Origin of the sequence: Kribbella sp. NPDC050459 (assembly GCF_040655315.1) — a bacterium.
In the GTDB taxonomy this organism is placed as follows: Bacteria; Actinomycetota; Actinomycetes; order Propionibacteriales; family Kribbellaceae; genus Kribbella.
In genome coordinates this window covers 111479-223958 of record NZ_JBFAJQ010000005.1, presented here as the reverse complement: position 1 = coordinate 223958, position 112480 = coordinate 111479, and the positions used below count along the sequence as shown (strand labels likewise).

The following is a 112480-nucleotide window of genomic DNA, read 5'->3' as shown; positions in this document are numbered from 1 at the left end:
GTGTCGGTCCAGGTTGTTGCGGGCGCGGTTGTAGCGCATGGTGGTTCGCGGATCGGCGTGGCGGGCAGCGATTTGCACATCGCGCAGGTCGACGCCGGCGTCGAGCATGGTGGTGACGAAGGTGTGCCTGAGCATGTGCGGGTGCATCCGTGGCAGCCTGACGCCGGCTTGTTCGGCGAGGTGCCGCAGTCGGCGGATGGCGCAGTACCGGTCCATCCGGGTGCCGCGTGAGGTCAGCAGGATCGGTCCGGTGGTCCGGTCGTCGATGGCGCGGCCCACGGCTGGGGGAAGCGGCACCAGCGCGATCTTGTCGCCCTTGCCGTGCACGCGCAGAAACCGGTGGCCGTGTTGTTCGTCGAGGTCGCGGATGTCGCTGGCGGTGGCCTCGAAGATCCGCAGCCCGAGCAGACCCAACATGGTGACCAGGGCGAAGTCGAACCGGTTGGTGGACTGCCTGGCCGCGGTCAACATCGCCTCGAACTGCAGGTGACTCAACCCGAGGGTCGGTGATTGGGCCGGTACATGGGGGCGGCGCACGTACTCGGCCGGCGACTGCTCGAGGACGCCGTCGATCACGCAGGTCCGGTAGAAGCCCGCGACGACCGACAATCGGCGCGACACCGTCGACGGCTGGTGCCGGCGCACCTCCTGTAACCACCGGACATAGAGCTCAACGTGTGGCCGGCCCGCTGCCAGCGGGTCCAGGCCCCGCAGCTCGCACCACACCAGATACGCCCGGAGGTCCGACTCGGTATGGATACGGGACTGGCCCTTGAACCGAGCCAGATACGCAGCGACAGCTAACCGCAGCACGCGAGACATGACGACACCGGAATCGGCGGCCCTGGCTGTGAGATCTCCATGCCCCCAGTGCCCAAGAACGTGCCAGCCGCGTCAACGCTCACAAATTCACCATCTGCGGCTAGATCCGGACGTTCCCGATGGCCGGTCGAGAGCAGTGAGTTGGCGTCGCATCCTCAGAGTCCGCAGGACGTCCGACATGGTGCCAGCACACGACAAGAGACCGCCTCATCAGCGATTGCAGTTCGTGCTGCATGATCGTGCGCATGCTGGCAGGCTCAGGGCGTGGCAATCAACAGGATCTCCTCGCCGATCGTGGCCGGCGGGATCGATGACGGGCTAGCGCGGTCCTGGCTTACCTGCGTGCATGCCGGTCTGCGCGAGGAGTACTCCAATACCCGGGTACTCAGCACGCTGAAGCCGCCGGGCCCGGGCTGGAACTACTACAGCGTCCTGGTTGGAGACCCCACGGGCGCGAGGCTTCGCCTGCTGCTCAACGCTGCGGGCCGCCTCGTTGCGGCATCCGACGACGCCGAGGTACCCGCCGTCGGTCCACTGGATTTCGTCGACGTCCCGCACCGGCAACCCTTCACAGACGGGGGCTTCGTCGTCGCGTCTGCTGAGGATTTGTGGACCGAGCTGGCTGGCGAACACCTTGCGGCGCTCTCGGCGGACGACCTGGCCGACGTGGACTACCACCGACCCGCGCGGGTTGGTGACCTGCTCTTCAACTGGTTCGACTGAGCGTCGACAGCGGCCGGCATGGTCGGACGCTACGTGCTGACTGCGGCTATGTCCGGACGTTACTGACCACTCGTCAGTTCGGCGCTGCTGGCGTCGGCGGGTACTAAGCCGTGAAGATGACGTGACGCTTACTCGTGGCGGCCTGCTGCCAGAAATCGGTGAGATCCGTGAAGTTGTCCCACGTGTAGTCGAAGTCTTCGTCTCCGAACTCCGCGTAGTCCGCGGCGTCGATCTGCTCGTAGCCTCTGCGCAGCGACTCCTGGGTAACGGACATGAGCGCGGCAGCGACAGCAGGAACTTGGTCTTTGTCGACCAAGACGACCAACTCGTCCTCGCCGCTGGTCAGCAGCTTGCCACCTAGGACGGCGAGGTTAAGTGGGCCGGAGCCGTTGTCGAAGGCAAGCCGGCCGTCGGTGAGACTTCGGTGGATCGCATCCCAGGCCTTGTCGGTCGCCACGTTGTAGTCATCGTCACGCTCCTCGATGATCTCGTGCACATACTCAGAGATCGCCTCGTCGGTGCCGTCCATCTCGAGAAGCTGCTCACGATCATCGTCGGTGATCGCAAAGTGCATGCCCAGGCTCATTTAGGTGCCCTCCCTCATCGCGGGATTCCGAGGTGCACATTGTGCCTGCTTGGCCTGCTGTCGTTCGGACAAGGCACGCACCTCCGCAATTCGGCAGATCCGCGCATTGGCCGGCCACCTCAAATTGGTCGCCAGACGCCTGGCCTGTCGCGCATCAGTTGACGGGAATCTGTCGCGGATCTATCGGCGGACCACACCAGATGAGTCAGACTGTCTGCCGCCGACGCAAGCGACATTCGCCTACTAGGTAGTCGACAGCAGATTGCGCGGTCTACGCACGGTCGTACTGGAAATCAGGTGGCAGCATTGGCGGCATGGCCAACGAGCCGACACACCGGCAGACGACTGTCAGACAGCTGATGGCTGCTTTGGAGCAACATCAGTCCGACGCGGTGGTGATCATCGAACTCCAGCCCACGACGGCTGACCTCCCACCCGGCACAGAGGAACTTCAGATCGTCTGCGGCGTCGAGATCCCGCAGCAGAGCACGACGTCGCCCGTCTTTCGGCTGAAACTTCAAGACAGACCAAGCCCTTGTTGAAATGGTGCAGACTGGCGGCTCCACGTCAGCCCACAGTTCGGCAGTACGCTCCTGGTCTCGATCACGTCCGCTGAGACGTCGAGCTGGGTTGGTGCGCAGGTCGCTGTGGCTGCAGTCCTTGCAGCGTTGCTCGCTACGTCGCGACTCTGCGTCCGATTTTGGACTACGCGATCGCTGACCGCAGGATCACCAAGAATGTGGCCGCCTCGGTCAAGGCTCCGAGCGGTGGGCGGTCGCGTCGGGGCGGGCTTCACCTCACCGTGACGCAACTTCACGACCTGGCCGCCGCTTGCCACGGACGATAGGCAGAGCTGGCCCTGGTGCTCAGCCTCGCCGGTCTGCGTTGGGGCGAGCTGGCTGGGCTGCAGGCCGGTGATCGGATCTGGGTTCCTGGTCTTGGTCTACGCCTGCAGCGGGCAGTACTCGCTAGCGGAGGTTCAGGCGAGCGATTCGTCGACACCCTGAAGAACAAGCGGGCTCGGACCGCCCCCTGGTCGACGACCTGGTCCCGATCGTGGATCAAGTCTGCGACGGCCGAAAGCACGGATCGCGGCTGTGAGCGGATTCGCTGCTATAGCAGCAGGACTGTGTTTCATGCTTCCGCGAGTGTGTCCCCTGCCCATGTAGGCGGGCCGGGGCACTCTCGGGCTAGGTCAGGAGGATGCCTTGGCGGCGTCCTCGATCAGGTCGGCGACGAGTTGCGGTTGGCTGATCATCACGACGTGGGACGCGGTCGGCGCCTCGATGACCTTGCGGAAGTTCGCCCGGCTGTACATCCAGCGCTCGGCCGCTGGTGGGATCGCCTTGTCCTTGCCTGCGACCAGACCCCACGACGGGATCGTCTTCCATGCGGCGGCCTGGGTCGGGTAAATGAAGGAGTCCGCATCAAAGGGGCGCTGCGTTGCCTGCAGGAGCCGGAACTGGGCCGTGGAGAGGTCGGCCGCGAACGCGGCCTGGCCGTCCTTGCTCAGATACAGGTCGGTTCCGTTGGTGCCGTCGGCCTTGGTGTATGGGACGGGCACGCTCACGGGCAAGACTTCGCTGCCTGGGAACTTGTTGATGAGATCCGCCTGCGTCTCACCCAAGTCGGGCACGAATGCTGCGATGTAGACCAACGCCTTGACGTTGGTCTTTCCGGCGGCAGCGTTCGTGATGACTGTTCCACCCATCGAGTGTGCGACCAGCACGACTGGCCCGCTGATGGAGTCCAGCAGACTTCCGATGTATGGGGCGTCGGTCGGGATGCCCCTCAGGGGGTTGGACCCCGCGATCGTTGTGAAGCCTTCGTGCTGCAGCTTCGGGATGACTCCGTTCCAGCACGAAGAGTCCGCGTAGCCGCCGTGCACCAGCACGATGGTCGGCTTGCCCGTCGGCCTGCTCCCGCTTGACGGAGCCGTAGCGGCGGCTGCGGCCGTTCCGAGAGGGGTAGCAGCCAGTGTTGCCGACCCGACGGCGGCAGCGCCGGCCGCCAACACCCGTCGGCGTGAGACGTTCGGATCCATGGTGGTCTCCTTGTCGAGGGTGTCAGTACTGGACGGCGTTCGCAGCCTGTTTGATGAGGTCGGCGGTCGCCTCGGGCTGGGACACGTACACCGAGTGGCTGCCGGGCACCTCGACCACGGTGGCGCCGGCGCGCTCGGACATGGCGCGCTGGGCCGGCGGCGGGATCATTCGGTCGTCGGTCGCGACCAGGTACCAGCTGGGCTTGGACCGCCATGCCGCCGTGGAGACGGTGCCGGCGAGGGCCTCAAGGCCCCACGGCACCTGGGAGTTGGCCATGAACTCTGCCAGCTCCGGCTTGAGGTCGCCCGCGAACGAGTCGTGGAATTTGGCCTTGTCCAGAGCGAGGAGCCCGTTGCGGGGCGGCAGGATGGGCGGCACGGGGGCACCGGGAGGCGGGTCGGCGATCAGGGTCTGGACAGATTCGCCGGTGTCGGGGGCGAACGCGGCGATGTACACGAGCCCGGAAACCTGAGGGTGGGTGCCGGCCTCGGTGACCACGACGCCGCCGTACGAGTGTCCGACGAGGATGACGGGGCCATCGAATTGCTCGAGCACGTGGTTGACCGCGGCTACGTCGCCCTCCAGCGACATCGTGGGGTTCTGGACTACTGCAACGTCATAGCCGTCGCGGCGGAGCAGGTCGTGGACGGGCTGCCAGCCGGAGCCGTCGACGAAGCCGCCGTGGATCAACACGATGGTCGGGGTGCTCATGATGCTCTCCTCCAGTCGGGCCCCCGGGGTTGGGGGTCGCTCGACGCTAGGAGCAAGGGGCCGGTGCGCGCGTGCGTCAAATGACTGGGTTCGGTGCCGGTCAGTCGCTGGCACTAATCGACTCAGTCGGGTGGGGGCGCGCTGGCTTTGTTTTCGCTGGCCTGCGGATGTGCTGCCAGGGCATCGCGGAGCGCGGCGCGGGAAGTGATGCCGAGCTTGGGGAACAGTTCGTACAGGTGGGTTGCGACCGTGCGCGGGGAGAGGTACAGCCGCTCGCCGATCTGCTTGTTGGTCAGTCCGGCTGCCGCGAGTTCGGCGACCTGCCGTTGCTGTGGGGTCAGAATGCTGGTTGGTTCGACCTGTCGTGGACCTGACGGTGGCGGCGGCGGCTTGGTCTTCCCGGCGGCCCGCAGCTCGCGGGCGGCCCGTTTCGCCCACGGTATGGCACCGAGCCGGTCGAATGCCTCAGTGGCATGGCTCAGCTGGATGGTCGCGGCGGCGGTATGGCGGGTGCGGCGTAGGTGTTCTCCGTACGCGAGATGGATGCGGGCCATCTCGAACGGGAACAGGCGGGCGTCCGGCGCGGCGAGCGCGGCCTCGAACGCGTCGGTTGCTTCCGCAGTTGGTGCGGTGCCGGCGGCGGCGATGGCGGCGGCCCCGAGGACCATCAGGTTCAGGCGAGGCGAGATGCGACCGATGCCGGCGTCCGTCACGGCTGCCACGTGGGCGGCGGCTTCCTCGGCCCGGCCGGAGCGGGTCGCTGCCTCGGTGAGGTCCAGGATCAGCCACATCGCGAGCGGTGTGTGCGTAGCCAGCTCCCCAGGTCGGCTGACCAGGCAAGCGTGCCAGAACGCGACGTCGTACTCGCTGCGCGCCAACGCTGCCTGGCAGTTGAGGTGGGCGATGTAGTGCTGGATGCAGCCGACGCGGCGCGGGAACCCCCACGCGGCCATCCGGTCGGTCATCGCCCGGACTGTGTCCTCGTGGCCGCGGGCGGCCGCGACCAGGCCGTGCAGGAAGTTCCCCGGCCACGCGAGCATGTCGAGCCCAAGGTTGTCGCACAGCAACAGGCCCTCACCGGCCTCCCGCTCCGTCTCGTCCCAGGCGCCGGTGAAGTAGTGGTGGTTGGCGAGCAGGAACAACGCGTCGATCGAGGAGGTGACCGCGCCACCAGCACGGCCGTCGTCGACGACGCGCCGCAGAGCCGGCAGACAGCCTCCGACCCGGTCGGTGAACACGGCGGCGATGCCGACACGGCGGATGTGGGCGGCGTTCTGTTCCTGGTGCAGCCGCGCGATGGCGGTGTCGAGGTCGTCCAGCACGTCCACGGCTCGGCGAGCCGGGTCTCCAAGCGCGGATCGGAGCAGCCTGAGGTCCAGCGGGGGCGCCGGATCGAGCCGGGCCATTGCCGTGTCGAGGGGCTCCCACAGTTCGGCGCGGCCGCCGAAGTAGCAGATCAGCAGCAGCGTGTGCAGGGTTTCGACCAGGATCTCGTTGTCGGCGCGGAATGCTCCGCGGCGCATCTCGATCGCGTTGACCAGCAGCCGGTAGGTGGTGTCCAGGTCCCCGTTCTGATTGAGCAGTTGGGCGGCCGCCGCGAGGGTGACCGTCAACGCTGCGTCCGGGTCGGCCTCGACGGCGTCCTCGTCCAGCAGCGGGGGTGCCAGGCCGAGGTCGCCGGTGACGTTCGCGCCCAGGTAGGCCGCGTGCGCCAGGCGTCGGAGCTTGCTTGAGCGCTGGGGAGTGAGGTCGGCGGCGCGGACGTAGGCCGCCACCGCGCCGACCGGGTCACCGCGGCCCGCCGCCCTGTGCGCGACCTTCTCCAGCTCCGCTGCCACTCCTTCTTCGGGCCCGAGGGCGGCTGCGGCCAACTGCCAGGCGCGGCGGTCAGGGTCGTCGGCCAGCCGCGCGGCGAGCATGGTGTGCGCCCGGCGCCGTTCCGAGTCGGTCGCCATCGCTACAACCGCAGACCGAGTCAGGGGGTGCCGGAACGCCAGGCGGCGGGTGAGCGGGTCGATATTGATGAGGTTGGCGGCCTCGGCTGGTCCCAGCGCGTCGAGGGCATCTCCACGCGATGTGTTCGCGCCCGGGTCTGTCAGAACGCGCAGGTCGCCGGTGCCGTCGAGGGCGGCGAGCAACAGCAGGTCGCATGTATCCGGGGGCAGTGAGCTGACGCGGGCGGCGAAGACCGCCTGGAGCCGGTCAGTGACCGGAAGCACGTCAGCCGCACGCAGGGACTCGGCGTGACCGAGGCTCGCCAAAGCCATCGGCAGCTCAAGCAACGCCAGCGGGTTGCCCCGGGCATCGTGGACGATGCGACGACGGGCCCGGCCGGCCAGATGAGGGAACGTCTCGTTCAGCAGCGTTTGCGCGGGCTCATCCGCCAAGGCAGCGACGGACAGTCTGGTGAGGTCGACGTCGTCGAACAGACCTGCCTCGCCGGTGCGTGCCGCGCCCAGGAAGCCGATCGGTTGCTGGGCGAGTCGGCGGCCGACGAATGCCAGGACCCGGGCGCTCGCCTTATCCATCCACGGCAGGTCGTCGACGACCAGCAGCACCGGCTGGTGCTCGGCCGCTTTCCTCAGCAGCGCCAAGGTGGCGGTGGAAACCAGGGTGGGGTCGCCGGCGTGGGTGCCGCCGAGCTGGACCGCGGCGCCGAGCGCCTCCCAATCAGCGGGATCGAGTTGTGGCATCAAACCGAAGAACGGGCCCAGCAACTGGTTGAGGGTGGCGAAGCTGACCTCGACCTCGAACTCGACACCCGCCGCGCGCACCACGTGCAGCCCCAGGTCGTACGCGTGTGTGGATGCTGCCTCAAGCAGCGCCGACTTGCCGACTCCGGGTTCCCCGGAGACCAACAGAGCTCCGCCACGGGCAGCATCCACCTGCGCGAGGAAGTCGCGCAGGGCATCCAGCTCGCCAGCACGACCGACCAGACCCCGTCCCGGGCCGCGCGGTCGCCGGGGGTCTGCCACGGCCGACCCGTGAGCACCAGCGTCAGGAGCCGGGACAGGCGACGTGCCTTCGCGTTCAGATTCCCGATCCGTCATCAAAACCCCCGGCCCCGAGAAGGCTAGGCCTCCGCCCATCTCCCGCGGTCGAAGAGCCACATTTTAGCGGAACGAACCTTGTGCCGAGCGCCCCGGCGCGATCAATAAGCCCCGTCGCATCCGTCGCGCCGAGAACTTGAGCTGGTCTGCCCGGGCAGCTAGCGCCATAGTCCGCCGGGCTTTCACGGGGCTCGCTGGTTCTTGGCAGGGGCTTGTTCCTGTGTAGTCGTGGCGGCGCAGCTGGCGAGTAGCTTGAGGGCGTCTTTGGTGGCGGAGCCGGATTCGGATGCGTAGATGGTCATGGTGAGGTCGGGCTCGGCCCGCGGACGGCGCCAGAAGCGGTCGGCTGCCCGGAGGGGGTCCATAGCCCTGACCGCTGGAGACGTTGGACCCTCGTGCACACGAGCGCGGAGCGGATGATGGCAGAAGAGATGAGCTGCCCCGTTCGCTACCGGGGAGACTCCCGGTGGGCAGGGTCCAACCGAGGGAGGTTCCCATGCGAGTACTACACACACCGAGATCCTCGAAGAAGGCTCCGGCCCGCGACGGGCCGATCTCACGGACCGCGAAGTCGACCGGCCGGTTCGGCTTCCACTTCCTGGAAATGTGCGCGGTCATGTGCCTCGGGGGTGGGGTCTTGATTGCCGTGTTCTTCGGCATCGCGTCGCTTCTCGGGTTCACCGACCTGAGACAGGACGCCCCCGCGCTGTCAGCGCTCATCTGCTCCGTCATCCTGGCGGGTGCGATGACTGGCTGGATGCGGTTCCGGCGCATGGAGTGGCGACCCACTCTGGAGATGGCCGGGTCGTCCGTGGCAGCCGGCGTACTGCTGATTGTCGGGTACTGGACCGGCATCGTGTCGCAGGAGGCACTGGTTCCGAGCGTGTGCGGTCTGGCATGCGTCGCCATGATCGCCGTCATGCTGTTCCGCCTGCCGCTCTACTCAACCGGCCACGCCGGCCACCATGGTGGTGCGACCTGAGCAACTGCCGGAGGCAGGTCCGGAGAGCGCTGACCGTCTCGTCGCGACCCCTTCACGGCGAGGGGTCGCGATCTCGGCAGGCTGAATCGAGTTGACGCGGCAGACGAGGTGCTGCGCGAGCGTTCGGCCTGGTGCCCGGACCCGAAGGTGGCTCACGCGTCCCGGGCACGCCTCGGCGACGACCATGGACCTCTACGAGCACCTGATCGAACCTCGCGGACGCCTGCAAGAGGCGCGGGGACACCACGGCGACCGAAGGCGATCGAAGGCTGGGAACGACGAACCCCCAGCGTCGGAGAGTGACCTCTGACCTGGGGGTTTGGGTGGAGCCGCCTGTCGGAATCGAACCGACGACCTTCTCATTACGAGTGAGACGCTCTGCCGACTGAGCTAAGGCGGCGTGTACCGAGGCAAGAGTGTAGCGGGAGGAGGGCGTGGATTCCGAATCGGATCCCTGGCGAGGTACACCGGGGCGCGAGCGTGTGGTCGGGGTCACTCCACAGACGGACGGCCTGGCGTGCCGCAGACGCCGTACGGCGAGCCGGCCGTTGGCGGATGGCGGGAGCACCCCACCGCGTACGACGGGGCTCACACCCATCCCGTACCGCGGGGCACACCGTCCCGAACGGCGGGGAGACACCTCCCGTACGGCGGCGAACACCGTCTCTCGGCGTGCAGCGGAAGCGCGCCTTACGACCGGGCGCACACCGTCCCGCACGGCCGGGCACGCCACCCCAATCCCGCGGGGCACCACGTCCCATAACTGCGGCGAGCGTCGTCTGTTGGCGTACGGCAGAAGCCCCCTGCTCGTGGTTTCGCTGTCCCGTGTGGTGGGGGCATGTCGCGGCGTAGGGCGGGCAGTGCGTGCTGGGCCCGTGGGCGCTGCCGGGTGGCGCGTGCGCCCTCCAGCGAGAACGCCTGTCGATTTCGGAGCCGGCCGGCGGAACTGGGTGGTGGGAGTGTGCGTCGGAGGGGTGCGGGAATGACGGGGAACAATTGTTCTGGGAAATGCGTTGACTTCACCATGAGTGTTGGGTGAGACTATTTCCCGCAAGCGACAGAACCTGAGGAGACAGATCGTGTACGGAACGCGAATCGCGAACGAAGCCTGGCGGCGCGGCCGCATGGCTTTGTCGGCGTGCCTGCGATCTGTGGGCGATGAGGCCTTCTACCACCAGCTCAGCCCGCGTTCGGGCGGTCCGCCTGGGTGATCTTCCGCTGGGGAGATCTCCAAGCGAGCCGTCTGAGCCGGGTCCCGGCAGCAGGCGGCTCTTTTCTTTTGCCCGGTAACGGGTCACGTCGGTGCGCAATGGTTGCGGACCGGATTCCAAACCCGCGTCACGAGGGTTCGACTCCTTCCACCGATGCTTTTCCGGTATTCACGGATATCGGCACGAACAATTGACAACTGGACATTCATCGCAATTTCCCCGGGGACCGCGACGCCCCGGGGAGGACCAGCTGTAGGCCAGCGGCCAGGCCACCTCATTTGGGTTGAGGAGATCGGAGGTTCGAGTCCTCCCAGCTGGACCAGGCGCCCGCAGGATGCTTGCTACCGGCCGAGCGGGCGCCACAAGCGTGCCCTCCGCAGTACATCCGGCGCAGGGCACCACGAACGCCCGTGGCTCAACCGGACAGAGCGCCTGCCTACGAAGCAGGAGGGTGCAGGTTCGAATCCTGCCGGGCGTGCTGTGTCCGAGGCAGAAGCGGGCGATGCGCCGGGATGTGGACCCGGAGGAAGCGGGTTCGAGCCCCGCCGGACACCCTGAGTGACACGGTTGCCACGCACGACGGTCGCCGTACGCAACAGAACGCAGTACCCCCGCGGCTCTGGCCCAACTGGGAGAGGCGCCTGGCTTAGAACCAGGAGGTTCAGGGTTCGAATCCCTGGGGCCGCACACTGACCGACACCGTTTTCCCCGACCTGCTGACCGCGGGTCGGGCACACTGGAGGGGAGGAGGAACCACATGAGCGGTGTGATCGTCCTGAACGCCTCGTACGAGCAGCTGCACGTCGTGTCGATCCCGCACGCCATCAAGATGCTCGTCCGCGAGGTCGCGGTCGTCGAAGAGGCCCACGACGGCGCCAGCATCGGACCGTTCCCCCTCCCGCGCGTGCTGCGGCTCGTCCGGTACGTCGTGATGAAGTGGCGCTACGCCTCCGGCCGACTGCAGTACACACGGGCCGGCGTGCTGAAGCGCGACAAGTACACGTGCGCGTACTGCGGCCGCCTCGGCGCCACCACGATGGACCACGTGGTGCCACGATCACGGGGCGGACGCGGCGAGTGGCTGAACGCCGTCGCCGCGCACTCGACGTGCAACGAGAAGAAGGGCTCGCGAACACCGGAAGAGGCCGGCATGCCGCTGTTGTGGCAGCCGTGGATCCCTTCCCGTGCCGAGTTGGCGCTCTGACGCGACACCCACCGGTGCCGCCGACGAGCGCGATGCCAGGTGGGCGACGGTGACCCACCCTCGGTTCTGACCCGAGGCCCCGCAGGTTCGAGCCCTGCCCTGGCAGCTGTACGCCGTCCCATCGGCGGCCTGGCAGAGTAAGCCGAGTTTCGGCCTAACGGCAACCGTCTCGAAAACGGTCTGTCCCTCAACGGGGCGTCAGGGTTCAAGACCCTGCTCTGCCGCATGTACACGATCAAGGAGGGTGGGGAGATGAACGTGGAGCTTCCGGTTGAGCTGAGTGGGGCGAAGAGCTCCACGCTGATGTGGGCTCAGGAGTACGACGTCGACGCGAAGGCGCTGCAGCAGCTGCGCAACATCGCGGCGCTGCCGTGGGTGCACGGTGTCCGGGTGATGCCGGACGTGCACCTCGGCAAGGGCGCGACCGTCGGGTCGGTGATCGCGATGTACCAGGCCGTGTCGCCGGCGGCGGTCGGGGTCGACATCGGGTGCGGGATGGAAGGCGTGCTGACCTCGCTGACGGCCGCTGACCTGCCAGACGACCTGTCGGCGATCCGGTCGCGGATCGAGGCCGCCGTACCGGTCGGTTTCCGGGCGCACGAGGACCCGGTCGGCGTACGGCGGCTCGGGCTCGACCCGCGGCCGTGGGACCGGCTGTGGGGCGGGTTCACGAGCCTGCACGACGGGGTGCAGGACCGGGAGCGGAAGGCCAAGCAGCAGATGGGTTCGCTGGGCGGCGGCAACCACTTCATCGAGGTGTGCCTCGACGACGAGGACCGCGTGTGGCTGATGCTGCACTCCGGCAGCCGGAACATCGGCAAGGAGCTCGCGGAGCGGCACATGCGGATCGCGCGGGCGCTGCCGCACAACGCGGATCTCCCGGATCGCGACCTGGCGGTGTTTCTGTCCGGCACGCCGGAGATGGACGCGTACCGCCGGGACCTCACGTGGGCGCAGGAGTACGCCGCGCGGAACCGGGCCGTCATGCTCGCGCTGGTGATGCAGGCGGTGCGGGAGTCGTTCGAGGTCGACGTACGGTTCGAGCAGCCGATCTCGTGCCACCACAACTACGTGGCCGAGGAGCACTTCGACGGACTCGACCTGCTGGTCACCCGCAAGGGCGCGATCCGGGCGGGGCGCGGTGACCTCGGGCTGATCCCGGGGTCGATGGGCACCAGCTCGTACGTCGTCCGCGGGCTCGGCTCGGAGCGCTCGTTCTACTCGGCCTCGCACGGGGCAGGCCGGCGGATGAGCCGCAACGAGGCGAAGCGCCGGTACACCGTCGACGACCTGGTCGCCCAGACCGCCGGCGTCGAGTCCCGCAAGGACGCCGGCGTCGTCGACGAGATCCCTGCCGCCTACAAGGACATCGACTCGGTCATCGCCGCCCAGTCCGACCTGGTCGAAGTCGTCGCCCACCTGAAGCAGGTCATCTGCGTCAAGGGCTGAGTTGTCCGGCTGCGCCGGTCGAGAGGTTCCGGACACACAGGGTGTCCGGAACCTCTCGACGCTAGAGCAGACCGGCGGCCTGGAGAATTGTTGCGTCCGCCTTGTAGGGATAACTGTGGCCGTGTTCGAGACTCTTCTGCGTCAGCTCACCGCCGACCTTGTCCACATGGAAGGTCGACCAGGCGCGACACGTCTCGCAGGCTTCGCAGGTGAGGAAGGGCCGCAACAAATGCAGTCGACGGTCGCGGTCGGCCAGGTAGAGACTTCCGGTCTCGATCTTGTTGCTCGGGTATTCCATCGTGGTCGTAGGCACCACGGGGTGATCTCCCACGAGTCGCCGGAAGCTGACGGCTGCGGTCCCCCGGAAGTCGTCCCACATCACTGAGCTCACGTGGATGAGATGCAGGTCAGCGAGGAACAGTGAGCCGGCCATCAAGCTTGCAAGATCGTCGTGTGCCTCCTCGAGGGCTGAGGGCAAGGTGACTGCATCGAGTGTCCGTCCGTGAGCCTTGTCGTTGCGTCTGGCAGACAACCGTCGCCTGGCTGCGTCTACCTCCTGCTTGCTCAGCAATGCTCCGAACTCGTGCAGCGGATGGTCGGAGGCCAGGCCACGTCGCTTCTTCGCCCCGCTGATCTCCTGCAGTATTGCTACCCATTCACCCAGTCCCGGGCCGCCCGGGCCGCCCGACAATCGGCGCCGAAGAGCTGCTACAGAGGCCAGTTCGATACCGGCGTGGTGGGCGAGGGCAGCCGCAATCAAAGCGCTGTAACCAAGCAACACCTCGGCTGCTTCAAGTACGGCGTCATACGCCGGCCCTGGGTCACTTGTGCTCAACCGGGCCTCGAGCTCCCGCCAACGCAACGCAACCGGATACGGCATTCGAGTGCGGATGATGTAGCTGGGATCATCCAGCTGCGCAGCCGCTTCGGCCCGAAGACGGCTGAGCTGTCCGATCTGGATCACGGATCTCCGAGCGCTGTCCAAGCTCACGTCGGTGTCGAATATCAGGTCGGCGACAGCCGACGCATCGGCACTCCACTTGGACATCTGCTGACTCGCTGTGTCGAGGTCTTCGAGGGCCCGTCGAGAGCGCTTCGTCGGGCGTCGGCAGCATCAAGGCCGTCAGGTCCCTGGGAGCGATTCGTGCCCGGCCGAAGCCTCCTCGAGCCAATCCGGCGACCGCTTCAGAGCGCAAGAGGGCGAGGATCAAGCGCGCATGCTCGGCCGACACTGTGGCCGTCGGGCGCAATACCAGGATGCTGCCGACGGCTGCCGCAGGCAGATCGGACTGCTCGACCCGAACTGCTTTCGGACGACCAGTGACGATCTCGGACAGCAACAGATCGCCTGCCTGCAGGTGGTAGCGGCTGGGCACATCCGTGCGCCACACATCGGCGTCCCGATCCGCCTCTGCGATCGATCCGTCGCGACCGAGGTGCTTGAGCCACAGCAGCCTGGTCGCGCCTGGTTCGTCTGGAGAACAGGAGTCCTCGGGTGCACGCGACCTGGCTGTGTAACCGCGCTGGATGGTGATGACAGAACCGAGCGGAATGCTCAGCGCGGATCGTGCTTCCGAACTGTCGGCAGCCGGCTCCGATGGCAGATCACGGACGAAGGACAAGGTTCCCCCCTGGGACAACGATGCCGGAATCCTATGCCAGCGCACGTCGCGTGACGCCGGAATGTCCGCCCGCCGTCAACAGGGGAGACGGCGGACGGGGTTGGTGAGATCCGCCTGTCGGTAGGGGCAGCGGTTTGCTAAACCGTCGGTCGGCTGACATGCCGGCCCGTGAGTTCGAATCTCACTCTCACCGCTGGGTGGCCGGGACCGACCGGCCACCCTGCCAGGTACGTGGTTGTTCGCAGTGCGGCCCGCAGCGGGTTGGGTAGTTCTTCGGAAGCGGAGGTACGTCGCCGGGATCTACGTTGAGGGCATGACGGCGCGCGAGCGGCTGCTCCAATGCCTGCCTGTCGACGAACGGCGGATCGACGTCAACGACGTCGCGACAGTCGTTCTCGAGGGCGGGGACGGACCGCCGCTCATCCTCCTGCACGGCGGTATCGAATGCGGCGGGGCCTACTGGGCGCCAGTGATCCCGCAGCTGGCGGAGCGCTACCAACTCGTCGTGCCTGATATGCCCGGGCTCGGCGAGTCCGCGGCAGTCGCTCGGTTGGACCAGCAGGTGTTCGACGGCTGGCTGCAAGCACTGCTCGAGCAGACCTGCGATCAGCCGCCGACCTTGATCGCGCATTCGCTCGTCGGGACGCTGGCGGCACGGTTCGCCGCGAGTCACGGCGACCAGCTCCACCGGCTGGTGCTGTACGGCGTACCCGGGATCGGTCCGTACCGGTTGCCGATCGGACTGCGCGTGACCGCTGTCCGATTCGCGGTGCGGCCCTCCGAGGCGAACATGGAGCGCTTCGAACGCCGCGCGTTCGCCGACCTCGATCCCGTACGACGCCGCGACCCGGACTGGATGCAGGCGTTCAGCACGTACACGCGGAGCCGCGCACGAGTACCGCACGTCGGGCGGACCATGCGCCATCTGGTCGCCACCTGCACCAAACAGGTCCAGGACCGGATCGACGTTCCCACGACACTGCTCTGGGGCGCCAAGGACCGATTCGTACCGCTGTCACTCGCGGCAGAGGCAGCCGGCAGGCTCGGCTGGCCATTACGAGTGATCGACGAGGCCGGACACGTCCCGCACATCGAGCGACCCGCCGCTTTCGTCGAGGAAGTCACTCGAACACAAGTCTGACGAGCCGTACGCAACGCGTCGCCTGAGCAGGAGCGCCGTCGTGGGAGGGGCGGGGCGGGCTGTAAACCCGTTGCCTTGGGGCCTAGCAGGTTCGAATCCTGCCTTCTGCACGTAGGACCAACAACAAACCAGAGAGGAGGACCGGCCGTGGCCGACCTCAGGAACAGGAAGCGAGTGCCTGGCGGCAGGACCGGTGCTCCGGTGCAGCAGGGTCACTCGATGCGACGTGTGCTGCTTGCCTGCGGGCATGTGCAGCGCGATCGGATCGCCCACCGTGGGGATCACGTGTGGTGTGAGGCTGACTGCTCCGACTGGATCCGCGTGGTCTCTGTCGAAGAGTAGTCACTCGATCACGCCCGCCCGGGCCAAGAAGACCCACCGCAACTTTCTCCGCCGGTTGACCATCGTGGCGGTTGTACAGGTTGTCACCGCCGGGCTGGGGGGCCGCGGACGAGTGGGTGGGGAAATGCATGATCAGATGGTTGCTGACGCTCGGCCTGGTGGCCGGCGGGCTGGCGGGTACCGGCGCGATCGCCGCGGCCGGGACCGGTCCGGGGATCGCGATCGCCGCGGATCTGCCGGAGCCGGAGGGCGCGCAGTTCATGCCGGGGGCAACGAACGTCGTCCCGGCGACCGCTGTGGCTGCGAAGAGCGCCCGAGCGATCACCACCGGGGCAGGTGGCACCTACACCTGCCCCGGTTTCAGCACGGTCGACGACGCCACGCCGGTGTCGTCGATACTCCAGGACACCTACATCTGGGGCGGATTCAAGCCGTACAAGGTTGGTGACGGCAACGGAAACGTCAACTGGCGACTGAATCCTTACAACAATCCCAGCTGGTACATGTGGCTTCACTCGCTTCGTTGGCTGGGCCAAGGAATCACCGCGGCCGCCCAGGGCGACACCGCCGCGCTCGACCACGTGACGACGATCGTCCGCGACTGGGTCCGCGACAATCCGTACTCCTGGAAGGGCGACGTCGGCGCCTGGGAGTCGACGATGCACCGGACCAACGTGATCATCTGCACTCGGCAAGCAGTTCTCACCGCCCTGGACGCCACCACGCTGCCGGCACAGTACAGCTGGCTCGACGCGGCGCTGCTCGACCACGCCCAGTTCCTGGTCAGCAACTGGAGCGGCGCCTGGAACCACGGCACCGACGAGAGCATCGCGCTGTTCGGCGTCGGCTGCACGCTCGGCCGCACCGACTACATGACGCTCGCGCAGCAGCGCCTCGACGCCGGCATCACGACCTCGATCGACGCCGAGGGTTCGACCAACGAACAATCGACCGCGTACGCGCAGTTCAACTACTCCCTCTGGGGCCGTGCCGTCGACGTGCTGCGAGCCTGCGGTGCCGACCCCGGTACGACGATCGCCGCGCGCCGCGCACTCCTGGCCGACTGGCTCACCCTGGCAACGAACTCCCTCGGCAACCTCCACCAGATCGGCGACTCCGAGGTGGTCCGTACCGCGGCTGTCGCCGGAACGCCGCTCGAGTACGCCGGAAGCCTCGGCGCGACCGGCACCGCGCCGACCGAGCGTGTCGGCATGTTCTCCGCGGGCTATGTCTTCGGCCGATCCGGATGGGGCAAGTTCGCGGACCAGTCGTCGTACAGCATCAGGTACGGTCCGACGCGGCAGCTGCACGGTCACAGCGACCACACGTCGCTCACGTACACCGCTCGCGGGCGGGACATCCTGATCGACGGCGGCCATGCCGGCTACCAGAACGACGTCTGGCGGACCTGGGCGAAGAGCCCCTTCGCCGGCAGCGCAATGACGACGCCGCTGTCGGCGGGCACGCGGCCGGTGACCAAGCTGACCCGGTCGCAGGTCAGGCCGAACGCCGACTTCTTCGAGTTTTCCGACGTACCGGGGGCCGGCATCAGCCGCGTCCGCGGCGTCCTCGTGCTCAGCAATCCGGACCTGGTCGTGACGCTCGACCGTGCGTCGTCCAAGACCGCGCAGCAGTTCCAGACGCTGTGGCACCTGCCCGCGGACCAGAAGGCGACCGTGTACTCGCGGACCACCGCCCTGGCGGCGAAGCCGGGTGAGGACACGCGGACGATCCTCTTCCAGGTGCCGTACCGGCAGGTTCTGCCGCCGGGCGCGATCCTGCTCAAGCAGGCGCAGACGAACCCGATCCAGGGCTGGACCTACCCGAACATCAACACTCGTCTCCCGGCGCCGACCCTGATGTTCGCGCGGTCCGGCACGACGGCATCGATCCTGTCGTTCATCGCGCCCGTCAGGGCCTCCGGTGGCGTCACGTACGCGACCCGCTGGTCCGGTACGACGTACGTCGTCGACCTGAGCGTGGCCGGCGTCCGCACGTCGATCGGTATCACCGCGGGCGGCTCACTCGTTCGCCTGGCCTGACCGATCCAGCAACGGGTCGAAGTGGACGCTCAGCGAGACGTCCGCTTCGGTCCGGCTGGACAGGACCCGGACGCGTACGTCGGCAGGCGTGATCGGCGCGGGCAGCGTCAGCAGGCGGCGGTGGCCGATGGTGGTGCCGTCGGCGATCTCCTGCCATGAGCCGTCGACCAACGCGTCGACTGCGAAGGATTCGACCTGCTGCCCCCGTGAGATGTCTTCCCGCAGATCGAGCACGTTCACCCGGCCGGGCAGCGTCACCGGTGTGCCGTAGTACTCGCGCACCGCCACACCGAAGGCCGTCAGCGCGGCGACGTCCGGATCGGCGAACACGCCGCGACGGTCGGGCGGGATGTTCAGCAGCAGTACGGCGTTCCGCCCGACCGACTTGCGATAGATGTCCAGGAGCTCCGGCACCGACTTCACCGCGGCGTCCTCGGACGCGTGGTAGAACCACCCGGGCCGGATCGACACGTCGACCTCGGCCGGATACCAGCGCAGCTCGTCGGCCCGGGCCAACTCGTCCGGCCCGGCGACGGAGGGCGCCGTCTGCTCGGCCACCATCGTCCCGTTCAGGAACGGTACGACGCTCCACTCGGTCTCCCGCGCGAATCCGTCCTCGTTGCCGACCCACCGCACATCAGGCCCGCCGATCGCGATCGTCGCGTCCGGGGCGAGCCGGCGGATCAGGTCGAACCACGCGTCGTACGCATAGGTCTGCGCGCTGCTCGTCGGATTCGCCCCGTCCAGCCAGACTTCGGCGATCGGCCCGTACGACGTCAGCAGCTCGTGCAACTGCCGCAGGTAGAACCGGTTGTAGTCGTCGACCACATACGAGAACTCGCCGACCTGGGACGCGACGGCCGGGCTCCCGTTGCCGTAGTACCCGCCGGGCGACTTCTCCTGATAGAGGTCCGCCGGCGACAGATAGATCCCGAACCCGAGCCCGGCGGCCTGACAAGCGATGGACAGCTCACCGACGACGTCCCGACCGTACGACGCGGCAACGGTGTGCGGCAGGTACTTGCTCGGCCACAGGCAGAACCCGTCGTGGTGCTTGGCCGTCAGGATCACGCTCTTGAACCCGGCGGCGACCAGCGTGGAGACCCACTGCGAGCAGTCGAGCGCCGTCGGTTCGAACGCGGCCGGGTCGTCGAGACCGGTCCCCCATTCGAGATCGGTGAACGTGTTCGGCCCGAAGTGCACGAACGCGGTCAGCTCCTGCCGCTGCCAGGCCAGCTGCCGCGCCGAGGGACGGACGGCGGACGGATCGATCACAGCAGCACCTTCCCTGGGTTGAGCAGGTTCAGGGGGTCGAAGGCGGCCTTGATCCGCCGATGCAGCTCGAGCCCGACCGGCCCGAGCTCGGTCTCCAGCCAGCGGGCCTTCAGCGTGCCGATCCCGTGCTCGCCGGTGATCGTGCCGCCGAGCCGCAGGCCCAGCTCCATCACCGCCCCGAACGCCTCCAGCGCCCGCGCCTCGGCGGCCGCGTCGTCGCGGTCGAAGACCACGGTCGGGTGCATGTTCCCGTCACCTACATGCCCTGGGCAACAGATGAGTACGTCGTACTTCGCGCTGATCTCGGCGATCCCGCGCAACAAGGTGACCAGCTGCGACCGCGGTACGGAGACGTCGTCGATCAAGGTGACGCCGAGCGGTTCCAGCGCCGAGTTGACCAGGCGGCGCGCTTCGAGCAGCATCCGGGACTCCTCGGCGTCCGAGGCCTCGGCGACGTCGACGGCACCGTGCTCGGCGCAGATGGCGGCGATCCGCGCAACGTCTTCGGCGGCCCGTGCTCCCCGGTCGGACTGCGCGAGGAGCATCGAGCCGACGTTCTCCGGCAGCCCCATGTCCCGGTAAGCCTGGATCGCGCGCAGCGTCGGCTGATCGAGGAACTCGAGCAAGGACGGGCGCAGGCCGGAGGCCATGACAGCGGCTGCGGCGGCAATGCCGTCCTCGATCGTCAGGAAGGTGGCGGCAGCGGTCAGTGCGGCCTCGGGGGCAGGCTGCAGCGCGAGCGTCGCCTCGGTCACCACCCCCAGCGTGCCTTCGGAGCCGACGATCAGCCGGGTCAGGTCGTAGCCGGCGACGCCCTTCGCCGCGCGGCGGCCGGTGCGCACGACCTCGCCCGACGCCAGGACGACTTCCAGGCCGCGCACGAAGTCCGACGTCACGCCGTACTTCACACAGCACAACCCACCGGCGTTCGTCGCGATGTTCCCGCCGATCGTCGACATCTCCCACGACGACGGGTCCGGCGGGTAGAACAGGCCCTTGTCCAGAACCGCGCGGGACAGCGAGGCGTTCACCACGCCCGGCTGGACGACGGCCACCTGGTCCTCGACGGACACCTCGAGGATGCGCGCCATCCGGGACGTCGACAGCAACAGGCAGCCGTCGATCGCGTTCGCGGCGCCGGACAACCCGGTCCGCGCGCCCTGGGTGACCACCGGCACCCGGAACTGGGACGCGACCCGCAGCACCTCCTGCACCTCGGCGGTGCTCCCAGGCCGGACGAGCGCCCGCGGCGCCCCCGCCGTACAGAAGGTCGCGTGATCGTTGCGATGACTGTCCAGGACGTCCGGGTCGTCGACGACGTCCTCGAGGACCGACCGGAGCCGGCCGACGAACTCATCCCTCATCTTGCTCCGCGAGCAACCGCAGGATCAGCTCCGCGCGCCGCACGCGCTCCCGCCCGAGCGCCTCCGCCGTACCGGCGAGGTGCGCGCCGACCGGGTAGATGTTCGGCGCGTTCCGCAGCCCCATCTTCAGGTACACCGGCGCCGCGGCCCGGACGACATCCGGTACGTCGTAGAAGCGGACGTGGCCGCCCTGGTCGTCGGGAACCTCGATGTACATGTCGATCGGCACCGTCGTCACCGAGCGGATCTCCGCGAGCACCGGCACCGGCAGGTCGGTCGACACGTTCAGGCTGGTCGCGCCGAGCCGCTCGTACAACCGCGCGGTCGGGGCGTTCGGCAACGGCATCAGCACGGACGTCTTCAGCACCAGGTCCGACGGCAGCTCGCCCTCGATCTTCAGCTGACCGAGGATCTCCAGCACGCCGATGTCGCCGACGAGCAGGCTGCGGACGCCGAGCTCGACCGCCCGGTACGCGTCACACAACGACGCCGCCACCTGGTCGTTGCCTCGCGCAACACCGCCGACCGCGGCCGACACCTTCGCCTGACCGCCGATGTCCCACGCGCCGCGCGGCCCGAGGAACAGGCACACCTCGACACCCGACGACGCGCCGAGCGACAGCATCTCCTCGATCTCGCCGTCGGTCAGCATCATCACGCCGCTGCCCTGCGACACCCGGTCGATCGTGACGCCGCGCTCCTTGGCCTCCTCCAGGACCGCCGTCATCACCCGCGGTCCCTCGCAGGACGGGATCTCCACCTTGTACGGCGACCCGTCGGGGAAGGTCTTCGTGGACGCCTCCCCGGGCCGGAAGCCGCGGTCGGCGAGCAGGGCACGTGCTTCGCGAAGGTTCATGTCTCGCTCCAAGGTCCGAGTCGTCCGGCCGGCGCCAGGTCCCGCGCCGTACCGGTGATCTCCAGGTCGAATCGTTCGGCCGCCTCGGTGAGCAGGGCCGGTGTCACCATCAGCTCGTTCGGCGACAGGGTGTCCTTGATCCGGGCCAGCCGGAGCTCGGACCAGTGCCGCCGTCCGCACATCGTCACGGCCGCGAGTACGGCCGCCTCGTCGTCCTCCATCACCATCGGCAGCCGCGAGCGCCGCGCCCCGCCGGCGCCCGAGGTCAGCGCGTTCACGTAGCTGGCCCGCAGGTCGATCTGCTCCAGCAGCCGTGCCGGGATCACGTCGGCCAGGCCAAGGCCGGACGCGTTGCCGTGCGACGCCGGCGACAGCGAGTGCACGCTGATCGCGGCGATCGACGGCGACTCGAACTCGGGGATGCCGTGCACCCAGCAGCGGCCGATCACGTTCGTGTCCATCCCCGCGCCGGACTTGTCCTTGCCGAGCTCGTCGACCACGAGGACGTCGAGCTCGTCGAACGGCAGCCTGCCGAGCAGGCTCGAGGCCCTTTGCAGCAGGGCGTTCTCGGCCGCTTCGGCGATCCCGTCGGCGGCCAGCAGCTCGACCGCGGCGGTCTGCTCGTGGGCGTTCTCCAGGATCGCCAGCCCGCCGAGGATCTTGCCCTGCGCAATCACCATCCGGGCCGCGGCCTCGATGTTGGCGCCGAGCGACGGGATGCCGCCGGCGTGCAGGGAAGCCGCGCCGAGGTGGTTGCCGAGCCCGATCGCGAGGATCTTCGCGATCCCGCTCTCGATCGGTCCGCGGAAGTCCGTGTGCGGCTTGATCCGGTTCACCAGCAGGACGCCGTCGGCCTTGGCGGCAATCGCGTCGTGGTGCACCTCGGTGCCGTCAGCCAAGGTGCCGATGACGACCGTCTCCATCGTCGCTTCGACGGTGCAGCCCACGGTCTCGGGAGTGATCCCGAGACTGGCGAGCATCTCGCGCTGCCCGTCGGCGGTCGCGCCGCCGTGCGAACCCATCGCCGGGATGACGAACGGCGCGGCGCCGGCGTCCCGCAGCCAGTCCACGGCCGCCTTCACCACCGGCACCAGGTCGTGGATCCCCCGGCTGCCCGCCGTCACCGCGATCCGGGCGCCGGGCAGGACCTGCTCCCGGAGCGGCTCGAGCGCCGCGCGCGCGTCGGCGTACGGGTCGGCCGACACCGGCAGATCTGTGAGGATCCGCCGGATCGGCGTCACCTGCGGGAGGGTACCCGCGGGCCGCAGCCCTCGTACCGCTTCAAAAGGTCCCCAGGACATCAGTGGCTCTGGCGGGCTACGGCGGAGCCGGTGCGGCCGATGAGGAAGTCGAGGTCGCAGCCCTGGTTGGCCTGGGTCACGTGGTCGACGTAGAGACGGGCCCAGCCGCGGTCCGACGGCGGCGCCGGCGGCTGCCAGTCCGCCCGGCGCTTCTCCAGCTCCTCGTCCGGTACGTCGAGGTGCAGCCGCCGCGCCGGTACGTCGAGCTCGATCCAGTCCCCGGTCCGCACGAGCGCCAACGGCCCGCCCACGGCGGCCTCGGGCGTGACGTGCAGGACGACGGTCCCGTACGCCGTACCGCTCATCCGCGCGTCCGAGATCCGCACCATGTCGTCGACGCCGATCTCGGCGAGCTTGCGCGGGATCGTCATGTTGCCGACCTCGGGCATCCCCGGGTACCCGCGCGGCCCGGCGTTCTGCAGCACCAGCACGGTGTCCTCGTCGACGTCGAGATCCGGGTCCTCGACCGCCTTGTCGTACTCCTCGATGCTGCTGAACACCAGCGCCTTGCCGCGGTGCCGCGACAGCCGCTCGGACGCGGCCGACTGCTTGATGACCGCGCCGTCGGGGGCCAGATTCCCCTTCAGTACGGCGGTTCCCGCGCCGCTGCCGAGCGGGTCGCCGACCGGGCGGATGACGGCGTACGTCTCGCTGCCGGGCGCCGCGCCCGGGTACACCGCCTCGATCCGCTCGGCGTTCGCGACGTTCTCGCCGATCGTCCTGCCGGTGACCGTGATCGCGTCCGGCTTGAGCAGCGGCAGGATCTCCTTCAGCACCGCGGGCAGGCCGCCGGCGTAGTAGAAGTCCTCCATCAGGTACTTGCCCGAGGGCTGCAGGTCGACCAGCCACGGGACGCCGCGCGCCCACTCGTCGATGTCGTCCAGAGTCACGTCGACGCCGACCCGGCCGGCGATCGCGAGCAGGTGGATGACGAAGTTCGTCGACCCGCCGATCGCCGCGTTCGCGCGGACCGCGTTGGCGAACGCGTCCCGGGTGAGGATGTCGCTGATCTTCAGGTCTTCCTTGACCATCTCGACGATCCGCTGCCCGGACTTCTGTGCGATCACGTAGCGGCGCGAATCGACCGCGGGGATCGCCGCGGATCCGGTCAACTGCAGGCCGAGCGCCTCGGCCATGCAGGCCATCGTGGACGCCGTGCCCATCGTCATGCAGTGGCCGTTGCTGCGGGACTGGCCCGCCTCGGCCGCCGCGAAGTCCTCGGCCGACATCCGGCCGGCGTTGAGGTCCTGCGTGAACCGCCAGACCGCCGTACCGGAGCCGATGTCGCAGCCGCGGAATTTACCGTTCAACATGGGGCCGCCGGTGACGACGATCGTCGGCAGGTCGACACTCGCGGCGCCCATGATCGAGCCGGGCGTCGTCTTGTCGCAGCCGGTCAGCAGCACCACGCCGTCGAGCGGGTTCCCACGCAGCGACTCCTCGACGTCCATGCTGAGCAGGTTGCGGAACAGCATCGCGGTCGGCCGCAGCAGCGTCTCGCCGAGCGACATCACCGGGAACTCCAGCGGGAACCCGCCGGCCTGCCAGACCCCGCGCTTCACCGAGTCCGCGAGCCGGCGCAGGTGCGCGTTGCACGGCGTCAGCTCCGACCAGGTGTTGCAGATCCCGATCACCGGGCGCCCGTCGAAGGCTTCCTCGGAGAAGCCCTGCGACTTCATCCAGGACCGGTGGATGAAGCCGTTGCGGCCGTGCTCACCGAACCAGTGGTCGAAACTCCGCCGGCCGGTCGAGGCCGGGGCCGATTCGCCGGCCAGGACGCCGCCCTCGGCCGGGTCGTTCGTCGGGGGCACATCAGTCATCGCGACACCTCACCTGTGGTCACGGTTCCGTTCACCCGCCGGCTGATCCCGGCCGGGTTCGAGTCCTTCAGTACGTCGGGCAGCACCGCGTCCGGGGCGTCCTGGTACGCGACCGGGCGCTGGAACCGCCGGGCCGCCGTCACGCCGACGCTGGTGTGGATCGAGCCGACGCTCGACGGGAACGGGCCGCCGTGGTGCTGGGCCCACGACACGGCGACGCCGGTCGGCCAGCCGTTCCACAGCACGCGTCCCGCGCGGGCGGTCAGCAGCGGCAGGAGTTCCCGGGCCAGGTCGGCGTCCGAGTCCTCCGCGTGCAGCGTCGCGGTCAGGTTGCCTTCGAACGCCTCGAGCGCCTCGACGAGTTCGTCGCGGTCGCCGTACTCCACCACGATCGAGACCGGGCCGAAGCACTCCTCGAGGATCTCGTCACGGCGGGCCAGGAGCTCGGCGACGGTGGTCTGCAGGAGCGTCGCACCGCCGGACGCCAGCACGCGGACGCCGTCCACCTTCTCCAGCCGGTCGAGGCCGGAGGTGAAGCCGTCCTTGATGCGGTCGTTCAGCATCGGCGCCTGGGCGACGCCGCCGACGGCCTCGACGAGCTGGTCCTGCAGGCCGTGGCCGGCCGGGAGGAACAGCAGCCCCGGCTTGGTGCAGAACTGACCGACGCCGAGCGTGAACGAACCGACGTACCCGGTCGCGATGTCCTTGCCCCGGGCATCGATCGCGGCCTGAGTGACGAACACCGGGTTCAGGCTGCCGAGCTCGCCGTAGAACGGGATCGGCTCCGGGCGGGTCACCGCGATCTCGTGCAGGGCCTTGCCGGCCGGGACCGAGCCGGTGAAGCCGGCGGCGGTGATCCGCGGGTCCTTCAGCGCCGTGACGCCGACGTCGAAGCCCGAGATCAGGCCGAGCGTTCCCTCCGGCGCACCGGCCGCCGTCAGCGCCTCGATCATCACCTCGGCGGTGCGGACGGACAGCTCGGGGTGACCCGGGTGCGCCTTGACGATCACCGGGCAGCCCGCGGCGAGCGCCGACGCGGTGTCGCCGCCGCAGACGCTGAACGCGAACGGGAAGTTGCTCGCGGCGAAGACCAGCACGGGACCGAGCGGCACCAGCACGCGGCGCAGATCCGGCCGCGGCACCGGCTTGGCCTGCGGGTCCGACGTGTCGATGACGACCTCGAGCAGCGCCCCCTCTTCGAGGACGTCGGCGAACATCCGCAGCTGGCCGGTGCTGCGGGCGACCTCGCCGGTCAGCCGCGCCTCGGGCAGCGACGATTCCCGCATCGCGATCGGCACCAGCTCGCCGGCCGCCGCGTCCAGCGCGTCCGCGACGGCGCGGATCCAGCCGGCCCGGACTGCCGGCGCGGCCGCGCCGAAGGCGGGTGCGGCGGCGGTGGCCGCCGCGAGCGCCTGCTCGAGCTCGGCAGGCGTGGTGTCCTGGGTCATCGCGTTCCTTCCAGGTTGTCGGTGGCCAGGAACCCGAACGGTTCCTTGCCGGTGGCGACGGTGTTGGTCAGCGTGCCGACCTCGTCGATGGTGATCGTGATGACGTCACCCGCGGCCAGCGCGAAGTCCAGCTCGGGCACGATGCCGGTGCCGGTCGCGAGGATCACGCCGTCCGGGAAGTCGTTCGGCAGGAACAGGGCGTCGATCAGGTCCTGCAGCTCGCGCACCAGCTTCTCGGTGGACGTCGTACCGCGGAACACCTCCGCGTCGCCGCGGCGGATCACCAGGTCGACGGTGAGCGCCTTCGGGTTCGCGACCTCCCACGCCGGGCGGATCCCGGACGCCAGCGCACAGCCGCCCGCGAACAGCTTCGCCTGCGGTACGTACAGCGGGTTCACGCCTTCGATGGACCGCGAGCTCATGTCGTTGCAGACCGTGAAGCCGACGATCTCGCCGTGGCTGTTCGCGACGACGGCCAGCTCCGGCTCGGGGACGTCGTGGCCGGAGTCGGAGCGGATGCCGACCGGCTCTCCGTCCACGACCACGCGCCAGGCCGGCGCCTTCTGGAACAGCTCGGGCCGGTCGGCGGTGTAGACCTTGTCGTACACCGACTGCTCGCTGCTCTCCTCCATCCGGGCCCCGCGCGACCGCTCGTACGTGACGCCGGCGCACCACACCTCACCGCGGCCGTCGAGCGGCGGCAGGAACGTCAGTCCGTCGGCGGGAAGCGTCTCGCCGACCTTGTCCACCTCCGCCTGCAGTTCGGCGAGCGGGAGCCGGAGCAGTTCGGCGAACGTGTTGACGCCCTGCAGCGACGCCACCGTGTCCCCGGTGCGCACACCGGGAATCGGGCGGCCGTCGACCGGGGACAGATAACGGACCAAGTGCATGGAAGGGCCTCTCATTCAAAAAAGCACAGCTACATCGACGTACCGAGCAGACCGCGGGTGATCTGGAAACCTACGTTGCCGGAGGCAACAGCCTTGGGGACGAGCCGGCGGGAGGCAACGGCGGCGATCGTGTCGAGCGCGGTCCGCGCCTGCTCGGCCGCGTCGCCGGTGGCCACCGCGTCCAGGTCGTCGCCGTACGTCGCGACCGTCTCCGGGTCGTTGCTGAACTCGACGACCGGTACGAACCGCTGCGCCGACAGCGTGCCGCCGGCGACGTGCGCGAGGATCTGCTGGACACCCGTCGCGCCGAAACCGGTCGCGGTCTCCATCCAGTCCGTGCCCGGCATCCGCATCACGTGCCACCCCGGCTCGGCGAGCCGCTGCCCGTGCGCGATCGTCGGGCCGACCGGGTCCGTCGACCCGAACGCCGCCGTACGGAAGCCGTCGTGGGCCAGCAACCCGCCACGCGACGACAGTACGACGGAACCGCCGGAGCCCACGATCTCGCGGCCGGCCAGCGCCAGCGCCTCGGCGGTCGCGTCCGAGAGCGGGCCGCGCGCCTCCAGCCCGATCGTGAGCGCGCCGAGGTCGCCGTCCCGCGCGACCGGTGCGGGGATCCGGAAGCCGCTGAACCAGTCCTTGACCTTGCCGCCGACCGCGTCGAGGCCGCCGTCGGCCTGGATGCTCGCCCAGCCGAAGCGGGACGGATCCGCCCCGGCCTCGACCAGCCGGGACCGGAAGTAGTCGTTGTGGGTCTTCTCGCAGCCATGCTCGAGGAGCAGCGCCATGCGGGTGTTCGGGTGCAGGAGGTAGCCGAGCATGATCCGCGCGAACGTCTCCTCGGACGCGCCGCCGCTGCTGCCGCACCCTTCGGTGTGCGGGAGCGCGACCATCCGGGTGACGGCGTCACCGGCCCATTTCTCCAGCTCCGCCTGGGCCGCGATGCGCAGCGCGATCTGGCCGGAGCAGAGGCTGGTCGGCAGGATCAGGCCGACGGCCTCGGGGACCAGCCGGTCGTCGACCTCGAGGAGCTCGGTCCGCGTGCGGCCGTCGGAGGTCAGGCCGCGGTGCGGCAGGCCGTCGAGCGGAGCGTCGCGGTCCTCGCTCGGCAGGTCGGCGAGCTTGCGGCTCATCCGGCCGTCCGTGGTGATCGAGATACCTTCGCGCGGGCCGGTCTGCTTCCAGTTCCGCCAGATCGACACCTGGCTGTGGCCGGCCCGCTCGCCCGCGCTCTTCTCACCCGAGGCGACGCGGACGACCAGGTCGAAGGTCTCCGCGGTCAGGTCCGCCATCGACGTACCGGTCAGGTACTTGCCGGCGTCGACGTCCATCTCGGCGTGCAGCCGCTCGTACCTGGCGCTCGTGGTGACGAACTTCACCGTCGGCACGAACGGGAAGTTGGTGATCGACCCGTTGCCGGTGGTGAAGAAGATCAGGTTGCAGCCGCTGCCGATCTGGCCGGCCACCGACTCGAGGTCGTTGCCGGGGCTGTCCATGAAGATGTAGCCGTCGCCGGGCAGCGGTTCGCCGTAGTCGATGACGTGGTCGAGCCGGACCTCGCGCGGCAGCTTGCGGGCGGCGCCGATCGACTTCAGCACGATGTTGTAGAGCCCGCGGTACACGTTGCCGCCGGACGGGTTGCCCTCGGCGGTGTGGCCGTGCCAGCCGACGCGTTCCTTGAACGACTTGATCGTGGCCAGGAAGCGTTTGGCGGTCGCGAGGTCGCGGACGTTCTTCAGCACGTACGGCTCGGCGCCGATCAGCTCGTCGGTCTCCGCGAGCACCGCCGTCCCGCCGTGCCGGATGACCTCGGCGCTGACCTGACCCGCGAGCGGGTTGGCCGAGACGCCGGAGAAGGCGTCGGAGCCACCGCACTGCAGGGCGATCTTGAGATCCGCGAGCGGGACCTCCTCGCGCTGCTGCGCGTCGACGACCGGCAGCCACGGCTCGATCAGCGCACCGGCCGCGGTCAGGTCGTGCTCGAAGCCGCCCGCCCGGGTGAAGTACGCGTGCGGCACCTTGATCGACGGGTAACCGTGTTCGGCCATGAAGTTCTTGATCGCCTTGCCGGAGACCACGTCGCCCTCGGTGTCGATGACCAGGACGGCGCCGACGTTCGGGTTCAGCGTGAAGCCGGCCAGCGTGGCGAGCAGGAAGTGCAGGTTGTTCGGGACCTCGTCCTCGCCGCCCTCGGTGTGTGCCACCGGTACGACGCCGTCGCCGGCGGCCGCGCCGTCGAAGCGCCGGGCGAGCTCGGTGACGAACCCGCTGCTCCGCGAGCTGGTGGCCAGCAGTACGACGTGGTTCCGCGTCCCGGCCGGGCCCTGCGCACGGGGGTAGCCAAGGAAGGTCCCCGGCTGCTCGACGCTGGTCACCTGGGCGCCGAAGTGCAGCGCCGACTCGTCCAGCTCGAACGGGTCGAGCGGCTCGTTGGTCGCGCTCGGCTCCCCCGGCAGCCCGTCCACGCCGCGGGCGGTGACCGCGGCGAGGCTGGTCGGCGTACAGACGTAGTCGCCCGGGACGAGCTCCCGGGACGCCCGCGCGAACGCGGTGTTCCACGAGGTCAGCGCGGCACCGGTGGCGACCGGCGCGACCACGAACCGGTGGCCCTCGAGGACGGTGTGCGGCAGCGTGATCGTCGCACCGTCGAGCTCGACCTCGGTCCCGGCCTCCAGCCGGCGGGAAGCGATCGCGACGTTGTCACCGGGCTCGGGCAGGACGCCGATCTGTTCGAACCTCACCATTCGCGCCTTCCCTGGCTTGCTGGGGTCAGAATCGTGCATGATGCATGATTACCAGTGTTACCCTGCCGAAAACTGACCGGTGGGGTCAAGCCCGCGACCAGATTCCGGAGACACCAGATGAGCGAGTCCGTGGCACCGGTGGACCGGCGGCTGCTGCGCCGGCAGATGCTCGCCGACGACGTGTACGAGGCCATCAAGACGATGCTGATGGACCACGTCATCCGGCCCGGGGCGCGGATCTCGATCGACGGACTGGCCCGGGAGTTCCAGGTGTCGTCGACGCCGGTGCGCGAGGCGCTGGCCCGGCTGGAGTCGGAAGGGCTGGCGGTCAAGGAGCCGCTGAAGGGGTATCGCGCGACGCCGCTGCTCTCGCTCGAGGAGTTCGACGACCTCTACCGGTTCCGGCTCCTGCTCGAGCCCTGGGCGGCCCGGCGTGCGGCCGAGCTGATCTCCCCCGAGGGTGCGGAACGGCTGGGCGCCGAGCTCTCCAACGCGGTCGAGCCGACCTCGATCGACTACGCCGGCTACAAATCGCTGACCGCGCACGACAACCGGTTTCACTCGCTGATCGCGTCGTTGTCCGGCAGCGAGCAGGTTCGGCTGGCCTTCGAGCGGACCCACTGCCACCTGCACATCTTCCGGCTGCACTACGACCGCGACATCGGCCCGGAGGTCCTCACCGAACACCGCATGCTGGTCGAGGCGATCACGTCCGGCGATCCCGTCGCCGCCGAATCCGCGATGACCCGGCACATCGAGAACTCGATGACGCTGCGCCTGCGCCGCATCTACGAATGACCCGCCGCCCGTTCCCGCTCGCCGTACCCGCTGAACTGCGGCCGTACATCCTGGACTTCCACTGGGACCTCGAACTGCTGCACGGCCTCGACCTGCCCACGGTCTCGCTCCAGGTGGCCGACCTGGCCGATCACCTGGACCTCCCGTTCTGGGCGTATGACGGCCGGCCGTTCCAGGTCACGCCGCACCAGGTCGCCGCCGCGCCGGTCAGGTACCAGGAGCAGTACGCGCGGACCTTGGCCGCCGACCTCCGGCATCCGCTCGACGTCGTACGCCGGCCCGACGACAGCGTCACGATCCTCGACGGCGTCCATCGGCTGTTGCGGGCCGAGCTCGAAGGCCGGACGACGGTCGCCGGACGGGTGCTGCCGTGGAGCGAGCTGGACCGCATTGCCGTCCCTGTTTGACGCCCTCGGCGCCGGGCACCAAGGGGAGAATGGAACTGCCTGCGCCACGCCCTGTCCTGTGGCCGTTGCGTCCACTGGAATCCGCGGCCGTCTCCACCTCGTCCGACGAGAGCCGCACCCTCGTCACCATCACGCACTCACCACTCGAGCAAGTCACACCCGAGATGCTCGCGTGGTGGTACACCCATGTGCAGGGCGACATGCGGTACGCCGGCACGACCTGGCCGCGGTACCTGGTCTGGCACCCGCTCGACCACATCTCGTACGAGGCGACCACACCCGGCCGGATCGAACCGGGCGCCCGGCTGCACATCAAGGAAGCACTGGGGCGTGACCCGGCGATGCTGCTCGACCTGGAGGTCATGGTCGAGACCGTCGACAGCCAGTGCGCCGTGATCAGCAAGCGGATGCTCGGCAGCTCGATGGTCCGGCTCGAGAACGAGTTCACCCGCACCAGTTCAGGGTGCCGCTACACGACCCATCTGACGATCGGCGACACCACACCACTGGCCCGCCTGTTCCTCAACCGGACCGCCCACAAGCGCGCGTTCCCCGGCCCCAAGCTGTCCGCCTGGATCCGCCACCACGTCGAGGAGATCGGCAACCTGGAGAATTTCCTCCCGGACCTCTACCACTACCGCGCCGACCGCGAGCCCTAGCCGACCGGCGCCCCGCCGTACGAGACCTCGTTCCCGTCCGGGTCGAAGAACGTCGCATGCCGCACACCGTTCTCGTACGTCTCCCGCACCGCCGGCTCCAGACCACGCTCGGCGATCCCTTTGAGGGTGCCGTCGAAGTCCTCGACGAACAGCGTGTGCTGCGCATGCCCCGCATGCTCCGGCACCACCTCGATGTACAGGAACTGATGCTCCCCCAGTTCCCACACCGCCTCGACGTCGTTCGGCAGAAAACTCGGCGGTCCGCCCAGCAATTTCTCGTACCAGGCGACCGCCACGTCGTAGTCCTTCACGGAAACTCCGGCAAACAGATCCATACCGGATCGTAGCCGCCGGAGTCTCGTGCCCTCGGTCAGGCGGGGGCGTCGCCGTGGTCCGGGATTTCCAGCTGGACGCCGCCCTGGAGGGCGGACTGGTGGGCGTAGATGCCAGGGAGGGTGTAGCGGGCGGAGACCCAGGCGTTGATCGGCGGGAGGGTCTTGTCGGCGACCGCGCGGACGAAGTCGTCGGCGAGGAAGTGGTGGGAGCCCTCGTGGCCGTTGTGCAGGCCGGCGAACTCCTCCGGCAGGCGGGAGCGGTCGTGGACCGGGGACAGGCCGGACCGGAACGCGTCGCGCAGCGCGGGGTCGACGTTCTCGAGGTCGGCGTCGTCACCCGTCGCCTTGGTCTCCATCAGCTGCGAGACATCCTCGACGCCTTCCTTGTTCTGCCACAACGTCGTGGTGGCGAGCTGCTCGAAGCTGCCCTCGGTGCCGAACACCCGCAGCCGCGACTCGCGGATGTGCGACGGGTACCCGACACGGCGCATCTCGTTGGTCCGCATGATGCCGCCGTCGGCGAGCTTGAACAGCGCGGTCGCGTTCGAGAAGTCGTTGTCGAACTGGCTGACGTCCTTGTCGAACACACCGTCGCCGCGGTCGTCCTTGACGCCGATCGCCGACACGTGGGTGGCGTGCTGGCCGGTCACCGAGAGAACGTTGCCGACGGCATGCGTCGGGTAGAGCAGCGGCGGGAACGACGCGGTCTTCTTCCAGTCGTCGCCGCCGGAGTACTGGTACGCCGCGTAGAACCCGAGGTCCATGTCGTGGACGTAGTCGCCCTCGCTGTAGAACACCCGGCCGAACGCGCCGTCGGCGAGCTTCTGCCGGCAGTACACCGAGGACGGGTAGTAGTAGCTGGTCTCACCCATCATGTAGGTGAGCCCGGTCTCCTTGACCAGCTCGATGATGCGCGCGATCTGGTCGGCCTCGATCGCCATCGGGACCGTCGAGTACACGTGCTTGCCGGCCTCGAGCGCCTTGATCGCCATCTCGCCGTGCAGCCAGCGCTGGGTGAAGATCGCGACCGCGTCCACGTCCGACTCGAGCATCTCCTCGAACGACGTGTGCGTCACTGTGATGCCCTGCTTGGCGGCCATCTCCGCCGTGCGCTCCGGGATGACGTCGGTCAGCCGCACCTCGGACACGTCCGGGTGCGCGGACCACAGCCGCAGGAACGAAGGAGCGAACTGGCCGGCCCCGGCCACACCGATGCTGATTCCCATGCGGACTAGGCAATCACACATTTATGTTCCACGGAAGAACAAATTCGCACGTTGGAATGTGTGACCCACCTCGCATCGCCGCGACTTTGAGCACCGGTCAACCGTTTCGAGACGCTCAGGACGGTTGATCGGTGCTCAAAGTGTGGGCGGCCGGGTCAATCGCCGGGGAGGAGGTGAGGGTTGTCGGTGGTGATGCCGTCGACGCCCAGGGCGGTGGCTTCGGCGAGGGTGGCCGCGTCGGGGACCGGCCAGGCGGTGGCCAGTAGGCCGGCCGCGTGGATCTCGGCGATGCCCTCCGCGGTCAGCCCGGCGATGCCGCAGAGCGCCCACGAAGCGCCTGCCGCGCGGGTGCGGGCGATGACCTCCGCCATCTCCGGCGTCCGGCCGAAGATGTGCCCGGTCGTCACGTCCGGGAACGCCTCCCGGACGGCGAGCAGGATCTCCGGGTGGAACGACGTGACCAGGGTCCGCTCGGCCAGCGACCGGTCCGCCTTCAGCGACTGCGCGAGCAGCGGTACGGCGGCCTCCGCCTTCACCTCCGCCTGGAACCGGACGTCGATGGCGGCGACCGCCTCCGCCCAGGTCGGCACCTGCTCGCCGAGGCCCGCATCGAGCGCCCGCAGCTCGGCCAGCGTCAGCGAAGCCACCTCCCCCGTCCCGGAGGTGGTGCGGTCGACGGTGGCGTCGTGCATGATCACGAGCTCGCCGTCCGCACTCACCCGCAGGTCGAGCTCGATCTCGTCGCAGCCGTCCGCGACCGCCCGCCGGAACGAGCGCAGCGTGTTCTCCGGTTCCGTCCCGAGCGAACCCCGGTGGCCGGTGATGATCACAGAACCTTCTCCTCGTAGAGCCGTTGGACCTCGTCGCCGATCGCCTCGAGCCGGCGCGCGACCGAGGCGAACACCTTCTTCGGCTGCGCGTTGTCGGCGTAGATCTGCTGCAGCCCGGTGTAGATCTGGACGTTCGCGTTCCGCCCGTACAGCCGGATCGCGTCCTGTTGCCGGGCGTTCTCCAGTTGCGCGATCGCGACACCGTAGTTGGGCTGCTCCGCGATCAGCTTCTTCAGCTCGGCGTCCTCGCGGGCCTTGTTCACCACCGGCAGGTAGCCGGTCTGCGTCGTCCACCAGGCCGAGTTCTCCGGCGTGGCCAGGAACTGCAGGAAAGTCGCCGCGGCCTGTTTCCGTTCGGCGGAAATGTTCCGGAGCATCCCGATCCCGCCGCCGCCGGTGGCGATCCCGGCCGCGACCTCGGACGGGATGAACCCGGCGCCGACCTTGAACTTCGCCTTGTTGGTGATGGTCTTCATACCGCCGGTCGACTCCTGGATCACGCCGACCAGGCCGTTCGCGAAGTCCGTGCTCGGGCTGCTCGCCATGTACGCCGCCCCGAGCTCGTGCACCATCTCGCGCTGCCACTCGCCGGCCGCGACCGCCCCGGCCTCGTCGATCGTGACGTCGAGGCCCTTCGAGTACGCGCCGCCGAACTGCCACACGTTGCCCTGGAACTGCCAGTCGCCGTCGATCTTCGCGAACGCGATCGTCCGCAGCGACCGCCCGCCGGACTGCACCTTGGCCAGCTCGGGCACCCAGGACCGCAGCTCGCTCCAGGTCCGCGGCACCCGGTCCGGCAGCCCGGCCTTCGCGAACGCGTCCCGGTTGTAGTACATGATCGGCGTACTGCGGGCGAACGGCACCGCCCAGCTCTGCCCCTTCACGACGTACTCGCCGAACAGCTTCTGCTGGTAGACGCCAGGGCCGAACCCGTCGTTGAAGTAGCCGTTCAGCGGCTCGAGCGCCTCGTTCAGGAAGAACCGTTCCCAGGTGACGTCGGACAGGACGGCGAGGTCGGGCGCCTGCTTCGCGACCAGCGCGGCCGCGACCTTCTGCGCGACGTCGTCGTAGCTGCCCTGGAACTGCACCTCGACGTAGACGTCCTGCTGGGAGTCGTTGAACTTGGCAACGAGTTTGTCGACCGCCTTGCCATTCACGCCGCCGTACGGCGACCAGAAGACCACGCGGGTCCGCTTCTCGTACTTCGACGGCACCTCGCCGGCCGGCTGGGAATAGATCGCGTCCACGGAGCGGTAGCCGCAGCCCGCCAGGCCCAGCGCCGCGGTGACCCCGAGGAAAGTACGACGTCGCATGCTCATCCCTTCAGAGCTCCGGCCGTGATCCCGCCGACGATGTAGCGCTGCGCGACCAGGAAGATCAGCAGCATCGGCGCGAGCACCAGCAGCGTGCCGGCCATGATCGTGCCCCAGGCCGCCAGGCCTTCCTCGTCCTTGAGGATCAGCAACCCGACGGGCAGCGTCCGCATCGACGCGGTGTTGGTGACGATCAGGGGCCAGACGAAGTTGTTCCACTCCTCCACCGCGGTGATCACGACGACCGTGATCAGCATCGGCCGCGACATCGGGAGTACGACGCGCCACAAGGTGCGCAGGTGTCCCGCACCGTCGACCGCGGCCGCGTCCGTCACTTCGGTCGGCAGCGTGAGGAAGTGCTGCCGCATCAGGAACGTCGCGAACGCGGAGCCGATGCCGGGGATGATCAGCCCTGCGTACGAGTTGATCCAGCCGAGCGTCGCCACCGTCAGGTAGTTCGGCAGCAGGGTCACGTGGCCGGGCACCATCATCGCGCCGAGCACGGCGAAGAACAGGATCTTCTTGAACGGTAACCGCAGGTAGGCGAAGGCGTACGCCGTCAGCACGGCGTTGACCACCTTCAGCGCGGTCCCGATCACCGTGATGATCGTGGAGTTCAGGAAGAACCGGTCGAACGGCGCGGCCTTCCAGGCCAGGCTGAAGTTCTCCCAGGTCAGGTGCGGCCACCAGGCCGGCGGCCACTGGTAGATCTGCGTCGGCTGCTTGAACGCCGTGGACAGCAACCAGTACAGCGGTCCGAGGAACACGGCCGCCACACCGATCAGTACGACGTACTGGATCGCGCGTGTCTTCATCGGTAGTGCACCCGCCTCTCCATCACCCGGGCCTGCACGGTGGTGACGAGCAGCAGGATGACGAACATGATGATCGACAGCGTCGCCGCGCGGCCCGCGTTGAACGCCTGGAATCCCTCGTTGTAGATCGACCAGCTCAGCGTGGTGGTGGCATCACCAGGGCCGCCACCGGTCATCACCGCGATCACGTCGAAGGCCTGGAAGGTGCCGATCACCGTGGTGATCAGCAGGAAGAAGGTGATCGGCGCGAGCAGCGGCAGCTTGATCGACCGGAACCGCGTCCAGGTCGACGCGCCGTCGATCGCGGCCGCCTCGTCGAGCTCCTTCGGCAGGCCCTGCAGGCCGGCCAGGTAGATCAGCGCGGCGAACCCGATGTTCTTCCACAGGTACACGATGACGAGTCCCGGCAGCGCCCAGTCGGAGTTGTTCATCCAGTCCGGGGGCTCGGCGCCGAACGGCTCGATCAGCGCCCGCATCAGGCCGTACCCGGGGTCGAAGATGAACGCCCAGATGGTCGCGACCGCGGCGCCGGACAGGATGTGCGGCGCGAACGCGATCGTCCGGACCGCCCCGCGGCCCTTCAGCGGCAGGTTGAACAGGAACGCCAGCGCCAGCCCGATCACCAGGCTGCCGACCACGATCAGACCGGTGAACACGACCGTGATCCACAGCGTCTTGTGGAACGCCGGGTCGGCCAGCGTCCGGCCGTAGTTGGCCAGGCCCACGAACTTCGGGCGGGCGGCAATCATGTTCCAGTCGGTCAGGCTGAGGAACGCGTTGTAGATGATCGGCCAGTACGCGAAGACCGCGATCACCAGCAGGTTCGGCGCGACCAGCAGCGCGAACAGGCCGTACTCGCGCCGCCTCCGGCGCTTCCGCTGGTCAATGCCTTCGGCAATTGTTCGTTCGTCCGGATGAGTCCGGGCCGGCAGGTCTACTACCGTCATACCGACCTCCTAGTGAGTAACTCGTGAAGCGGGGCGGCCACCGAGGGGGCGGCGGCCAGGATGCCTTGTGGGAAAGCCGTTCCGGCGCCCCGTACGACGGTGGCGCCGGCCTCGCGGGCGATCAGCCCGCCGGCGGCGACGTCCCAGGGCTGGATCACGTGCTCGTAGTACGCGTCCGCCGTACCGTCGGCGACCGAACACAGGTCGAGCGCGGCGGAACCGCCGCGCCGGAGGTCGCGGACGGCGGGCAGCAAGTCTTGCAGAACGGCGGCCTGCTCGGCGCGCCGCTCCGGCAGGTACGAGAAGCCCGTGCACACCAACGCCGTCTCCAGTCGTGTCTGCCGCTCCAGGCCCAGTCGCAGCCCGCCGTACCAAACTGTTTGGTACGGCGTGCTGTCCGCGCGGTCCGCACCGGCGCCGCGGGCGGCGGACCAGGTGGTGCCTGTCCGCGGCTGGTGAACGACGCCGGCCAGCGCGCCGTCTTCGTCCTCGACGGCGATCGAGACACACCAGTCGGGGCGGCCGTACAGGTAATTGACGGTGCCGTCGAGAGGATCGATCACCCAGGTCAGCCCGGTGCTCGAAGGACGCGAAGCCCCTTCCTCACCGAGCAGACCGTCGTCGGGGCGAGCCGCGGTCAGACCGTCGGCAATCAGCTTCTCGGAGGCGCGGTCGGCCGCGCTGACCGGGTCGCTGGCCGAGCTTTTGGTCTCGACACCGGCCGCATCGATCGACAGACTCCGCTGACGGGCCAGGAGCTCCTCGCCCGCCTCGATCGCCAGCCGGACGGCCAGTTCACGCAGGTCAACGGGGTTCAGGGGAGCGGGCATGCCGGTGAAATTATCACCGAACGATGGTTACGTATAGAGAATCACTGTGATTTTCTCACGAAGATCACATCGAGAAGCAGAATCGTTGCAATCCCGCCGACCAGCAGGCCGAGCCGGTGCAGGCCCGAGTCGGTCGCCGGACCCGCGAAGACGATCGCGATCGCCGCGGCGGAGAGGTTCGCCCCGACGTACTGCGAGGTGCGGAACAGGCCCGCCGCGGCTCCGGTCGCCTCGGGCGGCGCGGCGCGGTAGACCGCCAACTGGTTGCCGAGCCCGTTGAAACCGTTGGGTATGCCGAGGATCGCGCTGATCAGCACCAACACGACGATCGGCGTACCGGCGTGGACTCCGAACGCGAGCGCGGCGCCGCCGAGCAGCAGACCGGCCGAGCCGACGAGCATGAGCAGGCGCGGCCCGTGGCGCCGGGCGAGGCGGGTGGCGATCGCGACGGTGATCGCACCGAGCGTGGCGATCGGCAGGACGACCAGGCCGACCTTCGTCGGGTCGAGACCCCGTCCCTGCTCGAGCCAGCCGGGCAGGCCGTAGAAGATCGCGTAGAACGCGACATACGTGAGCATGGTGCGCAGATAGCCGAGGGAGAGCGGTGCGCTGCGGGCGAGCAGGCGGACATCGACGAACGGCGTCGCGGAACGGCGTTCCCAGACGACGAAGACGACAGCGAGCGGGACGGCCGCGGCGAGCAGCCACCAGGTCGGGTCTGTGCTCAGCGAGAGCAGGACGAGCATCAGGCCGGTCATGGTGAGTGTGAAGAGGAGCAGCCCGACCAGGTCGATCTCGCGCCAGAGCTTGCGGGCGTCGCCCACCGGCCTGGGCGGGTCCTTGGGGACGAGACGCAGTACGGCGATGCCGGCGACCGCGGCCACCGGGAGATTGACGAGGAAGATCGCCTCCCAGTCGAAGGTGCCGACCAGGAACCCGCCGACGCTCGGGCCGAGCGCGGCCGAGGTCTGCGCGAAGACCGACAGCAGACCGAGCGCGCCGACCGCGGACGCCTCGCGGCGGTCGGCGATGCGGCGGATCATCGCGACCCCGGAAGGGAACTGCGCACCGGTCCCGATACCGAGCAGCACCCGCGCCACGATCAGCCAGCCCAGACTCGGCGCCAACGGGGCGAGGGCGGACACCAGCGCTACCAGCACGAGCCCGGTGAGGAACACGCGCCTCGCGCCGAGCAGATCAGCCAGCCTCCCGGCCGTCGGCGCCGACACCGCAGTCGCCAGGTACAACCCCGATACCAGCCACTGCGTCTCGGTCCCCGCGTGGAACTCCGCCCCGATCGACACCAGCGCAACCGCGATCATCGACGAGTTCAACGGCTGCAACAGCGTCCCGAGCCCCACCGACGCGGCGTACCTGTCCGGCACCCCCGCCACCCGAGCCTCCTCGACGACCTTCGTCACGCCGCACCGCCTCCTCCGAGGGGCACTTTGAGCACGCACCAACCATTTCGGCGGCCCGCAAACGGTTGGTGGGTGCTCAAAGACGTCATTGGGGGACCTCGGCGAGTTTGTCCATCAGGCGGGCGGCGAGGTGGAGGAGGTCCTGTTCGGTGGGAGTGAGAGTGGCATCCATGGCCTTGGCGAGGAAGGTGTCCCGGCGGCGACGGTCGTCGCGGACGAGGGTGGCGCCGGCGGCAGTGATCTCGAGGAGAACCTGCCGGCGATCGGCCGGATTATCAGCACGGCTGATCAAATCAGATGTGACCAGGTCGGCGGTCGCACGCATCATCGTCTGCGGCGTCACCCGCTCGGCAGCGGCCAGGTCGGCGTTGGTCATCGGGCCCTCGCGCTCCAGCCAGCCCAGAACGTTGAGCTGCGAGTAGCTCAGCTCCCCCTCAGGACGCTCCTGACGGAGCCGCCGGACGAGGCGGAACAGGCTGGTGCGGATCTCGTGCGCGGCAACCTCGGAGGCAGGCATACCATCAGCTTAGCTGATGACCTCAATCGTCGTCATCGTTCCGCAGCCGGACCCCGGTGACGCCGTCGAGGTCGTCGAGCGCGAGCACCAGGTTCTGCAGCGGGGCCCGCCCGGAGAATCGCATGGCCGCCCGCACCTGTGGCTGCGCCCCGTCCCGGTGCACCTCGGTCCCGAGCACCGACGCCTCGAACCCCATCGACGTGGCCGTCGCCAGGATCGACCGCAGTACGCCGGCGCCGTCGTCGTACCGCACGGTGACGATGCGACGCCGGTCCGGCGACGGCAGGAACCGCGCGAGCCGGGCGAACGGGCCGACCGCGACCAGGTGCAGGACGGTCGCGGCGACCGCGAGCACCGGCATCCCGGCGCCGCACGCCATCCCGATCGCGGCGGTCATCCAGATCGTCGCGGCCGTGGTCAGGCCGCGGACCACGTCGCGGCGCATGAAGATCACCCCGGCGCCGAGGAAGCCGACGCCGGAGACGATCTGGGCCGCGATCCGGGACGGGTCGAGATTGACCTCGGTCCCGAGGACGGCGCTGAAGCCGAAGCCGGACACCAGCGTGAACATCGCCGCCCCGGTGCCGACGAGTGTGTGGGTCCGCATCCCGGCGCTCTTCTGCCGCACCTGGCGCTCGATGCCGATCACCATCGACAGCACGAACGCGATCAGCAACAGCAGGAGTTCGGTCCAGGTGGTGGAGGTCGCCAACTTCATGATCCGTGTCCTGTTCCCCGCTCAGGCGGAGACCAGTCCGACGGGCTCCTTTCCGGCAAGGAAGGCGGCGACCGCCTCGGCGGCGATCGAACCGGCGCGGTGAGCGGTCTGCCGGGTGGCACCGGCCAGGTGCGGTGTCATCACGATGTTAGGCGCGGTCAGCAGCCGCGAACCGGCCGGGACCGGCTCGGCCGGGAAGACGTCGAACGCGGCCGAGCCGAGCTGCCCCGACTCCAGTGCGTCCACCGTCGCGTCGTAGTCGAGCAGCCCACCACGCGCTGTGTTCACCAGGACGGCGCCGCGGGGCATCGCGGCGATCTGCTCCGCACCGATCATCCCGCGGGTCTGATCGGTCAGGCGCGCGTGCAGGCTCACGACGTCCGACCGGCTCAGCAGGTCGTCGAGCTCCACCAGTTCGATTCCCGCGGGCGCCTCGTCGACGTACGGATCGGCGACCAGGACGCGGGCGCCGAAGGCCAGCAGCACGCGGGCGACCCGCTGGCCGATCGCGCCGTACCCGACGAGGCCGACGGTCGACCCGTCGAGCTCGATCCCGCACTCGTCGTACGCGTACAGGTCGGAGCGCCACTCGCCCTGCTCCAGCGTCCGCTGCAGCCGGGGAAGGTTGCGCAGGGCACCCATCATCAGCGCGACCGCGTGCTCGGCGGCGGCCACGGCGTTGCGGCCCGGCGTCGAGGCGACCGCGACGCCCCGCTCGGCGGCCGCGGCGAGGTTCACGTTCACCGGACCGCCCCGGCACACGACCAGGAAGCGCAGGTCCGGCGCGGCGTCCAGCACCCGCTCGGTGAACGGTCCCATCTGGGTGACCGCGAGCTCGACGCCGGCGAGCGCCTCGATCAGCTGGTCCTCCGCGTCGCTCGCCTCGTCCACCTCGGCCACCCGCCCGTACGGCGTCAGCGGCCAGGGCAGCGTGACCTCACCGAACTCGAACGCGACGTCCGGGATCGTGCGCAGCGCCGCGGCGAGCAGGTCGTTGCGTACGAAGTGGTCGCCGGCGAGCAGCGTCTTGACGGTTCTCATCGATCTCCTGAAAAGGTGGGTGCTGGGTCGGACCAGCGCGGGCGGGCCGACTCGATGCGGCGCAGGTAATGGGCGTAGCCGTCGGCGTAGAACGCGGCGCGGGCCGGGTCCGGGTCGATCTGACGGGTCTCGGCGATCCACTCGGCTCCGGCGCTGTCCGGATCGATCGCTCGTCGCGCGCAGATCACCGCACCGCGCGCGGCGACCTGCTCGGCCTCGGCCGTGTGCAACGGCGCGTTCAGCACGTCGGCGAGGATCTGCGTCCACTCGCTGCTCCGGGCCCCACCGCCGCACACCGTGACGCGGCCGATCCACCCTGCTGCTTCCAGGCAGTGGCGGGCGGCGTACGCGATGCCTTCGCAGGTCGCGCGCACCAGGTCGGCGGTCGTGGTGGACAGCGAGATGCCGTCGATCGTGCCGCGGGCGCGGGTGTCGACGAAGGGTGCGCGTTCACCGGCCTCGGACAGGTACGGCAGGACGGTCACGCCGGACGCGCCGGGCGGGCTGTCCGCCAGCAGGGACGGGAGTTGATCGGTGCCGACGCCGACCAGGGCCAGGACGCGGTCGAGTGCTGCCGTACCGACCATCGCGGGCATCGCGCGGAGCCAGACGCCCGGCGTCCACGTGCCGAGGAACAGGCCGGCGGGTTCGCCGTCGACGGGCAACTCTCGCGTGACGACCTGGCAGGCAAGTGTCGTGCCGACGGTCAGCAGCGCGTCGCCGGGCTCGGTCACACCGGCGCCCGCCGCCGCGGCCGGGAGGTCATACGGGCCCGCGGACACCCGAGTCCCGGCCGCCATGCCGGTCGAGTCGTCCCGCAACTCCCCCACCGGACCAGCAGCAGCAACCGGCGCCAGCAGGTCCCGCACCTCGGACAGACCGGTGGCCGCCAACGCCTCGTCGTCGTACTCCCCGGTCCTGGGATCGAGAAAGGGCGCCGAGGCATCGGAGACATCTGTCGCCCGTACGCCGGTCAGCGCCTGCATCACCACGTCCTTGCAGTACGCCGCCGTGCCGGCCCGCTCGATCACGTCGGGCTCTTCGGCGAGCACCGCGGCCAGCAACGGGCCGGACGCTCCCGGAAACATCCGGTTTCCGGAACGCCGGAACACGTGTTCCGCAACCCCGTCCGCGGTCCACCGCTCGAGGATGCCGCTGCTCCGCGCATCCAGCCACGAGATCGCCGGACGGGTCGGCGTACCGTCGGCGTCGACCAGCCACAACCCGTCACCCTGAGCGGTGATGGCGAGGACGTCGGGGCGGGCTCCCACCGCGGCGGCCAGCTCACTGACCACCTCGTTGACCGAAGCAACTATTTCCGACGTCTCGTGCTCGAACCGCCCGGTGCTGCGGTGCAACAGCCGGGTCGGCCGCGATGCCTCGGCCAGCGGCCGGCCGTCGGCGCTGAACGCGACTGCCTTCGTGACGGTGGTGCCGACGTCAACGCCAACGTCCATACACGCCCCCTCCTAGATTTTGGCGACCTCCACGGTCGCGCCGTGGTCGAGCAGCGGGTCGATCAGGTTCTTCGGGGTCTTCTCGTCGACGATCACCACGTCGAAGTCGGTCAACGGGGCCAGCCGGTGCAGGGCGGTGCGCTGCAGCTTCGCGTGATCGACGAGCAGTACCTTGGTCCTCGCCGAGCGCAGCATCGCCCGCTTGACCAGGACGATCTCCTCCTCCTGGTGGAACGCGTGCGTCGCCGACACCGCCGACACCGAGCAGAACAGCAGGTCGGTGTGCAGCGCCTCGACGGCCTCCGCGCACGGCATCCCGCCGAACGAGTCGTGGGTGGCCGAGTAGATCCCGCCGAGCGCCAGCAGCGTGATGTCCCGCAACTGGGCCAGCTTGGTGATCGCCGGCAGGAAGTTCGTTGCCACCGTCAACGGGGTGATGTCCTCGAACAGGTCCACCAGGGCCAGCGCGCTGGTCGAGTCGTCGAGCATCACCGACATCCCCGGCTCGATCATCGCGCGGGCGTGCCGGGCGATCGCGGCCTTCTCCGCGTGCGCGGTGTTCAGCCGGTACGCGACGTTGCTCTCGAAGACGCTCGTCGGCTGCGCGCTGACGCCGCCGCGGTACTTGCGGACCACCCCTTGCCGCTCGAGCTCGTCCAGGTCGCGGTGCACCGTCATCACGCTCACGCCGAACGCCTCGACCAGGTCGTTCGCCGAGACCGAGCCGTGCTTCACGACGTACGCCGCGATCTCGGCCTGCCGGCGCGCGGGACGACTCAGTTCGGTGGTGTCGCCGTCGACATCCGTTGTCATGCCAGGGTCTCCAAACGCAGAGGAGGAACGTTGTACGCCTCGAGACCCACTGTGCCGTCCTGCCACCGGAAACGCACCAGCGCCGCGGGACCGAGTGCAGGTAGCAGTCTGCGGTAGTCGTTCAGCCGCAGGCCGAGCACCCTGCACACGAGCAGCCGGATCAGCGTGTTGTGGGCGACCGCGAAGACCTTCTGCCCCTGATGCCGGCGCCCGATCTCGTCGAACACCTCGCGCACCCGATCGGCCGCCGCGGCCGGGTCCTCGCCGCCCGGGAAATGGTTCCGCACCGGGTCGAGCTCGAACGCCTTGCCCACGGCCGGCGGCAACTCGCTCAGCATCTTGCCCTCGGCAGACCCGAAGTCGACCTCCCGCAGCCGGGTGTCGACCGTCGGCTCGGCCGCGAGGGCCTCCGCGAGTGGGGCGATGGTCTGGCGGGCCCTGAGCATCGGCGAGCACCACAGCGCGTCCGGCGCGTAGCCGAGCGCCCACTCCTTCAGCTGCTGCGCCTGCTGGACGCCGACCTCGTCGATCGGGAGGTCCGTGGAACCGGTGTAGCGGTTGCCGTGATGCCAGGCGGTCCGGCCGTGGCGGGCCAGCACGATCGTGGTCCTCATCGGCGGTACCCCCTGCGGTCGAGCTCGGCGACGAATGCGCCGTACAGGTCGTCGAGCCGGTCACCGCGCGGTTCGAGGACGCGGTCCACCCGCACCATCCGGCGCGCGGTCCCGGTGAGATCGGTCCCGCCGGACGCGGCCAGAACCGCCATGCCGTACGCCGGATCCGGTACGGCGGGCAGCTCCACGGGTACGCCGAGGACGTCGGCGCGCAACTGGTTCCAGTACCCGCTCCGGGTGGCGCCGCCGGTCAGCGAGACCGAGCGGACCGGGTCGGCTCCGAGCGTCTCCAGGTGCTCGAAGGCGAGTCGCTCGATGAAGGCGACGCCTTGCAGCACGGCAGCATAGGTGTGCAGGTCGTCCGGTGTGTCTCCGAGTGTGAAGCGCTCGGCCTGCGGAGCCACGAACGGGAACCGCTCGCCGGTCTTGGTCAACGGGTAGGTGACGGCCTTGACCGGGTGGGCGGCACGATCCAGGGCGTCGAGGTCGGCTCCGGGGAGCAGCTCGGTCAGTACGCCGGCGCCGGTGCTGGACGCGCCGCCCGGAAGCCAGCCGCCGTCCGGGTGGCGGTGGCTGTAGACGGCGCCGGTGGGGTCGGTCAGCAGGTGGTCGCTGACGCCCTTCAGGACGAGCGTCGTACCGAGGACGGAGTTCCAGGCGCCCGGACTCAGCGCACCGGCGGCGATCTGAGCGGCGCACCCGTCGGTCATGCCGGCGTACACCGGGACGCCGGCCGGCGTGCGGCCGAGCTCGGCACCGGGGCGGACGACCTCGGGGAAGGCAGTGAGCGGGAGTCCGAGTTTGTCGAACGCCGCGGCCGGCCAGGCGTCGGCGATCAGGTCGTAGCCGGTCTTCAACGCGTGGCTGGTGTCGGTGGCGACCGGGTGGCCGACGAGGTGGGCCGCGACGAAGTCGGCACTGTGCACGACGTGTCGGCCGGTGAGGTCGAGATCGAGGATCTTCGGCAGCGCCCAGGTCGGCTGCATGCTCGTGGACCAGCGATCCGGATCGGCGTCCACGATCTGGTCGCGACGGGCGGCCGAGCGCGCGTCGTCGTACATCAACGCCGGGGTGACGGGGCGGCCGGTGCTGTCGGTCAGCAGGAAGGTGCCGGAGGTGGAGCAGATCGCGATGCCGTCGAGATCGGTCGCGCCGACCTCGGCCAGGACCTCGTCGACGGCGGTCAGCCAGGCCTGCGGGTCCTGCTCGTGCCGGACGCCGTCCCGGTGACTGCTGAGCGGTCGCGTTGCACGGGACACAACGAAGCCCTTGGCATCGGCCAGCACGGCCCGCACACTTTGCGTGCCGAGGTCGAGACCGATCCAGCCCACGAAGCGCCTCCCAGGTGAGTGTTATCTAGGTTGATAACATAACACCAGAAGACGGTAAGAACGCACCAGCCCCTGACCGAAGGCGGACACAAGACGGCTCCCGCAAGCCGTCGGCGTGCGGGAGCCGGTGAGAAGCAGAACTTCGGTCAGGAGTGCATGAGAACCAGCGCCGGGTCGACGGTGGCCAGCTCGAGCCGGCCGGCGTCGACAGCGCCGTACGCACCGATCGGGCCGCTGCTGTGCCGGCCGTTGCGATTGAGCCAGAAGCGCCAGCCCGCGGGCGGCTCTGGCCAGGTCGGGTCCGGCGTCCAGCCGAGCGGCGGACGCCACTCCGACGTCGGCAGCTCCGGCCAATCGGGTGGCGGGTTGAACTTCTGCACGAGCGGGTCCCTCCGGATTCCCCAGCGATCCGCTGATCGCGAACTGTCTGACAGATCAACGACCTGACGCACCGAGTGTCACGGATAAATCTTCGTAAAGTTTCATCCGGCATACGGGGACCAATCTCAGCACCGAAAACCCGCCTCGGCAACCGCTCTCTCACCAGCCGGACTGCATGTGCATCGGCATCAGCATTTGTTGCCTCGTCCACAGCGGATCCCTCGGTTGTCCACAGCAATCGCCCGTTTTCCACAGGGGCTGTTCACAGGAAGTACGGAGGGTGCCGAGGCTCGCACGCACAGACACCGTTGCCCTGGGCACCGGACCGGTCACAGGTCGTCGAGGCGGGCCCTGACCCGGTGGTGGTCGGTGAGGGAGCCGGCCAGCGTGTAGCCGAGGGAGCGGTACGCCTCGAAGTCCCATTCGTCGTAGAACTGGTCGCCGGTGGTACGCCGCGGGAAGTCGGCGTGCTCGACGGCGTACTGCTCCAGGTCCCAGTCCAGCGGCCCGGCGAGGACCGCCTTGACGAAGAAGATCTCGGTCTTGTACGGCTTCTCCTCGCCGTCCTCGAGCGGATGCGTGGCGATGCCGTACGCCCACGGGCGGTCGGCGCGCGTCTTGGCGCCGCGGACCATCGGCGACGGGTCGATGTCGATCTCGATGCCGTGGTCCATCCGGGCGGTGGCGATCGCCTCGGCGAGGGCGGTGAACCGGTCCTCGGCGTCGTTCGACGCGTCGATCGCGATCACCTGCGCGGGCTTGCGGCGCAGCGCCTCGACCAGGCCGAGGTTGTCGTAGTGCCCGCCGTCGGTCACGTAGATGCGGCGCTCGTACATCGACGGCGACCCGACCGCCTCGTGCAGCAGCCGGTACGGGCCGGGCTTGTCGATCACGCTGCCGACGTACCGCCGGACCTTGGCGACGACGCCGTGCCGGTCCGGGAACGACGCCTCGGCGTGGTTGTTCCAGTACGGGTTCGGCAACCACACGCCGAGCCGCGCGTTCAGGACGGCGAGCAGCAGGCGGACCGGCCGCGTCCTGGCGTTCACCCGGCCGGTGAGCGGGCTGAACGCGGCGCCGCTGATCGCCATCGCCGCCGGCACCGTGACCTCGCGTTTGAGGACGTCGGCCTCGCGTTCGTAGTCGGCCGTCGCGCGGCGGCCGCCGTCCGGCAGCGACCGGTCCCCGACGATGCCGATCTGCTCGGCGTCGAACACGAACGGCACGCAGTCGCGCTGCGTCGGCACGAAGTCCGGGTCGCCGACGTTCGCGACCCCGGCGATGACGAGCTGCGGCCCGCCGTCCAGCGGCTTCGCCCAGTCCGAGTACCGCAGCCGCAGGTGGTAGTCGAGGGCGACCGCGGCGCCGTTGTCCTGCCGCTTCACCAGGAACGCACGCGACAGACGCTCGCGGTAGAACGAGTGCAACGAGGTCCGGTTCGCGTCGGTGAGCACCTTGATCGCCAGCGCGATCGCGACCAGCACGAGCGCGACCTCCCAGTCCTGCTGGTACGCCGGATCGGTCGCGTAGCCGCCGGTCCAGCGCAGCAGCACGACGACGGCCGCGAGCACGATGATCGCGCTCCCCGCCCAAGGAGCGAGCTTGGTCCGCGCGAACACCAGCAGCCGCGCGCGCAGCCCGGTCGCCGCCTTGCCCTCGACGGTCAGCCCGTTCCAGACCGATTTGCCCAGCCCGATCAGGACGACCACCAGTGCACCGAACGACGCAACACCCTGTTTTGTTGGGTCTACCAACGCCAGCAGGGCCGACGGCAGGCTCGGCTGATCGGCGGAGTCACCGGGGATCTTCCCCAACAGGTACAGGCCTCCCGGCACGCCGAGGAGCAGCACCGCGACCGGTACGCCGTACCGCAGCGTCACATTGCCGATGGTGGTGAGGATCGTCCGCACGACGTCCGGCATCCGCGCCCAGCGGTCCCAGACCTTCTCGATCAGGAACATCAAAGCGCTCACCGCGAGCAGGAACACCGACATACCGACGAAGAACCAGGAATCGTCCGGCCGCCAGTCGACCTCGGGGCCGGGCGTGATCACGCCCTGGTCGGCGAGGAACCAGCCGAGCACCCACGCGATCGCGCGCAGCGTGATACCGATCAGCAGCAGGTTGACCACCAGGCCGAACAGCACCGACAGCGCGGCACGGAACATCGCCCGGCCGCCCGACAGGAGGTAGCGCGTCTGCCGGCGCAGGCGCGCGAGCTCGGGCGAACCCGGCGAGAACGGGTCGGTGCAGGTACGCCGCAGTACGTGGAACGCTGCCGCCATGTAGCCGCCACCGCTGACGCCGATCACGGTCGACGCCTTGTCGTAGAAGCCGCGCTCGGACAGCAACTGCAACGCGCCGAGACAGAACGACGCGGAGCGGATCCCGCCGCCGGAGCAGGTGATGACGAGCCGGCCGTCGTCCTTGCCGTCGCGCTGCGGACGCCGGAACGTCGCGGGCGGCGCCAGCTCCACGCCGTACCACTTCCGCTGGCCGAAGCGGCTCGTCGCGATCAGGCAGACCGCGAGGATCAGGACGCCGGCCACGAACACGGCCCGCATCAGCCAGGTGAACCATCCGGTCGAGAGGCCGGCGCACGGGCCCGACCCGAAGTCGTCCCACAGCACCACGTTCTCGGCGATGTCGAGAACGGCGGCGGCGAGGACGGTCCAGGAGCCGGCGGCCGCGATCGCCTTCCAGGACTGGCGATTCAGGTACCTGACGTACTTGTACGCCCGGTACGCCGCGTACACGCTCGCCAGGACGAACGCCGAGTCGACGAGGATCGAGAGCCGGCCGGGAACCTCGCAGCCGGCCGCCGCACCGGCCGCCTCGCCGACCGCGGCCCGCATCGGCAGCTGCACGATCGAGAGCACGACGGCGAGCTGGAGCGTCTTGGTGAAGGTCCGTCGGCGACCGACCTGCTCGATCGTGGCGTCGCCCTTGGTGCCGTCCGATTCCCCGAGCATCGCCCAATCATGCCGGGCTCGGGGTCTAAGCGACCTGCAGGTGCGCCTGGCTGATGCGGGACGGGACCGTGCCGGCGGCGATGCGCTGGTCGAGGGCGGCGAGTTCGGTGCAGGCGAGGGCGATCGCCTCGGCCTGCGTACGGCAGTCGGCGTACCAGAAGGGATCGTCCGGCTGCCGGTCGTCGGCGTCGTCGATGTCGGCGTACCAGCGATCGCACCGGTAGTGCACGACCCGCACCTTGAGCTTCATGTGCGGTACGACGCCATACCGCGTCCCGGGGTTCCGGAAGGCCACCTTTCGACGTGCGTCGACTGGCAGCGGACCGTTCGATCCTCGTGCGAACCGTTTACAACGATGGTAAAGAGACGGTACAACCGAAGGCGAGACCGGTCCGCCCCCCAGGTTTCGAGAGGTGAGTCATGAGATTCGTCCGTGCCGCCGTGATCGCCGTCCTGCTCATCGGTGTCCTGGCGCCGACCGCACCAGCAGCCGAGCTCCAGGAGAACGCGGTGACGTCCCAGACGTTTCGGAGTCCGGTGAATCCGTCCGCGGATCCGTCGCTGATGTTCCACAACGGCCGGTACTACGTCGCGACCACCCGCGGCGACCGGATCGGGATCTGGTCGTCGACCAGCCTGGCCACGCTGCTCGTACAGCCCGAGCAGGTGGTGTGGCGCGACTCCGACCCGAGCCGCAACACGCAGATGTGGGCGCCGGCGTTCCGGCGCGTCGGCAACCGCTGGTACATCTACTACACGGCCTCCGACGGCGTGGACGCCAACCACCGGATGTACGTGCTCGAGTCCGCCGGCGACGACCCGCTCGGCCCGTACAGCTTCAAGGCGAAGATCGCGGATTTCGGTGAGTACGCGATCGACGGCGAGCCGATCACGGTCAACGGGCAGCAGTACTTCGTGTGGACCGGCCCGGGCCGCGGCCAGGGCGGACCGGCGCAGCTGTACATCGTCCGGATGAGCAACCCGTGGACCGCGACCGGCGGCCGGGTCGCGATCCCGGCGGACGGCGGATGCACCGAGGTGCGGGAGGGACCGACCCCGCTGTACGGCGCGACGCGTACCTTCCTGACCTACTCGACCTGTGACACCGGCAAGCCGGACTACCAGCTGTGGATGAAGAGCATCGCGAACGGCGCCGACCCGATGGTCGCGGCGAACTGGGTGCAGCACCCGGGCCCGGTGTTCTCCCGCAACGACGAGACCGGTGTGTGGGGTCCCGGGCACCACTCGTTCTTCAAGTCGCCGGACGGGACCGAGGACTGGATCGCCTACCACGGCAAGAACACCAGCACCTACACGTACTCGTACCGCACGACGCGCGTCCAGAAGATCACCTGGAACGCCGACGGTACGCCGAACCTCGGCCGGCCGCTCGCCGCGGGCGCGACCCAGAACCTGCCGTCGGGCGATCCGGGCTCGGCGAACTACTGGATCAATGACACCGACGCGGCCGTCAGCTACACCGGCGCGTGGAGCTCCGGGTCAGGCTGTGGCAACCAGTGCTTCTGGGGCAACGACCACTGGAGCTGGGCGCCCAACGCGACGGCCACGATCCAGTTCACCGGCACCCGCGTCGCCCTGCTGAGCGTCGCGGACACCGGCAACGGCATCGCCGCCATCTCGGTCGACGGCGGCCCCGAACAACGCATCGACTACTACAGCTCGATCCGCGTCGGCGAGCAGCTGATGTACATCAGCCCGACCCTGCCGCCCGGCCCGCACACCCTGAAGGTGCGCGTGACCGGCGACAAGAATCCGTCCTCGACGAGCGCGGTTATCAGCCTGGACCGCATCGAGGTCTACTGACACGCTTGGCCCGGTGAACCGTGAAGACCTCCAGCAACTGATCGCGTCCGGCGAGCGGGTCAAGTACCTGTACTTCTGGGGCCACCAGCCGCAGCGCGACGGCAGCATCGGACCGGGCTGCCTGAGTCAGTGGTGGCCGTCCGAGTTCACCGTGGACGGTGTCATTTATGCGAGCGCCGAGCATTACATGATGGCCGCGAAGGCGAGGCTGTTCGGGGATGTCGCGGCGGTGGACCGGATCCTGGCGGCGCGGACGCCGGCCGAGGCGAAGAACCTCGGGCGTGAAGTACGCGGGTTCGACGACGAAGCGTGGGCGGCGGCGCGGTTCGGGATCGTCGTCGACGGCAGTACGGCGAAGTTCGGGCAGGACCCGGCACTGCGTTCGTACCTGGTCGGCAGCGGTCAGCGGGTGCTGGTGGAAGCCAGTCCGCTGGACCGGGTGTGGGGCATCGGGCTGGCCGCCGACGACCCGCGAGCGGCGGACCCCGCCGGGTGGCGGGGTCTCAACCTGCTCGGGTTCGCGTTGATGGAGGCGCGGGCCGCGCTCAGTGGAACGTCTTGACGACCGTGCGGCCGTTGACGAGGAGGAGGTGGCCGTCGTCGCGGAGTTGCAGGACGTTGCCGGCGCGGTGGGACTCGTACCACCAGGTGATGTCGCCGTCCTTGTTGACCGCGTAGAACGTGCCGCTCGGGCCGACCCAGGCGCGCGACTCCGGCGCGCCCTTGTCGCCGGTGCTCCACAGGACGGTGGTGCCGTTCTTCAGCAGTCTCAGGTTGCCGGTGGTCGTGAACTTGAGCGTGTAGACCCGGTTGACGGAGTACATGATCACCTCGCGTCCGGCCGGGTCCGGAGCGTGGAGATTGCTCTGTGGCATCAGGGTGCCGACCACCATGTGCCGGTTCCAGTTCGCCTTGCCACGGGTGTTATAGATCGCCAGGTTTCCGGTGTCCGGCAGCACCAGCTTGGCGCCGGCGCTCTTGATGCTCATCCACCAGATCTTCGTCCGGCCGTAGATCACCTGCAACGTTCCGTCGGTCCCCATCACCAGCACGGAACCGGGGCGCCAGGTCCCCGACCTCCACAGCGGCAGTGAGACCCCGCGCTGGAACAGCTTCGCGTCTCCGGACGAGTGCATGATCAGCGTGAAGACTCCGCTGCGCGAGCGAATGTACTGCCCGGGCAGCAATTTCTGTCCTGGCAGCAGCGTGTCCGAGACCGCCGCCGTCGTCGCCTCGGCCGGTGTGCTTCCCACCAGCACGGCCCCGCCCAACAGTGCCCCGACGGCCAGCATCCCGGCCACGAGTCGACGTACCATGCCCGCCCCCTTTGCGTTTGTGAGTGCTCAGTGTCCTGGCTGAGGAGGTCACCCCTTCAGCCCGGACGCGAACCCGCGGATCACGTAGCGCTGCAGGACAAGGAAGAGCAACAGGATCGGGAGCGCCGCGAGTACCAGTCCGGCGGCGACCAGGCCGTAGTCGGACGTGTATTCGTTGACGAAAGCGAACACCCGGACCGGGACCGTCTCCCGGCCGGACCCGCCCAGGTACAGCAGCGGGGTGAAGAAGTCGTTCCAGATGTGGACGGCGTTGAGGATGAGGACCGTGCCCGTGATCGGCCGCAGCAGCGGGAAGATCACGTGCGCGAATGCCTGCAGGTGCGACGCCCCGTCGATCAGCGCCGCGTTCGTGTAGTCGGCCGGCAGCGAACGGATGAACCCGGTGTAGAGGAACACCGTGAACGGCAGCTGGATCCCTGTGTAGAACAGGATCATTCCCTGGTACGTGCCGAGCAGCCCCAGGTCGTTGACGAGCTGGTAGAGCGGGATCATCCCGAGCTGGAACGGCAGGATGATGCCGACCAGGAACAGGATGTAGAGCGTGTAGCTCAGGCGCGTCGCCGTACGGGCCAGGAAGTACGCCGCGAGCGAGCCGAGCACGATCAGCACGAGCACACTGCTCACCGTGATCAGCGTGCTGTTCAGCAGCGCGGAGCCGAGGGACGCCGACTGCCATGCCTCGCCGAAGCTCCCGACTGTCGGCGGATCCGGCAACGACAGCGGCTTGTTGGCGATCTGGCCGGGATCCTTGAAGGCCAGCGTCACCAGGGCGTACACGGGGAAGAGAAAGGCGACGGCAGCCGCCACCATGACGACTTCCAGGACGAACGTGCGGGGCTTGTACTTCATGCCGTCGTCTCCCTCGAGCGCAGGTACCCGATCTGGATGAAGGACACCGCCGCGACGAAGATCGCCAGCACCAGGGCGACCGCGGTGCTGTAGCCGAACTTCCCGAAGACGAAGGCCTGCTTGTACAGGACCGTCGACAGCGTGTCGGTCGCGTACCCCGGGCCGCCGTTGGTCATCGCGATGATCTGGGTGAACAGCGTCAGGCCGCCGACCGTGGACAGCATCAGGTTGATCGTCACGGCCGGTGCGAGCAGCGGCCAGGTGATGTGCCGGAACCGGGCAACAGTGCCCGCACCGTCGACCATCGCGGACTCATGCAGCTCGGCCGGCACCCCCTCCAGGCCGGCCAGGAAGATGACCATCGAGTACCCGGCGCACTGCCAGATCACGGTGAACGCGACCGACCACAACGCGATCGACGGATTGCCCAGCCAGTCCTGCCGCAGCCCACCGAGACCGATCGCGCCGAGCGCCGCGTTCAACCCGGCGTCCGGCGCCGGGTTGTACACGTACTTCCACAGGAACGACACCATCACCGGGCTGACCACGACAGGCGCGAAGAAGATCACCCGCAGCACCATCCGGCTCTTGATGCCGGTATGGACGCCGAGCGCGAGCAGCAGCCCGATCCCGTTCTGGACGACGACGATCGCGACCGTGAGCAGCAAGGTGTTGCGCAGCGCGCCGAGCGCCTGGTCGTCGTGGAACAACTGCTGGAAATTGTCCAGCCCGACGAACGACCGCTGCGCCCCCACCCCGGACCAGTCCGTGAACGCGGACCCGGCCCCGGAAAACGCCGGATACAAGACCACCAGCGCATACACCAGCAACGCCGGCACCGCGAACAACCACGGAGGCCCGAGCCGCCCACCCCGCCGCCGCGGAGTCCTGATTGCGTCCCGGCGTACCGCCTGAGCTGTGACCGTCACGCGCTCTTCCGATACGCCTCGTCCATCTTCTTCAGGGCGGCGGGGACCGTGGTCTTGCCGCCGAGGAGTTCCTGGACAACGGCGAAGTGGGTCGGTTGTACTTCGGCGTTCGGCCAGCGCTGGTCCATGAACGGGACCGCCTTGTTGTCCTTCAGGTACGGCAGGAACGGCTTCAGCACCGGGTCGACCTTCGCGTCGCCCTCGGAGTAGAGCGGGACGCAGGCGACCGCCTCGGCCCAGGCGTTGACGACGTCAGGCTGACCGCAGTACTCGACGAACTTCTTGGCCTGCTCGGCGTGCTTGCTCTTCACGTTGATCCCGATGCCGACCACGACGCCGCCCGGGATCCAGTTGTCGGCGGCCACGTCGGTGGCCGGGAACGGGAACATGCCGAGGTCGTCCGGGGTCGGCGACGCCTGCCGGAAGGCCTGCAGCACCGCCGACACCTGCACCGCCATCGCGGCCTTGCCGGTGCCGACCATCGAGGTGGCCTGCTCGTACGTCGTTCCGTTCGGGTTGTCGTTGAAGAAGCCCTTCTTCTGCAACTCGAGGTACTTGTCCATCGCGTCCGCCCAGCCGGAGTCGGCGAAGGACGCGTTGCCGGCGATCATCTTGTCGTCGAAGTCCGGGGTCTTCGCGTACACCGTGCCCGGGACGAGCGCGTAGTCGATGAGCTGCGTGACCCACGGGGTCTGGGCGCCGAGCGCGATCGGCACGATGCCCTTCTTCTTCAACTTGTCGCAGGCCGACAGCAGTTCCGACCAGGTCGTCGGCACCTCGACGCCGGCGGTCGCGAACGCCTTCTTGTTGTAGATCGCGCCGAGCACACTGGTGCCGGGCGAGAAGATGAACGTCTTGCCGTCGTTCTGGAACGCGCCCTTGAAACCTGTCGGGATCTTCTGCGTCCAGGACTGGCTGCTGAGATCGGTCAGCAGGTTCGCCTTGCTGAGCTGCGCCATCGACATCGCGCTGCCGTTGCCGGGGTAGACGGCGTGCAGGTCGGGCGCGTTGCCGGCCGCGAGCTGCGCGCGGAGCGCGGTCTGCAGCTGGTCGGCCGGCGAGAACGACAGGTTGAAGTCGAAGCCGGAATTCGCCTTCTTGAAGTCGTCCAGGGCCTTGCGCAGGCCGGCCTCCTGGCTGCCGGCGCCGATCACCTTGAGGGTGCCGCCGGACGCGGAGCTGCCGTTGCTGCCACCGCAGGCCGACAGGGCGCCGGCCAGCGTCGCACCGCCGGCGAGTTGCAGGAGCCGCCGGCGACTGACGGACCGATCGAATGCCATGGGTTCCTCCTGAGCGCCGAAGTACCGGCCAAGAATGTGAAGTAACCGAAAGATCGTGTTACTTTTGTCACGCGGGACGCTACGTACGGCCCGCGAGGGTGTCAAGACCTCGTTGAAAGGATTCAGTCGGGATCGGTGTGAAAAGGCCTCCACCGGCGTTTTGGGCGGGTGCCTGCCTTGCCTGAGAAGATGGGCGACGTGTCCGTGACCGCCTCTCCGCAGCCGGCGTGTACGACGTCGTTCGTACCGCCGGCGCCGACCTGTGGCCGGGTGCGGGCGTGAGACGAGTCCTCCTGGCCGGCCTGCTGTTGCTGGCCCTGGCGCTCGGCGCCGGCGGTGGCTACTACGCGGGCGACTACCTGGACGCCCCGGAGCCGACGGCGTCCGGCACCGCCGCGCCGCTCGGCGACATCTCCCCGTCTCCCACTCCGTCACCCACCGAGCCGTCGCTCCCGGTGAAGACACCGATGCCGAACGACGAGGAGCCCCTCGAGACCGGGCTGAACTACGACGAACGCACGTTCTCGGTGACCGCGAAGGACGGGCAGTCCGTCAGGCTCTCGCTCGAGATTCCGCAGGGCTGGCGGCTGACCAGGGATCCGAAGCACACCGACCAGGTCAGGTATGTGGAGAAGGTCGAGCAACGCGGCGTGCGGGTCCAGGCGGACGAGCCGGCCGAGGAAACCCCCGAGGCCGAGATGTCGCAGCTCATCGTCGATCTCAAGAAGAGCCAGGCGCCGGAGAACGACGTCCGCATCCTCGACCACACGACGGAGGTGGTCACCGGCGACGACGGCGAACCGCGATCGGTCGCGACGCTGGTCTACACCTACATCCCGGGCAAGACCCTCTGGTACGTGATCGTCCGCTGGATCGCCGTCAACGGTGCGGACACCAACGTGGAGATGAGCGTCACCGGCCTGCCCCAGGACGCCGACGCCCTGCACGAGATCCTGGAGAAGGCCACCACATCGGTCAGCGAGGTCGGCTGACCCCTTTTCACGGAATCGTTACGCAGCTGGTGCAACCTCTCCGGGGGCTCAGGTGTCTTCTGTTAGTAGGTCTGGGGAGGTGAGGACGTGGCGAGAACGGTGACCCGGCGAGCGATGCTCGGCGCCGGCCTGCTGACGCTGGCGGGGGTCGGCGGCGCGGGCGGGTACGGCGTCGGCCTTTTCCTCACCCAGGAACCCAGCCTGGCCGGCACCGCGGCCCCGCTCGCGGTCGGCGCCGTACCGAGCTCGAGTTCGTCGACACCGACGCCGACGCCCACCGGCCCGCCGCGCAAGGTCACGTACGACGACTCGCCGGCGCTGCAGGCCGACGACCTGCGGTACGCGACCCGGAACTTCACGGTCACCGACATGTTCCGGTCCCGGATCTCGGTGCGGGTGCCGTCGGACTGGGTGTACACGAAGCAGACTCCGCCGAAGAGCGGGCGGTTCACCGACCGGACCAAGAAGCGCTGGATCCGGGTCGAGGCCGGCTTCACGATCACCCGGCCGCCCGCGGACTCCCTCGCCGCGCGGCTGAAGCAGCTCGCGGCGATCTCGAAGGACCAGATGGTGACGGTCCTGTCGCAGGAGGTGGAAGCGAACTTCGCCACGCTCGCCTACACCTACGTGCCGGACGAGGAGCTCTCCCCGGAGGGCATCCTGCGGTACGTCATCGTGCGATGGGTTGCCGATGACAGCGGCAACTGTGCCGTCGAGATGAGTTCGACCGGGCTCCCGCAGGACAAGGACGCGCTGTTGGACGTGCTGGACCACGCGGCGGACAGCGTCGAGCGGCGCGACAGCCCGCTGGGATGAGTCAGAGCAGTCCGGTCAGCGCTTCGCGGCCGGGCTCAGTCAGGTCGACGGCTCGTTGGCCCTGGCGACGGCGGAGCCAGCCGCGGGCGAGGAAGGCTTCAGCGACAGCAGAGCCCAGCTGACCCGCCAAGTGGTGGCGTTGTTCGCTCCAGTCGACGCAGAAACGCAGGAGCGGGCGGCGGGTCGGCTGAGCGCTCAGGTCGACGCCTAGGTCGGCGAAAACCTCAGCTGCCTTCGGTCCCAGGGCGTAAGGGCCGTCAGGCAGTTGCTGGGCCAGGGGGTCGTCCGGGCGACGCTCGGCCCCTTTGCCGCCGTCGGTACGTCGCAGGGCATCCCGACGTACCAGCCCTTCCAGAAGGGCTACGCCGAGGCGGCCGGCCAGGTGGTCGTAGCAGGTGCGTGCTTCGCGGAGGGCTGCGGCACGGGTGCTCTGGCGGAGCGACGTGATGGGCTGGGGCTTGGCGATACGTGCCAGGGCTTCGACAGCCGCGGCGACCTCCGGACCGGCCAACTTGTAGTACCTGTGCCGTCCGGACCGCTCGACCGTGACCAGACCGCCGTCCAGCAGCTTGTGCAGATGGGCACTCACGGTCTGCGCTGAAACACCGGCCTCGGAAGCAAGCAGCGAGGCCGGTAGCGCGCGGCCGTCCGCGAGCGCCATCAGTACCTTCGCCCGCGCGGGTTCCGCCATCAGTCCAGCGGCGCGGGCCACATCGGCGTCTCCATCCATACCTCCCATGCTCACACCGGCACACTTCGATACAACCCGAAGTGTTCCGGTGGAACCGTGGAAGGCATGCTTCTCGCCTTGCTGTGCGTAGGAATCTTCCTGGTCCAGCTCGACGTCACCGTGGTCAACGTGGCGCTGCCGACGATCCGGACCGATCTCGAGACCGGCGCAGCGGGACAGCAGTGGGTCGTGAGCGGCTACATGATCGTGCTGGCGGCGCTGCTGCTCGTCTGTGGCGCATGGGGTGACCGAATCGGCCACCGACGTACCGTGCTGGCTGGGCTGGCCGTCTTCGGCGGGGCCTCGCTGGCCTGCGGTGCAGCGCCCAACATCGAGCTCCTGGTCGCAGCGCGAGCGCTCCAGGGCGTCGGCGCCGCCCTACTGCTGCCTAGCACGCTGGCCGTCATCTCCGATCAGTACGCCGACAGGGCCGCAAAGGCGCGGGCTGTCGGGATCTGGGCGGGCGCGGGCGCATTGGCGCTCGTCGCCGGCCCGCTGTGCGGTGGCGTACTGGTGGGCGGGCTGGGGTGGCGCGCGGTGTTCCTGATCAACCTGCCGATCATCGCGATCGCGCTGCCCGTGGCCTGGAGGACCGTGCCGCGGCACCAGCCGGTCCGGCCGCAGACCAGGCGCCGGCTGCGGATCGGCGCGGACTTCGTCGGCGCCAACATCGTGGCCGGCCTGATGAATCTGGTCGGTCTGGGCACGCTGCTGGCCCTGACGCTGTACCTGCAGGAGTACCTGCATCACGACGCTCTGCGCGCCGGACTGGAGCTGCTCCCGGTTCTGCTGCCGCTGGCGGCGCTGGGGCCGGTGTCGGGTCGAATCACCGGTCGCTTTGGTCCGCGGCTCCCGATGTCGTTCGGCCTGGCACTGGGAGCGATCGGGTCCTGCTGCCTACTCGCCGTAGGTCCCGGCAGCGGCTACACGGCGGTCCTGCCGGTTGAGCTGTGTCTGGGCATCGGCATGGGCTTCCTGACGGCGGCTGTTGTCAACGCAGCGGTCGCTGCACTACCGCCGGAGCGCGCCGGGCTGGCCGGCGGCGTCAACAACACAGCACGCCAAGGCGTTGGTGCGCTGGGCATAGCGCTTTACAGCACTGTCCTTGGCCACTCCGCCGCTTTCACAAGTGGGCTGCATGTCCTGGGCTGGCTGGGCGGCACGTTCTGGGTACTGGGCCTGGGAATCACTTGGCTCACAGTGGAGTAGACCCGAGGGCCGGCCCACACTGCCGGTCCTGTCGTGCATCCGGACGTTCGACCGGCCCGGCGCGATTCCGAGCGACCACTACGGCCTAGCTGCCGACCTCGAGGAACGGTAGTAGCCACGCGAGGGTCTCGTCCGGAGCCTCTTCGGCGAGGAAGTGGCCGGCGTCGACAGGTCCGCCGGTCACGTCGTCCGCCCAGTCGCGCCAGATGTCGAGCGGATCGCCGTACCAACGGCCCACCGCGCCCTCCTGCTCCCACAGGACCAGCGTCGGGCACCTGATGCGACGAACGCCCCGGTCCGCGGCGTCGTGCCCGCAGTCGGTCGTCGCGGCCGCGCGGTACTCCTCACAGATCGCGTGAACGGTCTCGGGCTCGCGGAACTGGCGGACGTACTCCGCACGCACTTCCGGCGGAAACGCGTCGCCGCCCGCCCAGGTGTCCAGGAGGTGGTTGACGAACGCCTCGGGCGCTCCGCCGATCAGGGTCTCCGCGATGGGAGCCGTCATGAACGACCAGACCCAGTACGCGAGCGCGAAGTCCTTGTCGGCGCGGTCGAAGGCGTCTCTGGTCGGTACGACGTCCAGTACGCCGAGCTTGGTCACGACCTCGGGGTGGTCGAGCGCCGTCCGGTACGCGCAGCGGGCGCCGCGGTCGTGGCCGACGAGCGCGAAGTCGCCGTACCCCAGCTCTTTCATCGCCTCGACCTGGTGCCTGCCGAGCTCGCGCATCGACTGGTCACCGGAGGAGGTGCTGTCCCCGAAGCCGCTGAGGTCGGTGGCGACCACGGTGAACTCGCGGGCCAGGGTCGGCGCGACCCGGTGCCACATGACGTGTGTCTCCGGGAAGCCGTGCAGCAGCAGGAGCGGCGGACCGGCACCGCCCCGGCGTCCGTGGATCGTTGCTCCGGACACCGGTACGTCGAACTCGTCGAACTCGTGGAGGCCTTCGATCACACGACAGGACGTACCCAGATCCTTGACGCGTCAGTCGACCGGCCAGATGGTGCGGAAGATCTGGGAGCGCAGGCGGTAGAACCTGCGGCGGGCGGACTGCAGCAGTGCCGGCGACGGCCGGAATCGCTCGGTCGGAAAACGCATGGAGAACTTCCTAGGGGGTGTAACGCACCGAATCTGCGATCTCGGTGGCCCGGTACGGCTCCGATCCAGGCACGACGACCTGGACCAGGAGCGAGCCGCCGTCCCCGTGATCGACGACTCGTTGGAGCAGCACGATATCCGCACCGAAGCAGTTGCCGGAAACCCGGTCCGTGACCGTCTTCCCACCGACCGTGTGCGGGACGGGACTACCGGCGTTGTCGCACTGGTTGCCTTCGGGGACCGCCAGCTTCACGTTCGACACCCCGATGAAGACGCCGGGCGTCCTTCCGGACCAGTCGGCGTCCTGACTCACCCGGAAGGCCGGAGTGCCGTCGGTGCCGCCCGGCGCCGTCCAGACCGACTGGGCCATCGACCGGGCCCAGGTCTCCGGCAGCCGGACCGAGAACTGGTCCTGCGAGACGACGACCATCTTGCGGCCCGAGAGGTACCAGTGTCCCGCGTACCCGGCGCCGCCGCCGAGCAGCAGTGCAAGCATCGCGGCGACAACCCACCGGCCACGTCTGCGCTTCCGCGGGGCCGAGACGACCCCGACGGCGGCGGTCTCGGCCTCCGGGTCGGCGCTGTCCGCCGGGTCGGTGCCCGTGTGCGCTGTCTCCGCCCGGACGCCCTCCGTTGTCACGGAACTCACCGCGGCGACGGTCTCCGCGATCTCCGAGGGGTCGGCGGGCTTCACGATGGTCGGCTGGTTCTCGTCGCTGAGCGCGGTCTTGGCGTCCAGGTCGTCCGACGCGATCGTCACGGTCTCGCGGGTCGCCAGCGGGAAGTCGCGGGTGGTCTCGTCGAGCGCGCCGACGAGCTGCTTGGTGAACGTCTGGACGTCCGGCCAGCGATTCTCCCGGTCCGGGTCGAGCGCGCGGACGATCGCCGCGTCGACCTGTCCCGGCAGCTCGAACCCGAGTGAGCTCGGCGGCGGCGCCACCTTCACCCGGCTGGCGGCGCCCAGCCCGTCGACCTGGTGCGGAGACCGCCCGGTGAGGGCGGCGTACGCGACCGCGCCCAGCGAGTACTGGTCGGCGCGCTGGTCCAGCCGCTCCCCCAGCGCCTGCTCAGGGGCGACGTACGACGGGGTGCCGCCGGGCATCGTGATCCGGGACACCTCGTCGAGGGACTTGCCGAGGCCGAGGTCGGACAGCACCGCCCGCTCGCCGTCGTCGGTGCTGCGGAACAGGACGTTCGCCGGTTTCACGTCGCGGTGCAGCAGGCCGCGCCGGTGCAGCGCCTGCAGGCCGCGGCCGACTTGGACGACCACGTCGACGGCGTCGGCCAGCGGGAGGGGCTCCTTCTTCAGCCGGTCGGCCAGGGTGCCGCGGTCGGCGTACGTGAGCACCAGGAACGGCCGGCCGTCCTCGAGCTCGCCGACGTCGTGGACCTGGACGACGTGCTCGGACTCGACGCGGCGCAGGAACCGGCCCTCCTCGAGGAACCGCCGCCGGACCGAGTCGTCGTGCCCCCAGTTGTCGGCGAGCACCTTGATCGCCACCTCGGCGTCCAGCTGCTCGTCGTGAGCCAGCCACACCGTCGCGAAACCACCCGAGCCAAGGCGTCGGCGCACGACGTAGCGACCGAGTCTGGTTGGGACCCCCATACAGGGCATTATGGGTCATTGGAGTGTCCCTACCGGGGCCGATCGAGAAGCAAAGGCGCAGATGAGCGAGAGCACCAGTCCGACCGACGACCTTGCCACCCTCGCGGAGCAGGCCCAGGCGGGCGACAAGAACGCGATGGACGACCTGCTGCGGCAGGTGTATCCGCGCGTCCTGCGGATCTGCCGCTCCGTCCTGCCGTACTCCGCGGACGCGGAGGACGCCGCCCAGGAGGCGCTGCTGAACATCGCGACCAAGATCGGCACGTACTCCGGCCGCAGCAGCTTCTCGACCTGGGTCCACTCGGTCGCGGCGAACTCCGCCCGCTCGACGTACCGCAAGCTGAAGCGCACCGCCCAGGCCGCGCACAACCCGGAGACCATGGAAAAGCCGGACCCGCGCACCACGAGCGTGATCGCCGGCACCCGCCTGGACCTCCTGGAGGCGCTGGAGACCCTGGAGCGCGACCGACCGCAGATGGTGACCCCGCTGGTACTGCGTGACGTCTACGGGCTGTCGTACGAGGAGATCGCCGCCGAGGTCGGCGCCCCGCTCGGCACCGTCAAGTCCCGCATCCACGACGCCCGCGAGGTCGTCCGCCCCCTCCTGCGCCCCAAGGACTGAAATCGGGGCCTCCCTTTCGGCGGGCTGGTGTGCTCAGATGGGGAACATGAAGAAGCTCATCAACGACCCTGCTGATGTCGTGAGTGAGGCGCTGCGCGGAATGGCGGCAGCGCACCCGGACCGCCTGCGGGTGGACCTGGAGAACCGGATCGTCTACCGCAAGGACGCGCCGAGATCCGGCAAAGTCGGGCTGATCTCCGGCGGCGGGTCGGGGCACGAGCCGATGCACGGCGGGTTCGTCGGGCTCGGGATGCTGGACGCGGCCTGCGCCGGCGAGGTGTTCACGTCCCCGGTCCCGGACCAGATGATGGCCGCGACCAAGGCGGTCGACGCCGGCGCCGGCGTGTTGCACATCGTGAAGAACTACACCGGCGACGTGATGAACTTCGAGATGGCCGCCGAGCTGGCCGCCGCCGACGCCGGCACCGAGGTGCTGTCGGTGGTCACCAACGACGACGTCGCCGTCCAGGACAGCCTGTACACGGCCGGCCGGCGCGGCGTCGGTGTGACCGTGCTGCTGGAGAAGATCGTCGGCGCGGCCGCCGAGGAAGGCCGCCCGCTGCAGGACGTCGCGGACCTCGCCAAGCGCGTCAACGACAACGGCCGCAGCATGGGGATGGCGTTGACGTCGTGCACCGTCCCGGCCGCCGGCAAGCCCACGTTCGACCTGGCCGAGAACGAGATGGAGGTCGGCATCGGCATCCACGGCGAGCCCGGCCGGCAGCGGCTGCCGCTGGCTCCGGCCCGCGAGATCGCCGAACTGCTGGTCGACCCGGTCGTCTCCGACCTGCCCTACCAGCAGGGCGATTCGGTGATCGCGTTCATGAACGGCATGGGCGGCACACCGCTGATCGAGCTGTACCTGATGTACAACGAGGTCGCCCAGCTCCTCGACCGGGCCGGCATCACCGTCGCCCGCTCCCTCGTCGGCAACTACATCACCTCCCTGGAGATGGCCGGCTGCTCGGTGACGCTCCTGAAGGCAGACGACGAACTGGTACGTCTCTGGGACGCCCCGGTGAACACCCCCGGCCTACGCTGGAACGCGTGAGCATGGGAGTCGATTCCTTCGTCAACTGGTTGCGCGACAGTGCGGGGGTGCTGCACGAGAACGCGGCGTATTTGACCGAGCTGGATGCGGCGATCGGGGACGCCGATCACGGGATCAACATGGATCGTGGGTTCACGGCGATCGGGGAGTTGCTGGACGGTACTGAGTTCGGGTCGGCGGACGAGGTGCTGAAGAAGGCCGGGATGACGTTGGTCAGCAAGGTCGGCGGGGCGAGCGGGCCGTTGTACGGGACGTTCTTTCTGCGGTTCGGGACCGCGCTGGCCGGTGCCGACCTGACGCCGGAGACGATCGGCAAGGCGCTGCACGCCGGGGTCGAGGGGGTGCTCGCGCGCGGCAAGCCGGAGCTGGGCGACAAGACCATGTACGACGCCTGGGCGCCGGCGCTGGAGGCGTACGACGGCGCGGTCGCGGGCGGAGCGGATCTCGGTACGGCGTTGACCGCGGCGGCCGAGGCGGCCGCGAAGGGCCGGGACGCGACGATCCCGCTGGTCGCGCGGAAGGGGCGCGCGAGCTACCTGGGTGAACGCAGCGCCGGTCATCAGGACCCGGGCGCGACCAGTACGACGCTGATCTTGGAGTCCGCGGCCCGCACGCTGTCATGATCGGGATCGTGGTGGTGTCGCACAGCCGTGCGCTGGCCGACGCGGCGGTCGGGCTCGCCGCGGAGATGGTTGCCGAGGACAAGCGTCCGGTGATCGCGGTGGCGGCGGGGCTGGATGCGACGACGTTCGGGACCGACGCGATGGCGGTGTCCGAGGCGATCGGCGCTGCCGACAGCGCGGACGGCGTCCTCGTGCTGCTCGATCTGGGCAGCGCGGTGCTGAGCGCGGAGATGGCGCTGGAGTTCGTCGATCCGGAGGTGGCCGCGCGGGTGCGGCTGACGAGCGCTCCGCTGGTCGAGGGCCTGGTCGCCGCGGCGGTCACGGCGTCGACCGGTGCCTCGCTCGACGCTGTCGCGGCCGAGGCGGCGCGCGGTCTGGCCGGCAAACAAGACCACCTCGGCGATGCCCAGGCCGCCCAGGCCACACCGGTTGCCGAGGCCGATCGCACCGTGGAAGTCCTGGTGGGTAACGAGCACGGGCTGCACGCGCGGCCTGCTGCTCGGCTGGTCGGGCTGGTGAACGGGTTCGACGCCGCGGTCACGCTCACCGATCTGGACACCGGCCGTGGACCGGTGGATGCGGGCAGTTTGAGCATGGTCGCGACGCTGAACGCCCAGCAGGGGCACCGGTTGCGGGTCGGCGCGAGCGGTCCCGAGGCCGCCGCGGCGCTGGCCGCGATCGAGCAGCTGGCGAAACAGAACTTCGGCGACGAGCCGGCCGGTTCGGCGAATGTGCCGGTCCCGGCAGCTGTGTCTGCCGGCGGGTCCGGGCTGGATGTGGCGATCGGTCCCGCCGTACTGGCCGGCGACGCGGCGGACCTGGACGGATACGTTGCCGGTGACAACGAGCCCGGACGGCTGGAGGACGCGCTCCGGACCGCGGCCGACGACCTTCAGGTCCTCCGCGACGGCAGCGCGGAACACGGTGGGATCTTCGAGGCGCACCTCGCGCTGCTGACCGATCGCAAGGTGCTCGACGCCGTGCGTACGGCGATCTCGGGCGGCGAGTCCGCGCCGGTGGCCTGGAAGCAGGTGTACGACGAGCTGGCATCCACGTTCGAGGCCCTCGACGACGCGTACCAGCGGGAACGGGCGCAGGACGTCCGCGCGGTGCGGGACCGGGTCCTGCGTGCGCTGACCGGGACCTCGACGGAGGAAGCCCCGGCCGACGGCATCCTCGTCGTACCGGAGCTGGACGCGGCGACCGCGGCCACGCTGGACGCCACCCGGATCGCCGGGATCGCCGTACGGGCAGCGGGTACGACGGGACACGGGGTGATCGTGGCCCGGTCGCGCGGGATCCCGTTGATCACCGGGATCGGGGACGTCGCGGTGCCGGCCGGGACGACGGTCGCGTTCGACGCGCGGACGGGGTCGTTCGAGCTCGCGCCGGACGAGCAGGCCGTACGCGCGACGATCGCGGAGCGGGTGGGCGAGCGACGCCGGGCACTCGAGGAGGCGGACCAGCCGGCAGTCACCCGGGACGGCAGGACGATCGACGTTCTCGTGAACGTAGGTGTCCTGCAGGACGCCGTGGACGTGCGCGGCGCGGACGGTTCCGGGCTGGTGCGGACCGAGGTGCTGTTCGGGGATCGCCGGACCGCGCCGACCGTCGACGAGCAGGCCGAGACGTTCCGGGCGATCGCGCGGGCGCTGGGCGGGAAGCCGATCACGATCCGCACCTGGGACGTCGGCGGCGACAAGCCGCTCCCGTTCCTGCCGCAGGCCGCGGAGGCGAACCCGTTCCTCGGCGAGCGCGGTCTGCGGGTGTTCCGTCATCGCCCCGACCTGCTGCGCGACCAACTCGAAGCGGTGCGGCGCACGGCGGCCGAGACGCCGGTGCACGTGATGTTCCCGATGGTGACGACGGCCGACGAGGTCGACTGGGCGCTGGAGGAACTCGGCCCGCGCGACGGTCTCGAGGTCGGCATCATGGTCGAGGTCCCTGCGGCCGCGCTCCGGGTCGCGACGCTCGCCCGGGATCTCGACTTCGTCAGCATCGGCACCAACGACCTCACGCAGTACACGACCGCGGCCGACCGCACCAACGCCGCGGTCGCCCCGCTCGCCGACGGCCTCGATCCCGCCGTACTCCAGCTGATCGACCATGTCGCCCGCACCGCCGGGGTCCGTGTCGCGGTCTGCGGCGACCTGGCCAGCGACCCCCAGTCCGCCGTACTGCTCGCTGCTCTCGGCGTGACAGAGCTGAGCGCCGTCGGACCCCAGGTGCCGCTGGTCAAAGCCCGGCTACGGCAGGCCGACCTCGGACTGATCGACACTGCCGCTGTGCTGGCGGCTCGGGACGCCGCTCAGGTGCGCGGCTTGCTGTAGTACCGCAACTCGACCAAGTTGAAGCCGGGGGTGCGCTCCGGCTTCGCAGGAAGCGTGTAGGACTCTCCCGGCTCCAGGTAGGTCACGTCAGGGTGCTGCAGATCCAAGTCGACGACCAGGGCCGGGTACGGGCCCGTGTGCCAGGTGTAGGACTCGCCGGCCTCAGGGGTGACGTGCTGGACGCGGACGTCGTCCTCGTCGACGACGACCTTTGTCGGGATCTCGCCGGCCTGCTCGAAGCCTGCCTCGGCGGTGTCGACCCCGAAGTGCGGGTCGCCCGACGCCTCCTCGCCGAGGTCGAGCACCTCGATCAGGCGGTTCAGGTACAGCGCGTCGCCGTCGTTGGTCAGCATGTGCACCGGGGAGACCGGACGGTAGACCGATCCGCCGACCGTCTCGCTCAGGTGCCGTGCCGGGCTGCCGTCCAGCCAGTCCATGTGGCAGGGCGACGTCGACAGGCACAGGACGACGTACGGGTTGTGGTGCAGGTGCCAGCCCTGGGCCTCACCGGGCTGCAGGGACACCTCCCAGACGCGGACGCGTGAGTTCTTCAGCAGCACGCGGGTCCCGATCTCACCGAGAACGACCTCGGTGCCGTCAGGGGCGGTGACAGTAGTACCGGCGGTCATGCCTTCTCCTCAATTGGTCGTTCCATCGCGACACCGGCGAGCAGGGTGCCGTCCGGCATCGGCAGCTGGGCGGACTCCACCTCGGTGAAGCCGAAAGCCTTGTAGAGCGGTACGCCGGGCAGCGTCGACATCAGTGCGAGTCTGGTGAACCCTTCCGCGCGGGCCGCGTCGTTGCAGGCGGTCAGGATCGCCCGGCCGAGCCCACGCCGAGTCCAGTCCGCCCGGACGAACATCGCCCGGATGCGGGCCGGTTCGGTCGCTGGGTCGAGCAGCCGCTCGTCCGCTCCCGCCGTACTCGCATTGAACAGCTTGTTGCGCCGGCTCCACCCGCCACAGGCGACGACCTCACCGTCCGCCTCCAGCACGTAGTAGGTGCCGTCGTCGATCAGTGCCGTATCCAGCGTGGTGATGTGCTCGGCCGCACTGGCTGTCTGCCGCGCGTCGTAGTACGCCGGGAACTGCGTCTCCACCGCGGCCCGCGCCAACTCAGCCACCGCAGGCCCGTCCGCCACCACCGCCAACCGCAACACAGCCTCCACGCCCACAGGCTAGTTCACGACTTCGGGCCACCACGACGAAGATGGGTCACTCGCGGAATCGTCGTCCGCGGTACGTCCAGGCGATCTTCGCGCCGACCAGGAGCAGGAAGAGCAGCACCGTGACGGCGCTCGCGCCGGACGTCAGAGCGTGGCCCAGGATGATCGCGCTCACGACGACCACGGGCAGCGCGATCCAGAGGATCGTCGCCCAGTTGGGAGGCTGCGTCCCCGGGGGAGGCTGGTACGGCGCGGCCAGCGTGGGCAGCGGCAGGCCCTCGAAGACCGGGTCCAGGTCCGACCGGATCCGCGCGGCGTACAGCAGATCCGTCCGCCGGTCGAGCTCCGCCTGGTCGATCCGGCCGGCGGCGAACTGGTCCGCCAAAGCGGTCGTGCACACGGACCGGTCGTCGTCGGACAGCCGTAGCTTCTGCAGCGGAGTCCCCGGCGGCTGCGGCGGCCGGACGACCTGGACGGCCATCGAGCCGAACACCTTGGCCATGGTCTTGAGCGGCGACTCGACCAGGTCCTCCATGAGCTTCAGCCGGCCGGCTCCGGCCTTGGTCAGCTCGTAGTCCGGCGGGCCGGAGTCCTGCGGGCGCTTGGCGACGAACGTGCCCGTGATCAGGTCGTTCAGCGCGGCCTGCACCCGCCCGTCGCTCGCGCCGGTACGGCGGACCAGCTCCGCGCGGCTCAACGGCGCGAACCGCAGGTGCTCCAGAAGCGCGTGCTCCAGCGCCGGGTCGTTCTCCACAGATTCCCCCTCGACTGCCCCGCCTCATTGTCGCAGGCACACGCGGTCATCGAACCCACACGGAAAGCTGCAGGAAGCTGCAATCTCGCGCATGTGAACCGCTGGTGACGAGCCGCGGCGCACGCGTTGAGTACCTGACCGGGGACGGCCCGAACCTGAAGCCGCTCAAGTCCGCCCCCGGCACCTGGTACGTCCACGACACATCGACCTACGGACCGGGTGTGGTCACGCTGTACGTCGACGCCGCACCGGCTAGGTAAACAGGAGCTGGAGCAAGCCTCCGGAATACGTCGGACGCAGTACGGCCTCCACCCGGACGTACTGCGTCCGCACCGGCGTGAACGCGGTCGTGTTGAGCCGGTCCACCGCCACGTCGTACGGCGTGGAGTTCTGGACCGGCAGCCACGTCTCCCCGTCCAGCCACAGCACCCGCCACGACTGCGGCACGCGGCACTGGCCGGAGCCGGTGTCGTCGAACCAGTACGCCGACGCCTGGGACAGCTCTCGGACCGAGCGCAGGTCGTACTCGATCCACTCCGTCGTACCGCGCCGGTCCCACCAGGTGAAGCGCGGGATCGACGTGTCCGCGGAGGATTGCGGCGTACGGCCGGAGTCCGGTGCCTCGAGCGAGTCACCGTCGTTCACGTGCGACGCCGTGATCCTGGTGCGATAGCTCCACTCCTTGCCGTCAGGGGCGACCTGCGGGAAAGACGTGACCCGCAGACAGGCCGCACCCATCGGGATGAGGGTCACGGTCTCCACAGGCTCGTCCGACCGGGCCGGACTCGGTTGCAGCAGTCCGACGACGTCCTCGGTGTCTGTCTCCCACTGCGGGATCCGCCGGGCCTGTGTGGTCAGCGCAAGCGGCACACCGTCTGTCGTGAAGGGGTTCTCGCCCGCCTGCCGCCGTACGACGTCGAAGGACGCGCCCGCGACCAGCCCGTAGTTCCACGGCGACTCCGGATAGACCGAGAGCTCCGGCCACTCGTCGGTGCCGCCGATGCGTTCGTAGCGTTCCTCGATCTGCAGCGAGTAGGTCAGCGGACCACGGTCGACGGATACCGAGTGCTGGTTGTCCTCCCACACCCGTGTGGTGGTGCGCATCGGCAGGGTGAGCTCGACACGATCGCCGGCCTGCCAGGTGCGGTCGACCTTCATCCAGTCGCCGGACGTGCGTACCGGCTGCCCGTTGACCTTCACGGTGGCGTCAGCTGTCCAGCCAGGACGCCTTAGATAGAAGGGGAATCGGACCGGTCGCGCAGTCTGCACAGTGAACGTGATGGTGTCCGAGAACGGATACTCCGTGTCCTGTACGACGGTAACCGTCTCGCCCGCGCCGACTCCGACCGTCGCGGTCACCTTGCTGGCGGCGTACATCGACGCAGCCAGGCCGTTGTCCGTCGTGGCCAGCCACAGCTCCTGCACGTAGTACGGCCAGCCCATGCCGTAGTTGTGCGGGCAGCAACGGTACTGATGGACGCCGTACTTGTACGCCTGCATGGCGAACGGGTTCTCGAACTGCCCGTGCTTGCGCCCGTCGTCGAGCTGCACGCTGTTCGCGCAGGTGATGTAGTGCATCACCTGCTGCCGCGGATCGTACGACGCTGTCAGCGAGTTGAACGCCAGCTCCTCGCACCTGTCCGTCCAGGCGATGTCACCGGTGAAGCGAGTGAGCATCTCGCAGCTGTGCATCAGCTCGACGATCCCGCACGTCTCGAAGCCCTGTCGCGGGTCGACGAACCCGGGCCGCGAGTTCTCGTCGCCGGCGAAGCCACCGCCCGGGAACTGGCCGTACATCCCCATCACGGTCGAGTAGTTCCGGTACGTCGCTGCTCGGTGCTCGGCCTCACCGGACAGCAGCCAGTACTGCAACGGCTCCCGGAACCCCTGTGCCAGGTTGACGTTGTGCCAGGTGGGGATGCCACCGACGTAGTCCGCCGACCCGCTGTGCATCTTCGTCACCAGGTCGAGCAGCCACGGCTCCCCGGTGCGGTTGTAGAGCCAGTACGCGCTGTCGATGTTGTCGCCCCAGCGGAACGCGCCCCACGAGCGGTTGAACACCTCCGCCGGCTGCGTGTTCTGGAACCCCAGGTACTTCGTCATGAACGGAATGACCCGCTCGTCGCCGGAGTACTCGTACCAGGACCGGAACGCGGCCAGCAGCGGCATGCCCGGCCAGAAGTCCGGCCCGTTCTCCAGCGAGGTCCGCAGCCGCTCCGGACCGAACCAGCCGTCGGGCGCCTGGGTGGCGAGGATGCCGTCCATCCATCGCTGCATCCTGGTCAGTACGCCGGTGTCGCCGGTGACGTACCCGAGGTCGCCGAAGCCGCGCAGCCAGTACGGCAGCTCCTCCCACGCGCTCTGCGCCGGGTCGACCCAGCCGTTGCCTTCGTACACCAAGAAGTCCGAGATCTCGTCGTACCGGCCGCAGAGGCCGTTGACCTGCAGGTCGAGCTGCTGCGCGAGCCAGCCGCGCGCCTCGATCGCGCCGGGCGGGAGCTTCTGGAACGGGACCGGCCGGAGCGGGGCGCGCTGCGGGACGTAGTGCCCGCCGCGGCCGGCCGGCGGCCCGGACGGATGCGCGGCCTCGGCCGGGGCCGGATCGACGGCGGTCATGACAGCCGCCGCGGCGAGGGAAACACCAAGGAAGTCACGTCGGGGCATTCCTTCGGGAGTGGGTTCGGGCATGGGTGTGCCTTTCGGGTGACGGGGGCGGACATCACACCGACGGAAAGGCCGCACACGTTTTCCGTCGTTGACAACGTAGGACTGCAGATCGCGCCGGTCAAGATCAAAGCGCAGGTCAGCAGGGTTGTCCGCGGGATCCTGCTAGGCTTCGGCGCAGGATCGGAAGGAAACCTGATGAAGAGGCCAGCGGTACGGATGGTGGATGTCGCCGCGCTCGCCGGCGTCTCCGCCGGAACCGCGTCGAAGGCGCTCAGCAACACCGGGCAGCTGAGCCAGGAAACCCGAGACCGGGTACGCCGGGCCGCGGCGCAGCTCGGGTTCACACCGGATGCCCGGGGCCGTGCGCTCTCGTCCGGCCGCACGTTCACCGTGGCGCTGCTGACCACCGACAGCTCGGGCCGCTTCAGCATCCCGATCATGCGCGGCGTCGAGGACGTGCTCAGCGCCGGCGAGCTCGCGACCGTCCTCTGCGACACCCGCGACGACCCGTTGCGGGAGCAGACCTACCTGCGTTCGCTCGTCGCGCGCGGCGTCGACGGCATCGTCGTCACCGGCCGACGTACCGAGCCGCGGCGGCCGATCGACGTACCGCTACCGGTCGTCTATGCGCTGGCCGCCTCGACGAATCCCGCCGACGCCTCGGTGATCGTCGACGACGCGGCCGGGGCCGCCGCGGCCATCACGCACCTGCGCGGGATCGGCCGCACCCGCATCGCCCACATCACCGGCCCGGCCGATCACCGCTCCGCCGCCGAGCGCGCCCAGGCCATCGCGGCCGATCTGTGCACCGAACCGCTCTTCGGCGAGTGGAGCGAACGCTGGGGCCGCCAGGCCACCGACCTGGTACTGCGTGAGCGCCCGGACGCGATCAGCTGCGGCAGCGACCAGATCGCCCGCGGCGTCTGCGACCGGCTCCGCGAACTGGGGCGCACGGTCCCCGAGGACATCGCCGTCACCGGCTACGACAACTGGCCCGTCATGGCGCTGGCCAGCCGCCCGCCGCTCACCACCGTCGACCTCCGCCTGGAAGACCTCGGCCGCCGCGCGGCGACGCTGCTGCTGGAAGCCATCGCCGGCAAGCCGCATCACGGCGTACTGGAGCTCCCGGCCCAGCTGGTCACGCGGGAATCGACGCTAGGTGCCTGAGCGCCGACGCTCCTCGCGCTGCGGCCGGGACGCCCAGCGGTAGGTGAAGAACACCCACGCGAGCGCGGGCAGTCCGAAGATCGCCGCCGCGACCTCGCGACCGAACACCAGGAACACCAGCCCGAGCAGCGCGAACGGCAGCGCCACCCACACCGCGCCCACGAACGCCGCCCACCGCCACCGGCCGGGCTTGCGCGGCGCCGGCTTGTACAGCGACGGCGTCGGCAGACCGGCGAACACCGGCTCCAGGTCCCCGTGCGTGACGGCGTCGTTCAGCAGGTCGACCCGGCGGTGCAGCTCGGTCTCGTCGAGCCGGCCGATCGCGAACTGTTCGGCCAGCTCGTCGGTGCAGACGCGCCGTTCCTCGTCGGTGAGCCGGATATTGACCATCCGGCGCCGGGCCGCGACCTCCCGCGCCTCCTGACCGGCCGCCGTCGCGTACCCGATCAGATCGCCCGGTTTCACCGGCCGCCGCTCCGCCATCCGCCTCACCTCACCTCGTCCCTTCGAGTGTGCCAGACGCGCCGGAAGGCGTCGTCTGACGTCGCACCGGAGTGCTTGGTTGGCGAGACGCTGATCACAAGAACGGCACTCAACGTCGTCGCGGCATCGAGTCATCTCTGATCTCGACGGGCCGAACGGAGCCCCCTTGACGATGGAGAAACAAACATGAAGAAGACGCTCACCGCTCGCGTTCTGGCCGGCGCCGCGATCATCGCCGCCGCGGGGCTGTTCGTCGGGATCGCGCCGAGCGACGCCGCGGTTCCGGCTCGCACCGCCGCCGTCACCGCGCACGCCAAGCCCGCGCTGAAGGCGTCGAGCCTGCACTTCGGCTACAAGTGCTGGGGCCGCGTGGGCAACTGCAACGTCGCGGTGTACGCGCCGACGGGCTGGAAGTTCACCCAGCTCAGCCGCGAGCAGGCGAAGTTCACCGACAGCTCGAACACCTGGATGCTGCGCGTCAACGGCGGCCTCGGCGGCAAGGTCAGCACGACGCGCGCCGCCGACCAGCGCATCCACGCGCTGCGCAGCGTCGCCGGCTTCAAGCTGGTGTCCCGCACCAACGGCACCGCACCGTCGAAGGTCGGCTGGTCCGCCCCGCGCGTCGCCTACACGCAGATCACCTACACCTACCGCGACGGCGCTCGCGGCCAGCGCTGGGTCACCACCCGCTTCGTCGACACCTTCGAAAACGGCCGCCGCGCCTACATCGAGCTCACCGTCGCCGGCCGCCCCCAGGACAAGGCCGGCCTCACCAAGGTCCTCACCGTAGCCACCGAGCGAGTGGCGCTGGTCGGTTGATGCAGCCCGCGGAGCGGCGTACGTAGTCGGTCGCCGCTCCGCGATCCCGTCGCTCGTTCAGCTCATGGGAAGAAGCATGCGATTCCGTAGCCGGGTGAGCTGGTCGTGCGTCAGCCCGTTGGACGCGAGGAAAGCAGTGACGTCGACCGACCTGAGGAACGCGACCAGCTCGGCTCGAGCGGTCGCACAATGCTTCTCCAACGCCTCCGCGGAACGTCCCGCTTCGCCGGCACCGGGGTCCTGCTGGTAGTAGGTATTCATGGTGCGGACGGCCAGCTCGTAGTCGTCGACGATGCAGTCCACCGGCGTACCAGCCACCGACAAGAGCATCGCGACAATCATGCCGGTGCGGTCACAGCCCGCCTTGCAGTGCACGAGCACCCCGCCGACAGGGGCGTCCGCGATCCGCGCGAACACGCCGGTGACCAACTCCGGCCACCGTCGTAGTACGTCGCCGTAGTACGCCGGGCTGTCCAGCCGCAGCCCCCACTCGGCCATGAAGACTTCGTCGTGCGGATCCTCGATCGGATGGTGGTGCTGGGCCACGGCGTCGATGACCCGGACCTCGAGCCGCTCGGCGTCGTTGCGGAGGTCCACGACGGTACGGATCCCGGCCTCGGCCAGTTGCCGCCGACCGAGGTCGCTGAGCCCGTCAGGCCGCGCCGACCGATAGACGCGGCCCGGCTGGATCTGTCCCGAACCCGCGGGCAGGCCACCGAGATCGCGCGTGTTGACCGCACCGTCCCAGACCTGCTCGCGGGTCATCGCGAGGCGGCAGTCAGTTGAGAACCGACGGCAGTGTGGAGGTCCAGGCCTCGCGCAGTTCGGTCAGGGGGATCTCGAACTGGTCCTGGACGTCGAGGGTGTCGCCGGTGATCACGCCGATCTTCGCGTGCGGGAAGCGGCGGGCGGTGCACATGTCGGTGAACCGCACCTCTTCGGTCCGCGGTACGGCGACGACCGCGCGGCCGGCCGACTCCGCGAACAGGAACAGGAACGGGTCCAGCCCGTCCGGCGCCCACACCCGCGCGCCGACGCCGCCGCGCAGCACCGACTCGGCCAGGGTCTGCGCGACACCGCCGTCACTGACGTCGTGCGCCGCGTCGATCAGCCCGTCGCGGGACGCGTTGATCAGGATGTCGGCCAGCTGCTGCTCCGCCGCCAGGTCCACCGCCGGCGGGCGTCCGCCGAGGTGCCCGTGGATCACGTGCGCCCACTCGGACCCGGATAGCTCCTCCGCGGTCTCGCCGAGCAGGTACAGCTGGTGGCCCTCCATCTCGGCCGTGAACCCGATCGGCGTCCGGCGGGTGACATCGTCGATGACCCCGAGCACACCGACGACAGGGGTCGGCAGGATCGCGGTCTCCCCGGTCTGGTTGTAGAACGACACATTCCCGCCGGTGACCGGGATGCCGAGCGCCTTGCATCCGTCGACCAGGCCGCGGATCGCCTCGGCGAACTGCCACATCACCGCCGGGTCCTCGGGCGAACCGAAGTTCAGGCAGTCGGTGACCGCGACCGGGCGGGCCCCGGTGGTCGCGACGTTCCGGAACGACTCGGCGAGCGCGAGCTTCGCGCCGGTGTACGGGTCGAGCTTCGCGAACCGGCCGTTGCAGTCGGTCGACACCGCGACCCCGAGGCCGCTGGTCTCGTCGACCCGGATCATCCCGCTGTCCTCGGGCTGCGCGAGCACCGAGTTGCCGAGCACGTACCGGTCGTACTGGTCCGTCACCCAGGACTTGTCGCAGAGGTTCGGCGAGGCGACCAGCGTCAGCAGCGTGTCCCGCAGCTCCGCGCCGCTGCTTGCCCGCGGCAACTTCTCGGCGCCGTCGGCCTGCAGCTCGTCCTGCCAGGAGGGACGCTCGTACGGCCGCTGGTAGACCGGGCCCTCGTGCGCGACGGTCCGCGGCGGTACGTCGACCACGCGCTCACCGTGCCAGTCGATCTCCAGCCGCCCGGTGTCGGTGACCTCACCGATCACATCGGCCTGGACGTCCCACTTGGCGCAGATCTTCAGGAACGCCTCGACGTTCTCCGGCGTCACGCACGCCATCATCCGTTCCTGCGACTCGCTCATCAGGATCTCTTCCGGAGCGAGCGACGCGTCCCGCAGCGGCACCTTGTCCAGCGACACCCGCATCCCGCCGTCACCCGCGCTCGCCAGCTCCGACGTCGCGCAGGACAGGCCCGCACCGCCGAGGTCCTGGATGCCCTCGACGACGTTCGCGGCGAAGAGCTCGAGCGTGCACTCGATCAGCAGCTTCTCCATGAACGGGTCGCCGACCTGGACCGCCGGCCGCTTGGTCGGGCCGCCCTCCGCGAAGGTCTCCGACGCCAGCACCGACACCCCGCCGATCCCGTCACCGCCCGTCTTGGCGCCGTACAGGATCATCTGGTTGCCGACGCCGGTCGCGTTCGCGAGGTGCAGGTCCTCGTGCCGCATCACGCCGACGCAGAGCGCGTTCACGAGCGGGTTCCCGAGGTACGTCGGGTCGAAGACGACCTCGCCGCCGATGTTGGGCAGGCCGAGGCTGTTCCCGTAGCCGCCGACGCCGGACACGATTCCCGGCAGCACGCGCTTGGTGTCCGGGGCGTCCAGGGGGCCGAATCGCAGCGGGTCCATCACGGCGACCGGGCGGGCGCCCATCGCGATGATGTCGCGGACGATGCCGCCGACGCCGGTCGCCGCGCCCTGGTACGGCTCGACGTACGACGGGTGGTTGTGCGACTCGACCTTGAACGTGACCGCGTACCCCTCGCCGATGTCGATGACGCCGGCGTTCTCACCGATGCCGGCGAGCATCTTGCCGGCCGGGGTCTCCTGCGGGATGTCGGCGAACTTGCGCAGGTGCACCTTGGACGACTTGTACGAGCAGTGCTCGCTCCACATCACCGAGTACATGGCCAGCTCGCAGCTGGTCGGGCGCCGCCCGAGGATGTCCCGGATGCGCTGGTACTCGTCCGGCTTCAGCCCGAGCTCAGCCCACGGCTGCTCGACGTCCGGCGTGTTACTTGCGTTGCTCACAGTGTCGGTCGACAACTCAGGACTCCTGCACTAGGTGGGACTCAGGTGAAACGGTAGCTGGCTGGTGGGAGGCCATCAGATGGGCCACCAGGAGCGGGAGGGCGAAACCAACCATGATCGCGGGCAGTGCGACACCGGCGTCGTTGAGGAGCATGCCGACGAGGCCGCAGGTGGACAGCGCGAGCAGCGTCGGCCGGACCATCGGGAAACTGTCGTAGAAGGCGCGGTACGACTCCGACGGCACACGCTGCGGGAGGACCGTGGCCAGCATGCAGGCGATCACGGCGACGAGCATCGCCCAGCCCGACGGTCCGGTGAAGAACTGGACTGCCATCTGCAGCTTGCGGATCAGTACGTCGCTGACGTCGCCGTCGAGGAGGCGAGCGACGAACGCGCCGAAGTGGCTGCGCTGGTCCGGCGGGCGCAGGTAGTCGAGGAACGCGACCGCTGACACGGCCAGCAGACCGGCCACGCCCACACCGATCAGAGCGCGCAGTGAGATGCTCCCGCGCCAGGTCAGCCACGCCATGAGCAGCACTGCCGGGGTCAGCGCGATGATGCCGCCGAAGTCCGTCCCCCAACCGGGCCTGCCGTCGACGACGATCGCAGCGCCGCCGATGACGAGTACGGCGACCGCGGCCTGCACCCTGCTCTTGCTGAGGAGCTTCTGCGCCGCCCAGCCCGCAGTGACGAGTGCACCGAACGCGAGCGTCGCGAAGGTGGAGTTGCCGAAGCCGTAGAACCGCCCACCGATGACGGGCCCGTCCGCGAACATGCTGCCGACCTGGAGCGGCGTACCGAGCACACCGTCGACCAGCAGGATCACGTACGCCGCCAGTGCGAGGCCGAGGAACGCGTACCGCTTCAACAGCGCCTGCGCCAGCGCCGCCGACAGCGCACTGATCCCGAGAACCACGCAGTACAAGGAGAATCCGGGGGACGGCCAGCGCCACCAGACGGTCAGCGTGGACAGGAAGACCGCCAGGTAGAACCCGCCCTGCATCAGCAACGTGAACACCGCGGTACGCCGGGACGCGGGCGAGCGCCGGAACAAGAACCAGAGCAGCGCGAGCACCTCGGCCGCGACGATCGTCAGCGCCACCGCGAACAGCATCGGCCGCGGCTGCTCGAACCGCTCGTTGGTGTCCAGCCGGTCCTCGATGACAGCAGCCGCGTCGGTGTGGATGTCCCCGGTGAAGTGGATTTCGTTGCCGTCCAGCGGACCGGCCTTGGCGGACCCCGCCGGGTCGACCTCTGCCGCGTCCCGCCCCTTGAGGATCGTCGCGGTCACGTCGGTGAGCTGGATCAGCCCCGGCCGACGGGTGCTGTCACTGGTCAGCCAGCGTGGCCCGTTGTCCGGCGGCAGCTGCATGGCGACCAGCGGCTGCTGGTGCGCATTCGCAAGCTCCTGGCTGACACCGACCAGCAGCACCCAGCCACCGGCCGCGCGTGCCTGCGCGACCAGATCGGCGACCTTCTGCCGCGCCTCGGCCCGGCCTTCGCGCGGGGGCAGCGCACCGGCGTCGACGATCGCGTCACCGCAGTCCGGCTTCGCCAACTGGGACGCGTCGAACTCCGGCTGCCAGTGGCGGACGGTGCCGTCCGTGCGGGCCAGGGCGATCGCGGCGCCCGGTCCGAAGCCGCAGATGGGGTACCCGGTCTGGCCGAGGCGGCCGATCGGCGCCCCGGTGTGGTGCTCGGCCTGACGATCGACGTACGCCTGCCAGTCGGCCACCTTGCCGTTCGCCACCGCGGGAGCGGCACAGGGCTGGTCGGGAACGCTCCCCCAGGCCCGGGTGCCCGCGCTGATCGTCAGCCACCCGTCGACCGGGCAGGTGTGCGGGCCCGCCGTCTTCACCGAGATCGAGCCGACGTGCGACTGGTTCACCAGGGCGGTCAGCTCAGGCGACGCCTTCACGTCGTTCCAGGTCAGCCCGGGCACGCCGATGACCACGACCTTCGCGAACAGACCGGCAGGCTGCGCCGACGCCGTACCGGTGGTCAGCAGCAGGACCGCCGCCGTCAGCAGGACGGCGCGGACCAGCCTGGTGAACCTCATCAGGACGCGACGACGGCCTTCAGCACCGAGGTGAAGAAGCCCAGGCCGTCCGTGGTCGGGCCGGTCAGTGTCTCGACGGCGTGCTCCGGGTGCGGCATCAGGCCGACCACGTTGCCCCGCTCGTTGGTGATGCCGGCGATGTCGCGGTAGGAACCGTTCGGGTTGCCGAGGTAGCGGGCCACCACCCGGCCCTCGCCCTCCAGACGGTCCAGGGTGGCCTCGTCGGCGACGAAGGAGCCGTCCTGGTTCTTCAGCACGATGGTGATCTCGTGGTTGGCGTCGTAGTCGCCGGTCCACGCGGTGCGGTTGTTCTCGATCCGCAGCCTCTGGTCCTTGCAGACGAACTTGCGGTGGTGGTTCTTGATCAGCGCGCCCGGCAGCAGGTGCGACTCGCACAGCACCTGGAAGCCGTTGCAGACGCCGAGCACCGGCATCCCCTCGCCGGCCCGCTTGATGATCGTGTCCATCACCGGCGCGAAGCGGGAGATGGCACCGGCCCGCAGGTAGTCGCCGTACGAGAAGCCGCCGGGCAGGACCACCGCGTCGACCCCGTGCAGGTCCGCGTCGCCGTGCCAGAGCGCGACCGCCTCGGCGCCGGCCACCGCGGCCGCGCGGCGCGCGTCGGCGTCGTCGAGCGAGCCCGGGAAGGTGACGACCCCGATCTTCACTGGTTCTCCACGTGCAGCGTGTAGTCCTCGATCACCGGGTTGGCCAGCAGGGTGTCCGCGGCCTTCCGGATCTCGGCGACGCGCTCCTCGGTCGCCTCACCGTCCAGGGTGATCTCGAAGCGCTTTCCCTGCCGGACGTCGGCCACGCCGTCGAAGCCGAGCCGGCCGAACGCGCCGTGCACCGCCTTGCCCTGCGGGTCGAGGATCTCGGGCTTGAGCATGACGTCGACGACAACGCGAGCCACTGACTACTCCAGGTTCGTTGCGGGGTGACGCCTGAATCCTACCGACCGAGGCCCGGAATGCCGCATCCTGGACTATTCACTCAGTACATACACGCAGTGTATAGTTCCGGGCATGGCCACTGCTGAGCTCGTTCTCGGGCTGCTGTCCGCGGGCCCGGCGCACGGGTACGACGTGAAGCGTGGTCATGACACCTGGTTCCCGGACAGCCGGCCGCTCGCCTTCGGGCAGGTGTACACGACGCTTGGGCGACTGGAGCGCGACGGACTGGTCGAGGTGATCGAAAAGACCTCCGGCGGCGGTCCGGACCGGACGGTCTACGCGCTCACCGGCAAGGGCCGCGACCACCTCAGCGAATGGCTCACCGACCCGGTGCCGCCGGCCTGGGGCAGCGCCGACGAGGTCCTGCGCAAGCTCGTGGCGGCGATCCGGACCGGCGGCGACGCAGCCGGATTCCTTGCCCGCCAGCGCGCCAGTCACCTGCGCCGGATCCGTGAGCTGCGCGAGACGCCGGCCGACGACGACCCGACCTCACCACTGGTCCGCGAGTACATAGTGGCTCACCTGGACGCCGACCTGCGCTGGCTCGACAGTGCCCTTGACCGCATCTCCGAGCAGAGGGGAGCTCGCTGATGAATGCCGTTCTGGAGCTGGAGAAAGTCGAGTACGCGTACCGGCGCAACACCGCGCTGCGTGGTGTCAGCCTGCAGCTCAAGCCGGGCGAGGTGGTCGCGGTGACCGGTGCGAGCGGTTGCGGCAAGTCGACGCTGCTGCACTGTGCGGCCGGCATCCTCACCCCGGACGCCGGTGTGGTGCAGGTGGACGGCCAGGACCTTGCAGAGCTGCCGGAAGAGCAGCGTGCGGCGCTCCGTCGGACAAAGGTCGGCGTCGTGCTGCAGTTCGGCCAGCTGGTGCCGGACCTGCCGCTGGTCGACAACGTGGCGTTGCCGCTGCTGCTGGGCGGGCATGAGCGGGGCGAGGCGCACCAGGCCGCCAGGCGATGGCTGGACCAGGTCGGCATTGCCGAGGACGCTGACGCGGTTCCAGCCGAGCTGTCCGGCGGCCAGACGCAGCGTGCCGCAGTAGCGCGTGCGCTGATCACAGGTCCGTCTGTCGTCCTCGCGGACGAGCCCACCGGCAGCCTGGACAGCAGGGCCGGCCAGGAGCTGCTCGACGTACTGCTGGAGGCCGCCCGCTACCGCGGTGCCGCTCTGCTGATGGTGACGCATGACAACCTCGTGGCCGCATCGGCGGATCGCGAGATCAGGCTGCGCGACGGCCTGATCCAGCATGAGGTAGCGCTCTGATGACACTCGAGACGCTGGTCCAGCTGGCACGCTCACGGACACCGGCGGACCGCAGCCGGGTCCAACTGGCCACCGCGGCACTCGCATTCAGCGGAGCACTGCTGCTGGGCGCGCTCCGCATCGCCCGTCTCGGCAAAGGCGAGCTGGGCAACGACATCTACAGCAACTACATCGCCGAGAGCGGTCTCCGGTCAGGGCTGATCGCGATCTTGATCATCCTGGCCGCACTGACCGGCGGCCTCGCAGTCCAGGCGCTACGGCTGGGCACCGCGGCTCGCGAACGCCGACTGGCCGCGCTGCGACTGGCGGGTGCCTCCCGCAAGCAGCTGCGGCAACTGACCGTCGCCGACGCGGCCATTGCTGGTCTGGCCGGCGGACTGCTCGCCGGGCCTGCCTATCTGGTGCTCAGTCTGCTCTTCGGCGCGCTCCCCCGGATGGCGCGGATCCTGCCCGGTGCGGAGCCGATCGACGCGCTCCTCTGGATCCCGGTCGTGGTGATGATGACAGCAGCGGGCGTGGTGATCGGCAGCTTGCTGCACCGCGACGGAACGGCCGCACCGCAACCACAGTCCGCGACGCAGCGTCATACCGGCATCGTTGCCGGACCGGTCCTCATCGCACTCGGGCTCCTCACGTCGCCGTACATGGGCTACGTCGGGTCCACGATCGCGCTTGCCGGGACGGCGTTGCTGTTCCTGAGCACCTCAGGCCTCTGGATCCGCTGGCTCGGGCGGCGACTGCAGCGGTCCGGCGATCCGGCCAGCCTGCTCACCGGCGTCCGCCTGATGACCGACTCACGGCCCAGCTCCCGGATCTGCATGCTGCTGGGCAGCTGCGGTTTCCTCGTCGGCTCGATGGCGAACGGGATCGCGAGCGTCGTCGCCGACGAGACGGTGACCTCGGCGAGCTTCTACACCACCGGATTCGGCCTGACGATCGCCGGCCTCGTCCTGATCGTGCTGACCGCGATCGCCGCCCTGATCGTCGGCGTCGCCGACCAACTGGTCGACCAGCGTCGTCAGCTCGCCAGCCTGACCGCGCTGGGCGTGGACCTGCCGTTTCTCCGTCGTGTCATCCGCCGGCAGCTGACCGTGGTCGCCGCTCCCGCGCTGGCCGCCGGGCTGCTGTTCGGCACGGTGATCGGCATCAACCGCGTTTCCGGCGGCGCGGTCGGCCCGTTCGATCCGGGCACGCTGCTGCTCGCAGCGATCCTGACCGCCGCGGGCTGGCTGTTCGGTCACCTCGGCGCCGCCGCCGCGGGACTCCTGCTTCGCAACCAACTGCGGGACGCACTCGATCCCGAGAATCTGAGGGCAGCTTGATGACGTCAGTTCCGTTGGTGGTCCGGCCCGCCCTGCTGCTCGGGGTGCCGAACCGGATCACACTGGCCCGGACCGTGATCGCGATGGTGGTCGCGACCTACGCGTTCCGGACCGGCGAGCTGACCTGGCTCGCGGTCGGGTACTTCACCTACTGGTTCGGCGACAGTCTCGACGGCTGGGTGGCTCGCCGGCGCGACGAGGAGTCACTGTCCGGCGCGGTGTTCGACATCGTCTGTGACCGGGCCTGCTCGTTCCTGCTGGCGGCCGCGTTCATGGCGACGTACCCGGGCACGATCGGTCCGCTGGCGATCTACCTGATCCAGTTCGGCGTGCTGGACACGATGCTGACGTTCTCGTTCCTGCTCTGGCCGTGGATGCTCAGCCCGAACTACTTCTACAAGGTCGACCGGCCGATCTACGTCTGGAACTGGTCCAAGCCGGCCAAGGCGCTGAACACCGGCGCCGTGGTCGTCTCGCTGGTCGTCGCCGGGCAGACCGGAGCCCAGTGGCTGCCGTACGCAGTCGCGGTCGCGGCCTGCGTCGTGAAGGTCGTCTCCTCGTACCGGCTGGTCATGATCCTCGTCGGCCGGCAGGCCGCCGCTCCGGGCGAAGCCGCATGAGGCTCAGGTGTGACCCTGGTCGCTCCCCGAAGTGGTGCTAACCCCCGTGGCAAGGGCCTTCATCGCGCATAGCCTCGAGGTCATGTGGGTTTGGCAACTGGTGCTCGCGGTGGGCTTCGGTATCGGGTCCGCCGTCGTACCGTTCCTGAACGCCGAGGCGTACGTGCTCGGCGTCGGTGTCACCCATGCCCTGAACCCGGTGGTCGCCGCGGTCGGCGTCGCGGTCGGGCAGACCATCGGCAAGGTCGCGATGTTCCTCGCCGTCCGGTACCGGCCGGGCTACGCGGCCCGCCAGACCAAGGAGACCAAGGCGGTCGACCTGGACACCCGCTGGGGCCGCTTCGTCCAGCGCAACCGTGACCTCAGCAAGCGTCTCCTGGACGCGATGAGCGACAGCCGCTGGGGCATGCCGGTCACCCTGCTGAGCGCGTTCGTCGGCATCCCGCCGCTGTACGGCGTGGCGCTGATCGGCGGCGCCTCGCGGATGCGGACCGCTGTCTTCACCCTCGCGGTCCTGCTCGGCCGCGGCGGCCGCTTCGTCCTGCTCGCGCTCGGCGTGGGCCTGTTCTAGCCGTCGAACTTCCGGCCGGTCAGCTGCTCGTAGGCCGCGATGTACGACGCGCGGGTCCGCTCGACGACCTCGTCGGTCAGCGGCGGCGGCGCCTCACCGGACGTCCGGTCCCAGCCCGACTCGAACTGCAGCCAGTCGCGCACGATCTGCTTGTCGTACGACGGCTGCTGCTTGCCCGGAGACCACTGGTCGGCCGGCCAGAAGCGGCTCGAGTCCGGGGTCAGCACCTCGTCGGCCAGCACCAGCGTCCCGTCCGCGCGGGCGCCGAACTCGAACTTGGTGTCCGCCAGGATGATCCCGCGCTCCTCGGCCATCGCCCGCGCGGTCGTGTAGATCTCGAGCGTCGTGTCGCGCAGCACGGCCGCGGTGTCCGCGCCGACGGTCGCGACCACCGCGTCGTACGACACGTTCTCGTCGTGCTCGCCGAGCTCGGCCTTCGAGGCCGGCGTGAAGATCGGGGTTTCGAGGCGTGACCCCTCGACCAGACCGGCCGGCAGCGGGATCCCGCAGACCGCGCCGGTCGCGTTGTAGTCGAGCAGGCCGGTGCCGCTCAGGTACCCACGTGCCACGCACTCGACCGGGTAGATCGCGAGCTTCTCACACACCACGGCCCGGCCCGCGACCTCGGCCGGGACATCGGTGGAGATGATGTGGTTCGGCACGTCGAGCTGCTCGAACCACCACAGGCTCATCGCGGTGAGCACCTTCCCCTTGTCGGGGATCACCGACTCCAGGATCCAGTCGAACGCGCTCATCCGGTCGCTCGCGACCATCAGCAGGTCACCGGACTCCAGCTCGTACAGGTCCCGGACCTTGCCGGAGTGGAGGTGCTTCGCACCGGGAATCTCGGGCGCCTGCGGAAGTGTGGTCACGGCGCCGATTCTTCCATCCGCCTACTTGCGGGCGCGCAGGGCCACCAGTTTGCCGCCGACCGCGAACAAGCCGTCGCGGATCGTGCACACGATCGGGTTCTCGGTCTGGGCGAGCCGGCCGAGGCCCCGCGATCGCTTCACCAGCTTGGTCGTCGCCGGCCGCCGTTCCGCGTCGTACGCCGCCAGCGCCGTCTGCAGGTTGGCGCTGGTGAGGTGGCGGCCCAGCGCGCCGGCGTCCTCGATCGCGGAGCACGCGCCGCGGCCCAGGTTGGGCGTCATGGCGTGCGCGGCGTCCCCGAGCAGCACCACCCGGCCCTGCACGAACGGCACCAGCGGCAACGTCAGGTCGTAGATGTCGTTCTGCAGGATCTTCTCGCTGCCCGCGATCAGCCGCGGGATCGGGTCGTGCCAGCTCTCGAACACGCTCGGCTCGCTCGTCGTACCGGCCGGCTGGTTCGCGGTCCCGTACCAGTAGAACCGCCCGTCGATGAGCCGCGCGAAGCCGAACAGTTGCCCACGGCCCCATGTTTCGCCACCGCCGTCGTCGAGGTCGACCTCCGCGATCCCGCGGTACGCCGTGAAACCCGAGTACCGCGGCCCCTTGTACTGCGGATACAGGGCACCTCGCACCGCGCTGCGGATCCCGTCCGCCGCGACCAGGAGATCGGCGCGCAGGTCGTCGTTGACCGTGACGCCGCCGGCGTCCTGGGTGATCGTGCGGACGTCGTACCCGGTCCGGACCGTCACCGCCGGGCCGAACTCAGCCGTGATCAGGTCGTGCAACTGAGCCCGGTGGATCATCACCGGGAGCTCCATGCCGAGGTCCGGCGCGCCGACGACCCAGCGGCCGTCGGGTCTCCGCATCCCGGCGGGCCGGGACTGCACCGAGGCCTTCTCGACGCCCTTCACCCCGAGCTCCTCGAGCACCGCGACCGCCGACGGCCACACCGAGATGCCGGCGCCCACCTCGCCGAGCTGCGCAGCGCGCTCCAGAACCGTGACCTGCCAGCCGCACCGCTGCAGCGCGACAGCCGCCGTGACCCCGCCGATCCCCGCTCCCACCACGATCGCCGTACTCATGACCTCGACTCTACATCTGTAGAGTTTGGTTGGGAAGTGCGAGACTGTGCCGCGTGACGAAGGAGCGTTTGCGCGGCGCGGACCGGCAGGACGCCATCGCGGACGCCGCGATCCGGCTGGTCGCGACCCGCGGGCTGCGCGGTCTGACCCACCGCGCGGTCGACGCCGAGGCCGGCCTGCCCCCGGGCTCCACGTCGTACTACCTCCGCACCCGGAACGCCCTGCTCACCGCGTGCGTGAACCGGATGCTCACCCGCGACGTGACCGGGATGCCGCCGGCCGGGACGGATGCGATCGAACTGATGGTGGCCATGACGACCGGACTCGCCCGGGACCGGCCGGAGGACCTGGTCGCCCGGTACGAGCTGTCGCTGGAGGCGAGTCGTCAGCCGGAGCTGCGCGCCGCGATCAACGCGGGCGGGCAGCAGTTGCGGGCGATGCTCGCGCAACTGCTCGCCGGTCTCGGCGTCCCCGACCCGGACGCCGCGGCGTGGCCGGTCGCCGCGATGATGGACGGGTTGATGTACGACCGGGTCGCCGGGGCCGGGGGCACGCTCTCACCAGAAGCGTTCGAGGCCGCCGTACGACGCTCCGTCACGGCACTGATCGCCGGACTCAGAGACGGTCCGTGACCGCGACGAAGGTGAAATAGCAGACGCCGAGCAACATGCCGACGTGGCCGAGCACCGACAGGCCGGCGCCGGAACCCCAGGAATCACTCTGCGCATCCTCGGAATGCTTGCCGCCGCTCGGCAACCAGCGGGCGAGAAGCAACAAACCGACCGCGGTCAGCAACCACCAGCCGGCCAGGATCACCAGCGCGATCCCCTGCCGACCGGTGACCAGGGCAACAACCCAGCCGAGCAGCGTGATCACACCGACCAGCGTGTGCATCCGCAGGAGGGTCGCGGAGTACCCATGCCGGCCCGCGCCGTGACCGGTGCCGTCGACAACAGTCCCCCCGAGCCGGACACGCGTGATCAGCACGACGACCGCCCCGAGCGCGGTCAGGAACCAGGTGACGTTCGACCATTCCACGTCCCGATCATTACCCCACCCCACACCCCCACGAACCCTCCCGCGTGTCATCCCATCCCTTGACGCTCGTCAAGCCAGCCGATTTCACGCCAACTTTGTGCACCCACCGACCGTTTTCGCGCGGCCGAAATGAGCGGTGGAGGCACAAGGACGCCCGGCGGGCCGAGTGTCCGCTCGAGGCCCGCCGGGCTGCTTGGTCAGCTGGTGCGCGTCTGGCCGGGGACCTGCTGCGTACCGGTGCCTTGGCCTTGCTGAGTTCCCTGGCCTTGCTGAGTCCCCTGGCCTTGCTGAGTTCCTTGGCCTTGCTGGGTGCCCTGGCCTTGACCTTGGCCCGGGACTGTGCCTTGGCCGAACCCGTTGCCCTGGCCGGTTCCCTGACCGTTGCCTTGGCCCGTGCCCTGGCCGTTGCCTTGGGGGAAGCCGCCGCGGAAACCGCCGCCGGGGCCGCCGAACTGGCCCTGCTGGTTGCTCGTGCCGTCCCACGAGTGCCCGACCGCCATGCCGCCGAGGAAGGCCAGCACCGCGAGGATCGAACCGGCGCCCGCCAGCATCAAGTTGCTCGGGCGTCCGCCCTTCGTCCCTTCGGGCCTCGCCGCTTCGGGCGGCGCCGGGGAGTACTGCGCCGATGGCTGCTGACCCACAGGCTGCTGGGGCGACGTAGCCGGGTTGTTCTGGGCGGCCTGCGCCGCCTGGAACTGGGCTTCTGTGGACTGACTCATTTCTCAGGCTCCTGTTCCGGTGGAGAGGTCGTAGACGGTGGCGTTGCCGACGGTTTGGGACTGGAAGTTTTCGCTGACCCAGGTGGCGATCTCGCTGGAGGTGCCGTCACGGCCGCCCATCATTCCGCCGCCGCCACTGCCGATGAAGTAGTGGATCTTGCCCTGGGCAACCAGTTCCTTGAACTCCGCGAGCGACGGCGCCGGGTCGGTCCCGTTGAATCCGCCGATCGCCATGATCGGCTCGCCGGACGCGATCTGCAGCGGCGCGGCCCCGTTCGCGGTCACCGACGCGGCGGCCCAGGTGTAGCCCTTCGCCCCCTGCTGCAGCAGCGTCACGAGCTCACTCGAGACACTGCTGATCCCGCCGCCACCAAGGAATCCGCCGACACCGCCAGTCCCACCCTGCTGCTGCGCAGTACCAGTTCCAGTCCCAGGCTGCTGCGCCGTACCGCCGGGCGGCGTACCCATCCGCCCGCCGCCGAACCCACCACGCCCGCCGCCCATCATCCCGCCGGAACCCGACGGCCCGGCGGACGGCAGTGCGCCGGCATGCGCCGCACTGATGGTCTCGACCGAGTACGCCGTCGGCCCGGCCAGTGCGCTCACCGTGAGCAGCGTGGCGGCGAACAGCCCCGCCCGCCGAGCCGCCGTACGACGCAGCTTCAACTCCGGCAGCAGCATCAGCAACCCGGCCGCCACCACACCGGCGGCAAGAACCACCCAGCGCAGCCACGGCTGCCACGAAGGCGTCGGGTTCAGCAGCGCGAAGCTCCACCCGGCCGTCAGCACGATCCCGCCGGCCAACGTTGTCCGCGGCAACCATTCCGCCCGGCGCCGCCACAGCACCGCCATCGCCGCCCCGATCAACGCCCCGATCGCCGGCGCCAGCGCGATCATGTAGTAGCTGTGAATGATGCCCTGCATGTAGCTGAACACCAACCCGGTGACGACCAGCCAACCACCCCACAGCAGCGCGAACGCGCGCTTCCGGTCGGTCCGCGGCGCCTTGCCCGCGGCAACGACGAGCACGACGGTCGCGATGAGTGCCGCCGGTAGCAGCCAGGCGATCTGCGAGGCGAACTCGCCGCCGAACAACCGCTGTACGCCGGCCGCGCCGCCCCAACCGGGGTTACCTGCACCGCCGCCGACAGAGCCGGTCTCGTTGCCGTTCAACCGGCCGAGCCCGTTGTAGCCGAGCGTCAGCTCGAGAATGCTGTTGGTCGACGACCCACCGATGTACGGCCGAGCCGAGGCCGGCAGCAACTCGACGATCGCGACCCACCAGCCGGCGCTGACGATCAGCGACACCGTCGCCAGCACGAGATGCACCAGACGCTTCCCGAGCGCCGGCTTCCCGGCCACCAGATAAGCAATCCCGAACGCCGGCAGGATCAAGAACGCCTGCAGCATCTTCGTCAGGAACCCGAACCCGACCAGCGCACCGGCCAGCATCATCCACCGCGCTGCGTGCTTGGTCGAGTCGATCGCCCGCGTCACGGCCCACGCGCCGGCGCACAGCAGCAGGATCAGCAGCGCGTCCGGGTTGTTGAAGCGGAACATCAGTACGGCGACCGGTGTCAGCGCGAGAATCGCCCCGGCCAGCAGACCGGCGTTCGCGGAGAACCAGCGCCGTACGGAGACGTACACGAAGCCGACGCTCGCGACGCCCATCAGCGCCTCGGGGACGAGCATGCTCCAGGTGTTGAACCCGAAGATCCGCCCCGACAGTCCCATCACCCACAGCGAAGCGGGTGTCTTGTCGACGGTGATGAAGCTCGAGGAGTCGAAGGACCCGAAGAACCAGGCCCTCCAGCTCGTCGACCCGGCCTGTACGGCGGCCGCGTAGTACTCGTTGGCGTACCCGTTCTTGGACAGGCCCCACAGATAGGCGATCGCGGTCAGCGCGAGCAGACCGCCGTACAGCATCTTGTCGCGACTCAACGTGTACGGCGTACTGATCGCGCGAGGCTTGGTGGCCTCGACGGGATCGGACAAAGTGGTCATGTCAGTTGCTCCGGGTGTTCTCGAGAACCGGCGGTTCGAAGGTGGGCAAGGTAGGCGCGTCGTCGTCGAACACCCACGTCTGGAAGAGGCTGAACCGGACCACGGTGGCGGCCAGGTTCGCGATGGTGAGGACGGTGATCTCCACCGCCTGGTGCGGCGCGGAGACCGCGGTGTGCAACAGCCACAGCGACGCGGCGGTCAGGCTCCAGCCAATGCCGAAGGTGACCAGGCCGCGCAGCTGATGCCGCCAGCGGCCTTCCACCCCACGCACCCCGAACGTGATCCGCCGGTTGAGTGTGGTGTTGCCGACCGCGGTGATGAGCAGCGCCAGCAGGTTCGCGACCTGGGCCGGCATCCCCTGGCGCAGCACGAGATAGAGCAGCGCGTACGCCGCTGTGCTCAGCACCCCGACCGCACAGAACCGCAGCACCCGCGCGGCCATCGCCGTCCGCGGATCGAGGATCCGGGGCCGCCCGTACTGCTGCCGGATCGGCTCCAGGTCGACGCGACTGCGCATCAGTCTGGCGATCCCCCGCAGATCCTCGCCGACCGTCTTCGCGATCGCGACCCGGGAGTCCAGGTCGTCCACCCAGTCCACCGGTACCTCGTGGATCCGCAGACCGGCCTTCTCGGCCAGCACGAGCAGCTCGGTGTCGAAGAACCAGCTCGTGTCCTCAACGAGCGGCAGGAGCTCCTGCGCCACGTCGGCCCGGATCGCCTTGAAGCCGCACTGCGCGTCCGAGAAGTGTGCGCTCAACGTTGCCCGCAGCAACAGGTTGTACGAGCGTGAGATGAACTCCCGCTTCGGCCGCCGGACCACCCGGGAGCTCTTCGCGAGCCGGGTGCCGATGGCAACATCACTGTGCCCGGCGAGCAGCGGCGCGACCAGCGGCAGCAGGGCGTTCAGGTTCGTGGACAGGTCGACGTCCATGTAGGCGAGCACCTCGGCGGTGCTCGCGGACCAGACCTGTTTCAGCGCCCGGCCGCGCCCGGACTGCTCGAGCCGGACCACCCGGACCCCGGGCAGCTCGGCGGCGAGCAGCGCGCCGATCTCATAGGTCGCGTCGGTACTTCCGTTGTCCGCGATGCAGACCTCGGCCGGAAACGGGAAAGCGGTGTCGAGGAACTCCCGCAACCGTCTGATGTTCGGTCCGAGGTCGTTCTCCTCGTTCTTGACGGGTACGACGATCTCGACCCGAGGGTGACCTGGAATCTGCATGCCACCGATGCTGTCCGGCCAAGCTGAGCCAGCCCCTGTGTGTGGCTGGCAGTTTGCTGGGAGTTACCGGGTGCGACGGAGCCAGAGCAGGCCGAGTACGGGCAGGAGCAGCGGGACGAAGCCGTAGCCCTGACCGAAGTGCGACCACACGGTCGCGTCCGGGAAGTCGTCCGGTACGGCGTAGCTGAACGCGCCGATCGCGATCACCCCGATCAGCTCGATCGCGATCGCGGCCGTGGCGACCTTGCGGGACACCGGTGTCGCCTTCGCCAGCGCGAACGTCGCGGCGCAGTAGATGACCGCGGCAACGGCCGACAGCAGGTACGCGATCGGCGCCTCGTCGAACTTGGTCGCGATCTGTACGCCGGCGCGCGCGGTCGCGGCCAGCGCGAACACGCCGTACACCGCGATCAGGATCCTCCCCGGCCCGTGCTTCGTGGCCGCCGGATCCGTCACCTCAGACCGCCCACAGGTCGTGCAGCCGCAGCTCGAGGATCGGGATCACCAGACAGGCGATCGCCAGCGCACCCGCGCCCCACCGGCTGCTCTCGGCCAGCGCCCAGAACGCACCGATCGGCAGGATCAGCAGCGACCCGATCAGGTACCCGACGAAGAACGGCCCGGACACGTCCCGGTCCGTGCCGCTCAGCTGCACGATCCCGACGACCAGTTGCGCGACCAGCAGGACCTCGACCACGCCGAGCACGCCTAGCACGGTCCAGTCGATCCGCTTGTTCCGCGCGGCCAGTACGAGGGCGTACACCATCGCAGCGAGCGACAATCCGACGAGAGCCCAGGTGAGCGGTGCGAACACGCGTTAGAGGATGTCACACCCCACTGGCGACCCCAGCCTCGGCAACACCTCGGCGGCTACCCGCTGGATCTGCACGGACAGCCGGTCCGGTGGAAAGAGCCACAATCCAAGGGAATCCGCGCCCGCGTCCAGCAGTGCCCGCAAGCGATCGGCGACCTGATCCGGTGTCCCCGCCGCGGCGAACTCGTCCACCCAGCTGTCCGGAACAACCAACGACTCTCCTGGCGCCAACGCGTCGACCGCCGCGAGCACCTCGTCGGCGTACTGCGAGCGCGACACCAGCGCCGAGCGCGACTCCGCCACCAGGAAGAACCCGACCGCAGCACGCACAGCCTCACGCGCCACCGCAGGATCGTCGTCGACAGCCGCCAGAACGTACGCCGTCACCGGCACCGATCCCGTCAGCTCGCGAGCCCACCGGAGGTAGCTCGGTCCGGCCAGCACCGACAGCAGCACGCCGTCTGCCACTTCGCCACCGGCGCGCAACGCCCGCTCGTTGACAGCTCCCAGCCAGATCTCCGGTACGTCGGCCGGCGGCAGATCAAGCGTGATCCCGTGGAACTCGTGTGCGGCCGTCCGCCGATCAACCGTCTTCCCCGCGAGCAGATCGCGCAGTACGGCGATCGTCTCGCGGACGGCGGTCAGCGGGCGGTCGGGCATCAACCCCATCTGCCGCACCCACGACTCGCTCCCGAGACCCACGGCCACGCGGAGCCGTCCCGGGTGCATCCGCGCCAGCCCGGCAATCTCCATCGCCAGCACAGCTGGATGCCTGGTCATGACGCTGACCAGGCCGAGACCGGCCTGGACTCCGGTCGTCGATGCCAGGAGTTGTGCCACCCCGGACAAACCGCCGCTGAAGAAGCAGTCCTCCGAGAACCACTGCTGCGTGAACCCGGCCTCCTCCGCAGCCCGAGCACCTGCGGCCAGCTCCTCGGCCGGCGTCAAGCTGCCGAACACGACACCTACCCGCTGCATGCCACACCTCACTAACCGGACTATGGTCCACTCAACTTAGTGGACCACGGTCCGGTTATCAAGAGCGGTGCGTCAGAGGATGTCCCCCGGGGTGTAGGCAGCCGCCTCCGGGTAGCGCTTGGCGAGCTCGTCGATCTTGGCGACGACCGCGCCGACCTGGGCGACGGCCGCGCCGGTGAAGGACAGCGGCTCGCCGACGATGCCGACGATCTGCTCCTCGGTGAGACCGAGGCGGCCGTCGGCGCCGAGGCGGTGGAACAGGTCGTTCGCGGCCAGACCCTTGCGCAGGTCCAGCGCGGTGGCGACCGCGTGCTCCTTGATCACCTCGTGGGCGGTCTCGCGGCCGACGCCGTTCTTCACCGCGGCCATCAGCACCTTGGTCGTGGTCAGGAACGGCAGGTACCGCTCGAGCTCACGGCTGATGACGGCCGGGTACACCCCGAACTCGTCGAGCACGGTCAGGAACGTCTCGAACAGCCCGTCCAGCGCGAAGAACGCGTCCGGCAGCGCGACCCGCCGGACGACCGAGCAGAAGACGTCGCCCTCGTTCCACTGGTTGCCGGCCAGCTCGCCGGCCATCGACGCGTAGCCGCGCAGGATCACCGCGAGCCCGTTCACCCGCTCGCAGGACCGGGTGTTCATCTTGTGCGGCATCGCGGAGGAGCCGACCTGGCCCTCCTTGAAGCCTTCGGTGACCAGCTCGTGCCCGGCCATCAGCCGGATCGTGGTCGCCAGGCTCGACGGCCCCGCGGCCAGCTGGACCAGCGCGGACACGACCTCGTAGTCGAGCGACCGCGGGTACACCTGGCCGACGCTCGTCAGGGTGTGGCTGAACCCGAGGTGCTGGGCGATGTCCTGCTCCAGCTCCTCCAGCTTGGCCGGGTCACCGCCGAACAGGTCCAGCATGTCCTGCGACGTACCCACCGGGCCCTTGACGCCGCGCAGCGGATACCGCTCGATCAGTTCCTCGAGCCGGGCGATCGCGACCAACAACTCGTCGGCTGCCGAGGCGAACCGCTTGCCCAGCGTCGTCGCCTGCGCGGCGACGTTGTGCGAACGCCCGGTCATCACCAGCGCCGCGTGGTCGGCGGCCAGCTGACCCAGCCGTACGGCGGTCGCCACCGCGCGGTCCCGGATCAACTCCAGGCCGGCGCGGATCTGGAGCTGCTCCACGTTCTCGGTCAGGTCACGACTCGTCATCCCCTTGTGGATGTGTTCGTGCCCGGCGAGTGCGCTGAACTCCTCGATCCGCGCCTTCACGTCGTGCCGCGTGACCCGCTCGCGGTCCGCGATCGAGGCCAGGTCGACCTGGTCGATCACCCGCTCGTAGTCCTCGACGACCCCGTCCGGCACCGTCACTCCGAGCCGGCTCTGGGCCTTCAGGACGGCGACCCAGAGCTTCCGCTCGAGCACGATCTTGTGCTCCGGCGACCACAGCTCCGCCATCGACGGACTGGCGTAGCGCGCGGCGAGAACGTTCGGGATCCGGGGTTTGGTCACGAACCCCATTCTCCCAGATGAGCTCTAGCTGACGGTCACCAGACCGCACAGCAGCGCACCGGACAGCGTGCAGACTCGGTACGAACCGGCGGGCAGGTTCTTCGGCATGGCCAGCGTGTACGGGCCGGGGCCGTTGTACGACGGCATCGCGATGCCCATCTCGCCGCCCATCCGGATCGCGTACGGCGTGGTGGCGTCGCCCGGGATCTTCGCGACCAGCGTGTACAGCGCGACGTCCGGCTTGGACGCCGACGACAGCGAGAACGTCGCGGCGCGGACCTGCTTGTCCGGGAACGTGGCGACGAACTGCCCGCCGGCCGCCGCGACCGTGGACTTCAGCCCGAGCGCGCCCGCCTTCGGGGACGGCTTGGTGGACGGGATCGTCTCGACCTTGGGCGGGGCGACGGCGTTCGTCGGCACCGGGCTCTCGGCCACGGGCACGTTGTTCGCCGCCGGACGGAGCGTGGGGACGATCGCGACGGCGCCGACCACGGCGGCCGCGCCGATCACGGTCAGACCGGCGGTCCGGCGGCGCTTGCGCGTCCGGGCCGTGGTCAGGACGGAGTCGAAGTCTCCGGTCGACTCGGCGGCGCGGCGGTCGGCCAGCGCCTGCAGGTCGTCCTGCAGATCAGGCATGGTCGTCACTCCTCAACAGCAATGAATCGGACAGGGTGTCCCGGGCGCGGGACAGGCGCGACTTCACCGTGCCTTCCGCGATCCCGAGGGCGTCGGCCACCTGAGCCACGCTCAGGTCACAGACGTAATGGAGGACGACGACCTGCCGGGTCGGCATCGGCAGGCCGGCGAGAGCCTGCTCGAGATCACCGGAATACCGGTCGGCGGGGTCCGGGACGTGGTCGGCCGGCAGCCGGTGGAACAGCTGCGTGAACCGATTGCCGTCCCGGTGCCGGTTGGCGGCCAGCCGCAGCGCGACCAGTCGCACCCAGGCTTCCGGAGCCTCGTACCGCGACACCTTCTCCCAGCGGGGCACGAGCCGGACGAACGCCTCCTGGACGATGTCCTCGGCCTCGGCACGTGACCCGGTCAGCAGCGAGATCACGCCCACCAGCCGCGGCTGATGAGCGCTGTAGAACTCCCGCAGCCCCTCCGTCTCCATACCCACCTACACCCCCGAGCCGCCGATCCGGTTCCCTGAATTCGTGACCCTATCCAAAATCACTCTGGGTACATGACCCAGTGGACCACGGACGAGGCCGCTTGGCTCCTCCGCGTCGGCAGGGCCCGGTGGGATCGGGTCCATGGACCTGCCGATCAGGGCCGTTCGGTGCCTGTTCGCGGTGGGGTGCGCGGGCGAACACTCGGAGTGCAGATCAATCACACTCCGCGGCCCCGAGGACCGCGGCCCGAAAGGAACCCGCCATGCGCCGCAAGACTTTCGACGCGCTGCTCACCTCAGCCGGACTCGTCCTCGCCATCGTTCTGGGCGCTGCCGGCGGACTGTTGCTGTGGGCGCACAACTTCGTCGACGACCAGGTCCACAGCCAGCTCGCCGCCCAGCAGATCTACTTCCCGAAGGCCGGCAGCGAGTCCATCGAGGACCCGGCCGTCAAGCCGTACCTGTCCAAGTACGCCGGTCAGCAACTGGTCAACGGCGCGCAGGCCGAGGCCTACGCCAACCACTACATCAGGGTCCACATCAACGAGATGGCCGGCGGCAAGACCTACGCGCAGCTGTCCGAGGAATCGCGGGCCAACCCGAACGACGAGAAGCTGGCCGGCCAGGTGCAGACCGCCTTCCGCGGCGAGACCCTGCGCGGCCTCCTGCTGAACGCCTACGCCTTCTGGAAGATGGGCCAGATCGCTCTGATCGCCGCGATCGCCGCCTTCGCCGCGGCCGGCATCCTGCTGATCCTCTCGATCCTCGGGTACGCCCACCTGCGGACGGTTCCCGCCGACGCCGAGGTCCTGCCGAAGCTGGCCGGCACGACGCCGCACACCGCCTGACCTCCACGACAGACAGAGCCGCCGGCCGCGCCTGGGCCGGCGGTTCTGTCGCGTCCGGACCTCAGACGGTGATCTCGCCGCGCTCGGCCTTCAGCGCGATGTCGGTGCGGTACTGGGAGCCCTTGATCCGGATCTGACCGACCGCGGCGTACGCGCGCTGCCGGGCCTCGGCGAGATCCTTGCCGACGGCGCTGACCGCGAGCACACGGCCCCCGGCCGTCACCAGCTCGTCGTCCTCGAACGCCGTCCCCGCGTGGAAGACGCGGACCGTGTCGCTCTCGGCCTGCTCGATCCCCGTGATCACGTCGCCGTTGCGCGGGCTCGACGGGTACTTCTTCGCAGCGACCACCACCGTGACCGCGGACGCGTTCCGCCAGCTCAGATCACCGTGATCGGCGAGCTTCCCGGTGGCCGCGGCGTACAGCAGACCGCCGAGCGGGGTCTTGAGCATCGGCAGCAGCGCCTGCGTCTCCGGGTCCCCGAAGCGGCAGTTGAACTCGATCACCCGGACACCGCGGGACGTCAGCGCGAGCCCGGCGTACACCAGGCCGCTGAACGGCGTACCGCGGTGGCGGAGCTCGTCGACGGTCGGCTGCAGCACGTTCTCGAGGATGTCGGCGACCAGGTCGTCCGGCGCCCACGGCAGCGGCGTGTAGGCGCCCATGCCGCCGGTGTTCGGGCCCTCGTCGTTGTCGCCGAGGCGCTTGAAGTCCTGCGCCGGCTGCATCGGCAGCACGGTCGTACCGTCGGTGATCGCGAACAGCGACACCTCCGGGCCGTCCAGGAACTCCTCGATCAGCACCTGGTCACACTCGGCCGCATGCGCGAGCGCCGCCTCGCGGTCCGACGTGACCACCACGCCCTTGCCCGCGGCGAGCCCATCGTCCTTCACGACGTACGGCGGGCCGAACGCGTCGATCGCCGTCGCCGCCTCCTCGGCCGTCGTGCAGACGTACGCCCGGCCGGTCGGCACACCGGCGGCGGCCATCACGTCCTTCGCGAACGCCTTCGAGCCCTCCAGCTGCGCGGCCTCGCGGGACGGACCGAAGACCGCGATCCCGGCCTCCCGGAGCGGGTCGGCCAGGCCGGCCACCAGCGGCGCCTCCGGGCCGACGACCGCCAGGTCGACGGCCAGCTCCCGCGCCAGCGCGACAACCGCGTCGTGGTCGGACATGTCCACCGGGCGGCAAACGATCGTTTGCCCTTCGTACGCCGGGCGCAACGCGGCGATGCCAGGGTTGCCCGGGGCCGCCACCACCTGCTCGACCTCGGAATCCTGGGCCAGCGCCCAGGCCAGTGCATGCTCGCGGCCACCCGAGCCGATCACCAAGACCTTCACGGGCGCTCAGCCTAGCGTGCCCTCGCGGTGAAGGCCCCCGGCGGTGTAAGACTGCGCTCTTACTGGAGGTAAACGATTGACTACAACAAGGTTACCGGTGGGTGCTCGCCGCCGTCCGACCCCGGCTCCGCCAGGTCCGTCAACGCCAGGACGAGGCGCCCGTGCGTCCCTGCTGTCCTGGCTGATGCTCGTGCCCTGCCTGGTGGTGTTCGCGCTGTTCATCATCTGGCCGCTCGGCAAGTCGGTGTCGCTGTCGCTGCACGGCTCCGACCTGTTCGGCCGGCCGGACGCGTACGTCGGGCTGCAGCACTACAAGGACCTGCTCGGGTCCGCCGAGTTCCGGCACATCCTCTGGGTGACGTTCGCGTTCGTGCTGCTGACTGTCGTCCCGGGGGTCCTCGGCGCGCTCGTCGTCGTGCTGCTGCTCGAGCAGCACATCAAGGGCATCCGGATCTTCCGGACCGCGTTCGCGCTGCCGTTCGCGTTCTCGGTCGCCAGCGCGTCGGTCATCTTCGCCACCATCTACAACCCGGCGATCGGGCTCGCCAACGGCCTGCTCGGCCGGTTCGGCGTCGACCGGATCGGCTGGCTGACCGACCCCTCGTGGGCGCTGATCAGCGTCTCGATCACCACGGTGTGGATGAGCGTCGGGTACAACGTGCTCGTCCTGTCCGCCGGCATCGGCGCGATCCCGACCGAGATCAACGAGGCCGCCACACTCGACGGCGCCGGCGGCTTCCGCGCGGCGCGGTACATCACGATCCCGTTGCTCGGCCCGCAGCTGTTCTTCCTGGTCGTGATCTCCACGATCCAGTCCCTGCAGGGCTTCGGGCAGATCAAGATCCTGACGCCCGAGGGCGGCCCGGAGCAGTCGACGAAGACGCTCGTCTACTCGATCTACCACACCGCGTTCGCGAACAACGCCAGCGACTTCGGCGCCGCGTCCGCGCAGGCGATCGTGCTGCTGGTGATCCTGCTCGCCTGCACGGCGATCCAGTTCGGCGTCCTGGAGAGGCGGGTGCACTACAAATGAGGCCGGGTCGTGTCGTCACCTACGTGGTCCTGATCGGGGCCGCGCTGCTGGTGATCTTCCCCGTGTACTACGTGATCGCCGGGTCGGTCATGGCGCCCGGGCAGATCTCGTCGTACCCGCCGGACCTGTTCCCGCACGGGATCTTCACCGGCAACTACCAGGGCGCGACGTCGTCGGGGACGCCGATCGGGCAGCAGTACGTGAACTCGATCCTGCAGACCTCGATCATCACGCTCGCGCAGCTGATCACGAGCGTGCTCGCGGCGTACGCGTTCGTCTTCATGAAGATGTGGGGACGCAGCGTCCTGTTCGGGCTCTTCCTGGCCACGCTGATGGTGCCGTGGGAGTCGATCGTGCTGCCGAACTACCTGACCATCACCGGCTGGTCGATCGGCGGCGAGCGGCTGACCGCGTCGTACGCCGGGACGATGATCGCGCTGGTGCTGCCGTTCCTGGCGAACGCGTTCGGGGTGTTCCTGCTCCGGCAGTCGTTCCTGCAGTTCCCGGCCGAGCTGCGCGACGCGGCCACGATCGACGGCTGCGGGCACTGGCGGTTCCTGCGGCGGATCCTGCTGCCGCTGAACAAGCCCGCGCTGATGGCGGTCGGGCTGTATGTGTTCCTGTCCGCGTGGAACCAGTTCTTCTGGCCGTTGCTGATCGGCGACTCGGCGTCCCGCCGTACCTTGCAGATCGGCATCAGCCAGCTCAACGACGCGGAGGCCGCCGACCCGGGACTCATCCTGGCCGGCGTCACGCTGTCCATCCTGCCCACGCTGGCCATCGTGGTCTTCGGCCAGCGCTTCATCGTCCGCGGGCTGACCGCGGGTGCGATTCGCTGAGAAAGGTTGATGCTGATGCGATCCGTCCTCCAACGACGTACGGCGGCCGCTGGATCCCTGCTGGCGGTGCTGGCTCTGGTCGCCGCCGGTTGCGGTGGCGACTCCTCGAATGACGACTCCGGCAGCGGGGCGCTGGACGCCCCGGACGCGAGCGCGCTCGACAAGGCGAGCGGGGTCACGAAGGTCACCTTCTGGCACGGCATGAAGGGCGCGAACGGCGCCGCCGTCGACAAACTGGTGAAGGCGTTCAACGCCGCGAACTCCGGGAAGATCGAGGTCACCGCGGTCTACCAGGGTGACTACGACGACACGATCACGAAGTACAAGACCTCGGTGCAGCAGGGGAACACGCCGTCGGTCGTGCAGATCTACGACATCGGGTCGCGGTTCATGATCGACTCCAAGCAGACCGTGCCGGTGCAGAAGTTCGCCGACAAGGACGGCTACACGCTGGACTCGATCGAGCCGAACATCGCGAACTACTACTCCATCGACGGCAAGTTGAACTCGATGCCGTTCAACACCTCGATGCCGTTGCTGTACATCAACAAGGAAGCCTTCGTGAAGGCCGGCCTCGACCCGAACAAGCCGCCGTCGAACCTCGACGAGATCATGACGGCCGCGAAGAAGCTGACGATCAAGCAGGGCGGGAAGACCGTCCAGTACGGCTTCAACGCGGCGATCTACGGGTGGTTCATGGAGCAGCTGATCGCCCAGTCCGGGACGACGTACTGCGACAACGACAACGGCCGCAAGGACCTCGCGACCAAGGTGAACTTCGCCGACGAGCAGGGCGTCAAGGTCGCGACCTGGTACCAGGAGATGGTCAAGCAGGGCCTGATGCCGAACACCGGCAAGAAGACCGACGACGCCCAGGCCGTCTTCAAGTCCGGTACGTCGGCGATGCACCTGGAATCGACCGGATCACTGCGCGGCTACCTGGACGCGGCGAAGGGCAAGTTCACCGTGCTGACCGCGCCGTTCCCGCACCTGACGGCCTCCGACACCGGCGGCCCGATCATCGGCGGCGCGTCGCTGTGGGTCGACGGCCCCGGCCACTCGGACGCCGAGAAGCGCGCCTCGTGGGAATTCGTGAAGTTCGCCTCGTCCCCCGCCCAGCAGGCGGCCTGGCACACCGGCACCGGCTACTTCCCGATCAACAAGAAGGCCCTCGACGAGCCCGAGGACAAGGCCTGGGTGGCGCAGTACCCGCAGTTCACCACCGCGATCACCCAACTCCACAACACCAAGCCCACCAACGCCTCCTCCGGCTGCATCCTCGGCGTCATGCCCCAGGCCCGCAAGGCAGCCGAAGACGGCCTGGAAAAAGCCGTCCTAGGCACCGACCCGACCACCGCCATGAAGGCCGCCGCCGACTCCATCAAGCCCCAAATCGATCAGTACAACAAGACAGTCAAGAAGTAGCTTCTACTGATTGCAGCCGCCCGGAGCCACCTTCTCCGGGCGGCTGTTGTCTGCCCACGCGTGCTACGCAGGCGCTTACTTCGTCGCTCCGCTCCGCACCGCACCCGCTCCGCGCGCTCCCACCCGCCCCCCGCTTGGCGCGGTGCATCTGCTTCCGGCTGGCTAGGAGCGTGGGAGGCAGCACTTCTTGTACTTGGTGGCCGAACCGCACCAGCAGGGGTCGTTTCGGCCGGGTGGCCAGTTGACCTCGGCGGAGCCCGCCTGGACGAGAGAATCGCTGTAGGCCTGAACGACATCTCCGTCTAGCTGCACACTGCCGGTTGCCCTGGCGAATGCCGCGAGGCCATCGGCCGAACCAACCACGGCCGCCAAGCGGACCGCGCCGTGCTCCGCGAAGGATGCGAAGTCTCGCTCTGTCATTGCTCGATGCTCGTCCCACGTCGCGCCGCAGTCGGCGGCCAGTTGCGGCCAGCGGCTGAGGGCTTCGTCGTACTCCGGCTTTGGCAAGAACATCAAGACCGGCCCGTCGTCCGGCTCCTCCAGCGCATCCAGCAATTCGTCCGCCAGGTCGTCGTGATCGTCGTGCGGCAGTTCAAGCTCGTGCCGCACAGCATGGCGCGCCTGGAGGAGTTCGAATGCCACCATCGCGACCTCGTCGGACGCCGAGGCGGAAGGTTCGGAGTCCAGTTCGTCGTGACGCCGGAGAGCAACGCCGAGTGCCTCCGTCAGCCATGCCTCGGCGGTTTCCGCTCGACCGTTCGACACGAGTACGTCGCTGAGAAGAGTCGCTGCCTCGGAGTCCTGAGTCAGCTGGTCACGCAGAAGCGAGAGTTGCGTCATCGCCTCCTCGTCGCGGCCGGCGAGAAACAGCACGTCCGCGCGAACCGCCATCGGGTAGCACGCCGACTCGTTGCCGGATTGCTCGTAGGCTTCGATACCGCGCTCTGCCAAGGCGATCGCGGCATCTGGCTGGCCGGCATCAGCGGTGATCTCGGCCGCGACGATCAGGGCATAGGAGACATCAGCATCGTCTTTCAACCGGCCATGCTCTACGGCATCGACCAGGGAAGCCGCGAGCAACTCGGGCGACTCGCTGTCGATCGCCTCCTCCGCGATGCGATCGATGTCTTCCGTCGACAACACGCCGTTCATGCGCACACCCCACGGTATCAGCGCAGGACGATCCCGGCTGGACCTACTGCGAGGACGACGAGCAGAAGGTCAGTAGTGCCAGTAGTTGCGGCCGTCGGCGTTCCACTCCAGGGGGACTGTGGTGCGGTTGGTGAAGGCCATGCCAAGGCCCTTGGCGAGCTCGACTGTGCGGGTGAGCTGTAGGGAGAAGGCATGTTGGTTGTCGTCCCACCACTGCTCGTACTGGGTGATGCAGGTTCGGCCGGCGTAGTACGGATTGGAGCAGGGATGGGACGGTAGCCACTTCTGGAGGTGTCGGAAGTTGACGGTGGTGGAGCCATCCGGTGGCTTGATGATGCCGGTGGCATCCAGGCAGTAACCGGTGGTTGGGATGGTCCACTTGACGTAGTGCTGGCGGCTGCCGTCGGACGGGAGGGGCTGCAGGTTGGTGCAGTTCGTGTCGCCGAGGGATTCAGTGGTGACACGTTGGATCTGGGTGAGTGGGCGGCCGGCGCCGTCGTTGTAGCCCTCGAGGAAGACCCAGTCGCCGTCGTGGACGAAGTGTTCCGCGGAGGCAGGCGGCCAGGCTTTCGGGTCGCCCCAGGAGATGTCGGACTCGGTCGCGCTCAGCGGAGTCCAGGCCCACTGCCCGGCCGCGGTGCCGCCGGCGAAGTACTGGCCGGCAGCCTTCTCGAACATCAATGAGTACTGCGCATACGTTTCCGGTGCAGGCACCGTCAACAAACTGACTACCAGAACGAGCGCTTTGATCACAGAGCGCTACTTTAGCCGAGCACCTCGCGGAGCTTGGCGGCGAACTCGTCGGGCTTGCCGGGCTGGCCGTATTCGTTGCCGAGGAAGCCGCCGTGGTTGCTCGGGAACACGACGGGCGTCAGACCGAGCCGCTCGGCCGCCGCCTTTCCGCCGCGGCCCGCGAGGGCGTTGTGCGACTCCTCGCCGACCCCGACCACGATGCGGTCCCGGACCTTGCCCAGGGCGTCGAAGTCGGGCTGGTACGACGTACAACCGCGCAGGTTCTGCCCGAGCAGCGCATCCGTCCGCGACCCGTCGTCCTCCACGGGCAGGCCGAACATCGCGGGATCCGGCGCGGGCTGCTGGGTGTAGTCGACGGGGATCTCGCCGTCGTACATGACCAGCGCGATGAACTTCGCCATGCCCGGCCCGAGGCCGTCGCGCTGGTAGGTCTCATACATGTCCGCGATCGCGGCCTGCGCGCTCTGGTGGTCCGGGATGATCCCGGCGAGCGGCGGCTCGTGCGCGACCAGCGTGTTGATCAGGTCGGGGCGACGGGCGGCCAGCGCCAGTGCGTTGACCGCGCCGCCGCTGCTCGCGAAGATGTCGACCGGCCCGACGTCCAGGTGGTCGATCAGCGCGGCGAGGTCGGCCGCGTGATCCTCCGGCGACAGCTCGGTCAGCTCACCGTCGCGGACACTGCGCTCGACGCCTCGCGGGTCGTACGTCACCACAGCCCGGTCCGCGAAGTACGACGCCAGCGTCGGGAACCCACTGGCCGCCATCGGCGACCCGATGGTCAGCAGCACCGGCCGCTGCGCCAGGTCCCCACGAACGTCGTACGTCAACGTCGCCCCAGGTACGTCGAGTGTCCGGGTCACAGGCTCCGTCATCACATCTCCCCAAAGGTCCGGCCCACCCCCATTGGTCGGCCTACCGGGAGCCTAAACCGTCCGGATCGCCCGGGACACAAGGCTGATCCGTGAAAGCGAACTGAAAGCCGGTGCGCCTTTACTGCGATGGACATCCAACTCGGGAGGGATCAATGCAGACCACGACGAAGCACCGCGGAACCGCACGCGCATTGGCCGCGGCAGGGGCCACCTTGGCCACCTCAGCGGCTGTCGGCATCGCCACGGCACCTACGGCCAGCGCAGCCACCTGCAATGCCGGCAGCGCCTGCGTCTACCAGACGCTGTCCAACGGTTCCAGCAGTCTCCGGTACCAGAACGCCGGCAACGCGACCATCTCGCTCACCACCGGCCCCTACGGCGGCTGGGTCTGGAACAACGGAGTCCGCTACCCCGGCGCCGACCACATCACGCTGACCACGACGTACGGGGGCTACCGCTGGAGGATCTGCCTGCACTACGGTCCCGCCGACCAGAACCAGGGCACCGGCAAGACCACCGCGGCCGCGCTCCAGCCCGGTGAGGTCGTGACCGGTTGGCGATGGCGAGGCGAGTGCGCCTCCGGTGAGGACATCTGGCGCAAGTACTGACGGACAAGCCCGGTGGTTCCGCCCACAGCGGAACCACCGGGGGTACGTCGGCGGTCGGGGGCCGGTCTGCTTAGCTGGGGGTATGACTGAGAAGCCAGAGATCGACTTTCCGGACGGTCCGCCGCCGGCGGATCTCGAGATCACCGACATCACCGTGGGCGACGGCGACGAGGCCAAGGCCGGTTCGCGGGTGAATGTGCACTACGTGGGCGTCGCCCACTCCACCGGCGAGGAGTTCGACGCCTCGTACAACCGCGGCGCCCCGCTGGCGTTCCAGCTCGGTGTCGGCCAGGTCATCCAGGGCTGGGACACCGGTGTCCAGGGCATGAAGGTCGGCGGCCGGCGCAAGCTCGTCATCCCGCCGCACCTCGGGTACGGCGACCGTGGCGCGGGCGGCGCGATCAAGCCGGGCGAGACCCTGATCTTCGTCGTGGACCTGATCAGCGTCAGCTGAGCACAAAGACAACAGCCGGCAGTGACCTCCTGGGTCGCTGCCGGCTGTCTCATGTCGTCACCGGATCGCGGCCGCCCGGATCACCTCCTGGCTGACCTTGTTGCCGGCGTCGTCGGTCGCGGTCGCCCGCAGCGAGAGGTACGACGCGCCCTTCGGCAGCCGTACGTCGGCTGACCAGTCGGCGCCGGTCCGCGACAGCGGCGCGGCCTGCCAGCTGGCGCCGTCGTCGTACGAGATCTCCAGCGTCGCGGCCTTGACCTTCCCCGCGCCCTCCACACCGGCGAGGTGGAACGCGGACAGCCCGATGTGCTGCTTGCTACCGCCCGCGAACGCGCCGTTCAGGTCCGTCGCCAGGTGGTAGTCGAGCTGGATCAGCGGCAGGTACACCCAGTCGCTCGAGTCCGTCGTCTGCGCCCGGAAGTCCCACGCGCTCGTCGTCCGCGTACCGAGCTTCCAGCTCGCCGGCCGGGTGGTGTCCATCTCGAACCGGTAGTCGGCCCAGCCGGACGTCGCCGGTACGCCGGTCTGCACCGCCTGGAACGAGCTCTTCCGCACCAGCGTCCCGTTCTGGAACAGGCGCGTCTCGACCGTCGACTCGTCGTCCATCGCCCCGGTGACACCCTGGTCGCCGCTGCTCGCGGTCGGCACGTTCACCGCGAAGAAGTCGCCGCTGCGGCGCGGGTTCCAGTACCCCGAACCGACGCGCGGCCGGGCGGCCGGCGCGAACCAGGAGTTCGTCTGCACGGACAGCGGCTTGTAGGTGTGCCGCTCGCCCCGCTGCTCCCAGCCCTGCGGGTGGTTCGTCTGCTCGTACCAGTCGGTCCCGGCCTGCGTGGACACGAAGTCGACCCGCTGGGTCCCGAGGTGGATCGGCTCGGTCACCTGCAGGCACGGCGGCCAGAACCCGATGCGGCAGTCGGCCCGGCTCTCGAACGCGAGCTCACCGGTCGGCCCGACGAACCGGTTGACGACCGTGGCCAGCTCCTCGGCCCGCGGCGCGTACCGCAGGTCGGCCGGGATCGCACCGGTGTAGGCCTTCACCAGATCGTACAGGTACGGCGGCGCCTCGGTGCCCATCACTCGCAGCCGAACGTTGCCCCCAGCACCGATCCGCTGGATCAACGGGCCACCCTCGGCCGCCGTCAGCGAGTACACGGGCAGGTCGGTCCCGCCGGCGAGGTCGTAGTACTGACCGGCACCGCTGTTCACCACGACGAGCAACCGCGCTCCGGCGTCGCGCGCAGCCGTTGCCCGCGCGCTGGGCGTCACAGCACTGCTAGCCGTCACGAGCACGGCCTTGCCCCGAACGTCCTTGCCCACATAGTCCGCGGCCGCACCGGCCCCGGCGTACGCCGCCGTCAACGTCGCCTTGCCGTCCCACCGCTTCGAGCCGCGCTGGAGCAATGGGTGCAACTGCGTCAGGTCGACGCTCATCGACACCAGCGGCGACGTACGACGCCAGCGGGACGAGAAGTCGAACACGCCGCCTGCCACCGCGCCGGTCGGAGCGGCGTAGACCTTGGTCACCACCGGCGTCGGCACGTACTGGCTGAGGAACGTCGCGTACTGCCCGCCGATCCCGGAGTCGTGGTACCAGCCCGACCGGCGGTAGACGTCGTCGCCGGGCAGCGGTGTGCTGAGCGTGATCGGGTTCGCCTGCCGCGCGTCGAGAGTGAGGTCGGTGTTCCGCCCGACCACCAGGTGCGGGTTGCCGACCAGCGCGACACCTTCCGCACCGTCGACAGGCAGCCAGGAGTACGCCGCGTACACGCCGGGCTCGAGGCGCTGTTTCGAGACGGTCCCGGTGGCCGGGTCAATCTCGAGCGTGGTGACGAACTGATCGCCGTATTTGTACAGCGTCAGGAACCCACCCGCCGGCTTGCCGTCGCGGCCGACTGCGTGCACGTTGAGGTCGTACCGCTCGCCCTCCATGACCAGGCCGATCGCGGTCTGCGCGATCTGCTTGCCGTCCTGCTTGGCGATGACGGTGCCTGAGTACGACAGACCCGGCGTGGCCAGGTTCGGCGTCGCGGTCACGGTGACCGAAGCGGTGCCGTTCGCGGGCACGGTGACCTGCGCCGCGCCGAGCGTGAACAGTCCGGCCCGCGCGGGCGTCGTACCGTCGCTGGTCACGTCGGTCGACAGGTCGAGCGTGGCGGCGGTGTTGCCGAGGTTCGTGTACGTGACGGTGCGCTCGACCGGCGCGTCGTCACCGTGCGGCCAGGCGTGGAACCCGAACTCGCGCGTCGCGGTCGCGGTGATCTTCCCGAACGCGGCCGCCGGTACGTCGAGCCGCCCGCCGCCGACCTGGTACGCCGTCTCGCCGGCCAGCGGCTTCGCGGTGCTGACCAGTGCGGACTTGACCTGCTCCCCCGTCCAGTCGGGGTGCTTCTGGACGAGCAGCGCCGCGGCGCCGGCCACGTGCGGCGTCGCCATCGACGTACCGCTGAGGGACTTGTAGAACCCGCTGCCCGACGACTTCGCGGCGCGCGCCGCGAGCACGGACACGCCCGGTGCCACGATCTCGGGCTTCACGGTGGCGTCGCCGAGCCGCGGACCCATGTCCTGGAAGTACGCCCGCTCGTCGTTCTTGTCGACGGCGCCGACGGTCAGCGCGGACGCCGCCGCGCCCGGCGAGCCGATCCCGCTGACCCGGCCGTAGTTGCCGGCGGCAATCACGAACAGGGCGCCGGTCTCGGCGCTCAGCTGGTCGACCGCGAGCGCCATCGGGTCGGTGCCGTCGCTGGCCTCGGTGCTGCCGAGGCTCATGCTGACCACCTTGGCGCGGTGCGCGGCCCACTCCATCCCGTCGATGATCCAGGACGCGGCGCCCGAGCCGCCGTCGCTGAGCACCTTGCCGATCGCGAGCTGCGCGGCCGGTGCGACGCCCTTCTCGACGCCGTTCGACGCGGCGCCGGTGCCGGCGACCGTGGACGCGACGTGCGTGCCGTGGCCGTTGATGTCCTCGGTGGTCTCGCCCGGGACGAAGCTCTTGGTCTCGACGATCCGGCTGGTCACGTCGGGGTGGGTCTGGTCGATCCCGGTGTCGAGAACGGCGACCGTCGTACCCGTGCCGTCGAGGCCCTGGGCCCAGGCGCCCGGTGCGCCGATCTGGGCGACGCTCTCCGCCAGACTGGCCTCGACCTTCTCGTCGAGGAAGACCTTCTGGATCCCGGCGCCGAACTGCCCCGGCGTCGCGGACCTAGCAGTGCTAGTGGTGATGCCGGACCAGAACTGCCTGGCCTCGGCCTTGCGCGCGGACAGCCCGATGCCGCTGATGCTCTCCAGCGAGGCGCCACGATCGGCGTGCTGCGGGGTCGCCGCGGCGGCGCGCAGTCCGGCGCGGTACTGCACGATCAGCGGGATCGACTTCACCGACGCATCGTCGTACCCCTGGTCGACGAGCGATGTGACGTTGAACAGCTCGGGGTCGAGACGGCCCGAGGCGAGGTACGGCAGCGCGACGTCCGGTACGACGTGCAGGTCGTCGCCGACCTGCTGGATCTGGACGCCGCCGGCGTTTCCGGCCGCCTGCTCGACGGAGGCGGTCGGCGGGCCGCCGGCGGTATCGGTCAGGGTCACCACGTCACCTGTCACGAGCGTGACGCGGTGGGTGGACCCGGTGGCGGCCTGGATCGGTGGAGCGGCATCAGGTACGGCAGCGCCGCCGGCCTGCGCGGACGTCGTCGTCACCGCGGCCAGAGCCACGAGTGCGGCGAGCCCACCGGCGACGGCACGGGCGGATCGGGACATGGGCGGACCCTTCCTGGGGAGGACCTGGGGAACGGATGGCATGAACATGTCACGCCGCCGTAGACTGCTCAATGGCGGGATTACGGCATGACAGGTGTCCGCCACGCCGGACACCACCGGAGGGCCCTCGAAGGAGCGCACGATGCTCGACGTGCTGGGACTGGATGCGATCGAGGAAGGCGCCTACCGGCGGCTGATCGCGCTGTCGTCGGAGTCGCTGGAGACGTTGGCCGCCGCGATGCGGGTCGAGGTCGCCGACCTCGCCGCGGCGCTCGACGGACTCGAGGAGAAGGGCCTGGTGGCGCGGTCGACTGCGATGCCGGGGCACTTCGTCGCGTCCCCGCCGGCGCTCGCCCTCGGGTCGCTGATCGTGCAGCGCCAGGAGGAGATCCGGCGCGCACAGCTCGAGCTCGGGCGGCTCGCCGAGCAGTACCGCGGGGTGATGGCGGACCGGTCCGACACCGACGTGATCGAGGTGGTCCGCGGCGCGCAGGCGGTGGCGCAACGGTTCGGCCAGATGCAGCGCGGGGCGTCGGACGAAGTCCTGGCGCTGGTGAAGGCGTCGGTGGCGATCGTATCCGCGGACGAGAACGTCGACGAGGACGTCGCGCTGGCGCGGGGCGTGACGTACCGGGTGGTCGTCGAGCGGGCGGCGTTCAGCAAGCCCGGGTTCGTCGACCTGGTGTCGGAGTCGCTCAAGGCCGGTGAACTGATCCGGGTCACCGGCGACCTGCCGCTCCGGCTGGTGGTCGCCGACCGCTCGCTCGCCTTGTTGCCCTTGGCCCCTACCGCGACCGATTCCGCCGGCGGCGGCCTGCTCGTCCACCCGTCGGGGCTGCTGGACGCGCTGCTGCACCTGTTCGACCTGATCTGGGCGAGTGCCAACGAGGTGCTGCCCACCGACACGGGCACCACCGAGCTCGCCGCCGATCGCCTCGACGACGTCGACGCCCGGATCCTGACCTTGCTGCTGGCCGGTCTTACCGATCAGGCCATCGGCGGCCAGCTCGGGATGTCGCTGCGCACCGTGCAGCGCCGGGTCAGCCAGCTCATGGATCGCGCTCAGGTGGTCACCCGCTTCCAGCTGGGCCACGAAGCTTCCCGTCGCGGCTGGCTGGGTGTCTGATGGTCGGGTAGTTGTACTCATCCGCCGGACGCGGCGGCCGGATTGACTGGTGGTATGACGACGATGGTTGCCACACCCGCGGTGCGAGCGGATTGGGTCCGGTACGCCGCCGTGCTCGCCAAGGTCCTGCTGTTCGGGTTGTTGCTGTCGGCACTGATCTGGCCGGATCTCAGCGGGATCAAGACAAAGGCGTCGACCGCCCGCCTGATCGTGTACCCGATCGGCGGGATGGTCCTGCCGCTGTGGTGGTGGGCGTACGGGCGGACGCGCAGCACACTGCACCGCAGCTTTCCCTGGGCTGCGGACCTGCTGATGACGCTGCCGTGGCTGATCGACCTGATCGGCAACCGGCTGAACCTGTTCGACACCGTCGACTGGTGGGACGACGCGATGCATTTCGTCCTGTGGGGATTCCTCACCGCCGGAGTGCTGCTGGCCTTCGCGCCCCGCGATCTGTCCCGCCCTATCACCACATTGGTCGCCCTCGGCTTCGGCGCCACCGCCGCGATCGTCTGGGAAGTCGGCGAGTACGTCACCTTCGTCCGCAACTCGCCCGAGCTCGCGACCGCCTACACCGATACCCTCGGCGACCTGACACTGGGCACCTCGGGTGCCCTGCTGGCCGGCCTCGTGCTGTACCAGTTCCGTAGGAAACCGACCGACAGGTAGGGGATCGCACGTGCGTGTTGTGTTGACGGCTTGGGGATCACGCGGAGATGTCGAACCACTCGTCGCTCTCGCGGTGGCGCTCCGCCAGTTCGGCGCCGAGGCGGTCGTCTGCGCGCCGCCGGACGAGGACTTCGCCGTACTCCTGCGGCGTGCCGAGGTCCCGCTCGTGCCGCTCGGCCCGCCGGTGCGGTCGGTGGTGTCGCGCGCGAAGTCGGCGGCTCGGCCCGACCCGTTCCAACTGGCGTCAGAGCTGGTCGCCGCGCGATTCGAAACACTCAGCGCCGTGGCTGAGGGCAGTGACGCGCTGGTCGCGACCGGGCTGATGCCGGCCGGTGCGCGGGACGTGGCTGACCGGCTCGGCCTTCGCTACGTCCTCGCGTGCTACCACCTCCTCGGACTTCCCTCGCAGCATTACTCGCCCGGCGCCCGGCCGGGTACTCCGTCACCGCAGGACGAGACCGACAGGCGCGTGCTGTGGGAGCAGGACGCTCAGCGCGTCAACGCCCTGTACGGCCCTGCGGTGAACAGCCACCGCGCAACACTCGACCTACCGCCCGTGGAGAACGTCCGGGACTACGTACTGACCGATCAGCCGTGGCTCGCGGCCGACCCGACCCTGTGCCCGTCGAAGGGCCTGACTGAGCTCGACGTCGTACAGACGGGTGCCTGGTTCCTGCCGGACGACCGTGCGCTCCCTGCGGAGCTGGAGACGTTCCTGGAGGCCGGCGAGCCGCCGGTCTACGTTGGGTTCGGCAGCATGTCCGCGCACGCGCCGCAGGACATCGCCCGCACCGCCGTCGAGGCGAGTCGGCGGCACGGTCGGCGTGTGCTGCTCTCGCGGGGCTGGTCGGAGCTGGATCTGGCCGACTACGGCGACGACTGCCTTGTCATCGGCGAGCTCAACCAGCAAGCGCTCTTCCCTCGACTGGCCGCCGTCGTACACCACGGTGGCGCCGGCACCACGACAGCTGCCGCACGCGCCGGCGTACCGCAGGTTGTCGTGCCGCTCCTCGGAGACCAGTCGTACTGGGCGTCCCGGGTCGTCGCACTGGGCATCGGTACGTCGTACGAGGGCTCGACGCAGACCGTCGACTCGCTGTCCGAGACGCTCGGCGAAGTGCTGGCCCCGGAGGTCCGCTCGCGAGCAGCAGAGGTGGCCGGCGCGATCAAGCCCGACGGTGCGACAGTCGCAGCGCAGCTACTGCTCGACGGCGCGACCGGCAGCTAGTCGACCAGCGGACTGACCAGCTCGAGATGGGATCAGGCGGCGTCGGCGGACGCCCGACCGCTTCGCCGAGTCGTGGCGAATGGCTGGTGCGGGGATGTGCGAGTCGTGGATCGCGGCACTTCTGCAGAGCCGATTCTCACGACTCGGCGAACTGCTGCGGAGTTCAGGCGTCGGTTGGGCGGTGGAGGGCCTCGAGGAGGTGGGTGACGACTGTGTCGGGGGAACGAGACCAGTCGGTCGTGAGGACGTGGTGGACTCGCCAGCCGGTGGTCTTCAGGGCGGTCGGGTGGGTGGTGAGACGCTCCAGGAGTGTGTCGGCGGCGACGCGCTCCGGTGTGTCGACGAGCACCGCGAGTCGGTGGCCGGCGTCGCCGGGGAGCTTCAGGGCCAGGTCGCAGCGGAAGACGGACTCGCCCACGGCGAGGTCGACCTCCACACCTCGCGCCTCGAGCGCAGCGGCGAGCTGTTCGACGACGGGCGTCGGGCGGCCACCGGCCGCGGGCGTGGTCCGCAGGCTGTACGACGCGAGCGCGGACTTGGCGGCGGCCTGGTCGCCCCGGGAGACGGCAGCGGCGTACCCCAGGAACCGGCGCAACGTGTTCGCGCCGTCGTTGTAGGTGTTGGTGATCGCGTCGGGCTCGATGCTGCTGACGATGACCATGTGCTCGCGCGCCCGGCTGAAGATCACGTTCAGGCGCTTCTCGCCGCCCGACGTGTTGATCGGGCCGAAGTTCATCAGCATCCGGCCATCAGGGCCGGCCGCGTAGCAGACGCTCATCAGGATGATGTCGCGCTCGTCGCCCTGCACGTTCTCCAGGTTCTTCACGAACAGCCCGGCGTCCTGTTCGCCGTGGGTCCGCACCTGCTCGGCCTCGTACAGCGCGGCGAAGGCCGGGTCGCGCTCGGCGAGCTCGTCCAGCGCCCGCTCGATCTCGCCCTGCTGCGCCTCGGAGAACGCCACGATCCCGAGGCTCTTGCCGGTCTCGCGCGCCAGCAACTCCCGCACCAGCGAGGCGAGCCATCGCGCCTCGGCCGGATTGGTCCGCCGGACGTACACGCCGTCGACGAGTCGCACCGACGTGATGCTCCCGCCCAGCACGCTGTCGCACACGTCCGACACCGGGGCGTCAGCCTGCATCGTCCACGGCGGCGCGGCGTGCGGTGGCAGCCGGTCCGGAACGGTCGCGAGCTTGCCCTGGTAGAACGCCGCGTTGCTGAACGAGATCAGCGCCTCGGAGCGACTCCGGTAGTGCCACGTCAGCATCGTCGACGCCAGCCGCAGCGCACTGATCGAGAGGAAGCTGTCCTCGGTCAGCGCGATCCCGACCTGCTCGGCGGCCTCGTCGTCCACCTGCAGGTCGTCGCTCTCGGTCCGGACCCGGAAGTACTGCGTCGGCGGGAGCTGCATCTGGTCGCCGACGACGATCACCTGCGGCGCCCGGTGCAGCGCCGGGATCGCTTCCTCCACGGGGATCTGACTCGCCTCGTCGTACACCACGACGTCGAACGACGCGGTCAGCGGCAACGTCTCGGACACCGAGGACGGGCTCATCAGCCACACGGGACGCAGGACGGACACGACCTCGCCGGGCGCGCCGGATGCGAGGTCGCGGATTGACCGGTACCGCATGACCTTGCCGAACTCGTGCTCCAGCTCCCGCCGCCCGGTCGCGAAGGTCTTCTTGCGCTCGCGATCCTCCGTGGACATACCGGACACGCTGCGCTCGGAGTGGTCGACCTCGGCGAGGAAACGGCGCCGGACCTGCGCGACGACGACTTCGGCGTTGAGCGCGGTCAGCTCGTCGTACACCATGCTCAGCTCG

General features: G+C 69.3%; 104 protein-coding genes, 9 tRNA genes and 1 pseudogene (2 of these 114 cut by a window edge). 46 read left to right on the top strand and 68 right to left on the bottom strand.

The genetic code is table 11. From position 1 onward, the window contains the following. Positions 1-822: the 5' portion of a tyrosine-type recombinase/integrase gene (locus tag AB0I12_RS19875; RefSeq protein ID WP_359931502.1), read on the bottom strand. It extends 156 nt beyond the left edge of the window; only the first 822 of its 978 coding nucleotides appear in the window; the start codon lies at positions 820-822; its stop codon lies beyond the left edge, outside the window. Between the two features lie 264 nt (positions 823-1086). Here AB0I12_RS19875 and AB0I12_RS19870 point away from each other — a divergent pair, with 264 nt between their 5' ends. Beyond that, positions 1087-1545: a hypothetical protein gene (locus tag AB0I12_RS19870; protein ID WP_359931499.1), complete on the top strand. Its 459-nt coding sequence runs from the start codon at positions 1087-1089 to the stop codon at positions 1543-1545. Between the two features lie 103 nt (positions 1546-1648). On the opposite strand, the gene AB0I12_RS19865 is transcribed toward AB0I12_RS19870, so the two are convergent. Further along, entirely contained in the window at positions 1649-2131 is a 483-nt protein-coding gene (locus tag AB0I12_RS19865; protein WP_359931496.1) for a YfbM family protein, read from the bottom strand. Positions 2132-2445: 314 nt separating this feature from the next. Between AB0I12_RS19865 and AB0I12_RS19860 the strand changes: the two genes are divergently transcribed. Continuing rightward, the gene (locus AB0I12_RS19860) at positions 2446-2673 is read left to right on the top strand and encodes a hypothetical protein (RefSeq protein WP_359931494.1); all 228 of its coding nucleotides are present in this window, start codon (positions 2446-2448) and stop codon (positions 2671-2673) included. Positions 2674-3326: 653 nt separating this feature from the next. On the opposite strand, the gene AB0I12_RS19855 is transcribed toward AB0I12_RS19860, so the two are convergent. From AB0I12_RS19855 to AB0I12_RS19845, 3 genes are all read right to left on the bottom strand, one after another. Continuing rightward, positions 3327-4019 (bottom strand): alpha/beta hydrolase, encoded by a 693-nt coding sequence (locus AB0I12_RS19855; RefSeq protein ID WP_359931491.1) that lies wholly within the window; start codon positions 4017-4019, stop codon positions 3327-3329. A gap of 178 nt (positions 4020-4197) precedes the next feature. Beyond that, on the bottom strand, positions 4198-4887 hold the full coding sequence (locus AB0I12_RS19850; protein WP_359931488.1) for an alpha/beta hydrolase: 690 nt from the start codon (positions 4885-4887) through the stop codon (positions 4198-4200). 122 nt (positions 4888-5009) lie between these two features. After that, a complete protein-coding gene (locus AB0I12_RS19845; RefSeq protein WP_359931485.1) occupies positions 5010-7937 on the bottom strand; it encodes a LuxR family transcriptional regulator in 2928 nt (975 codons plus the stop codon). A 496-nt stretch (positions 7938-8433) separates the two neighbouring features. On the opposite strand from AB0I12_RS19845, the gene AB0I12_RS19840 reads away from it, so the two are divergent. Then, on the top strand, positions 8434-8919 hold the full coding sequence (locus tag AB0I12_RS19840) for a hypothetical protein (RefSeq protein ID WP_359931482.1): 486 nt from the start codon (positions 8434-8436) through the stop codon (positions 8917-8919). Between the two features lie 324 nt (positions 8920-9243). Here the strand turns inward: AB0I12_RS19840 and AB0I12_RS19835 are convergent. After that, positions 9244-9319, bottom strand: a tRNA-Thr gene (locus AB0I12_RS19835). A gap of 1057 nt (positions 9320-10376) precedes the next feature. Between AB0I12_RS19835 and AB0I12_RS19830 the strand changes: the two genes are divergently transcribed. The 8 genes from AB0I12_RS19830 (at position 10377) to AB0I12_RS19795 (ending at position 12783) form a co-directional block, all read left to right on the top strand. Next, a tRNA-Pro gene (locus AB0I12_RS19830) sits at positions 10377-10452 on the top strand. An 82-nt stretch (positions 10453-10534) separates the two neighbouring features. Then, positions 10535-10608 (top strand) — tRNA-Arg (locus AB0I12_RS19825). Positions 10609-10610: 2 nt separating this feature from the next. Continuing rightward, positions 10611-10684, top strand: a tRNA-His gene (locus AB0I12_RS19820). 59 nt (positions 10685-10743) lie between these two features. Next, positions 10744-10817 (top strand) — tRNA-Leu (locus AB0I12_RS19815). Between the two features lie 70 nt (positions 10818-10887). Further along, complete coding sequence (locus tag AB0I12_RS19810) at positions 10888-11334, top strand: HNH endonuclease (protein WP_359931479.1); 447 nt, start codon at positions 10888-10890, stop codon at positions 11332-11334. Positions 11335-11367: 33 nt separating this feature from the next. Then, positions 11368-11440 (top strand) — tRNA-Gln (locus AB0I12_RS19805). A 25-nt stretch (positions 11441-11465) separates the two neighbouring features. Continuing rightward, positions 11466-11558 (top strand) — tRNA-Ser (locus tag AB0I12_RS19800). Positions 11559-11637: 79 nt separating this feature from the next. After that, positions 11638-12783, top strand: coding sequence for an RtcB family protein (locus AB0I12_RS19795; RefSeq protein WP_359932129.1), 1146 nt, complete (start codon positions 11638-11640; stop codon positions 12781-12783). Between the two features lie 61 nt (positions 12784-12844). Here the strand turns inward: AB0I12_RS19795 and AB0I12_RS19790 are convergent, their stop codons facing one another. Continuing rightward, the gene (locus AB0I12_RS19790) at positions 12845-13831 is read right to left on the bottom strand and encodes a hypothetical protein (protein WP_359931476.1); all 987 of its coding nucleotides are present in this window, start codon (positions 13829-13831) and stop codon (positions 12845-12847) included. Positions 13832-14507: 676 nt separating this feature from the next. Here AB0I12_RS19790 and AB0I12_RS19785 point away from each other — a divergent pair. The 4 genes from AB0I12_RS19785 to AB0I12_RS19770 all read left to right on the top strand — a co-directional run bounded on the left by AB0I12_RS19785 (position 14508) and on the right by AB0I12_RS19770 (position 17930). Then, a tRNA-Ser gene (locus AB0I12_RS19785) sits at positions 14508-14598 on the top strand. Positions 14599-14718: 120 nt separating this feature from the next. After that, positions 14719-15546, top strand: a complete 828-nt coding sequence (locus AB0I12_RS19780; protein ID WP_359931473.1) for an alpha/beta hydrolase — start codon at positions 14719-14721, stop codon at positions 15544-15546. Positions 15547-15572: 26 nt separating this feature from the next. After that, positions 15573-15656 (top strand) — tRNA-Tyr (locus AB0I12_RS19775). A 360-nt stretch (positions 15657-16016) separates the two neighbouring features. After that, complete coding sequence (locus tag AB0I12_RS19770; RefSeq protein ID WP_359931470.1) at positions 16017-17930, top strand: heparinase II/III family protein; 1914 nt, start codon at positions 16017-16019, stop codon at positions 17928-17930. Here AB0I12_RS19770 and AB0I12_RS19765 read toward each other — a convergent pair. Genes AB0I12_RS19765 through AB0I12_RS19730 form a run of 8 tightly spaced genes read right to left on the bottom strand, consistent with a single transcriptional unit; the run spans position 17910 to position 29628 of the window. After that, complete coding sequence (locus tag AB0I12_RS19765; protein WP_359931467.1) at positions 17910-19205, bottom strand: alpha-L-fucosidase; 1296 nt, start codon at positions 19203-19205, stop codon at positions 17910-17912. The two genes, AB0I12_RS19770 and AB0I12_RS19765, sit on opposite strands and share 21 nt — an antisense overlap. Continuing rightward, positions 19202-20569 (bottom strand): FAD-linked oxidase C-terminal domain-containing protein, encoded by a 1368-nt coding sequence (locus AB0I12_RS19760; protein WP_359931464.1) that lies wholly within the window; start codon positions 20567-20569, stop codon positions 19202-19204. The genes AB0I12_RS19765 and AB0I12_RS19760 overlap by 4 nt, the downstream gene beginning before the upstream one ends. Continuing rightward, positions 20559-21425 (bottom strand): U32 family peptidase, encoded by an 867-nt coding sequence (locus tag AB0I12_RS19755; RefSeq protein ID WP_359931461.1) that lies wholly within the window; start codon positions 21423-21425, stop codon positions 20559-20561. Before AB0I12_RS19755 ends, AB0I12_RS19760 begins: the two co-directional genes overlap by 11 nt. Beyond that, on the bottom strand, positions 21422-22666 hold the full coding sequence (locus AB0I12_RS19750; RefSeq protein WP_359931458.1) for a DUF2088 domain-containing protein: 1245 nt from the start codon (positions 22664-22666) through the stop codon (positions 21422-21424). Before AB0I12_RS19750 ends, AB0I12_RS19755 begins: the two co-directional genes overlap by 4 nt. A 59-nt stretch (positions 22667-22725) precedes the next feature. Next, positions 22726-24546, bottom strand: coding sequence for an IlvD/Edd family dehydratase (locus tag AB0I12_RS19745; RefSeq protein ID WP_359931455.1), 1821 nt, complete (start codon positions 24544-24546; stop codon positions 22726-22728). Further along, positions 24543-25994, bottom strand: coding sequence for an aldehyde dehydrogenase (NADP(+)) (locus AB0I12_RS19740; RefSeq protein ID WP_359931452.1), 1452 nt, complete (start codon positions 25992-25994; stop codon positions 24543-24545). Before AB0I12_RS19740 ends, AB0I12_RS19745 begins: the two co-directional genes overlap by 4 nt. Then, positions 25991-26884: a fumarylacetoacetate hydrolase family protein gene (locus AB0I12_RS19735; RefSeq protein ID WP_359931449.1), complete on the bottom strand. Its 894-nt coding sequence runs from the start codon at positions 26882-26884 to the stop codon at positions 25991-25993. Before AB0I12_RS19735 ends, AB0I12_RS19740 begins: the two co-directional genes overlap by 4 nt. A 29-nt stretch (positions 26885-26913) precedes the next feature. Beyond that, a complete protein-coding gene (locus AB0I12_RS19730; RefSeq protein WP_359931446.1) occupies positions 26914-29628 on the bottom strand; it encodes a UxaA family hydrolase in 2715 nt (904 codons plus the stop codon). 117 nt (positions 29629-29745) lie between these two features. On the opposite strand from AB0I12_RS19730, the gene AB0I12_RS19725 reads away from it, so the two are divergent. The 3 genes from AB0I12_RS19725 (at position 29746) to AB0I12_RS19715 (ending at position 31492) form a co-directional block, all read left to right on the top strand. After that, positions 29746-30426 (top strand): GntR family transcriptional regulator, encoded by a 681-nt coding sequence (locus AB0I12_RS19725; RefSeq protein ID WP_359931443.1) that lies wholly within the window; start codon positions 29746-29748, stop codon positions 30424-30426. Further along, the gene (locus AB0I12_RS19720) at positions 30423-30833 is read left to right on the top strand and encodes a hypothetical protein (RefSeq protein WP_359931440.1); all 411 of its coding nucleotides are present in this window, start codon (positions 30423-30425) and stop codon (positions 30831-30833) included. The genes AB0I12_RS19725 and AB0I12_RS19720 overlap by 4 nt, the downstream gene beginning before the upstream one ends. Before the next feature lie 65 nt (positions 30834-30898). Beyond that, a complete protein-coding gene (locus AB0I12_RS19715; RefSeq protein WP_359931437.1) occupies positions 30899-31492 on the top strand; it encodes a hypothetical protein in 594 nt (197 codons plus the stop codon). On the opposite strand, the gene AB0I12_RS19710 is transcribed toward AB0I12_RS19715, so the two are convergent. The 18 genes from AB0I12_RS19710 to AB0I12_RS19625 all read right to left on the bottom strand — a co-directional run bounded on the left by AB0I12_RS19710 (position 31489) and on the right by AB0I12_RS19625 (position 49303). Further along, complete coding sequence (locus tag AB0I12_RS19710) at positions 31489-31827, bottom strand: VOC family protein (protein ID WP_359931434.1); 339 nt, start codon at positions 31825-31827, stop codon at positions 31489-31491. The two genes, AB0I12_RS19715 and AB0I12_RS19710, sit on opposite strands and share 4 nt — an antisense overlap. 35 nt (positions 31828-31862) lie before the next feature. Then, positions 31863-33053 (bottom strand): Gfo/Idh/MocA family oxidoreductase, encoded by a 1191-nt coding sequence (locus AB0I12_RS19705; RefSeq protein WP_359931431.1) that lies wholly within the window; start codon positions 33051-33053, stop codon positions 31863-31865. Positions 33054-33208: 155 nt separating this feature from the next. Continuing rightward, complete coding sequence (locus tag AB0I12_RS19700; protein ID WP_359931428.1) at positions 33209-33883, bottom strand: glycerophosphodiester phosphodiesterase family protein; 675 nt, start codon at positions 33881-33883, stop codon at positions 33209-33211. Then, positions 33880-35196, bottom strand: a complete 1317-nt coding sequence (locus AB0I12_RS19695; protein ID WP_359931425.1) for an ABC transporter substrate-binding protein — start codon at positions 35194-35196, stop codon at positions 33880-33882. The genes AB0I12_RS19700 and AB0I12_RS19695 overlap by 4 nt, the downstream gene beginning before the upstream one ends. A gap of 2 nt (positions 35197-35198) precedes the next feature. Then, positions 35199-36011, bottom strand: a complete 813-nt coding sequence (locus tag AB0I12_RS19690) for a carbohydrate ABC transporter permease (RefSeq protein ID WP_359931422.1) — start codon at positions 36009-36011, stop codon at positions 35199-35201. Continuing rightward, positions 36008-36958, bottom strand: a complete 951-nt coding sequence (locus AB0I12_RS19685; protein WP_359931419.1) for a sugar ABC transporter permease — start codon at positions 36956-36958, stop codon at positions 36008-36010. The genes AB0I12_RS19690 and AB0I12_RS19685 overlap by 4 nt, the downstream gene beginning before the upstream one ends. Beyond that, entirely contained in the window at positions 36955-37788 is an 834-nt protein-coding gene (locus AB0I12_RS19680; protein ID WP_359931416.1) for an inositol monophosphatase family protein, read from the bottom strand. Before AB0I12_RS19680 ends, AB0I12_RS19685 begins: the two co-directional genes overlap by 4 nt. Positions 37789-37829: 41 nt before the next feature. Continuing rightward, the gene (locus AB0I12_RS19675; RefSeq protein ID WP_359931413.1) at positions 37830-39209 is read right to left on the bottom strand and encodes an MFS transporter; all 1380 of its coding nucleotides are present in this window, start codon (positions 39207-39209) and stop codon (positions 37830-37832) included. Positions 39210-39294: 85 nt separating this feature from the next. After that, the gene (locus AB0I12_RS19670; protein ID WP_359931410.1) at positions 39295-39726 is read right to left on the bottom strand and encodes a MarR family transcriptional regulator; all 432 of its coding nucleotides are present in this window, start codon (positions 39724-39726) and stop codon (positions 39295-39297) included. Positions 39727-39748: 22 nt separating this feature from the next. Beyond that, positions 39749-40444, bottom strand: coding sequence for an MgtC/SapB family protein (locus AB0I12_RS19665; RefSeq protein WP_359931407.1), 696 nt, complete (start codon positions 40442-40444; stop codon positions 39749-39751). A 21-nt stretch (positions 40445-40465) separates the two neighbouring features. Further along, positions 40466-41485 (bottom strand): 2-hydroxyacid dehydrogenase, encoded by a 1020-nt coding sequence (locus tag AB0I12_RS19660; protein WP_359931404.1) that lies wholly within the window; start codon positions 41483-41485, stop codon positions 40466-40468. Continuing rightward, entirely contained in the window at positions 41482-42942 is a 1461-nt protein-coding gene (locus AB0I12_RS19655; RefSeq protein WP_359931401.1) for an FGGY family carbohydrate kinase, read from the bottom strand. Before AB0I12_RS19655 ends, AB0I12_RS19660 begins: the two co-directional genes overlap by 4 nt. A gap of 12 nt (positions 42943-42954) precedes the next feature. Then, a complete protein-coding gene (locus AB0I12_RS19650) occupies positions 42955-43755 on the bottom strand; it encodes a DeoR/GlpR family DNA-binding transcription regulator (protein WP_359931398.1) in 801 nt (266 codons plus the stop codon). Beyond that, a complete protein-coding gene (locus AB0I12_RS19645; protein ID WP_359931395.1) occupies positions 43752-44369 on the bottom strand; it encodes a histidine phosphatase family protein in 618 nt (205 codons plus the stop codon). Before AB0I12_RS19645 ends, AB0I12_RS19650 begins: the two co-directional genes overlap by 4 nt. Then, positions 44366-45700: an FGGY-family carbohydrate kinase gene (locus AB0I12_RS19640; protein ID WP_359931392.1), complete on the bottom strand. Its 1335-nt coding sequence runs from the start codon at positions 45698-45700 to the stop codon at positions 44366-44368. Before AB0I12_RS19640 ends, AB0I12_RS19645 begins: the two co-directional genes overlap by 4 nt. A gap of 146 nt (positions 45701-45846) precedes the next feature. Beyond that, the gene (locus tag AB0I12_RS19635) at positions 45847-46080 is read right to left on the bottom strand and encodes a hypothetical protein (protein WP_359931389.1); all 234 of its coding nucleotides are present in this window, start codon (positions 46078-46080) and stop codon (positions 45847-45849) included. Between the two features lie 330 nt (positions 46081-46410). Beyond that, positions 46411-49053: a hypothetical protein gene (locus AB0I12_RS19630; RefSeq protein WP_359931387.1), complete on the bottom strand. Its 2643-nt coding sequence runs from the start codon at positions 49051-49053 to the stop codon at positions 46411-46413. Positions 49054-49078: 25 nt separating this feature from the next. Further along, complete coding sequence (locus AB0I12_RS19625; RefSeq protein WP_359931384.1) at positions 49079-49303, bottom strand: hypothetical protein; 225 nt, start codon at positions 49301-49303, stop codon at positions 49079-49081. A gap of 170 nt (positions 49304-49473) precedes the next feature. Here AB0I12_RS19625 and AB0I12_RS19620 point away from each other — a divergent pair, with 170 nt between their 5' ends. Continuing rightward, on the top strand, positions 49474-50877 hold the full coding sequence (locus AB0I12_RS19620) for a family 43 glycosylhydrolase (protein WP_359931382.1): 1404 nt from the start codon (positions 49474-49476) through the stop codon (positions 50875-50877). A gap of 13 nt (positions 50878-50890) precedes the next feature. After that, the gene (locus tag AB0I12_RS19615; protein WP_359931379.1) at positions 50891-51439 is read left to right on the top strand and encodes an NADAR family protein; all 549 of its coding nucleotides are present in this window, start codon (positions 50891-50893) and stop codon (positions 51437-51439) included. Here AB0I12_RS19615 and AB0I12_RS19610 read toward each other — a convergent pair. The 4 genes from AB0I12_RS19610 to AB0I12_RS19595 are packed head-to-tail and all read right to left on the bottom strand — an operon-like array spanning position 51423 to position 55272. Continuing rightward, complete coding sequence (locus AB0I12_RS19610) at positions 51423-52193, bottom strand: hypothetical protein (RefSeq protein ID WP_359931376.1); 771 nt, start codon at positions 52191-52193, stop codon at positions 51423-51425. The two genes, AB0I12_RS19615 and AB0I12_RS19610, sit on opposite strands and share 17 nt — an antisense overlap. Before the next feature lie 48 nt (positions 52194-52241). Further along, positions 52242-53063 carry a carbohydrate ABC transporter permease gene (locus AB0I12_RS19605; RefSeq protein ID WP_359931373.1) on the bottom strand — a complete coding sequence of 274 codons (822 nt, stop codon included), beginning with the start codon at positions 53061-53063 and terminating at the stop codon, positions 52242-52244. Beyond that, entirely contained in the window at positions 53060-53992 is a 933-nt protein-coding gene (locus tag AB0I12_RS19600; RefSeq protein ID WP_359931370.1) for a sugar ABC transporter permease, read from the bottom strand. The genes AB0I12_RS19605 and AB0I12_RS19600 overlap by 4 nt, the downstream gene beginning before the upstream one ends. Beyond that, complete coding sequence (locus AB0I12_RS19595) at positions 53989-55272, bottom strand: extracellular solute-binding protein (RefSeq protein WP_359931367.1); 1284 nt, start codon at positions 55270-55272, stop codon at positions 53989-53991. The genes AB0I12_RS19600 and AB0I12_RS19595 overlap by 4 nt, the downstream gene beginning before the upstream one ends. Positions 55273-55550: 278 nt before the next feature. Between AB0I12_RS19595 and AB0I12_RS19590 the strand changes: the two genes are divergently transcribed. Both AB0I12_RS19590 and AB0I12_RS19585 read left to right on the top strand, forming a co-directional pair. Continuing rightward, complete coding sequence (locus AB0I12_RS19590) at positions 55551-56264, top strand: hypothetical protein (RefSeq protein WP_359931364.1); 714 nt, start codon at positions 55551-55553, stop codon at positions 56262-56264. An 87-nt stretch (positions 56265-56351) separates the two neighbouring features. Further along, positions 56352-57080, top strand: coding sequence for a hypothetical protein (locus AB0I12_RS19585; RefSeq protein WP_359931361.1), 729 nt, complete (start codon positions 56352-56354; stop codon positions 57078-57080). Position 57081: 1 nt separating this feature from the next. On the opposite strand, the gene AB0I12_RS19580 is transcribed toward AB0I12_RS19585, so the two are convergent. Continuing rightward, positions 57082-57810 carry a metalloregulator ArsR/SmtB family transcription factor gene (locus AB0I12_RS19580; RefSeq protein ID WP_359931359.1) on the bottom strand — a complete coding sequence of 243 codons (729 nt, stop codon included), beginning with the start codon at positions 57808-57810 and terminating at the stop codon, positions 57082-57084. A gap of 66 nt (positions 57811-57876) precedes the next feature. Here AB0I12_RS19580 and AB0I12_RS19575 point away from each other — a divergent pair, with 66 nt between their 5' ends. Continuing rightward, on the top strand, positions 57877-59019 hold the full coding sequence (locus tag AB0I12_RS19575; RefSeq protein ID WP_359931356.1) for an MFS transporter: 1143 nt from the start codon (positions 57877-57879) through the stop codon (positions 59017-59019). Between the two features lie 85 nt (positions 59020-59104). On the opposite strand, the gene AB0I12_RS19570 is transcribed toward AB0I12_RS19575, so the two are convergent. Both AB0I12_RS19570 and AB0I12_RS19565 read right to left on the bottom strand, forming a co-directional pair. Beyond that, the gene (locus tag AB0I12_RS19570) at positions 59105-59971 is read right to left on the bottom strand and encodes an alpha/beta hydrolase (RefSeq protein WP_359931353.1); all 867 of its coding nucleotides are present in this window, start codon (positions 59969-59971) and stop codon (positions 59105-59107) included. Positions 59972-60125: 154 nt separating this feature from the next. Next, complete coding sequence (locus AB0I12_RS19565) at positions 60126-61721, bottom strand: serine/threonine-protein kinase (RefSeq protein WP_359931350.1); 1596 nt, start codon at positions 61719-61721, stop codon at positions 60126-60128. 61 nt (positions 61722-61782) lie between these two features. On the opposite strand from AB0I12_RS19565, the gene AB0I12_RS19560 reads away from it, so the two are divergent. The 5 genes and pseudogenes from AB0I12_RS19560 (at position 61783) to AB0I12_RS19540 (ending at position 66347) form a co-directional block, all read left to right on the top strand. After that, entirely contained in the window at positions 61783-62343 is a 561-nt protein-coding gene (locus AB0I12_RS19560) for an RNA polymerase sigma factor (RefSeq protein ID WP_359931347.1), read from the top strand. Between the two features lie 46 nt (positions 62344-62389). Further along, positions 62390-63394: a dihydroxyacetone kinase subunit DhaK gene (gene dhaK / locus AB0I12_RS19555; protein WP_359931344.1), complete on the top strand. Its 1005-nt coding sequence runs from the start codon at positions 62390-62392 to the stop codon at positions 63392-63394. 2 nt (positions 63395-63396) lie between these two features. Beyond that, positions 63397-64017 carry a dihydroxyacetone kinase subunit DhaL gene (gene dhaL, locus AB0I12_RS19550; protein ID WP_359932126.1) on the top strand — a complete coding sequence of 207 codons (621 nt, stop codon included), beginning with the start codon at positions 63397-63399 and terminating at the stop codon, positions 64015-64017. Next, positions 64014-64394: pseudogene (gene dhaM / locus AB0I12_RS19545) on the top strand (dihydroxyacetone kinase phosphoryl donor subunit DhaM); the annotation flags it as partial. The gene dhaL and the pseudogene dhaM, both read left to right, overlap by 4 nt. Positions 64395-64466: 72 nt before the next feature. Further along, on the top strand, positions 64467-66347 hold the full coding sequence (locus AB0I12_RS19540; protein ID WP_359932123.1) for an HPr family phosphocarrier protein: 1881 nt from the start codon (positions 64467-64469) through the stop codon (positions 66345-66347). Here the strand turns inward: AB0I12_RS19540 and AB0I12_RS19535 are convergent. The 3 genes from AB0I12_RS19535 to AB0I12_RS19525 are packed head-to-tail and all read right to left on the bottom strand — an operon-like array spanning position 66326 to position 68266. Further along, positions 66326-66976 (bottom strand): hypothetical protein, encoded by a 651-nt coding sequence (locus AB0I12_RS19535; RefSeq protein ID WP_359931341.1) that lies wholly within the window; start codon positions 66974-66976, stop codon positions 66326-66328. The genes AB0I12_RS19540 and AB0I12_RS19535 overlap by 22 nt on opposite strands. Then, on the bottom strand, positions 66973-67515 hold the full coding sequence (locus AB0I12_RS19530; RefSeq protein WP_359931338.1) for a GNAT family N-acetyltransferase: 543 nt from the start codon (positions 67513-67515) through the stop codon (positions 66973-66975). Before AB0I12_RS19530 ends, AB0I12_RS19535 begins: the two co-directional genes overlap by 4 nt. Positions 67516-67561: 46 nt before the next feature. Beyond that, positions 67562-68266, bottom strand: coding sequence for a DUF1707 domain-containing protein (locus AB0I12_RS19525; RefSeq protein ID WP_359931335.1), 705 nt, complete (start codon positions 68264-68266; stop codon positions 67562-67564). 104 nt (positions 68267-68370) lie between these two features. Between AB0I12_RS19525 and AB0I12_RS19520 the strand changes: the two genes are divergently transcribed. Continuing rightward, a complete protein-coding gene (locus tag AB0I12_RS19520) occupies positions 68371-68526 on the top strand; it encodes a hypothetical protein (RefSeq protein WP_359931332.1) in 156 nt (51 codons plus the stop codon). Here the strand turns inward: AB0I12_RS19520 and AB0I12_RS19515 are convergent. Beyond that, positions 68519-70882 (bottom strand): beta-L-arabinofuranosidase domain-containing protein, encoded by a 2364-nt coding sequence (locus AB0I12_RS19515; protein WP_359931329.1) that lies wholly within the window; start codon positions 70880-70882, stop codon positions 68519-68521. The two genes, AB0I12_RS19520 and AB0I12_RS19515, sit on opposite strands and share 8 nt — an antisense overlap. Before the next feature lie 246 nt (positions 70883-71128). Here AB0I12_RS19515 and AB0I12_RS19510 point away from each other — a divergent pair, with 246 nt between their 5' ends. Continuing rightward, entirely contained in the window at positions 71129-72100 is a 972-nt protein-coding gene (locus tag AB0I12_RS19510) for a LacI family DNA-binding transcriptional regulator (RefSeq protein ID WP_359931326.1), read from the top strand. Here the strand turns inward: AB0I12_RS19510 and AB0I12_RS19505 are convergent. Continuing rightward, positions 72089-72583: a DUF1707 domain-containing protein gene (locus AB0I12_RS19505; protein ID WP_359931323.1), complete on the bottom strand. Its 495-nt coding sequence runs from the start codon at positions 72581-72583 to the stop codon at positions 72089-72091. The genes AB0I12_RS19510 and AB0I12_RS19505 overlap by 12 nt on opposite strands. A gap of 186 nt (positions 72584-72769) precedes the next feature. Here AB0I12_RS19505 and AB0I12_RS19500 point away from each other — a divergent pair, with 186 nt between their 5' ends. After that, positions 72770-73402, top strand: coding sequence for a hypothetical protein (locus AB0I12_RS19500; protein WP_359931320.1), 633 nt, complete (start codon positions 72770-72772; stop codon positions 73400-73402). Between the two features lie 57 nt (positions 73403-73459). Here AB0I12_RS19500 and AB0I12_RS19495 read toward each other — a convergent pair whose 3' ends face one another. Genes AB0I12_RS19495 through purS form a run of 5 tightly spaced genes read right to left on the bottom strand, consistent with a single transcriptional unit; the run spans position 73460 to position 79399 of the window. After that, positions 73460-74167 (bottom strand): tyrosine-protein phosphatase, encoded by a 708-nt coding sequence (locus tag AB0I12_RS19495; protein WP_359931317.1) that lies wholly within the window; start codon positions 74165-74167, stop codon positions 73460-73462. A 13-nt stretch (positions 74168-74180) separates the two neighbouring features. Next, on the bottom strand, positions 74181-76442 hold the full coding sequence (gene purL / locus AB0I12_RS19490; RefSeq protein ID WP_359931315.1) for a phosphoribosylformylglycinamidine synthase subunit PurL: 2262 nt from the start codon (positions 76440-76442) through the stop codon (positions 74181-74183). Between the two features lies 1 nt (position 76443). Continuing rightward, positions 76444-78486: a hypothetical protein gene (locus tag AB0I12_RS19485; protein WP_359931312.1), complete on the bottom strand. Its 2043-nt coding sequence runs from the start codon at positions 78484-78486 to the stop codon at positions 76444-76446. Beyond that, entirely contained in the window at positions 78486-79154 is a 669-nt protein-coding gene (purQ, locus tag AB0I12_RS19480; RefSeq protein WP_359931309.1) for a phosphoribosylformylglycinamidine synthase subunit PurQ, read from the bottom strand. The genes AB0I12_RS19485 and purQ overlap by 1 nt, the downstream gene beginning before the upstream one ends. Then, on the bottom strand, positions 79151-79399 hold the full coding sequence (gene purS / locus AB0I12_RS19475; protein WP_131283676.1) for a phosphoribosylformylglycinamidine synthase subunit PurS: 249 nt from the start codon (positions 79397-79399) through the stop codon (positions 79151-79153). Before purS ends, purQ begins: the two co-directional genes overlap by 4 nt. A 112-nt stretch (positions 79400-79511) precedes the next feature. Between purS and AB0I12_RS19470 the strand changes: the two genes are divergently transcribed. The 5 genes from AB0I12_RS19470 (at position 79512) to AB0I12_RS19450 (ending at position 83217) form a co-directional block, all read left to right on the top strand. Then, complete coding sequence (locus tag AB0I12_RS19470) at positions 79512-80030, top strand: PadR family transcriptional regulator (RefSeq protein ID WP_359931305.1); 519 nt, start codon at positions 79512-79514, stop codon at positions 80028-80030. Next, positions 80030-80704 (top strand): ABC transporter ATP-binding protein, encoded by a 675-nt coding sequence (locus tag AB0I12_RS19465; RefSeq protein WP_359931302.1) that lies wholly within the window; start codon positions 80030-80032, stop codon positions 80702-80704. Before AB0I12_RS19470 ends, AB0I12_RS19465 begins: the two co-directional genes overlap by 1 nt. Beyond that, the gene (locus tag AB0I12_RS19460; protein WP_359931300.1) at positions 80704-82026 is read left to right on the top strand and encodes an FtsX-like permease family protein; all 1323 of its coding nucleotides are present in this window, start codon (positions 80704-80706) and stop codon (positions 82024-82026) included. The genes AB0I12_RS19465 and AB0I12_RS19460 overlap by 1 nt, the downstream gene beginning before the upstream one ends. Then, positions 82026-82646, top strand: a complete 621-nt coding sequence (locus AB0I12_RS19455) for a CDP-alcohol phosphatidyltransferase family protein (protein ID WP_359931297.1) — start codon at positions 82026-82028, stop codon at positions 82644-82646. The genes AB0I12_RS19460 and AB0I12_RS19455 overlap by 1 nt, the downstream gene beginning before the upstream one ends. Before the next feature lie 82 nt (positions 82647-82728). Continuing rightward, complete coding sequence (locus AB0I12_RS19450; protein ID WP_359931294.1) at positions 82729-83217, top strand: hypothetical protein; 489 nt, start codon at positions 82729-82731, stop codon at positions 83215-83217. Here the strand turns inward: AB0I12_RS19450 and AB0I12_RS19445 are convergent. Continuing rightward, positions 83214-84089 (bottom strand): phosphoribosylaminoimidazolesuccinocarboxamide synthase, encoded by an 876-nt coding sequence (locus AB0I12_RS19445; RefSeq protein ID WP_359931291.1) that lies wholly within the window; start codon positions 84087-84089, stop codon positions 83214-83216. The genes AB0I12_RS19450 and AB0I12_RS19445 overlap by 4 nt on opposite strands. A gap of 21 nt (positions 84090-84110) precedes the next feature. Beyond that, positions 84111-85169: an FAD-dependent monooxygenase gene (locus AB0I12_RS19440; RefSeq protein WP_359931288.1), complete on the bottom strand. Its 1059-nt coding sequence runs from the start codon at positions 85167-85169 to the stop codon at positions 84111-84113. Between the two features lie 53 nt (positions 85170-85222). On the opposite strand from AB0I12_RS19440, the gene AB0I12_RS19435 reads away from it, so the two are divergent. Next, positions 85223-85801, top strand: a complete 579-nt coding sequence (locus AB0I12_RS19435; protein WP_359931285.1) for a TetR family transcriptional regulator C-terminal domain-containing protein — start codon at positions 85223-85225, stop codon at positions 85799-85801. Here the strand turns inward: AB0I12_RS19435 and AB0I12_RS19430 are convergent. The 10 genes from AB0I12_RS19430 to AB0I12_RS19385 form a co-directional block, all read right to left on the bottom strand. After that, the gene (locus tag AB0I12_RS19430; protein WP_359931283.1) at positions 85785-86207 is read right to left on the bottom strand and encodes a hypothetical protein; all 423 of its coding nucleotides are present in this window, start codon (positions 86205-86207) and stop codon (positions 85785-85787) included. The two genes, AB0I12_RS19435 and AB0I12_RS19430, sit on opposite strands and share 17 nt — an antisense overlap. 197 nt (positions 86208-86404) lie before the next feature. Beyond that, positions 86405-86926: a hypothetical protein gene (locus AB0I12_RS19425; RefSeq protein ID WP_359931281.1), complete on the bottom strand. Its 522-nt coding sequence runs from the start codon at positions 86924-86926 to the stop codon at positions 86405-86407. A gap of 3 nt (positions 86927-86929) precedes the next feature. Beyond that, positions 86930-88930 carry a glycosyltransferase family 39 protein gene (locus AB0I12_RS19420; protein WP_359931278.1) on the bottom strand — a complete coding sequence of 667 codons (2001 nt, stop codon included), beginning with the start codon at positions 88928-88930 and terminating at the stop codon, positions 86930-86932. Position 88931: 1 nt separating this feature from the next. After that, on the bottom strand, positions 88932-90149 hold the full coding sequence (locus tag AB0I12_RS19415) for a bifunctional glycosyltransferase family 2/GtrA family protein (RefSeq protein ID WP_359931275.1): 1218 nt from the start codon (positions 90147-90149) through the stop codon (positions 88932-88934). A 63-nt stretch (positions 90150-90212) separates the two neighbouring features. Beyond that, on the bottom strand, positions 90213-90605 hold the full coding sequence (locus AB0I12_RS19410) for a hypothetical protein (protein ID WP_359931272.1): 393 nt from the start codon (positions 90603-90605) through the stop codon (positions 90213-90215). Between the two features lies 1 nt (position 90606). Then, positions 90607-90963 (bottom strand): hypothetical protein, encoded by a 357-nt coding sequence (locus AB0I12_RS19405; protein WP_355695178.1) that lies wholly within the window; start codon positions 90961-90963, stop codon positions 90607-90609. A gap of 3 nt (positions 90964-90966) precedes the next feature. Beyond that, the gene (locus AB0I12_RS19400; RefSeq protein WP_359931269.1) at positions 90967-91941 is read right to left on the bottom strand and encodes an LLM class flavin-dependent oxidoreductase; all 975 of its coding nucleotides are present in this window, start codon (positions 91939-91941) and stop codon (positions 90967-90969) included. Between the two features lie 72 nt (positions 91942-92013). Continuing rightward, the gene (gene purB / locus AB0I12_RS19395; protein WP_359931266.1) at positions 92014-93450 is read right to left on the bottom strand and encodes an adenylosuccinate lyase; all 1437 of its coding nucleotides are present in this window, start codon (positions 93448-93450) and stop codon (positions 92014-92016) included. A 15-nt stretch (positions 93451-93465) separates the two neighbouring features. Beyond that, positions 93466-94077: a hypothetical protein gene (locus AB0I12_RS19390; protein WP_359931263.1), complete on the bottom strand. Its 612-nt coding sequence runs from the start codon at positions 94075-94077 to the stop codon at positions 93466-93468. Further along, positions 94070-94558, bottom strand: a complete 489-nt coding sequence (locus AB0I12_RS19385) for a SigE family RNA polymerase sigma factor (protein WP_359931260.1) — start codon at positions 94556-94558, stop codon at positions 94070-94072. Before AB0I12_RS19385 ends, AB0I12_RS19390 begins: the two co-directional genes overlap by 8 nt. A gap of 263 nt (positions 94559-94821) precedes the next feature. Between AB0I12_RS19385 and AB0I12_RS19380 the strand changes: the two genes are divergently transcribed. Beyond that, positions 94822-95406: a hypothetical protein gene (locus tag AB0I12_RS19380; protein WP_359931257.1), complete on the top strand. Its 585-nt coding sequence runs from the start codon at positions 94822-94824 to the stop codon at positions 95404-95406. Positions 95407-95467: 61 nt separating this feature from the next. Here AB0I12_RS19380 and purD read toward each other — a convergent pair whose 3' ends face one another. Beyond that, positions 95468-96745 carry a phosphoribosylamine--glycine ligase gene (gene purD, locus AB0I12_RS19375; protein WP_359931254.1) on the bottom strand — a complete coding sequence of 426 codons (1278 nt, stop codon included), beginning with the start codon at positions 96743-96745 and terminating at the stop codon, positions 95468-95470. 184 nt (positions 96746-96929) lie between these two features. On the opposite strand from purD, the gene AB0I12_RS19370 reads away from it, so the two are divergent. The 3 genes from AB0I12_RS19370 to AB0I12_RS19360 are packed head-to-tail and all read left to right on the top strand — an operon-like array spanning position 96930 to position 100042. Beyond that, positions 96930-97778, top strand: a complete 849-nt coding sequence (locus AB0I12_RS19370) for a sugar ABC transporter permease (protein ID WP_359931252.1) — start codon at positions 96930-96932, stop codon at positions 97776-97778. Beyond that, positions 97775-98617, top strand: coding sequence for a carbohydrate ABC transporter permease (locus AB0I12_RS19365; protein ID WP_359931249.1), 843 nt, complete (start codon positions 97775-97777; stop codon positions 98615-98617). The genes AB0I12_RS19370 and AB0I12_RS19365 overlap by 4 nt, the downstream gene beginning before the upstream one ends. Before the next feature lie 15 nt (positions 98618-98632). Beyond that, positions 98633-100042 carry an ABC transporter substrate-binding protein gene (locus tag AB0I12_RS19360; protein ID WP_359931246.1) on the top strand — a complete coding sequence of 470 codons (1410 nt, stop codon included), beginning with the start codon at positions 98633-98635 and terminating at the stop codon, positions 100040-100042. Between the two features lie 162 nt (positions 100043-100204). Here AB0I12_RS19360 and AB0I12_RS19355 read toward each other — a convergent pair whose 3' ends face one another. The 3 genes from AB0I12_RS19355 to AB0I12_RS19345 all read right to left on the bottom strand — a co-directional run bounded on the left by AB0I12_RS19355 (position 100205) and on the right by AB0I12_RS19345 (position 102819). Beyond that, entirely contained in the window at positions 100205-101194 is a 990-nt protein-coding gene (locus AB0I12_RS19355; RefSeq protein WP_359931243.1) for an SEC-C domain-containing protein, read from the bottom strand. A gap of 69 nt (positions 101195-101263) precedes the next feature. Continuing rightward, positions 101264-101908, bottom strand: coding sequence for a hypothetical protein (locus tag AB0I12_RS19350; protein ID WP_359931240.1), 645 nt, complete (start codon positions 101906-101908; stop codon positions 101264-101266). Between the two features lie 50 nt (positions 101909-101958). Beyond that, positions 101959-102819 (bottom strand): alpha/beta hydrolase, encoded by an 861-nt coding sequence (locus AB0I12_RS19345; RefSeq protein WP_359931237.1) that lies wholly within the window; start codon positions 102817-102819, stop codon positions 101959-101961. Between the two features lie 152 nt (positions 102820-102971). Here AB0I12_RS19345 and AB0I12_RS19340 point away from each other — a divergent pair, with 152 nt between their 5' ends. Together AB0I12_RS19340 and AB0I12_RS19335 are read left to right on the top strand one after the other, a co-directional pair. Next, positions 102972-103427 (top strand): hypothetical protein, encoded by a 456-nt coding sequence (locus AB0I12_RS19340; protein ID WP_359931234.1) that lies wholly within the window; start codon positions 102972-102974, stop codon positions 103425-103427. An 82-nt stretch (positions 103428-103509) separates the two neighbouring features. Continuing rightward, positions 103510-103881: an FKBP-type peptidyl-prolyl cis-trans isomerase gene (locus AB0I12_RS19335; protein ID WP_355484881.1), complete on the top strand. Its 372-nt coding sequence runs from the start codon at positions 103510-103512 to the stop codon at positions 103879-103881. A 57-nt stretch (positions 103882-103938) separates the two neighbouring features. Here AB0I12_RS19335 and AB0I12_RS19330 read toward each other — a convergent pair whose 3' ends face one another. Then, positions 103939-107634, bottom strand: a complete 3696-nt coding sequence (locus AB0I12_RS19330; protein WP_359931231.1) for a S8 family serine peptidase — start codon at positions 107632-107634, stop codon at positions 103939-103941. Between the two features lie 142 nt (positions 107635-107776). Here AB0I12_RS19330 and AB0I12_RS19325 point away from each other — a divergent pair, with 142 nt between their 5' ends. From AB0I12_RS19325 to AB0I12_RS19315, 3 genes are read left to right on the top strand one after another with little or no spacing between them, the layout of a single operon-like run. Further along, entirely contained in the window at positions 107777-108760 is a 984-nt protein-coding gene (locus tag AB0I12_RS19325) for a hypothetical protein (protein ID WP_359931228.1), read from the top strand. Positions 108761-108814: 54 nt separating this feature from the next. Continuing rightward, entirely contained in the window at positions 108815-109429 is a 615-nt protein-coding gene (locus AB0I12_RS19320) for a hypothetical protein (protein WP_359931226.1), read from the top strand. 10 nt (positions 109430-109439) lie between these two features. Then, positions 109440-110657 carry a glycosyltransferase gene (locus AB0I12_RS19315; protein ID WP_359931223.1) on the top strand — a complete coding sequence of 406 codons (1218 nt, stop codon included), beginning with the start codon at positions 109440-109442 and terminating at the stop codon, positions 110655-110657. 163 nt (positions 110658-110820) lie between these two features. On the opposite strand, the gene AB0I12_RS19310 is transcribed toward AB0I12_RS19315, so the two are convergent. Beyond that, on the bottom strand, positions 110821-112480 hold the end of the coding sequence (locus AB0I12_RS19310) for an AAA domain-containing protein (RefSeq protein WP_359931220.1). 3413 nt of this gene lie beyond the right edge of the window; 1660 of the gene's 5073 nt are visible here — the last part of the coding sequence; the start codon falls outside the window, past its right edge; its stop codon occupies positions 110821-110823.

Bases quoted from the DNA above. Each gene is read 5' to 3' on its own strand.
- AB0I12_RS19865 (WP_359931496.1), bottom strand. From the start codon at position 2,131: ATGAGCCTGGGCATGCACTTTGCGATCACCGACGATGATCGTGAGCAG.
- AB0I12_RS19860 (WP_359931494.1), top strand. From the start codon at position 2,446: ATGGCCAACGAGCCGACACACCGGCAGACGACTGTCAGACAGCTGATG.
- AB0I12_RS19850 (WP_359931488.1), bottom strand. From the start codon at position 4,887: ATGAGCACCCCGACCATCGTGTTGATCCACGGCGGCTTCGTCGACGGC.
- AB0I12_RS19845 (WP_359931485.1), bottom strand. From the start codon at position 7,937: ATGACGGATCGGGAATCTGAACGCGAAGGCACGTCGCCTGTCCCGGCT.
- AB0I12_RS19840 (WP_359931482.1), top strand. From the start codon at position 8,434: ATGCGAGTACTACACACACCGAGATCCTCGAAGAAGGCTCCGGCCCGC.
- AB0I12_RS19810 (WP_359931479.1), top strand. From the start codon at position 10,888: ATGAGCGGTGTGATCGTCCTGAACGCCTCGTACGAGCAGCTGCACGTC.
- AB0I12_RS19795 (WP_359932129.1), top strand. From the start codon at position 11,638: ATGTGGGCTCAGGAGTACGACGTCGACGCGAAGGCGCTGCAGCAGCTG.
- AB0I12_RS19790 (WP_359931476.1), bottom strand. From the start codon at position 13,831: ATGTCCAAGTGGAGTGCCGATGCGTCGGCTGTCGCCGACCTGATATTC.
- AB0I12_RS19780 (WP_359931473.1), top strand. From the start codon at position 14,719: ATGACGGCGCGCGAGCGGCTGCTCCAATGCCTGCCTGTCGACGAACGG.
- AB0I12_RS19770 (WP_359931470.1), top strand. From the start codon at position 16,017: ATGATCAGATGGTTGCTGACGCTCGGCCTGGTGGCCGGCGGGCTGGCG.
- AB0I12_RS19760 (WP_359931464.1), bottom strand. From the start codon at position 20,569: ATGAGGGATGAGTTCGTCGGCCGGCTCCGGTCGGTCCTCGAGGACGTC.
- AB0I12_RS19755 (WP_359931461.1), bottom strand. From the start codon at position 21,425: ATGAACCTTCGCGAAGCACGTGCCCTGCTCGCCGACCGCGGCTTCCGG.
- AB0I12_RS19745 (WP_359931455.1), bottom strand. From the start codon at position 24,546: ATGACTGATGTGCCCCCGACGAACGACCCGGCCGAGGGCGGCGTCCTG.
- AB0I12_RS19740 (WP_359931452.1), bottom strand. From the start codon at position 25,994: ATGACCCAGGACACCACGCCTGCCGAGCTCGAGCAGGCGCTCGCGGCG.
- AB0I12_RS19735 (WP_359931449.1), bottom strand. From the start codon at position 26,884: ATGCACTTGGTCCGTTATCTGTCCCCGGTCGACGGCCGCCCGATTCCC.
- AB0I12_RS19730 (WP_359931446.1), bottom strand. From the start codon at position 29,628: ATGGTGAGGTTCGAACAGATCGGCGTCCTGCCCGAGCCCGGTGACAAC.
- AB0I12_RS19725 (WP_359931443.1), top strand. From the start codon at position 29,746: ATGAGCGAGTCCGTGGCACCGGTGGACCGGCGGCTGCTGCGCCGGCAG.
- AB0I12_RS19720 (WP_359931440.1), top strand. From the start codon at position 30,423: ATGACCCGCCGCCCGTTCCCGCTCGCCGTACCCGCTGAACTGCGGCCG.
- AB0I12_RS19710 (WP_359931434.1), bottom strand. From the start codon at position 31,827: ATGGATCTGTTTGCCGGAGTTTCCGTGAAGGACTACGACGTGGCGGTC.
- AB0I12_RS19705 (WP_359931431.1), bottom strand. From the start codon at position 33,053: ATGGGAATCAGCATCGGTGTGGCCGGGGCCGGCCAGTTCGCTCCTTCG.
- AB0I12_RS19695 (WP_359931425.1), bottom strand. From the start codon at position 35,196: ATGCGACGTCGTACTTTCCTCGGGGTCACCGCGGCGCTGGGCCTGGCG.
- AB0I12_RS19690 (WP_359931422.1), bottom strand. From the start codon at position 36,011: ATGAAGACACGCGCGATCCAGTACGTCGTACTGATCGGTGTGGCGGCC.
- AB0I12_RS19685 (WP_359931419.1), bottom strand. From the start codon at position 36,958: ATGACGGTAGTAGACCTGCCGGCCCGGACTCATCCGGACGAACGAACA.
- AB0I12_RS19680 (WP_359931416.1), bottom strand. From the start codon at position 37,788: ATGCCCGCTCCCCTGAACCCCGTTGACCTGCGTGAACTGGCCGTCCGG.
- AB0I12_RS19670 (WP_359931410.1), bottom strand. From the start codon at position 39,726: ATGCCTGCCTCCGAGGTTGCCGCGCACGAGATCCGCACCAGCCTGTTC.
- AB0I12_RS19665 (WP_359931407.1), bottom strand. From the start codon at position 40,444: ATGAAGTTGGCGACCTCCACCACCTGGACCGAACTCCTGCTGTTGCTG.
- AB0I12_RS19660 (WP_359931404.1), bottom strand. From the start codon at position 41,485: ATGAGAACCGTCAAGACGCTGCTCGCCGGCGACCACTTCGTACGCAAC.
- AB0I12_RS19655 (WP_359931401.1), bottom strand. From the start codon at position 42,942: ATGGACGTTGGCGTTGACGTCGGCACCACCGTCACGAAGGCAGTCGCG.
- AB0I12_RS19650 (WP_359931398.1), bottom strand. From the start codon at position 43,755: ATGACAACGGATGTCGACGGCGACACCACCGAACTGAGTCGTCCCGCG.
- AB0I12_RS19645 (WP_359931395.1), bottom strand. From the start codon at position 44,369: ATGAGGACCACGATCGTGCTGGCCCGCCACGGCCGGACCGCCTGGCAT.
- AB0I12_RS19630 (WP_359931387.1), bottom strand. From the start codon at position 49,053: ATGCTCGGGGAATCGGACGGCACCAAGGGCGACGCCACGATCGAGCAG.
- AB0I12_RS19625 (WP_359931384.1), bottom strand. From the start codon at position 49,303: ATGAAGCTCAAGGTGCGGGTCGTGCACTACCGGTGCGATCGCTGGTAC.
- AB0I12_RS19620 (WP_359931382.1), top strand. From the start codon at position 49,474: ATGAGATTCGTCCGTGCCGCCGTGATCGCCGTCCTGCTCATCGGTGTC.
- AB0I12_RS19610 (WP_359931376.1), bottom strand. From the start codon at position 52,193: ATGGTACGTCGACTCGTGGCCGGGATGCTGGCCGTCGGGGCACTGTTG.
- AB0I12_RS19605 (WP_359931373.1), bottom strand. From the start codon at position 53,063: ATGAAGTACAAGCCCCGCACGTTCGTCCTGGAAGTCGTCATGGTGGCG.
- AB0I12_RS19595 (WP_359931367.1), bottom strand. From the start codon at position 55,272: ATGGCATTCGATCGGTCCGTCAGTCGCCGGCGGCTCCTGCAACTCGCC.
- AB0I12_RS19580 (WP_359931359.1), bottom strand. From the start codon at position 57,810: ATGGATGGAGACGCCGATGTGGCCCGCGCCGCTGGACTGATGGCGGAA.
- AB0I12_RS19575 (WP_359931356.1), top strand. From the start codon at position 57,877: ATGCTTCTCGCCTTGCTGTGCGTAGGAATCTTCCTGGTCCAGCTCGAC.
- AB0I12_RS19565 (WP_359931350.1), bottom strand. From the start codon at position 61,721: ATGGGGGTCCCAACCAGACTCGGTCGCTACGTCGTGCGCCGACGCCTT.
- AB0I12_RS19560 (WP_359931347.1), top strand. From the start codon at position 61,783: ATGAGCGAGAGCACCAGTCCGACCGACGACCTTGCCACCCTCGCGGAG.
- dhaK (WP_359931344.1), top strand. From the start codon at position 62,390: ATGAAGAAGCTCATCAACGACCCTGCTGATGTCGTGAGTGAGGCGCTG.
- dhaL (WP_359932126.1), top strand. From the start codon at position 63,397: ATGGGAGTCGATTCCTTCGTCAACTGGTTGCGCGACAGTGCGGGGGTG.
- AB0I12_RS19535 (WP_359931341.1), bottom strand. From the start codon at position 66,976: ATGACCGCCGGTACTACTGTCACCGCCCCTGACGGCACCGAGGTCGTT.
- AB0I12_RS19515 (WP_359931329.1), bottom strand. From the start codon at position 70,882: ATGACCGCCGTCGATCCGGCCCCGGCCGAGGCCGCGCATCCGTCCGGG.
- AB0I12_RS19510 (WP_359931326.1), top strand. From the start codon at position 71,129: ATGAAGAGGCCAGCGGTACGGATGGTGGATGTCGCCGCGCTCGCCGGC.
- AB0I12_RS19505 (WP_359931323.1), bottom strand. From the start codon at position 72,583: ATGGCGGAGCGGCGGCCGGTGAAACCGGGCGATCTGATCGGGTACGCG.
- AB0I12_RS19500 (WP_359931320.1), top strand. From the start codon at position 72,770: ATGAAGAAGACGCTCACCGCTCGCGTTCTGGCCGGCGCCGCGATCATC.
- AB0I12_RS19495 (WP_359931317.1), bottom strand. From the start codon at position 74,167: ATGACCCGCGAGCAGGTCTGGGACGGTGCGGTCAACACGCGCGATCTC.
- AB0I12_RS19485 (WP_359931312.1), bottom strand. From the start codon at position 78,486: ATGAGGTTCACCAGGCTGGTCCGCGCCGTCCTGCTGACGGCGGCGGTC.
- AB0I12_RS19470 (WP_359931305.1), top strand. From the start codon at position 79,512: ATGGCCACTGCTGAGCTCGTTCTCGGGCTGCTGTCCGCGGGCCCGGCG.
- AB0I12_RS19465 (WP_359931302.1), top strand. From the start codon at position 80,030: ATGAATGCCGTTCTGGAGCTGGAGAAAGTCGAGTACGCGTACCGGCGC.
- AB0I12_RS19460 (WP_359931300.1), top strand. From the start codon at position 80,704: ATGACACTCGAGACGCTGGTCCAGCTGGCACGCTCACGGACACCGGCG.
- AB0I12_RS19455 (WP_359931297.1), top strand. From the start codon at position 82,026: ATGACGTCAGTTCCGTTGGTGGTCCGGCCCGCCCTGCTGCTCGGGGTG.
- AB0I12_RS19450 (WP_359931294.1), top strand. From the start codon at position 82,729: ATGTGGGTTTGGCAACTGGTGCTCGCGGTGGGCTTCGGTATCGGGTCC.
- AB0I12_RS19440 (WP_359931288.1), bottom strand. From the start codon at position 85,169: ATGAGTACGGCGATCGTGGTGGGAGCGGGGATCGGCGGGGTCACGGCG.
- AB0I12_RS19425 (WP_359931281.1), bottom strand. From the start codon at position 86,926: ATGAGTCAGTCCACAGAAGCCCAGTTCCAGGCGGCGCAGGCCGCCCAG.
- AB0I12_RS19420 (WP_359931278.1), bottom strand. From the start codon at position 88,930: ATGACCACTTTGTCCGATCCCGTCGAGGCCACCAAGCCTCGCGCGATC.
- AB0I12_RS19415 (WP_359931275.1), bottom strand. From the start codon at position 90,149: ATGCAGATTCCAGGTCACCCTCGGGTCGAGATCGTCGTACCCGTCAAG.
- AB0I12_RS19400 (WP_359931269.1), bottom strand. From the start codon at position 91,941: ATGCAGCGGGTAGGTGTCGTGTTCGGCAGCTTGACGCCGGCCGAGGAG.
- purB (WP_359931266.1), bottom strand. From the start codon at position 93,450: ATGGGGTTCGTGACCAAACCCCGGATCCCGAACGTTCTCGCCGCGCGC.
- AB0I12_RS19390 (WP_359931263.1), bottom strand. From the start codon at position 94,077: ATGCCTGATCTGCAGGACGACCTGCAGGCGCTGGCCGACCGCCGCGCC.
- AB0I12_RS19385 (WP_359931260.1), bottom strand. From the start codon at position 94,558: ATGGAGACGGAGGGGCTGCGGGAGTTCTACAGCGCTCATCAGCCGCGG.
- AB0I12_RS19380 (WP_359931257.1), top strand. From the start codon at position 94,822: ATGCGCCGCAAGACTTTCGACGCGCTGCTCACCTCAGCCGGACTCGTC.
- AB0I12_RS19370 (WP_359931252.1), top strand. From the start codon at position 96,930: ATGCTCGTGCCCTGCCTGGTGGTGTTCGCGCTGTTCATCATCTGGCCG.
- AB0I12_RS19365 (WP_359931249.1), top strand. From the start codon at position 97,775: ATGAGGCCGGGTCGTGTCGTCACCTACGTGGTCCTGATCGGGGCCGCG.
- AB0I12_RS19360 (WP_359931246.1), top strand. From the start codon at position 98,633: ATGCGATCCGTCCTCCAACGACGTACGGCGGCCGCTGGATCCCTGCTG.
- AB0I12_RS19355 (WP_359931243.1), bottom strand. From the start codon at position 101,194: ATGAACGGCGTGTTGTCGACGGAAGACATCGATCGCATCGCGGAGGAG.
- AB0I12_RS19345 (WP_359931237.1), bottom strand. From the start codon at position 102,819: ATGACGGAGCCTGTGACCCGGACACTCGACGTACCTGGGGCGACGTTG.
- AB0I12_RS19340 (WP_359931234.1), top strand. From the start codon at position 102,972: ATGCAGACCACGACGAAGCACCGCGGAACCGCACGCGCATTGGCCGCG.
- AB0I12_RS19335 (WP_355484881.1), top strand. From the start codon at position 103,510: ATGACTGAGAAGCCAGAGATCGACTTTCCGGACGGTCCGCCGCCGGCG.
- AB0I12_RS19330 (WP_359931231.1), bottom strand. From the start codon at position 107,634: ATGTCCCGATCCGCCCGTGCCGTCGCCGGTGGGCTCGCCGCACTCGTG.
- AB0I12_RS19325 (WP_359931228.1), top strand. From the start codon at position 107,777: ATGCTCGACGTGCTGGGACTGGATGCGATCGAGGAAGGCGCCTACCGG.
- AB0I12_RS19320 (WP_359931226.1), top strand. From the start codon at position 108,815: ATGACGACGATGGTTGCCACACCCGCGGTGCGAGCGGATTGGGTCCGG.